The 115,343-nt window shown below is 60.0% G+C and carries 104 protein-coding genes (1 of these 104 running past the window's edge); 54 read left to right on the top strand and 50 right to left on the bottom strand.

Going from position 1 to position 115,343, the window contains the following annotated elements; translation table 11 throughout:
• Positions 1-183 precede the first annotated feature (183 nt).
• The 3 genes from R8871_RS23120 to R8871_RS23130 all read right to left on the bottom strand — a co-directional run bounded on the left by R8871_RS23120 (position 184) and on the right by R8871_RS23130 (position 3,387).
• On the bottom strand, positions 184-1,074 hold the full coding sequence (locus R8871_RS23120) for a plasmid partitioning protein RepB C-terminal domain-containing protein (protein WP_175052563.1): 891 nt from the start codon (positions 1,072-1,074) through the stop codon (positions 184-186).
• A complete protein-coding gene (locus R8871_RS23125) occupies positions 992-2,632 on the bottom strand; it encodes a recombinase family protein (RefSeq protein WP_175052564.1) in 1,641 nt (546 codons plus the stop codon). The genes R8871_RS23120 and R8871_RS23125 overlap by 83 nt, the downstream gene beginning before the upstream one ends.
• A gap of 401 nt (positions 2,633-3,033) precedes the next feature.
• Positions 3,034-3,387, bottom strand: a complete 354-nt coding sequence (locus tag R8871_RS23130) for a hypothetical protein (protein ID WP_175052565.1) — start codon at positions 3,385-3,387, stop codon at positions 3,034-3,036.
• 745 nt (positions 3,388-4,132) lie between these two features.
• On the opposite strand from R8871_RS23130, the gene R8871_RS23135 reads away from it, so the two are divergent.
• Both R8871_RS23135 and R8871_RS38865 read left to right on the top strand, forming a co-directional pair.
• A complete protein-coding gene (locus R8871_RS23135; protein WP_281370249.1) occupies positions 4,133-5,719 on the top strand; it encodes a recombinase family protein in 1,587 nt (528 codons plus the stop codon).
• A gap of 322 nt (positions 5,720-6,041) precedes the next feature.
• Positions 6,042-6,626 carry a plasmid partitioning protein RepB C-terminal domain-containing protein gene (locus R8871_RS38865; protein WP_175052567.1) on the top strand — a complete coding sequence of 195 codons (585 nt, stop codon included), beginning with the start codon at positions 6,042-6,044 and terminating at the stop codon, positions 6,624-6,626.
• A gap of 208 nt (positions 6,627-6,834) precedes the next feature.
• Here R8871_RS38865 and R8871_RS23145 read toward each other — a convergent pair whose 3' ends face one another.
• Both R8871_RS23145 and R8871_RS23150 read right to left on the bottom strand, forming a co-directional pair.
• Positions 6,835-7,152, bottom strand: coding sequence for a hypothetical protein (locus R8871_RS23145; RefSeq protein ID WP_175052568.1), 318 nt, complete (start codon positions 7,150-7,152; stop codon positions 6,835-6,837).
• A gap of 215 nt (positions 7,153-7,367) precedes the next feature.
• Positions 7,368-8,228: a helix-turn-helix transcriptional regulator gene (locus tag R8871_RS23150; RefSeq protein WP_175052569.1), complete on the bottom strand. Its 861-nt coding sequence runs from the start codon at positions 8,226-8,228 to the stop codon at positions 7,368-7,370.
• 146 nt (positions 8,229-8,374) lie between these two features.
• Between R8871_RS23150 and R8871_RS23155 the strand changes: the two genes are divergently transcribed.
• Both R8871_RS23155 and R8871_RS38940 read left to right on the top strand, forming a co-directional pair.
• On the top strand, positions 8,375-8,968 hold the full coding sequence (locus R8871_RS23155) for a hypothetical protein (protein ID WP_175052570.1): 594 nt from the start codon (positions 8,375-8,377) through the stop codon (positions 8,966-8,968).
• Positions 8,969-9,021: 53 nt separating this feature from the next.
• Positions 9,022-9,441: a DUF7665 family protein gene (locus R8871_RS38940; RefSeq protein WP_456095317.1), complete on the top strand. Its 420-nt coding sequence runs from the start codon at positions 9,022-9,024 to the stop codon at positions 9,439-9,441.
• Here the strand turns inward: R8871_RS38940 and R8871_RS23160 are convergent.
• Positions 9,398-9,826 (bottom strand): hypothetical protein, encoded by a 429-nt coding sequence (locus tag R8871_RS23160; protein WP_175052571.1) that lies wholly within the window; start codon positions 9,824-9,826, stop codon positions 9,398-9,400. The genes R8871_RS38940 and R8871_RS23160 overlap by 44 nt on opposite strands.
• A 77-nt stretch (positions 9,827-9,903) precedes the next feature.
• Here R8871_RS23160 and R8871_RS23165 point away from each other — a divergent pair, with 77 nt between their 5' ends.
• Both R8871_RS23165 and R8871_RS23170 read left to right on the top strand, forming a co-directional pair.
• The gene (locus R8871_RS23165) at positions 9,904-11,241 is read left to right on the top strand and encodes a hypothetical protein (RefSeq protein WP_175052572.1); all 1,338 of its coding nucleotides are present in this window, start codon (positions 9,904-9,906) and stop codon (positions 11,239-11,241) included.
• A gap of 207 nt (positions 11,242-11,448) precedes the next feature.
• On the top strand, positions 11,449-12,282 hold the full coding sequence (locus R8871_RS23170; RefSeq protein ID WP_175052573.1) for a hypothetical protein: 834 nt from the start codon (positions 11,449-11,451) through the stop codon (positions 12,280-12,282).
• Positions 12,283-12,571: 289 nt separating this feature from the next.
• On the opposite strand, the gene R8871_RS23175 is transcribed toward R8871_RS23170, so the two are convergent.
• Positions 12,572-14,374: a DEAD/DEAH box helicase gene (locus R8871_RS23175; RefSeq protein ID WP_175052574.1), complete on the bottom strand. Its 1,803-nt coding sequence runs from the start codon at positions 14,372-14,374 to the stop codon at positions 12,572-12,574.
• A 918-nt stretch (positions 14,375-15,292) separates the two neighbouring features.
• Here R8871_RS23175 and groES point away from each other — a divergent pair.
• Positions 15,293-15,583 carry a co-chaperone GroES gene (groES, locus tag R8871_RS23180; protein WP_007178996.1) on the top strand — a complete coding sequence of 97 codons (291 nt, stop codon included), beginning with the start codon at positions 15,293-15,295 and terminating at the stop codon, positions 15,581-15,583.
• 54 nt (positions 15,584-15,637) lie between these two features.
• On the top strand, positions 15,638-17,278 hold the full coding sequence (gene groL / locus R8871_RS23185) for a chaperonin GroEL (protein WP_054041672.1): 1,641 nt from the start codon (positions 15,638-15,640) through the stop codon (positions 17,276-17,278).
• Between the two features lie 148 nt (positions 17,279-17,426).
• Here groL and cysC read toward each other — a convergent pair whose 3' ends face one another.
• From cysC to R8871_RS23200, 3 genes are all read right to left on the bottom strand, one after another.
• Positions 17,427-18,050, bottom strand: coding sequence for an adenylyl-sulfate kinase (gene cysC / locus R8871_RS23190; protein WP_175052575.1), 624 nt, complete (start codon positions 18,048-18,050; stop codon positions 17,427-17,429).
• Positions 18,051-18,064: 14 nt separating this feature from the next.
• Positions 18,065-19,279 carry a sulfotransferase family 2 domain-containing protein gene (locus R8871_RS23195; RefSeq protein ID WP_175052576.1) on the bottom strand — a complete coding sequence of 405 codons (1,215 nt, stop codon included), beginning with the start codon at positions 19,277-19,279 and terminating at the stop codon, positions 18,065-18,067.
• A gap of 397 nt (positions 19,280-19,676) precedes the next feature.
• Positions 19,677-20,537, bottom strand: coding sequence for a hydroxymethylpyrimidine/phosphomethylpyrimidine kinase (locus tag R8871_RS23200; protein WP_054041676.1), 861 nt, complete (start codon positions 20,535-20,537; stop codon positions 19,677-19,679).
• A 300-nt stretch (positions 20,538-20,837) separates the two neighbouring features.
• Here R8871_RS23200 and R8871_RS23205 point away from each other — a divergent pair, with 300 nt between their 5' ends.
• From R8871_RS23205 to R8871_RS23240, 8 genes are all read left to right on the top strand, one after another.
• Positions 20,838-21,008, top strand: a complete 171-nt coding sequence (locus tag R8871_RS23205) for a rubredoxin (RefSeq protein WP_175052577.1) — start codon at positions 20,838-20,840, stop codon at positions 21,006-21,008.
• Between the two features lie 258 nt (positions 21,009-21,266).
• Entirely contained in the window at positions 21,267-22,676 is a 1,410-nt protein-coding gene (locus R8871_RS23210) for a hypothetical protein (protein WP_175052578.1), read from the top strand.
• A 266-nt stretch (positions 22,677-22,942) separates the two neighbouring features.
• Entirely contained in the window at positions 22,943-23,521 is a 579-nt protein-coding gene (locus R8871_RS23215) for a YqgE/AlgH family protein (RefSeq protein WP_054041678.1), read from the top strand.
• Positions 23,518-23,958 (top strand): Holliday junction resolvase RuvX, encoded by a 441-nt coding sequence (ruvX, locus tag R8871_RS23220; RefSeq protein WP_175052579.1) that lies wholly within the window; start codon positions 23,518-23,520, stop codon positions 23,956-23,958. Before R8871_RS23215 ends, ruvX begins: the two co-directional genes overlap by 4 nt.
• Positions 23,945-24,475 carry a bifunctional pyr operon transcriptional regulator/uracil phosphoribosyltransferase PyrR gene (pyrR, locus tag R8871_RS23225; protein WP_175052580.1) on the top strand — a complete coding sequence of 177 codons (531 nt, stop codon included), beginning with the start codon at positions 23,945-23,947 and terminating at the stop codon, positions 24,473-24,475. The genes ruvX and pyrR overlap by 14 nt, the downstream gene beginning before the upstream one ends.
• A gap of 71 nt (positions 24,476-24,546) precedes the next feature.
• On the top strand, positions 24,547-25,572 hold the full coding sequence (locus R8871_RS23230; protein ID WP_175052581.1) for an aspartate carbamoyltransferase catalytic subunit: 1,026 nt from the start codon (positions 24,547-24,549) through the stop codon (positions 25,570-25,572).
• 104 nt (positions 25,573-25,676) lie between these two features.
• Positions 25,677-26,957: a dihydroorotase gene (locus tag R8871_RS23235; protein WP_175052582.1), complete on the top strand. Its 1,281-nt coding sequence runs from the start codon at positions 25,677-25,679 to the stop codon at positions 26,955-26,957.
• A gap of 37 nt (positions 26,958-26,994) precedes the next feature.
• Positions 26,995-27,864: a lysophospholipid acyltransferase family protein gene (locus R8871_RS23240; RefSeq protein ID WP_175052583.1), complete on the top strand. Its 870-nt coding sequence runs from the start codon at positions 26,995-26,997 to the stop codon at positions 27,862-27,864.
• Between the two features lie 22 nt (positions 27,865-27,886).
• Here the strand turns inward: R8871_RS23240 and R8871_RS23245 are convergent, their stop codons facing one another.
• Positions 27,887-28,798 (bottom strand): symmetrical bis(5'-nucleosyl)-tetraphosphatase, encoded by a 912-nt coding sequence (locus R8871_RS23245; protein ID WP_246287664.1) that lies wholly within the window; start codon positions 28,796-28,798, stop codon positions 27,887-27,889.
• A gap of 226 nt (positions 28,799-29,024) precedes the next feature.
• Here R8871_RS23245 and R8871_RS23250 point away from each other — a divergent pair, with 226 nt between their 5' ends.
• The 20 genes from R8871_RS23250 (at position 29,025) to R8871_RS23345 (ending at position 51,591) form a co-directional block, all read left to right on the top strand.
• Positions 29,025-29,936 carry a GDP-mannose 4,6-dehydratase gene (locus tag R8871_RS23250; protein WP_175052584.1) on the top strand — a complete coding sequence of 304 codons (912 nt, stop codon included), beginning with the start codon at positions 29,025-29,027 and terminating at the stop codon, positions 29,934-29,936.
• A gap of 299 nt (positions 29,937-30,235) precedes the next feature.
• Entirely contained in the window at positions 30,236-31,297 is a 1,062-nt protein-coding gene (gene rfbB / locus R8871_RS23255; RefSeq protein WP_175052585.1) for a dTDP-glucose 4,6-dehydratase, read from the top strand.
• A 10-nt stretch (positions 31,298-31,307) separates the two neighbouring features.
• Positions 31,308-32,201, top strand: coding sequence for a glucose-1-phosphate thymidylyltransferase RfbA (gene rfbA, locus R8871_RS23260; protein ID WP_175052890.1), 894 nt, complete (start codon positions 31,308-31,310; stop codon positions 32,199-32,201).
• On the top strand, positions 32,186-32,737 hold the full coding sequence (gene rfbC / locus R8871_RS23265) for a dTDP-4-dehydrorhamnose 3,5-epimerase (protein WP_093636422.1): 552 nt from the start codon (positions 32,186-32,188) through the stop codon (positions 32,735-32,737). Before rfbA ends, rfbC begins: the two co-directional genes overlap by 16 nt.
• Positions 32,738-32,748: 11 nt before the next feature.
• On the top strand, positions 32,749-33,675 hold the full coding sequence (gene rfbD, locus R8871_RS23270) for a dTDP-4-dehydrorhamnose reductase (RefSeq protein ID WP_175052586.1): 927 nt from the start codon (positions 32,749-32,751) through the stop codon (positions 33,673-33,675).
• Between the two features lie 246 nt (positions 33,676-33,921).
• Positions 33,922-35,337: a mannose-1-phosphate guanylyltransferase/mannose-6-phosphate isomerase gene (locus tag R8871_RS23275; protein WP_175052587.1), complete on the top strand. Its 1,416-nt coding sequence runs from the start codon at positions 33,922-33,924 to the stop codon at positions 35,335-35,337.
• 1 nt (position 35,338) lies between these two features.
• Positions 35,339-36,157 (top strand): ABC transporter permease, encoded by an 819-nt coding sequence (locus R8871_RS23280; RefSeq protein WP_175052588.1) that lies wholly within the window; start codon positions 35,339-35,341, stop codon positions 36,155-36,157.
• A gap of 4 nt (positions 36,158-36,161) precedes the next feature.
• Positions 36,162-36,938, top strand: coding sequence for an ABC transporter ATP-binding protein (locus R8871_RS23285; RefSeq protein WP_175052589.1), 777 nt, complete (start codon positions 36,162-36,164; stop codon positions 36,936-36,938).
• 210 nt (positions 36,939-37,148) lie between these two features.
• Positions 37,149-38,531 carry a phenylacetate--CoA ligase family protein gene (locus R8871_RS23290; protein ID WP_175052590.1) on the top strand — a complete coding sequence of 461 codons (1,383 nt, stop codon included), beginning with the start codon at positions 37,149-37,151 and terminating at the stop codon, positions 38,529-38,531.
• Positions 38,528-40,105, top strand: a complete 1,578-nt coding sequence (locus R8871_RS23295; RefSeq protein ID WP_175052591.1) for a polysaccharide deacetylase family protein — start codon at positions 38,528-38,530, stop codon at positions 40,103-40,105. Before R8871_RS23290 ends, R8871_RS23295 begins: the two co-directional genes overlap by 4 nt.
• A complete protein-coding gene (wecB, locus tag R8871_RS23300; protein WP_175052592.1) occupies positions 40,102-41,223 on the top strand; it encodes a non-hydrolyzing UDP-N-acetylglucosamine 2-epimerase in 1,122 nt (373 codons plus the stop codon). The genes R8871_RS23295 and wecB overlap by 4 nt, the downstream gene beginning before the upstream one ends.
• Positions 41,216-42,472, top strand: coding sequence for a glycosyltransferase (locus tag R8871_RS23305; protein ID WP_175052593.1), 1,257 nt, complete (start codon positions 41,216-41,218; stop codon positions 42,470-42,472). Before wecB ends, R8871_RS23305 begins: the two co-directional genes overlap by 8 nt.
• Entirely contained in the window at positions 42,469-43,596 is a 1,128-nt protein-coding gene (locus tag R8871_RS23310; protein WP_175052594.1) for a glycosyltransferase, read from the top strand. Before R8871_RS23305 ends, R8871_RS23310 begins: the two co-directional genes overlap by 4 nt.
• A gap of 25 nt (positions 43,597-43,621) precedes the next feature.
• Positions 43,622-45,046 carry a UbiA family prenyltransferase gene (locus R8871_RS23315; protein WP_175052595.1) on the top strand — a complete coding sequence of 475 codons (1,425 nt, stop codon included), beginning with the start codon at positions 43,622-43,624 and terminating at the stop codon, positions 45,044-45,046.
• Positions 45,043-46,362: an FAD-binding oxidoreductase gene (locus tag R8871_RS23320; RefSeq protein ID WP_175052596.1), complete on the top strand. Its 1,320-nt coding sequence runs from the start codon at positions 45,043-45,045 to the stop codon at positions 46,360-46,362. The genes R8871_RS23315 and R8871_RS23320 overlap by 4 nt, the downstream gene beginning before the upstream one ends.
• Complete coding sequence (locus R8871_RS23325) at positions 46,359-47,099, top strand: SDR family oxidoreductase (RefSeq protein ID WP_175052597.1); 741 nt, start codon at positions 46,359-46,361, stop codon at positions 47,097-47,099. The genes R8871_RS23320 and R8871_RS23325 overlap by 4 nt, the downstream gene beginning before the upstream one ends.
• Before the next feature lie 47 nt (positions 47,100-47,146).
• Entirely contained in the window at positions 47,147-48,763 is a 1,617-nt protein-coding gene (locus R8871_RS23330; RefSeq protein WP_175052598.1) for a hypothetical protein, read from the top strand.
• A gap of 166 nt (positions 48,764-48,929) precedes the next feature.
• Entirely contained in the window at positions 48,930-49,868 is a 939-nt protein-coding gene (locus R8871_RS23335; RefSeq protein ID WP_175052599.1) for an NAD-dependent epimerase/dehydratase family protein, read from the top strand.
• A 14-nt stretch (positions 49,869-49,882) separates the two neighbouring features.
• Entirely contained in the window at positions 49,883-51,166 is a 1,284-nt protein-coding gene (locus R8871_RS23340; RefSeq protein ID WP_175052600.1) for an NAD(P)/FAD-dependent oxidoreductase, read from the top strand.
• A gap of 2 nt (positions 51,167-51,168) precedes the next feature.
• Positions 51,169-51,591: a GtrA family protein gene (locus R8871_RS23345; RefSeq protein ID WP_175052601.1), complete on the top strand. Its 423-nt coding sequence runs from the start codon at positions 51,169-51,171 to the stop codon at positions 51,589-51,591.
• 11 nt (positions 51,592-51,602) lie between these two features.
• Here R8871_RS23345 and R8871_RS23350 read toward each other — a convergent pair whose 3' ends face one another.
• The 12 genes from R8871_RS23350 to R8871_RS23405 form a co-directional block, all read right to left on the bottom strand.
• Positions 51,603-52,616, bottom strand: coding sequence for a methyltransferase domain-containing protein (locus R8871_RS23350; RefSeq protein ID WP_175052602.1), 1,014 nt, complete (start codon positions 52,614-52,616; stop codon positions 51,603-51,605).
• A 570-nt stretch (positions 52,617-53,186) separates the two neighbouring features.
• Positions 53,187-55,127: a hypothetical protein gene (locus R8871_RS23355; protein WP_175052603.1), complete on the bottom strand. Its 1,941-nt coding sequence runs from the start codon at positions 55,125-55,127 to the stop codon at positions 53,187-53,189.
• Positions 55,124-55,432 carry a hypothetical protein gene (locus R8871_RS23360; protein ID WP_175052604.1) on the bottom strand — a complete coding sequence of 103 codons (309 nt, stop codon included), beginning with the start codon at positions 55,430-55,432 and terminating at the stop codon, positions 55,124-55,126. Before R8871_RS23360 ends, R8871_RS23355 begins: the two co-directional genes overlap by 4 nt.
• Positions 55,433-55,493: 61 nt before the next feature.
• Positions 55,494-57,014 (bottom strand): glycoside hydrolase family 32 protein, encoded by a 1,521-nt coding sequence (locus tag R8871_RS23365; RefSeq protein ID WP_175052605.1) that lies wholly within the window; start codon positions 57,012-57,014, stop codon positions 55,494-55,496.
• A 231-nt stretch (positions 57,015-57,245) separates the two neighbouring features.
• Entirely contained in the window at positions 57,246-58,124 is an 879-nt protein-coding gene (locus tag R8871_RS23370) for a hypothetical protein (protein ID WP_175052606.1), read from the bottom strand.
• Entirely contained in the window at positions 58,121-58,714 is a 594-nt protein-coding gene (locus R8871_RS23375; RefSeq protein ID WP_175052607.1) for a histidine phosphatase family protein, read from the bottom strand. Before R8871_RS23375 ends, R8871_RS23370 begins: the two co-directional genes overlap by 4 nt.
• 17 nt (positions 58,715-58,731) lie before the next feature.
• The gene (locus tag R8871_RS23380; RefSeq protein WP_175052608.1) at positions 58,732-59,787 is read right to left on the bottom strand and encodes a glycosyltransferase; all 1,056 of its coding nucleotides are present in this window, start codon (positions 59,785-59,787) and stop codon (positions 58,732-58,734) included.
• Between the two features lies 1 nt (position 59,788).
• Positions 59,789-60,772: a glycosyltransferase family 4 protein gene (locus R8871_RS23385; protein ID WP_175052609.1), complete on the bottom strand. Its 984-nt coding sequence runs from the start codon at positions 60,770-60,772 to the stop codon at positions 59,789-59,791.
• Positions 60,769-61,596 carry a glycosyltransferase family 4 protein gene (locus R8871_RS23390; RefSeq protein ID WP_246287667.1) on the bottom strand — a complete coding sequence of 276 codons (828 nt, stop codon included), beginning with the start codon at positions 61,594-61,596 and terminating at the stop codon, positions 60,769-60,771. The genes R8871_RS23385 and R8871_RS23390 overlap by 4 nt, the downstream gene beginning before the upstream one ends.
• Positions 61,597-61,832: 236 nt before the next feature.
• Positions 61,833-64,175 carry a glycosyltransferase family 4 protein gene (locus tag R8871_RS23395; protein ID WP_175052611.1) on the bottom strand — a complete coding sequence of 781 codons (2,343 nt, stop codon included), beginning with the start codon at positions 64,173-64,175 and terminating at the stop codon, positions 61,833-61,835.
• 4 nt (positions 64,176-64,179) lie between these two features.
• Complete coding sequence (locus R8871_RS23400; protein WP_175052612.1) at positions 64,180-66,354, bottom strand: glycosyltransferase family 2 protein; 2,175 nt, start codon at positions 66,352-66,354, stop codon at positions 64,180-64,182.
• Between the two features lie 4 nt (positions 66,355-66,358).
• Positions 66,359-67,336: a glycosyltransferase family 4 protein gene (locus R8871_RS23405; protein ID WP_175052613.1), complete on the bottom strand. Its 978-nt coding sequence runs from the start codon at positions 67,334-67,336 to the stop codon at positions 66,359-66,361.
• Between the two features lie 607 nt (positions 67,337-67,943).
• Between R8871_RS23405 and R8871_RS23410 the strand changes: the two genes are divergently transcribed.
• Genes R8871_RS23410 through R8871_RS23420 form a run of 3 tightly spaced genes read left to right on the top strand, consistent with a single transcriptional unit; the run spans position 67,944 to position 71,824 of the window.
• Positions 67,944-68,903 carry a UDP-glucose 4-epimerase family protein gene (locus tag R8871_RS23410; RefSeq protein WP_175052614.1) on the top strand — a complete coding sequence of 320 codons (960 nt, stop codon included), beginning with the start codon at positions 67,944-67,946 and terminating at the stop codon, positions 68,901-68,903.
• A 9-nt stretch (positions 68,904-68,912) separates the two neighbouring features.
• Complete coding sequence (locus R8871_RS23415) at positions 68,913-69,935, top strand: MraY family glycosyltransferase (protein WP_175052615.1); 1,023 nt, start codon at positions 68,913-68,915, stop codon at positions 69,933-69,935.
• Between the two features lie 11 nt (positions 69,936-69,946).
• On the top strand, positions 69,947-71,824 hold the full coding sequence (locus tag R8871_RS23420; protein ID WP_175052616.1) for a polysaccharide biosynthesis protein: 1,878 nt from the start codon (positions 69,947-69,949) through the stop codon (positions 71,822-71,824).
• Positions 71,825-71,896: 72 nt separating this feature from the next.
• Here R8871_RS23420 and R8871_RS23425 read toward each other — a convergent pair whose 3' ends face one another.
• On the bottom strand, positions 71,897-72,997 hold the full coding sequence (locus R8871_RS23425) for an MraY family glycosyltransferase (protein ID WP_175052617.1): 1,101 nt from the start codon (positions 72,995-72,997) through the stop codon (positions 71,897-71,899).
• A gap of 269 nt (positions 72,998-73,266) precedes the next feature.
• Between R8871_RS23425 and R8871_RS23430 the strand changes: the two genes are divergently transcribed.
• Complete coding sequence (locus tag R8871_RS23430) at positions 73,267-74,820, top strand: methyl-accepting chemotaxis protein (RefSeq protein ID WP_175052618.1); 1,554 nt, start codon at positions 73,267-73,269, stop codon at positions 74,818-74,820.
• A gap of 183 nt (positions 74,821-75,003) precedes the next feature.
• Complete coding sequence (locus R8871_RS23435; RefSeq protein WP_246287669.1) at positions 75,004-76,500, top strand: hypothetical protein; 1,497 nt, start codon at positions 75,004-75,006, stop codon at positions 76,498-76,500.
• Between the two features lie 106 nt (positions 76,501-76,606).
• On the opposite strand, the gene galE is transcribed toward R8871_RS23435, so the two are convergent.
• The 4 genes from galE to R8871_RS23455 form a co-directional block, all read right to left on the bottom strand.
• Positions 76,607-77,635, bottom strand: a complete 1,029-nt coding sequence (gene galE / locus R8871_RS23440) for a UDP-glucose 4-epimerase GalE (RefSeq protein WP_175052620.1) — start codon at positions 77,633-77,635, stop codon at positions 76,607-76,609.
• 12 nt (positions 77,636-77,647) lie between these two features.
• Positions 77,648-78,796, bottom strand: a complete 1,149-nt coding sequence (locus R8871_RS23445; protein WP_175052621.1) for a glycosyltransferase family 4 protein — start codon at positions 78,794-78,796, stop codon at positions 77,648-77,650.
• Between the two features lie 61 nt (positions 78,797-78,857).
• A complete protein-coding gene (locus R8871_RS23450) occupies positions 78,858-79,685 on the bottom strand; it encodes a glycosyltransferase (RefSeq protein ID WP_175052622.1) in 828 nt (275 codons plus the stop codon).
• Entirely contained in the window at positions 79,682-80,944 is a 1,263-nt protein-coding gene (locus R8871_RS23455; protein WP_175052623.1) for an oligosaccharide flippase family protein, read from the bottom strand. The genes R8871_RS23450 and R8871_RS23455 overlap by 4 nt, the downstream gene beginning before the upstream one ends.
• Before the next feature lie 295 nt (positions 80,945-81,239).
• Between R8871_RS23455 and R8871_RS23460 the strand changes: the two genes are divergently transcribed.
• The 4 genes from R8871_RS23460 (at position 81,240) to waaA (ending at position 86,181) form a co-directional block, all read left to right on the top strand.
• Positions 81,240-82,634 carry a phosphomannomutase/phosphoglucomutase gene (locus R8871_RS23460; RefSeq protein ID WP_175052624.1) on the top strand — a complete coding sequence of 465 codons (1,395 nt, stop codon included), beginning with the start codon at positions 81,240-81,242 and terminating at the stop codon, positions 82,632-82,634.
• A 206-nt stretch (positions 82,635-82,840) separates the two neighbouring features.
• Positions 82,841-83,842 (top strand): lipopolysaccharide heptosyltransferase I, encoded by a 1,002-nt coding sequence (gene waaC / locus R8871_RS23465; RefSeq protein WP_175052625.1) that lies wholly within the window; start codon positions 82,841-82,843, stop codon positions 83,840-83,842.
• A 61-nt stretch (positions 83,843-83,903) separates the two neighbouring features.
• Positions 83,904-84,788 carry a Kdo hydroxylase family protein gene (locus R8871_RS23470; RefSeq protein ID WP_175052626.1) on the top strand — a complete coding sequence of 295 codons (885 nt, stop codon included), beginning with the start codon at positions 83,904-83,906 and terminating at the stop codon, positions 84,786-84,788.
• Between the two features lie 76 nt (positions 84,789-84,864).
• Entirely contained in the window at positions 84,865-86,181 is a 1,317-nt protein-coding gene (gene waaA, locus R8871_RS23475) for a lipid IV(A) 3-deoxy-D-manno-octulosonic acid transferase (protein ID WP_175052627.1), read from the top strand.
• 64 nt (positions 86,182-86,245) lie between these two features.
• Here waaA and ureG read toward each other — a convergent pair whose 3' ends face one another.
• From ureG to urtA, 13 genes are all read right to left on the bottom strand, one after another.
• The gene (gene ureG, locus R8871_RS23480) at positions 86,246-86,899 is read right to left on the bottom strand and encodes an urease accessory protein UreG (RefSeq protein ID WP_054041789.1); all 654 of its coding nucleotides are present in this window, start codon (positions 86,897-86,899) and stop codon (positions 86,246-86,248) included.
• A gap of 11 nt (positions 86,900-86,910) precedes the next feature.
• Entirely contained in the window at positions 86,911-87,591 is a 681-nt protein-coding gene (locus R8871_RS23485) for an urease accessory protein UreF (protein WP_175052891.1), read from the bottom strand.
• Complete coding sequence (gene ureE, locus R8871_RS23490) at positions 87,578-88,267, bottom strand: urease accessory protein UreE (protein WP_175052628.1); 690 nt, start codon at positions 88,265-88,267, stop codon at positions 87,578-87,580. The genes R8871_RS23485 and ureE overlap by 14 nt, the downstream gene beginning before the upstream one ends.
• A 3-nt stretch (positions 88,268-88,270) precedes the next feature.
• The gene (ureC, locus tag R8871_RS23495; protein WP_175052629.1) at positions 88,271-89,977 is read right to left on the bottom strand and encodes an urease subunit alpha; all 1,707 of its coding nucleotides are present in this window, start codon (positions 89,975-89,977) and stop codon (positions 88,271-88,273) included.
• A gap of 55 nt (positions 89,978-90,032) precedes the next feature.
• Complete coding sequence (locus R8871_RS23500; protein ID WP_054041797.1) at positions 90,033-90,338, bottom strand: urease subunit beta; 306 nt, start codon at positions 90,336-90,338, stop codon at positions 90,033-90,035.
• Between the two features lie 17 nt (positions 90,339-90,355).
• On the bottom strand, positions 90,356-90,658 hold the full coding sequence (gene ureA, locus R8871_RS23505) for an urease subunit gamma (protein ID WP_054041799.1): 303 nt from the start codon (positions 90,656-90,658) through the stop codon (positions 90,356-90,358).
• Positions 90,659-90,830: 172 nt separating this feature from the next.
• Complete coding sequence (locus tag R8871_RS23510; protein ID WP_175052630.1) at positions 90,831-91,634, bottom strand: transporter substrate-binding domain-containing protein; 804 nt, start codon at positions 91,632-91,634, stop codon at positions 90,831-90,833.
• A gap of 227 nt (positions 91,635-91,861) precedes the next feature.
• Positions 91,862-92,743 carry an urease accessory protein UreD gene (locus R8871_RS23515; protein ID WP_175052631.1) on the bottom strand — a complete coding sequence of 294 codons (882 nt, stop codon included), beginning with the start codon at positions 92,741-92,743 and terminating at the stop codon, positions 91,862-91,864.
• A 174-nt stretch (positions 92,744-92,917) separates the two neighbouring features.
• Positions 92,918-93,610, bottom strand: a complete 693-nt coding sequence (gene urtE, locus R8871_RS23520) for an urea ABC transporter ATP-binding subunit UrtE (protein WP_028199808.1) — start codon at positions 93,608-93,610, stop codon at positions 92,918-92,920.
• Between the two features lie 56 nt (positions 93,611-93,666).
• On the bottom strand, positions 93,667-94,530 hold the full coding sequence (gene urtD, locus R8871_RS23525; protein ID WP_175052632.1) for an urea ABC transporter ATP-binding protein UrtD: 864 nt from the start codon (positions 94,528-94,530) through the stop codon (positions 93,667-93,669).
• Positions 94,527-95,711, bottom strand: coding sequence for an urea ABC transporter permease subunit UrtC (gene urtC / locus R8871_RS23530; RefSeq protein ID WP_175052633.1), 1,185 nt, complete (start codon positions 95,709-95,711; stop codon positions 94,527-94,529). The genes urtD and urtC overlap by 4 nt, the downstream gene beginning before the upstream one ends.
• Before the next feature lies 1 nt (position 95,712).
• Positions 95,713-97,338 (bottom strand): urea ABC transporter permease subunit UrtB, encoded by a 1,626-nt coding sequence (gene urtB, locus R8871_RS23535; RefSeq protein WP_175052634.1) that lies wholly within the window; start codon positions 97,336-97,338, stop codon positions 95,713-95,715.
• A gap of 141 nt (positions 97,339-97,479) precedes the next feature.
• Complete coding sequence (gene urtA / locus R8871_RS23540; RefSeq protein ID WP_175052635.1) at positions 97,480-98,778, bottom strand: urea ABC transporter substrate-binding protein; 1,299 nt, start codon at positions 98,776-98,778, stop codon at positions 97,480-97,482.
• Positions 98,779-98,940: 162 nt separating this feature from the next.
• Between urtA and R8871_RS38870 the strand changes: the two genes are divergently transcribed.
• Entirely contained in the window at positions 98,941-99,315 is a 375-nt protein-coding gene (locus R8871_RS38870) for a hypothetical protein (RefSeq protein ID WP_407673190.1), read from the top strand.
• A 16-nt stretch (positions 99,316-99,331) separates the two neighbouring features.
• On the opposite strand, the gene R8871_RS23550 is transcribed toward R8871_RS38870, so the two are convergent.
• Positions 99,332-100,435 (bottom strand): DUF3443 domain-containing protein, encoded by a 1,104-nt coding sequence (locus tag R8871_RS23550; protein WP_281370251.1) that lies wholly within the window; start codon positions 100,433-100,435, stop codon positions 99,332-99,334.
• Positions 100,436-100,509: 74 nt separating this feature from the next.
• Here R8871_RS23550 and R8871_RS38505 point away from each other — a divergent pair, with 74 nt between their 5' ends.
• On the top strand, positions 100,510-100,686 hold the full coding sequence (locus R8871_RS38505; protein WP_246287673.1) for a hypothetical protein: 177 nt from the start codon (positions 100,510-100,512) through the stop codon (positions 100,684-100,686).
• A 171-nt stretch (positions 100,687-100,857) separates the two neighbouring features.
• On the opposite strand, the gene R8871_RS23555 is transcribed toward R8871_RS38505, so the two are convergent.
• The 5 genes from R8871_RS23555 to R8871_RS23575 all read right to left on the bottom strand — a co-directional run bounded on the left by R8871_RS23555 (position 100,858) and on the right by R8871_RS23575 (position 104,739).
• On the bottom strand, positions 100,858-101,310 hold the full coding sequence (locus R8871_RS23555) for a DUF2844 domain-containing protein (protein WP_175052637.1): 453 nt from the start codon (positions 101,308-101,310) through the stop codon (positions 100,858-100,860).
• A 128-nt stretch (positions 101,311-101,438) separates the two neighbouring features.
• On the bottom strand, positions 101,439-102,776 hold the full coding sequence (locus tag R8871_RS23560; protein ID WP_175052638.1) for a DUF3443 domain-containing protein: 1,338 nt from the start codon (positions 102,774-102,776) through the stop codon (positions 101,439-101,441).
• A 31-nt stretch (positions 102,777-102,807) separates the two neighbouring features.
• Positions 102,808-103,284, bottom strand: a complete 477-nt coding sequence (locus tag R8871_RS23565; protein WP_175052639.1) for a DUF2844 domain-containing protein — start codon at positions 103,282-103,284, stop codon at positions 102,808-102,810.
• 400 nt (positions 103,285-103,684) lie between these two features.
• Positions 103,685-104,008 (bottom strand): rhodanese-like domain-containing protein, encoded by a 324-nt coding sequence (locus tag R8871_RS23570; protein ID WP_115782076.1) that lies wholly within the window; start codon positions 104,006-104,008, stop codon positions 103,685-103,687.
• 77 nt (positions 104,009-104,085) lie between these two features.
• Positions 104,086-104,739: a protein-L-isoaspartate O-methyltransferase family protein gene (locus tag R8871_RS23575; protein WP_175052640.1), complete on the bottom strand. Its 654-nt coding sequence runs from the start codon at positions 104,737-104,739 to the stop codon at positions 104,086-104,088.
• Between the two features lie 360 nt (positions 104,740-105,099).
• Here R8871_RS23575 and R8871_RS23580 point away from each other — a divergent pair, with 360 nt between their 5' ends.
• The 6 genes from R8871_RS23580 to R8871_RS23605 all read left to right on the top strand — a co-directional run bounded on the left by R8871_RS23580 (position 105,100) and on the right by R8871_RS23605 (position 112,032).
• Positions 105,100-106,158, top strand: a complete 1,059-nt coding sequence (locus R8871_RS23580; RefSeq protein ID WP_407673198.1) for a LacI family DNA-binding transcriptional regulator — start codon at positions 105,100-105,102, stop codon at positions 106,156-106,158.
• Positions 106,159-106,161: 3 nt separating this feature from the next.
• Positions 106,162-107,649, top strand: a complete 1,488-nt coding sequence (locus R8871_RS23585; RefSeq protein ID WP_175052642.1) for a sugar ABC transporter ATP-binding protein — start codon at positions 106,162-106,164, stop codon at positions 107,647-107,649.
• On the top strand, positions 107,630-108,643 hold the full coding sequence (locus tag R8871_RS23590) for an ABC transporter permease (protein WP_175052643.1): 1,014 nt from the start codon (positions 107,630-107,632) through the stop codon (positions 108,641-108,643). Before R8871_RS23585 ends, R8871_RS23590 begins: the two co-directional genes overlap by 20 nt.
• Before the next feature lie 83 nt (positions 108,644-108,726).
• Positions 108,727-109,689, top strand: coding sequence for a substrate-binding domain-containing protein (locus tag R8871_RS23595; RefSeq protein ID WP_175052644.1), 963 nt, complete (start codon positions 108,727-108,729; stop codon positions 109,687-109,689).
• 79 nt (positions 109,690-109,768) lie between these two features.
• Entirely contained in the window at positions 109,769-110,818 is a 1,050-nt protein-coding gene (locus R8871_RS23600) for a sugar phosphate isomerase/epimerase family protein (RefSeq protein ID WP_175052645.1), read from the top strand.
• 62 nt (positions 110,819-110,880) lie between these two features.
• On the top strand, positions 110,881-112,032 hold the full coding sequence (locus tag R8871_RS23605) for a Gfo/Idh/MocA family protein (RefSeq protein ID WP_175052646.1): 1,152 nt from the start codon (positions 110,881-110,883) through the stop codon (positions 112,030-112,032).
• A 78-nt stretch (positions 112,033-112,110) separates the two neighbouring features.
• Here the strand turns inward: R8871_RS23605 and R8871_RS23610 are convergent, their stop codons facing one another.
• The 3 genes from R8871_RS23610 to R8871_RS23620 form a co-directional block, all read right to left on the bottom strand.
• Entirely contained in the window at positions 112,111-112,371 is a 261-nt protein-coding gene (locus tag R8871_RS23610; protein WP_012432018.1) for a hypothetical protein, read from the bottom strand.
• 86 nt (positions 112,372-112,457) lie between these two features.
• Complete coding sequence (locus R8871_RS23615) at positions 112,458-113,618, bottom strand: ABC transporter substrate-binding protein (protein WP_175052647.1); 1,161 nt, start codon at positions 113,616-113,618, stop codon at positions 112,458-112,460.
• Between the two features lie 33 nt (positions 113,619-113,651).
• Positions 113,652-114,593, bottom strand: a complete 942-nt coding sequence (locus R8871_RS23620) for a CysB family HTH-type transcriptional regulator (RefSeq protein ID WP_007175965.1) — start codon at positions 114,591-114,593, stop codon at positions 113,652-113,654.
• Positions 114,594-114,812: 219 nt separating this feature from the next.
• On the opposite strand from R8871_RS23620, the gene R8871_RS23625 reads away from it, so the two are divergent.
• Positions 114,813-115,343, top strand: partial view of a nitrite/sulfite reductase gene (locus R8871_RS23625; RefSeq protein ID WP_175052648.1) — the start only. The gene runs 1,149 nt beyond the window's last position; only the first 531 of its 1,680 coding nucleotides appear in the window; its start codon is at positions 114,813-114,815; its stop codon lies off the right edge, out of view.

Below are 115,343 nucleotides of genomic sequence, written 5' to 3' on the forward strand. Positions count from 1 at the left end.
GGAACACCAGCGTCTTTGTTCGACTTCAACCGAAACGCGTGTTCATCTTCCAGCGAAAACCCTGTTCGACATCAACCGAAATCTCTGTTCGGCTTCGGCGAAATGCGCACTTGAGCTTCAGCATTCGTGTTTCGGACGCGAAAGCTTGCCGCAGGATGGGCTGTGCGGTCGCATGAGGTTGATTCACGTTGCCTCCCTGAAAATTCGTTGTTGTAACGCGTGCGGCAGGGTAGCGAATCCCTCGCTCCTGAGCGTCTCCACAAAGTCGGGATTACCCAGCAGGTCGCGAAGCGCCTCGACCAGAAAATTCAGACGGATGTCGACGAGTTCGGCCTTTTTCACCAGCAGGCGCTGTTTCTCGCCTGCCTTGATGTACATCTTTCGCAATCGCTCGGGCGTGAGCGCCTGCGACTCCGTCGAAGATGTCCCGTGCCTGGGAATCGCGTTTCCTGTGAGCGCGCGGCGTTGGATCAGGCGACGGACGATGGCGATCTGTCGACCTTTTAGTGCGCCTGCGGCATATGCGTCCGCGAGTGCGCGCTGGACTTCAGTATCAGTAGCTCTCGAAATCTGGATTGCGAGAGCGATAGGGACCGTTCCGCTGTCAACGGCGGCGAGCAGTCGTTCTTCTCCATGCTCCATGAGCATCAGAACGTCCTGAAGGTAGGCGACCGACAATCCCACTTTCGTGGCGATTTCGGGGTCGCTGTAACCGGCGCCCCGGAGCGCGTCGATCTCACGCAACAGTTCCGGTGCCGAGTGGTTTCTTCGGGCGACGTTTTCAACCAGGCTCATCACCATGCAATCCTGCTCGCTACTCTCGACGACGTATGCCGGAATCTCGGCGTAGCCGAGCATCCTGACCGCCTCGAGTCGCCCTTGCCCGCATACGAGATCGAATGTCTCAACGCCATCGACATCTCCACGCCTGCTCACGGTAATGGGTCGTTTAAGGCCCACCGCACCGATGCTCTCTACGATCTCCTGATGCTTACGCCTGTTGCGTGCCCTCGGATTCAGGATCCTGATACGGTCCAGAGGGATGCTCGTTGTCCGGGATTGTTCCGCATGCATTGAATGCCTCCAGTGGACTACGTTCGGCGAGGGTCAGCAGGACTTTCAGGTTCAGATGTCGGAACATGTTCAGCCGTGAGCGGTTTTCTTCAGTAAGGATGGTGAGTTTTTCTGGCCCAAGACTACCCTTGGGAAAGACGAAGAAATCGAGGAATCCCTTTGCCATCCGGTCAGCCCGTGCAATCACCAGTAGATCGATCGGGTAAAGGGTTGGCCATGAAATTTTCCAGTGGAGAGGTCTGTAAATCGTGGCGGACGCAGCTCGCGCGGTGACCCGGAGACGGAGTTCCCCATTCACGCATATAACGGACCTGTCGGCTGAACTGACCACGTGATGGCCGGCCTCGGTCAGACGGGTGACGATAACTTCACACAGCCTTGTCTGCAGATGGCGAGCGTCGCGAACGACGTTCAGGTACTCATAGTTCCGATTCGTTTCGAAGCCGATCGCCTTGTAGGCTCGCGTTAGGCTTCCGAATCTGCGTCTGTAGTAGTTCTGCCCTGGCAGAAAAGGGTCTTTGCCTATCTCGACGGCAGAGAGGCGGCCAAGGCGATCTCGTAGAGCGGAAAGTCCCTCGAGCAGATCCTCATTCGAAAGTCTATGCGCCCGCCGGTCTCGTATCCGTTGGACGGCGTTGAATTCCTCAGCGCTCACGACTGGCCTGAACGCTCCGATCGCCCGGACCCATTCGGACGGCGGATTACAGATCCTGGGTGTGTTAAGGCGTACGGATGTACGGTTGTACACGTTATTGCCGACGTACTTCTCGGCGGTGAGCAGTTGAGCAATTGAGTCTCTGCGCCATGGGAGCCCCTGGGCGTTGCGCAAACCAAAGTCATTGAGACGCGTGGCAATGCGTCCAGTGGAGATTCCTCCTTCAATAAACCATTCGTAGACGCGGCGAATGAGAGCGACTTCGTTTGCGGGACCATGGATAATCGTGACGTGGTCCGACTGGATGTTTTTTCGCTCGTGGTTCCTGAGCGGGATTTTTTCGGTTCCCATGTCGTCGACGAGTAACCGGCGCAGGCCGTAGCCCGGCGCGGCTCCCTGCCGGAATCCACGTCCAGCTGCTCTGCACTGCCCCTGAAAGACCTTTGCAGAGAGCTCGCGACTGTACTCACCAGCCATCGCACGTTTCAGTGTTTTTATGATGTTCGACGCAGGGCTGCAGTCATTCTCGAAGGGTTCCTTGCAGTAGATGACCTGGACACCAGCGCAGCGGCACAGATACTCGTAATGCGCGCTCTCGTCGACTTCCTGAAACCGTCCCCATCTGCTTATGTCGTATACGAGCAGTACGTTGAAATCGCGCTCCTGTTTTTGTACGTCCAGAAGCAATTGACACAAGGCTGGTCGGTCGCGCAAGGTGAGGCCACTCCTGCCGGCATCCTCGTATGTCCGGATAATTTCTATCCGGTGCGCCTGGGCATACCCGGCGATTTCGAGCTTCTGGTTCTCCGGGGAGTACTTCTGGTATTCCGTGGACATGCGCACATACTGCGCGGCTAATAGTGCAGTATCGCTTCGTCCACGAACCCGAAAACGGGGAGCCATGGAAAATGTCCGCCGATTCAAAGCTCCGTGATAGCGGTTCAGACAGGGAAGTCAAGAAGCTTTCGCGCAGGACCCTGCCGGCTTTGGATTTGACCAGGCGCAATCGTGTAATGGTCGGCGCCCGGTCGAAGTCTGGCTCCGGTCATCATTTCTCGCCCGCACGAATGTGCTTCTCTGCAGGTTGCGAGGGTCAGCGTCGGCATCATGATCCCGTCACGACGCACTTCCATGACGCTCCATGAAAGCCAGTTATCGAATTCCTTGAATGACCGTTTTCTGCAGCCCTGAATGGCTTAAACGGGTCGATTTCGCCCGATGCGACGTCCGCCATTCTCATTCGACGAGCGCGACACCCTAGTCAACGTCGATAGCTACACGGTCGAAGGCAGTGTGATTCGAGGTCATGCTTCCCCGCTCAGCTCGGCCACGCAAGCTGAGTAGATTTCACACACAACAGGCGATCGATAGTCCAGTCTCCAGCCGTCCGTGAACAGTCTTGCCAGGTATTCCGTGTCGCCGAAGCCCGGCAGACCTGTCAAGTCGAGCGCGATCTTTTCTGAGAGAGCACCAAGTTGCACTCGCTCTGACCAGTTGGCCGTCGCGCCGTTTCCTGCAAGCCAGATGCGGGTCGACTCGACGAGGTGATCTGTGCGTAGCCAATCACCGCTGCGCGCCCTGGCGACAAGCTGCGCTATTGCAAGATAACAGAGCAGTTCGGCGCGTGCTTCCTCGTCCAATCCGGTAGATTTGATCATCAGTTGTACCGCATCCGGTCAGCATTGTGTCGTGCTGCTTTAGTTGCAACGTGAACACCTCGCGAAGTGTCCCGAACCCCGCATGGTTGATCGTGAGCACTGTTCGTCTGGGTGACGTCCAGCATGTTGGCACAGACGATAATCGTACGTCGACGGCCGTCCTCGATAACAGTCGTCGCATGAAGGCGAACCCCGGTGCATTTGTTCGCCTGTGTTCCGTTCAATGGAACCTCCGTGCAGCGTCAGAAGCAGCAGCTTTCGGGAAGGCAGCGTCAACCTGGGCAGAAGAATGGTCCTGCCAACGTGGGCCACGCATCGACTTTCTCGCAGGACCTGCTCCTGCCAACGTTAAGACCCCGTAGTTAGTGTATGGCGGCTTCAGCGGAGTCGGAGCAATTTCGCCGATTTAGCAACCTGTCGCATATTGCCGATTTCAGCCGTCCGACGCCCGTGCACGGATCGTCAGCGACCGGAGCAGAGTGACGCTGAACTGAGTGAATAAGCCTTCACAACCGTGATCGCATGAATCTCACGGGAGCTGCGTCCGGGCTTTAAGCGTTCGTAGCCCTGCGAATTACCGGCCCCAGGTAATTCCACGCGCAACGTCGCCGCGAATGTTTCTGATGCAGGGCTGGAGCGGGCGCAGGGCAATAATGTCGGCCGCCTCTCGCGGCAAGCGTCATCGCCGATCTTGACTTCGTGGCGAAAAACACTAGCACTGAAGCTTACCGTCAGTCGAGCCTCCATGTCCCCCGCACGGACGCCTTCTACTCACCCGGCTGCGCCGCCTCGGGCCGCGCAGTACATTCGCATGTCCACCGATCACCAGGAGTACTCTCCGCTCTTTCAGCGCGAAGCGATTGCCCGGTATGCAGCCACGCACAATATACGGATCGTGCGGGACTACGAAGACGCGGGCATCAGCGGTCTCACATTGCGCGATCGGCCGGCGTTGATCCAACTGCTGCTCGATGTGGAAAATCCCGCTCGCAGGTTTTCCAGCGTTCTCGTGTACGACGTCAGTCGCTGGGGACGTTTCCAGGATGTCGATGAGAGCGCCTTCTATGAGTACACATGCCGCCGCGCTGGCGTGAACATTATTTATGTCGCTGAGCCCTTTGAGAACGACGGTAGTCCACTTTCGTCGGTGTTGAAAGCGATGAAGCGGGCGATGGCCGGTGAATTCAGTCGGGAGATGTCGCGCAAGATATTTCTAGGCCACTGTCTGAACGTCCAGCGCGGATTTCACACTGCGGGGCCTGTGGGTTACGGTCTGCGCCGCGTGCTCGTCAATGCCCGCAGGGAGATCCGACAACCACTTGGCCGCCATGAATACAAGAACGTGCAGACCGATCGTGTCATCGTTGTCCCGGATTCCACGGGCGAAGCGGCCATCGTTCGTAAAATGTTCGAGTGGTATGCGACGCAACCGGTCACGGCGACTGGCATAGCGCGACGCCTGAACGACTTTGGGATCGTCAACGCGGGCGGGCACCCCTGGCAGGGGCAGAACGTCATGCAGATCCTACGCAATGAGAAATACATCGGCACCAACGTGTACAGTCGCACGACGTCCAAACTCGATAGTCCTTGGCGACAGGTTCCCCATGACGAGTGGATAAGGGTACCGGGCGCGTTCGCCGCTGTGGTTGACAGGCGGCTCTTTGCGGCGGTTCAGGCCAGGCTCGCGCATAGCCGGCGCGGACCGACGCGTGAAGAGATCATTGAAGGCATGCGCAAGGTCATAAGCCGGACAGGCAAAATCAACCAGAAGTTACTGAGACACTACCGAAGCGCGCCATCGGCGGAGCAGGTGGCGCACGAGTTTGGCAGTCTCAACGAAGCGTACAAAGTCATCGGCTACGCGCCGAACCTCGATCCGGAGCGCTCCGAAAACCGATGCGTCGAACGCCGTATGGAACGACACGTCGCGGACAGTGTTACTGCGATGCTGTGCGAACTCGGACACGAGGTTCGCTATGAAAAGCACACCGCCACGCTGTGCGTAGATGGCGCGCTACGGATGCAACTGGTCGTGCGCCGTCCGTGGATGATCCAGGGACACCTGCCGTACTGGACCGCACGTTGGCCGGACTGCTTCGCGATCGACTTTCTGATTTATGTTCGTATCGAACGCGCGGGCACAGAACTGCTTGATTTCCATATCCTGCCGCGCGGCAGTCTCCGTGCAGGCGAATACACCGTGGTGTTCCGTCATGGCCAGTCCCATTTTGAACCGTACCGACGTCTCGATCTGAAAGCACTGCTTGCGCTAGCAGACACTGTTTCGCTCGAAGTGCTGCCGACGGTCCCCAGTTCGGCCGTGAGGTAGATGCTATGGCACGGGCGATTCCAGTCAGTCCGGATCTGGCTGTCCCGGCGGACGGCCAGGGTCAGGCCTCGTTGCGCGACGACCGGTGTCCCGCGAACCGGAAATCAACGCCCGAAGCCAGGGCGCGAAAGGTTTTCATGCTCGAACGCGCGCGGCAGCAGACTCTTTTTAGACGGATGGAATCCGTCCGAACGGAGATGGCCGTTCTGGAAAACGTACTGCGAGAGCTATTGTCCGATCCCGCGTTTGTGGCGCTGCTAAGACGTCAGGGGTTCGTTACGATGCCACGACTGCTTCGAGATCGCCTGAGCGGAAGGAATTCATGACCACCGCCCGTCCTGCCAGATTCGTCGCCCGGGCCGTGGAGAGCTCCACAGGACCGGCAGGTCCGGCAGGCATCTGTCCGGAGGCACTCGCACTGCTGGCTGGATACCGACTGCCGGACCGCACTGTGGCTGCGCTCAGACGGATGGTCACATTGCGTCAGTTGGCCGCAGCGCTGGTGATGGTTGGGGAGGACAACTGTTCGGGCGATCTTGCGCGCGCGTTACTCGCAGCCACTCGTGCATCACAACGCGCCGACGACCCGCGCGGCCGGCAGTCTGACCGCCATCGCGCAAGGCTGCTTTCCAGGATGGAAAAGGGTCTTACGCACATGCAGGAGACGGTACGGTTCTTGACGCCGAGCTATCACGATGACCTTTGCTGTCTCGCCTTGGCCGCAAGCTTCGTCAGGGGCTGGATGCGTGATGACGTCGTCACAGCATGGCTACAGTCACACACTCCGGGCGCCGCCACGACACTCGGGCGGCTTGTATCAGCTTCGGAGACGGCGACTGCACCGAAGCGGCGGATGAAATTGCCGTATGCACCCGCCACTCAGACAGCGTATCGCAAGCGGCGTTGAACGGAACCCGACGTGCAGGCTTTGGAGAAATAGCTCGCTGTGGTGTGAACTACAGGCGTCGACACCTTTGAAAGAGGCCGAGCCTATCACTTGTATTGCGACGTCGAGATTGTGGCGTTCCGAGCGGGAGAGCAGGACGCGCGCAAGCTATCATCCCGCACCGGCCGCCGTTGTTACGCGGATCCGCTTGCGTTCGATCATGGTCTGGTTAAACGGGATCAGTCGGCTCGTCATAACGATGGACCGAGCCACGCATCCGATCGAGTGGCGCTGTCTTGTCGCTGTCGCACGCTGACTTCCACCGCTCGGACGAGACGTTAGTGTGCAAACCGAGCTGCTTGGCCGTTTCGATTGGCAGGCGCACAACCACGTCAGCACCACCTCGCTCCCGTGTTTGCAGTTCCACGCTGACACCGCGCAGTTCCAGATAGACAACGCCCACTTCGAACACTTCTTCGTAGAAATGCCAGGAAGGTTCGCCAACCTGTTCCGAATGATGATGCGCCAAGGTCGCTTTGGTGCTCATAGTTTGCTCCTGTGTAGCCAAGTGCTCATAGGCTCAATCAAATGTCCAAAAGTGATCTGCCGCGCATGTCCGCTGCCTCGTTGCCGGGCAAGCCACAAAGCACTACAGCCAATTTTGATAAAGCGCTCAAATAGGTTTCCGCAGCAGCGATTTGTTGCGCCGTCGTGATCCCGACATCCGTTCGCTTCGTGGTTAGTGGCGATATGTTGCTGTCGTTAGGCGGCTGAGGCGTATCCAGGCGCGATCTCTAATGTTTCTACGCCATACAGTGTCTCTCTATTTCTTAGCCACAGTTGATACTCGTTCCCCTCGAGCCGATGGTCGGGAGAGCAGTCAACGTTCCACCGGCGCAAAAAATAGCCCGCCGCGGCCGCTCTAACACGCGACCGTAGCACTCCATCTTCCATACCGTATTCAAAAGCTGTTGTCTCGGCGTGGGGGCGCTTGGGATGCGGCACAAGTTCAAGTTCAACGATGCGGTTCCATTGAATGTCGTACTCCCAATGCTCCTGGGAAAGAGGAATGGAGTTCTCCAATTCTGGGTTGCTGATTCGTGCGATTACGAAATCGGAAAATCGGTTCCGACGGCGATCGAAGGCGCGTATGTGCCATCGAAGCCCGTTGTCCACTAACGCGAACGGAGCGATTTGTCGGCGTGTCTCCCCGCTGCTGTGAGACCTGTAGTCGATCGAGATGATGTGTCGGCGATTTATTGCTTTTGTGATGACGGCGACTACTCGCGGGTCCGGACGGTCCAACTGAATCGGAAGGTCACATCTGAGCAGCGGCTTTTTTTCTTGGCGTGGAAGGGCTAAATGGCCGTGCGCGATTGTCGCCAACGCATCTGCGCTTTCATGTGCGTACAAAGGCGAGAAGCTTTCACTCGGGAGATAGCTGCGTTCCGCGTGGCTGTATTCGAGATTCTCTGGGCGCTGCTCGCGATATTGGGTGAGATCCCGGGTCGCGGCAGGTTCAGAGATGCCAAAGCGATCGGTTAGGTCTTGTCTGCTGACGTCACCAAGAAACATCAGTCGAAAATCGATGAATCTTAGTCGCTCGTCTTGGGCGGTGGTCATTCAAATCTCCTCGGGTACTGGGCAAAGGATCGCGCATTTTACGATGATGCGCAACACGCATCATCATGATCTGTTTACATCATCAAAACGATCTGGTACATTAATCTTGTCGATCAGGTCTCGCGTTCGACAGGTGATCGGCGGCCTTGGCCGATCTTGCGATTGAAATAAAATTGAAAGGTTTGGCTATGGGTACCCATGAAATGGAACACGCCGACGACCATCGCGCCGTTAAGGGTGCGGTGGCGGCTCACAACTTCTCTGTGCCCGTGAAGACTGGCCTCTCAGAGGAACGGATTGTTACGCTCTGCGAGGGCCAGAGCGTAACAACGATTCTTCAGATTATTTCTGTCGAACGCGGTTGCGCCATCGAAGAACTGGTCCTCGTCCGCGAGGGCGAAGACGAACAATTGATAGAGGCAATGCTGGTTGATGCGGACTATCCCCATCAACGCCGTCATCACGTCCATCATGTCGGTCAGGTTGCGGTGACGATCTATTACCAGGCTGGCGAACATCGTGGCGAATTCAAGCGGCGCGAACCTCTCGAAAAGCTTCTTGCCTGGGCTATTGAAGTGTTCAACATTGATCCGAGCATGGCGACTGAATTTGAACTCGCCCGCCACGGTCAGAAAGAAGAGTTGCCCTTGACTGAACATGTGGGCCATCTCGCCGGCCGTCAGCACGAGCTCGCGCTTGATCTTGTCCGCGGTGATATCGCCAACGGGAGCTGCCTGTGATTGTCGACCCGAGCGCGGCTCGCGTCGAGGCCGACTTTCAGGACAGTGACTTTGTGAGCGGCTTAGAGACTGGTCGTTGGCGGGTCATTGCTTACACCTTTCCAACGCTCGACTTTGCGATCTCGGCGACCGAGCCGGACGGATCGCACAGCGAGTATGGGTTCAGGGCGGAGCTATCCAATTACCCCGGTCAGTCACCGACGGTCCGGATTTGGGACCATAAGGTCAACCAGCCGCTGGCAATCGATCGACGTCCGAAAGGCGGTCAGCGTGTCCTTATTACGTTCCAGCATTGGGGATCTGACACAGTCTATCGACCTTGGGAAAGGATGACGGGTCCACACAACAACAACGCTGCTAACTATCCCCACTTGGCATGGCGCCCTGAGCGGCGCCTGACGTTCATCTTCGAGGACCTGTATGGCATCCTTAATAGCAACGCTCGCGCGCGCTGCGTTCGGACCGCGGCCTGAAATCTTCTGTGACGCGGCGGTCTGGGATGCGGGTGTCGCAGAACTTCGTCGGCGCGCGGCGGGCCGTCGCGAGAGCGGCGCGTTCCTTTTGGGCACGAAGACAAAGGCGCGGCGCATTGAAGAATTTGTTTTCTATGACGACATCGATCCGAACGCGTTGCGAACTGGCATCGTCGAGATCGACGGCCGCCGGCTTGGGGACCTTTGGAATCATTGCCGGAAGACGGGCAAGAATGTCGTCGCCGATGTACACGTCCATCCAGGCGGCTTTCAGCAAAGCCAATCTGATCAGGCGAATCCGATCGTGGCGGAAGTCGGCCACGTCGCTTTCATCCTTCCTCACTACGCGGCCAAGGAAACGCGCCCAGGCGCAATTGGTGTCCACGAATATCTGGGAGCACGGCACTGGCGCGATCGTAGCCACGAACGTCCGTCCCCGGTTCATATCGGATGGTGGCCAAAATGGCATTAGATCGTCATGTCTCGCGCCTTGCAAAGATTCTCGTCGACAGTGAACAGATAACGTTCGATGAAGCACAGGGAAGATTGCGAGCGCTAACCCTTGAGATAGTAGTTGGCCCCGATGCAGTGTCTCCTGCCGCCCATGCCGCTGTGCTGACCGCCGTATCGGTAGGCCGCCGAACTTTTGTCGGTGGTGTCCGGGTGATTGGCGCCGTTGACCAACTGCATAATTCTGCGTTTCCTTTGTCCTCGGCCGCGCTTGGCGACGCCGCGACGGAAGTCGGGGCTCATGACTTCGAAGGCGTGCCTTCGCGCAGAATCGTTATCGGAACTGCGCCGATGCCGGAGGACGACTGGTCTGTAGGGGTCTGGTGGAACGGATGGCGGGCCGGTACGGCGCACCCTCAGGCGTGCGTTTGCGAGCATAGTGGCAATCCGCTCGTGGGAATCGCTGCCGCGGCGCTGGCCGTTGGTATGGCCTTTCAGGCCGAACGGGGACAGTGCTTCGATTTGCGGTCGGAAGTCGAACTCTGGACGACGGTCGAGGGAAAAGAGGATGCCCCGGGCTTTTCGGAGGTTTTTCTGCCCGGAGCCCTGTGGCTGATTGGGCTAGGAAACCTTGGTCAAGCATTCCTCTGGGCGCTGGCCGCGCTGCCATATGAAAATCCCAGCGAAGTCTCTCTTGTCCTCCAAGACCGAGACAAGATCAGCGAAGAAAATTGGGCCACGTCGGTCCTTGTTGGAGACGATACCTATGGGGTTCTTAAGACGCGGATTGCGGAGCAATGGGCGTTGCGCAAGGGCTTCGACGTAAGACGTATTGACAGGATGCTTGCCGCCACAGACCGACTCGATGACGCTGACCCGCGCATTGCGCTCTGTGGTGTCGACAAAATCGAGGCACGCAAGCGTTTGGCCAGTATCGGGTTCGACTGTATCGTCGATGCGGGGCTGGGCCGGAGTGCGAGCGATTTCGATCGTTACCGCGTAACCATATTCGACAGTGCGCGGCCAATCGACAAACACTTCGCGAACCAAACGGATGCGAAGACTGACGATGAAATTCCTCAGGTGCACGCTTATCAGCACCTGTTGGGGGAAATCGGTCGCTGTGGAGCGGCGGAGGTGGTCGGGGCGAGCGTCGCCGCGCCATATGTGAGCGCGCTGGCCGCGGTAGTTGCTGTTTCTCGGCTGATCGCAATAACGTCTGGCTGCAAGTGCCCGTCAAGCGAGGTCGGCCGACTTTCTTCATTGAACATGCGTCGCGTTGCTCCGATCGTCGACATCGATGCCAGAGGCGCGCGTCACGCTGGCAATCCAAAGGGATACGAGCGATAAAAGCGGGTCGTGCGGGGCGGTACGCGTACTTCGGTCCTTTGCTTTCACGAGCGAACGTTTAATCCGAGGGACGTCGTTCAAAGAGCATCAACTGAAAGCATCAACCGAAAATCCCACATTCCACATCCCGCAGCGCACATTGCTCCGCGGTCCAATCACGTAATACATTTACTCACGACTATGAGCAAGCGAACAAACAGCCGTACCTTGGCAATTCGACTATCAAGAAAGAAAAGAAGCGAATCCGTAACCAAGCGATTCGGGCTTGTCGACGTCGCGGCGATTGTGGCCGTCTTCGCGTTGGTCATGTGCGAATTCATGTTTCCGCTTGCCGACAAGGACTTTAGTGAGCAGGCTGCGCAACCTTTGGTAACCCTGAAATTGCTAGCAGCTCCTGCTGAAAATGCGATGGAGCGATTCGACAAGGCTCGAAGCGAATTTTTTGAAAACACCATGGGACACACTCGAGATATTGGTGCCGTAGGTATGGACGCGGACCAACTCCTCGGTTTGGAACTTCAATATCTCTCCTACTATCGCGTCGCCAGCGTAGTCCTACTCGATGAGCTAAGTCGTATGCAGATGCTGGAAAACGACATATCGAAAGTTGAGACGTCCATCTTGGCAAAACAGCTACCGTCCAGTTTTAACGTACTTATTGCACTCCAGCCAAAGCTTGACGATTGTTTCAAGAAGGCGTTCACGGCCCAACACGCAATCGACGCCGCCTTGCAAGCCGGGCCGAACGAAACCACCAAGACGTCCTTGATGATATCGACGTTGAGCATCCTTCCAGATTTTATTCGCGTCAAAAAAGCGCATTGGTTGGATTGTCAGAATAGCCTTATCGAGTTCGACAGGCGGTTGAGCGACGTGGCTGCAGCGTACCCAGCCGTTATCGAACAGTTAGATGCTCGCTCCGAATGGCAAAAGAAGATGCGCACTGTAATGCGTTGGCTTGCCACGTTGCTACTCTTTTACTGCGGACAGTTGTATCGGCGTCGATGGATGGAGGCTGCATCCTCGACACTCGGTGGCTAGGCGGCGATGCTAGATCCCGAGCCGGCGGCGTCAGTCTATGCGCCGCCCGTTTGCGACTGCTACCTGCTAAGACGCCCCTTCGTCTTGCGGCTTTAGTTTTTGCAATTCAGTCAGCTTGGCAATGTCTCGCTCGATAATCGTTTGGGCACAAGCGGCGCAGTAGTGCTCCCAGCTACGTCCAGTTCGAACCTTCAGGCGAACATCACCTTTTTGGATGCGATGTTTTGCATTCGCTTGGCAATTGTGTGCGTGCAGTGCTCTATCGACCTGCACCTGATCGATTAGAGATCTAGTTGCCATTAAACACCTCGGCCACAGCAATTGCGACGAGCTCGCCAAACCTAGCTTCGATCAGGTCTAGTTCCTGCCGCGAAAAGTCGTGACGTTGACCAGCACTTCGACCAACGGCAGCATTCACCTGCCGATCAATCGCGGATTTGAGAACAATCAAGTTCTGACGACCGAGCCGTTGACGATCTAGGTCGCTCCCACCCGGATTGATGCCGCGCGCCTGGAGGATGCGTGCAGCCTCGTTCATGCTTCGCGTGGCGAGCGTTGATCGCATTGCTTGGCGTTGTGCAACCTTCGTGGTCGGCACAGGCTTCAGCGTTTGACTTCCTGGATCGAATTCGTTTGGAATGAGTCCGCGCTCTTGTAGTAGTCGGATTGCGGCAGCCTCATCTCCTGCTAGCAGTGGCAATTCTTCGATGTGAACTTCCGACTGAGCGCGAACTTCGACCTCTACCTCCTGCCTCACGTCTGGGACTATCTCACGTTCGCTTTCTGAGCTGCCCGGGTCCATACCCTCCAACGGAAGTAACTGATCGAAATATTCTTGGTCGGCCTGACTGTACTCTTGAAAATCCGACCATTGGCGGGCGATGTTTGCGCCCGCATGGAACACGACGACGCCACGGTTTTCGGGGTGATCTGGTGCGTTTTGCCGAATTACCCGCATAACACGACCCACGAATTGCACAAAGGGCGACAGGTTGCTGAATATGCTGAAAACTGCCGCAACAGAGAGGTATGGATGATCGAAGCCTTCTCCGAGCTTTCGTACTTGCACGATAACGTCCAGTTCGTGCCCCTCGAGTCGCTGCATAACCCGCTGGTTCGCCGCGCCATCTTGCCGAGAATGCACATAATCTGCTCGCTGCCCTCGTGCTCGGTATGCTTCGACAATCTGGGCGCAGTGTTCGAAGTTCAAGGCGGACGCAATGATCTTGAGGCGAGATTCGCCCGTCTCGTCACGCAAGCGCTGTAGCTCCCGGATAGAGGCATCGACGATGGTATTGAGGGTCTCGGCAGATGTAACGATGCTCCGGCGAAAATCCGCTTCTTGCTCGCCCAAGCGGCGGACTTCATCTAGCGTGACTTCGATTTCTTGTCCGTCGGCTCGTCGAACATAACGTAGCGTGCGCGGATTGAGTTGAACTGCCTTGAGATGCTTAACGTAGCCTTCACGTATCGCACGGGAGATAGGATAAGAATAGAGTACCCGCCCCGCCATTATTTGGCCATCGGCGCGCATGGGTGTTGCACTGAAATTGACGATACGCGCTTGTGGGAAACGATTCTTAAGCACCTCCCACGTTGCGGCGACGCTATGATGCCCTTCGTCAAATAGGATCAGATCGAAGAAGTCGTCAGGTAGATTTTGCAGCCAGCGATTTTCGTCGCCTTGCAACTGCTGAATGTTAGTCACGACGACGTCAGCCTCTTCTAAGTCGGCGCGATTTGTAGTCGTTCCGCGTATCTCTACCGGTTCCGGGTAGGGGCCAACGTCCAAGACGTGACATTTCTGATAAAACATTCGCGGATTGGTCGGATTGAAATCCGATTCAAGTTGGCTCGCAATCGAGACCCCGGGCGCAACCACGAGCGCTCGACTTGATCGAAATGCGAAAGGTGCGAGTGTTATCGTGCCGGACTTTCCACATCCAACGGGCAGGACTATTCCGACTTCTCTCTCGGTTTCGGAAGGGGCATTCGCATATTCAACGAGCGCCTGGAATGCTTCGCGTTGCGGAGTTCGGATATGTTGATTTCCAGCAATATCGGGTCGCCGGTCTTGAAACGGTTTGGTCATTGTTTTTCCTTGTATGTTTCCGATTGCTCCGTGCACCGTGTGGATCGCGGCGGCCGGTGCGACGTGCGTACTCTCATTGCACAAAGCGCCCTCGGTTGACGACAAGTTACTGTTGCAGAGTCAGTTCTAGGCTCCGGGGGAAACCTGAGACAACCAACGCCGCCGGTAATTTTGGCCGGATCTAGCCTGCCGCTTTTCATCTAAGGAAAACAATACACCATACCTAGTGCGATTTTTGGCCTTGTCTTCAATCTGAGGCTGCGCGGCTTGGGTTTGGCCGCGTTGTAGTGCGTTGGCCGCAGCACGGCGTGGAAGGATTTTTGAGCGCGAGCGTTGCAGAATGGGGGCGTTTGACCACAGGATGTGAGGTTTCTCGCTAGCGAGTGCCTTCAGTTACGTCGTTATCGCATTGCCTGCCCGGTGATGAATTAGTCGGGCAACTGAATCCAGAGCGGTTACACGAGAAGAGCGATAGGGGCGCGGCCGCGAGTCGCAACGTGTTTTTTGAACTCCCCGAGCGCGCCTGATGAGTGTGATCAATTCCGGGGTTTACCCTCGGCCGAATGCCGCTCGCTAAGTTTTGCAAGGCGACATCATCAGAAATGGCTAGGTGTCGTGCCGGCGCGCGCGACCCTGCAGCACGGCGACGCCGATTCTAAGTCATTGTTTTTTTATGGAAAGTTCGCGCCATTGCGGTGTCCGGACGTCGGTTGCGAGTTCAAACTTAAGTGAACAAAGTTCAAAGTTAAGTGAATCTCGACAACCGACAACTGTCAAGGCGACATCCCTTCTTGAATTTGTCACCACCCGTCCATATAATTAGCACTCGCTGCACGAGAGTGCTAACAACATCGCCGGTTGGCTCAGCCAGCCGGGTTTTCTCAGCGTTCTTCAGTCTCAATCAAGAGAGGAGTATGTATGAACCTTCGTCCTTTGCATGATCGCGTGATCGTCAAACGTCTGGATCAAGAAACCAAGACCGCGTCGGGCATCGTGATCCCCGAAGCCGCAGCAGAAAAGCCGGATCAAGGCGAAATTCTGGCAGTCGGCCCGGGCAAGCGTGACGACAAAGGCGCACAAATCGCCCTCGACGTGAAAGTTGGTGACCGCGTCCTGTTCGGCAAGTATGCAGGCCAGACCGTCAAGGTCGACGGCAACGAACTGCTCGTGATGCGCGAAGAAGACATCATGGCCGTGGTGCAGAAGTAAGCGCCAGTCGCTACTTTTCCCGGTCATATCCCAAAGAATTCAAGGAGTTAGAAGATGGCAGCTAAAGACGTCGTATTCGGTGATTCCGCCCGTGCCAAGATGGTTGAAGGCGTGAACATCCTCGCGAACGCTGTGAAGGTCACGCTGGGCCCGAAGGGTCGCAACGTTGTCCTGGAACGCAGCTTCGGCGGCCCGACGGTCACGAAGGATGGTGTTTCGGTCGCGAAAGAGATCGAACTGAAAGACAAGCTCCAGAACATGGGCGCACAAATGGTCAAGGAAGTTGCTTCCAAGACCAGCGACAACGCAGGTGACGGCACCACGACCGCAACGGTTCTGGCTCAGTCGATCGTCCGCGAAGGCATGAAGTACGTTGCATCGGGCATGAACCCGATGGACCTGAAGCGCGGTATCGACAAGGCTGTGTTCGCTGCGATCGAAGAACTGCGCAAGATCAGCAAGCCTTGCACGACCAACAAGGAAATCGCTCAAGTCGGTTCGATCTCGGCAAACAGCGACTCGTCGATCGGCGATCGTATCGCTGAAGCGATGGACAAGGTTGGCAAGGAAGGCGTCATCACCGTTGAAGACGGCAAGTCGTTGCAAGACGAGCTGGACGTTGTCGAAGGTATGCAATTCGACCGCGGCTACCTGTCGCCGTACTTCATCAACAACCCGGACAAGCAAGTTGCTGTGCTCGAAAACCCGTTCGTGCTCCTGCACGACAAGAAGGTCTCGAACATCCGTGATCTGCTGCCGGTACTGGAACAAGTCGCTAAGGCTGGCCGTCCGCTGCTGATCATCGCAGAAGACGTCGAAGGCGAAGCGCTGGCTACGCTGGTTGTGAACAACATCCGCGGCATCCTGAAGACGGTTGCTGTCAAGGCTCCGGGCTTCGGCGATCGTCGTAAGGCCATGCTGGAAGACATCGCGATCCTGACCGGCGGTCAAGTTATCGCTGAAGAAACCGGCCTGACGCTCGAAAAGGCAACGCTGGCTGAACTGGGCCAGGCGAAGCGTATCGAAGTGGGCAAGGAAAACACGACGATCATCGACGGCGCTGGCGAAGCTGCAACGATCGAAGCACGTGTGAAGCAAGTTCGCACGCAAATCGAAGAAGCTACGTCGGACTACGACCGTGAAAAGCTGCAAGAACGCGTGGCCAAGCTGGCCGGCGGTGTTGCGGTGATCAAGGTCGGTGCTGCGACCGAAGTCGAAATGAAGGAAAAGAAGGCACGTGTCGAAGACGCACTGCACGCAACGCGCGCAGCTGTGGAAGAAGGCATCGTTGCTGGCGGCGGCGTCGCACTGATCCGTGCACGTACGGCAATCGCTGGCCTGAAGGGCGCTAACGCCGATCAGGACGCAGGTATCAAGATCGTGCTGCGCGCGATGGAAGAGCCGCTGCGTCAGATCGTCACGAACGGTGGCGAAGAAGCCAGCGTCGTGGTGGCAGCTGTTGCTGCTGGCACGGGCAACTACGGCTACAACGCTGCAACCGGCGAGTACGTCGACCTGGTTGACGCAGGTGTCGTGGACCCGACGAAGGTGACGCGCACGGCGCTGCAAAACGCAGCTTCGGTCGCTGGCCTGCTGTTGACCACCGACGCAGCTGTTTGCGAACTGCCGAAGGAAGATGCTCCGATGGGCGGCGGTATGCCCGGCGGCATGGGCGGCATGGGCATGGACATGTAATTTTCGATTGAGCCTCACTTGGGTTTCGTTTGAGGCTCAGTTGGAAACACATGGGGAAGTGCGTCGCGAGGCGTACTTTCCAAAACAAAAAACCCGCAGAAATGCGGGTTTTTTGTTTTGGGGCAAGCGATAAACCAGTCCGATATGGCTAGGGTACCGTGCAATCGGTGTCCATCAGGCACTTGTCGCGCAAGTAGCTGAATATATGCGCTACGCTCTCGGCCGGCGTCGACATTGCCGTGTCTATCTTCAACTCTGGATCAGACGGGATTTCATAGGGTGCCGATACGCCGGTAAACGACGCAATCTCGCCGGCACGGGCTTTGGCATAGAGACCTTTCGGGTCGCGACGGGCGCAAGCGTCGACCGAGGCGGCAAGGTAGGTTTCGATGAAATTGCCAGGCCCAACGATTTCGCGCGCCATCGCTCTGTCTTCACGCATGGGTGAGATAAGCGCCGCGATAACGATGAGGCCCGCGTCGTTCATCAACTGGGCCACGTGCGCCACCCGGCGAATATTTTCACGCCGGTCTTTCTTGTCGAAGCCGAGGTCGGACGCCAAACCGTGGCGGATATTGTCTCCGTCGAGGACATAGGACGCGTGACCTAGCGATGCGAGCTGCCGTTCGAGTTCGAAAGCGATTGTTGATTTACCCGCCCCGGATAGCCCCGTCAGCCAGATCGTAACCGGCTTGTGGTGGAACATTTGCATCCGGTCGCAGGCGGTCACTTCGCCATGGAAGCGTTGCAGAAAAGGCAGCGGCTGTCCCATTGTTTCCTCTCGACTCAGGCGGCGCAGTGCCAACCTTGCCGCCAGACGCCCGCGTTGTGCAGGCGCTCCGGCGAGTTTTCGATCGTGACGTGAAAACCGTCTGATACACCCGCAGGCAGAGCAATAGAAAATCCAGCGTGGGAGCTTGGGTATCCCGCGCCAGCAACGTCGGGCCGATACTCGCCACTCCAGCCTCTCGCGACGACCTCCGCACCAACGCGGACTTCGAGCGGAACTCTTTCTTCCGGCCGGCTGAGATTGACGGCCCAGCCCGAAATCACACCGTTGTGGACGGTGTCGACAAAGCCGTCGTACATATCGGCGGTGGTGTGTGGCTGGCTCTGCGCGAACTCGATGTATTCCTTGATGGGGGTGAGGTCAAACTGGTTGATCACACTCACCACCTTCGAGAGGAATTTTTCGTCAAAACCGAAAACGATCGAACTGTGCGCGTACGGATTTTCGAGCTGATTGATCGCGGCCTGAATGGTGCGCACCGACTCCAGGGCTTTTGCAAACACCTCGCCCGCTTGCAGGGCGTGTTGTTCGATCGCCTGGTTGACGTCCCGAAAGATCTCGTAATCGAAGCGATTCTCTGAGACAAACGTTTGCGTCGCCGTTTCACTCAAATGCGTTCTGTTTTTGGGCGAGCCGCTCGTTTTGTTGGTTTCGAAAAAAAAGGGCAATTCGAGCCCAGTCCTGCCGCAGAGACGAAGCAAAAATTCGCTCATGTCCTCGCAGACGCCGGTTGCCGCGAAATGCTGGCGAACGTGCGTGCGCGCGACTTCCAGGCTGCTTTCGTCGACCACGGAATGGCCGCTCAACATCTGGGTGAACAGGTTTTTTCCTGCGAGTGATTCGCTGACCCACTCGTCGAGCGAGATGGCGCCGCGGCGAACCAGCGCCTCGGTTGCCGACACACTGGCTCCTCGCGCAACGGCGCCGTTCTTGCCGTTGGCTGCGAACCGGTAGTGCGATATCTGACGTGCAAGCGGATCGCGCAGAATCGTGCAATATGTCAGCGCGCTCTTCAGGTTCCGGTGCATGCCATAGGGTTGATGGCCTCCGCCAATCCTCGTGGTCATCAATTTGGCGTGACTGTTTTCCCAGTCGCCTCGATCCCACTCGAAATTCACGAACTGATCTTTGCCCTTGTTCAGGTCAAAAAACGAGATGACGGTTGATCCGCCGCTCTTTGGCGGATGGATAAAAAAAATCGGCGAGGCCATGGGGCTATGTGTCTGTTTTACGAAATGTAAAGTTTAGCTCGACGATAAGGCCGGTGCTGTAACGTTTAATTACAAGTTCAAACGCATGTTGGCGTTGTGAAAGGAGCGGTCGTTCCGTTCGGTTTCGCGAGGAAGTCGAGCTCGGCCGTGTGCTGAGGCAAGGCTAGAGAGGAGGAATCACGCACGGGGCGTGTCCGCTGGCGCGGAGCTTTTCCCGCCGGCCATCGGCTAAGACGGAGAAAGGCGAGTTGGGTGGCAAGCGGCCAGGAAGCATGCTTCCCAAAACAAAAAACCCGCAGAAATGCGGGTTTCTTATCGAAGCTGTCGGGCCGCGGCTGAAGTGAAAACGCTTGCCGGGCGCCTGCCGCTCGCGCCGCAGACGCCCCGAGCCGTCAAATTAATGCCGTGCTTCTCCCGGTGCCGCGTCCTTGCCGGTTGCGGGCGGCGTGTCGTCGTCACTGCTGCGGGCCCAGAAGAAGCGGTCCGGCAGATAGGCGCCCATGCCTGGCCGGAATGCGTTGCGCATTGCCTGATACAGATATTCCTGTGCCTCGCGCACGGCTTCGGCGGGCTCCTGGCCGTTGGCCAGCAAGGCGGCAATCGCGGCGCCGAGCGTGTCGGTAATACCCATGATCCGATGGGCGCCGCGGTCCCACATATCCTGGCGCAGCTGGCCGTCTTCGCTGAACAGCGTATTGACGAGCCGGTGCGTGCCGGTTTCCGTCGACAGAATGTATTCGCAGCCTTGCGACAGCAAATGCGAGATCGCCGCGTCGAGGCTTGGTGCCTCGGCGTCGCCGTCCGGCTGGGCAAGGGCGAGCAGCGTGGCCGAATCGGCAACCAGCAAGGTGGTTTGCGGCGCCAGCAGGTCGGCGATCGCCTCGCGCAGTTCGTCGGCGGCGAGCACGTGTTCGTCGTCGAGCGTGAAATCGGGCGCGAGGATCAGCGGGATGTCGTCGTAATCGGCGACCACCTCGGCAATCGCGCTCACCACTTCCGCGCGCGTGCATGCGCCGACCTTGAACGCGGCGATCGGCATGTCTTCGAGCAGCATGCGGGCCTGGGTCGCAACCACTTCAGGATCGAGCCCGGTGACTTCATCGCAGCTTGCCGAGTCGCGCACGGTATAGCCCGTGAGCACGGAAACGCCGTGGCAGCCCATGCTGGCGAGGGTCATCAGGTCTGCTTGCAGGCCGGAGCCGCCGGTGGGATCGGAAAGGCCGAAGGTGAGGACGATCGGAGGCGTATCGCTGGGCATGAAGATTTACAAAAAGGAGCTGTATTTAGGCGCAGACGGTGCGCAATCGGCTCAATTATGCGGCCTAAACTGTCATGAGGGCGTTTTTTCGCATTCTTCGGCAGGTTGCTGCAAGCCGGCAGCACGTAAGCGGCAGTCAGGTGAGACCTCACGCGCGAGCGTGCCGGCCAAACCGACGCAACCCTCTAGCCAAAGGCCGCGGCACACTACGATTGCGCGTTTCTGATTGCTAGGCATTGGGGCGGCAACACGGTACCATCATGGCTCCCGTTTCCACGGACTCTACGACGCGACACAAGAATGGAATATCAAAGCTGGATGTGCCTGATTTGCGGCTGGATTTACGACGAAGAAGCCGGTTTGCCGGAGGAAGGCATTGCGCCGGGCACGCGCTGGGATGACGTTCCCATCAACTGGACCTGCCCGGAATGCGGCGCGCGCAAGGAAGACTTCGAGATGGTCCAGATCTGAGGTCCGAGGGGCAAACGGCGGTCTCCAGCTGAACGTCATGCCGTGCGGTTGCGGCGCGGCGTTTGCAGGCGGCGCCGGCCGGATCGAACGTGGTCCGTACGCTCGGATCGCAGCCTCAATGCGGTGGCGCGGAACATCCCCGGTTGCACCGTGTCGCAGCGGTAATCTGTCATTGTCCTGTCGCCAGTTCGCGCGTTAGCCGATCAGTCTCTCGTGCAGCGCCGAAGCGGCGGCCCGTCAGCTTCCTGTCGCCTGCCCATGACTCTTCGATCCGCTGCACCCGATTCCTTCGATGCATTGCCCAATCCGCGCGGCGGTGCTGTCCGTCCTGCGGAGCTGGCGCTGGCAGAGGCGTTGCTGGCGTTCGAACAACACAGAGAGAGCACCTCGGCGCTGCTGCGCGCGTCGCATGCGTTGCGCGAGGCCGGCTGGCTGAGCGCGCAGCGCTTCGCGGACGCCCTGGTGCGGCTTTCGCCGCTGGCCGAGGGCGATCCGGCTGACGCGGACAGCGCGCGGCCCGTATTCGGCGCCGCATTGCACGATTTCCGCGCGGCGCTCGAGCGCCACAATCTGCGCGAGCTGTCCTGCTCGTCCACGCTGTTCAATCACTATCACGCGCTGTGTGCACATCTGTCGGAGCACACACCCGGTTCGACCGTCGCTTTCGAAGATCTCGCGCTGAGCGCACGCCCGGTGCCACCGGTGTCGCTGCATAACCGGTCCGCGGATCAACTGGCCCATTTGCGGGCGCGCTACGAGCGCGCGTTGCTGCCGGTGCTGCGCTCGCAGCCGGATAGCAGTGGTGCTGCGCTGGCGTTCACGAATGCGGCGCTCGACGAACTGGACGCCGTCTTTGCCGAACTCGCAGGCCCGGACCCCTATGATTTCTGGCGCCTCGCCAAAGCTTGCGCGAAGGCGTTGCGCGTCAGCGGCCGCGCCACCGGAGAAGCCGACGCGCGGCGTTTCTATGCGCGCTGCAACCTGACCCTGGCCGACCACGCGCACGGTATCGAGCGCGCACCGCGTTCGCTGGTGCGCGCAACGCTGGCGCTGCTATGGCGCGATTACGCGCTGTTCGGCGCCGCAGCGGAAGACGCCGATCAGGTCGAAGTGCTGCACGACTATGGCTTGACGGTCGATTGGCACGTCGCGGGCACCCAGGCATCCGAAATGCTTTGGGAGGCTGGCGCCGTGCAGGCGCAGGCGGTCAGCGCAAGCCGCAGCACGTTGACGCGCGAGCTGGGCGTGTTGGCCGTCAACGCGCATGCGTATGAAGATTTCCTGCAAACGGCCGATGCCTCGATTTCGGCGCTGACCGAGCACGCCCGCGCGGCCGATCAGCCCGAGAAAGCCGATCCGAGCGAAGCGTTGCAGGCGGGCGACGCCGCCTACCGGCTTGGTGCCGCCGCGTGCGCGCTGGGCCTCGGCCATGTGGCGCTGGTTGCCGATGCGCTCGGACTCGCGTGGCGCCGCCGCGCGCACGCCGGCGTGTCGACGCCGGCGGTGCGCTCCCATGTTGTCGTCGGTGCACCGGCGGCGAGCACGCTCGAGCAGGCCGCTGAAGCGTTGCGTGCGATGCTTCACAAAGTCGCGGCGGGTGTCGCGCCGACAGGGAGCAACGCCGCGTTGGCCGCATTGACCCGTTCGATCGAGCAGGGCGGCGTCTGAACTGGCTGGCTGCTGTATCAATCAGCAGCATGCCCCGCGCGCCGGCACACATCCATTGCCGACAACAGCGAGGCGCAATACTCGAACCCGGAGGCACGCGATATGCGTGTCGTAAACACCGCTGAGCGCACCATGGACAAGGTCTGCGTGCGTGATAGAGTGCAACTTGATTCGCCGTCGATGGCTCGCGGCGCACTTCATCGCGCACATCGCGGTCCCGCGCTCAAAGCCCGCCATCCTGCATCGTCTTTGCTAAAATCCGAACTATGTCCAAGAGTACCGATCGCATCAATCTGACCAACCAGTTCCTGATCGCCATGCCGAGCATGGCCGATCCCACGTTTTCAGGAACGGTGGTCTACCTTTGCGATCACAGTGAGCGCGGCGCGCTCGGCCTCGTGATCAACCGGCCGACCGATATCGACCTTGAAGCGCTCTTCAGTCGCATCGATCTCAAGCTCGAGATCGAACCCCTTCTCCATGTGCCCGTGTATTTCGGCGGCCCGGTGCAAACCGAGCGCGGCTTCGTGTTGCACGATCCGAAAGACGGCAATGCGTATACGTCGTCCATGTCGGTGCCGGGCGGGCTCGAGATGACCACGTCCAAAGACGTGCTCGAAGCCGTCGCGAGCGGCACCGGTCCGGAGCGCTTTCTGCTCACGCTCGGCCATGCCGGCTGGGGCGCCGGTCAACTCGAAGAAGAGATTTCGAAGAACGGCTGGCTCACGGTTGAAGCCGACCCGAAAATCGTTTTCGACGTGCCCGCCGAAGAGCGTCTGGAAGCCGCGCTCGCGTTGCTCGGCATTTCACTGTCGATGCTGTCGGGCGAAGCAGGTCACGCATGAACCTGTCGGCCGGACGTGAGGCGACGCTGCTTGCGTTCGACTATGGTGAAAAGCGGATCGGCGTGGCGGTGGGCAATTCGCTCACCCGCAGTGCGCGAGCGCTCGTGATCGTGCAGAACCGCAGCCGCGAATACCGTTTCGAGGCGATCGGCAAGCTGATCAGCGAGTGGAAGCCGGACGCGCTGGTGGTCGGTTTGCCCATGCACCCGGACGGCACGCCGCACGAAATGACCCAACTCGCGAAGCGCTTCGGCAATCAGCTGAATGGCCGCTTCAATCTGCCGGTGACATGGATCGACGAGCGCTATTCGTCGGTCGAGGCGAAGGCGGAAATCCGCGCCGGCAACGGCCGCGCCGACATGCTCGACGCCGAAGCCGCCAGCATCATCCTCCAGCAATATCTAGACGGACTTTCCGACGATCATGAGTTCCATTGACGCCGAAGCGCTTTATCGCGCGGTGCTCGAACAGGTCCGCGCGGCGTATGGCGACGCCTTCAGCGCTGCCGATGGCCCCGTGCTGGCCGGTATCTACAGCGGCGGCGCGTGGCTCGCCGAGCGCCTCGCGCGCGATCTGAAGGCGCCGAGCTTCGGCGTGGTGAATGTCGCGCTGCATCGCGACGACTACGCGAAAAAGGGTCTGCATTCGCAGGCAAGCCCGACCTCGCTGCCGTTTTCCGTGGACAAGCGCCGCATCGTCCTGGTGGACGACGTGCTGTACACCGGCCGTACGATTCGCGCGGCGTTAAATGAGCTGTACGACTACGGCCGTCCGGCATCGGTCGAACTGGCGGTGCTGGCCGATCGCGGTGGACGCGAGTTGCCGGTGGCGGCGCGGTTTGTCGGCGGCGCGGTGGACGTGCCGGCCGATGCGACGCTCGTGCTCGCCCGCGAAGCAGGCGGCGCCGATGGCGCGCAGCGTTTCACCTTTCACACCGAAGCACGCGTCGATTGAACGCAGCTTTGCGCATTGAGCAAGGCGTCGACACCGAACACGTTGAAGCCCGTATTTGAAGCAGGTACCCCATGAACACCGCCACCCAGGCCTCCCAGGATTCCGCCGACAGCGCCACCGAGCGCTTCCGTTATGGCTTCCTGAAGGGCAATCCGCAGCTCACGAAGAACGGCGAGCTCAAACATCTGTTGTCGATCGAAGGTTTGCCGAAGGCGATCGTCAATCACATTCTCGATACCGCCGACCAGTTCGTCAGCGTGACCGATCGCGAAGTGAAGAAGGTGCCGCTGCTGCGCGGCAAGTCGGTGTTTAACCTGTTCTTCGAGAACTCGACGCGCACCCGCACCACCTTCGAAATCGCCGCGACGCGCTTGTCGGCCGACGTGCTGAATCTGAACATCAATGCTTCCTCGACGAGCAAGGGTGAGTCGCTGCTCGACACGATCAACAACCTCTCGGCGATGCATGCCGATATGTTCGTCGTGCGTCATGCATCGAGCGGCGCACCGTACCTGATCGCCCAGCACTGCGCGCCGCACGTGCACGTGATCAATGCCGGCGATGGCCGTCACGCACACCCGACCCAGGGTCTGCTCGACATGTACACGATCCGCCACTACAAGAAGGATTTCACGAATCTGCGCGTGGCGATCGTCGGCGACATTCTGCATTCGCGGGTCGCGCGTTCGGACATTCATGCGCTGACCACGCTTGGCGTGCCGGAAGTGCGCGCGATCGGTCCGCGCACGCTGCTGCCGGGCGGTCTCGAGCAAATGGGCGTGCGCGTGTTCCACAACCTCGACGAAGGCCTGAAAGACGTCGACGTGATCATCATGTTGCGTCTGCAGAACGAGCGGATGAGCGGCGCGTTGCTGCCGTCGGCGCAGGAGTATTTCAAGAGCTGGGGTTTGACGCCGGAGCGCCTCGCGCTCGCCGCGCCCGATGCGATTGTGATGCACCCGGGTCCGATGAATCGTGGCGTCGAAATCGATTCGCAGGTGGCTGACGGTCCGCAATCGGTGATTCTGAACCAGGTCACGTTCGGCATTGCAGTGCGCATGGCGGTGATGGGAATCGTCGCAGGCAATCACGATTGATCTCACCACGGCGCTCACCGGCGCACGCACCAACGCACGCACCAGCACACGCGACAAGACACGCAGAACTTAGCTGAACGCTTGGCTAAACATTAAGGCAGCGCATGAAGATTCATATTCAAGGCGGCACGCTGATCGATCCGGCAGCGGGTACCGAACAGCAGCAGGACATTTTTATCGAAGCAGGCAAGATCGTCGCCATCGGCAACGCGCCTGCTGATTTCAACGCGACGAAGACGATCGACGCCAAAGGCCTGCATATCGCGCCGGGCCTCGTCGACCTGTCCGCGCGCTTGCGCGAACCGGGTTACGAACACAAGGCGACGCTCGAATCCGAAATGGCTGCGGCGCTCGCTGGCGGCGTGACGAGCCTCGTGTGTCCGCCGGACACTGATCCGACGCTCGATGAACCGGGCCTCGTCGAGATGCTCAAGTTCCGCGCGCGCAATCTCGATCAGGCGCATGTGTATCCGCTCGGCGCGTTGACCGTCGGGCTGAAAGGCCAGGTCATTACCGAGATGGTCGAGCTGACCGAGGCGGGCTGTATCGGTTTTTCGCAGGCCGATGTGCCGGTGGTCGACACGCAGGTCTTGATGCGTGCATTGCAGTACGCGAAGACTTACGGCTACACGGTGTGGTTGCGTCCGGTCGATGCCTATCTCGGCAAGGGCGGCGTGGCCGCGAGCGGTGCGCTGGCGTCGCGGCTCGGTTTGTCGGGCGTGCCGGTGTCGGCAGAGACGATCGCGCTGCACACGATCTTCGAACTGGTCCGCGTGACGGGTGCGCGAGTGCATCTGTCGCATGTGTCGTCGGCGGCAGGCATCGAGTTGATGCGCGCGGCCAAGGCTGAAGGCTTGCCGGTGTCGTGCGACGTCACCGTGAACCATGTGCATCTGATCGACCTCGATATCGGCTACTTCGACGCGCAATTCCGCCTCGATCCGCCGTTGCGCCAGCAGCGCGATCGCGAAGCGATCCGCGCGGGCCTCGTCGACGGTACGATCGACGCGATCTGCTCCGACCACACGCCGGTCGATGACGACGAAAAGCTGCTGCCGTTCGCCGAAGCCACGCCGGGCGCAACGGGCCTGGAGCTGTTCCTGTCGCTAACAGTCAAATGGGCCGACGAGGCGGGCGTGCCGTTGGCCAAGGCGCTGAACCGCATCACCACGGCGCCGGCCGACGTACTGAAGCTGGAGGCAGCTGGCCGCATCGCGGTGGGCGCGGTCGCCGATCTCTGCGTGTTCGACCGCAACGCGTACTGGCGCGTCGAGCCGCGTGCATTGAAGAGCCAGGGGCACAACACGCCGTTCCTCGGCTATGAACTGCCGGCGCGCGTGCAGGCGACGATCGTGTCCGGTCACGTTGCGTTCGAACAGCGCTAATATTCGCGGCATTGCCCAGTTACGGAAAGCTCCAACAATGAAGCTCGCGTTACGCAAAGCCCGTCTCGTCGCCCATCTGCTGCACGGCATGTGGATCGTTGCGACGCGCTTTTCCAAGGTCGGTGCGGAGGGGCGGCAGACGCTCAACCGCGAATGGTCGCTGAAAATGCTGCGTCTATGCGGCATGCGGCTTGTCGTGCATAACGACAGCGCGCGGCTCGACCGCGGCGCGCTGGTGGTCGCCAATCACATCTCGTGGATCGACATTTACGTGATCAATGCGTGGCGGCCCACGCCGTTTGTCTCGAAGGCTGAGATCCGGCAGTGGCCGGTGGTCGGCTGGCTGGCGCAGCAACTCGACACCGTGTTTATCCAGCGCGAGAAGCGCAGCGACGCGAAGCGGATCATGCACGAACTGTCCGACCGTCTGAGCGCGGGCGAACTGATGTGCGTGTTTCCGGAAGGGACGACAACGAACGGTCTGGCGCTGCTGCCGTTTCACGCGAATATGTTCCAGGCCGCCGTGTCGGCCTCGGTGCCGGTGCAGCCGTTGTGCATCATGTATGAAGATGCGCAGGGCCGGCAATCCACCGCACCCGCGTATATCGACGACCTGACGCTGGCTGATTCGCTGAACATGCTGTTGAGCGGCGGCCCGTTGACCGCGCACGTGTATGTCGGCGCGCCGCTTGCGCCGGGTGCGGATCGGCGCACGCTGGCGGCGGAGGCGGAAGGGGTGATCGCCGCGGCGCTGCGGGAGATGCAGAGTGGCATGACGAGGTCGGGGGCCACGATTGCGGCGTCGATTTCATCAGCAGACGCTCACAACACGCACAACGCCTCTGACGCTTCCAACGTTTCGCCGGCGCTGATCGATCCTGTCGATCAGTCCGGCCGGTCGGCTTAGCGGGTTGGCTTAACGGGGCGGCTTAGTTGCCGCCCGGCGTGCGGCACGCTTCGCAGTCGACCTGCGTCAGCGTGCGTTCCGCGGGATTTTGCGCGAGGCGCACGGCCGATAGTTTCTCACCCCACACGCAGCCGGAATCCAGTCCGATCAGGTTGTCGCGCAAGGTCAGACCGAGCGCGGCCCAATGGCCGAACACCACGGTGATGTCCGCAGTTTTGCGCGACGGCACATCGAACCACGGCATGCTACCCGGCGGCGCCGAATTCAGCCCGGCGCTGCTGCTGAAATCCATCACACCATCGGCGTTGCAGAAGCGGATGCGTGTCAATGCGCTGCACGTCAGGCGCAACCGTTCGATCCCCTTGATGCCGGGCGTCCAGCGATTCGGCTCGTTGCCATAGAGCCCCGCGAGCGTTTCCTTCCAGTTCGGTGCGCGCAGCGCCCGCTGCAATTCGTCGGCGAGTTCCATCGTCAGGGTCGCGTCCCATTGCGGCAACACGCCCGCATGCACCATCAGCATGCCGTTATCGAAATGCGCGATCGGACGATGGCGGACCCAGTCGAGCAGATCGGCGGCATCCGGTGCGGCGAGAATGTCGTCGATCGTGTCGCCTTTCTTCGATTTGCGAATCCCTGCCGACACCGACAGCAGATGCAGGTCATGGTTACCCAGCACCGGCACCGCACGGTCGCCCAACGCGATGATGTCGCGCAGCGTGGCGAGCGATTCGGACCCGCGGTTGATCAGATCGCCCGCGAACCACAGCGGTGTGCCTTCGGGCGGCGCGGCTTTGGCCAGCAGTTGCTGGAACGGCGTGCGGCAGCCCTGCAGGTCGCCGAAAGCGAGCGGTAGCAGGTGCGGCTCTGAAACGGCAGCAGATCCGGCACTAAACGCGACAGGAGAAGCGACGATGGAAGCGGTGGAGGATGTCATCGGGAAGTCGGTGCAGTTCGATACACGCGGTTACGAACAAGGCGGGCCGCGTTGGGCGGTGCAGCAAATTAGCGTGACATAATAGCCCGTTTGAAGCACGTTTATCGTGGCAAACGTCGCCGGGGGCCACCAGCAAGTGGCATTCCCAGGGGCGTTGTCAGGCGCACCGCAAGGGCCGCGCACGATATTGCACTACAACAGGATGACCCTCGTGAACGGAGAAAGCATGTCGTCTTTTCATGCGAATCAACCTATCCGCACGCTCGTCACCGGGGCGAGTGGCTTCACGGGCCGCTATCTGGTCGACAATCTGCTCGGCCGCGGCCATACCGTGATCGAAACAGTGGCCGGGCGCAACGAGCTTGAAACGCCGACACGCCTCAGGCTCGACATTACGTCGCCCGACGCCTGCCGGCGCGTGATCGAAACCGCGCGGCCCGACTACATCGTGCATCTGGCGGCGATCAGCTTCGTCGGCCATAACGATCCGCTCGACTTTTACCGTGTCAACGTGATTGGCACGCTGAATCTGCTGGAGGCCTGTGCGGCCGTCGGCCATACGCCGCGCAAGCTGTTGATCGCGAGCAGCGCGAATGTGTACGGCAACGTCACCAGCGACGCCATCGACGAAACCTTCCCCGTCACGCCGGTGAACCACTACGCCGCCAGCAAGGCGGCCATGGAAACGATGGTGCGGACCTGGTTCGACCGGCTGCCCATCGTGATCGTGCGGCCGTTTAACTACACCGGCCGCGGCCAGGCGTCGAACTTCCTCGTGCCGAAGATCGTCGAGCATTTCGCGCGGCGCGAACCTGCTATCGAACTCGGCAATATCGACGTGGCGCGCGATTTCTCGGATGTGCGCTACGTGGCGAACGCCTATGAGGCTTTGCTCGACTCAGGTGTTGCTTCTGAAACGGTCAACGTCTGTACCGGCACGCCTTACACGTTGCGGGAGATTCTCTCGGCGGCGAGCGATCTGACCGGGCATGAACTCGAGATTCAGGTCAATCCTGCTTTCGTGCGACAAACCGACGTGAAGATGCTGGCCGGGTCGCCCGCCAAGCTGCGCTCGCTGGTGCCGAAGGTCGATGCGATTCCTTTCATGGACACGCTTCGCTGGATGTTGGCGGCTTAATAGGGTTAACCGGCGGTATCTGCGGGTATTTGTCGTTATCTTGTGCCACCGCGCCGTGCCAAACCATTCCCCTGGTAGGGAACGGAAACGAAACTTGTCAAGCTGTTTCAAGTTGTTAGGGTTCTAGTTTTTGCCCCGGGCGGCTTTATAATCAGGGATTTATAAGATTAGCGTTTGAGCGCCTGCCCGCTGTACGAGGGGCGGTGCCGGGCGCTGACAAAAACTCGGACTCCACCACGCGGGGTGCGTAGATCGGCGAAACAATGCCGGTTTGCCGCCAACATCAAGAAGGGAAATTCATGATCCTGGTAACGGGCGGTGCCGGCTTTATCGGCGCCAATTTCGTGCTCGACTGGCTCGATGCGTCGGACGAAGCGGTGCTGAACGTAGACAAACTGACCTACGCCGGCAATCTGGGTACGCTCAAATCGCAACAGGGCAATCCCCGCCATGTGTTCGCGCGGGCAGATATCTGCGATCGTGCCGCGATGGATGCGCTCTTTGCCGAGCACAAGCCGCGCGCCGTCCTGCACTTTGCGGCTGAAAGCCATGTGGACCGCTCGATTCACGGCCCGGCCGATTTCGTGCAGACCAACGTGGTCGGCACCTTTACGCTGCTCGAAGCCACCCGTCAGTACTGGAATACGCTCGGCGAGGCCGACAAGGCCGCGTTCCGTTTCCTGCATGTCTCGACCGACGAAGTGTTCGGCTCGCTGTCCGCAACCGATCCGCAATTTTCCGAAACCACGCCGTACGCGCCGAATAGCCCCTATTCGGCCACCAAGGCGGGTTCCGACCATCTGGTGCGCGCCTACCATCACACGTATGGCCTGCCGGTGCTCACCACGAACTGTTCGAACAACTACGGTCCGTACCAGTTCCCCGAAAAGCTGATTCCGCTGATGATCGCCAACGCGCTCAGCGGCAAGGCGCTGCCGGTGTACGGCGACGGTCAGAACGTGCGCGACTGGTTGTATGTCGGCGACCATTGCAGCGCGATCCGCGAAGTGCTCGCGCGCGGCACGCCGGGCGAGACGTACAACATTGGCGGCTGGAACGAAAAGAAGAACCTCGACGTCGTGCATACGCTGTGCGACCTGCTCGACCAGTTGCGTCCGAAGGCAGGCGCCTCGTACCGCGACCAGATCACCTACGTGAAGGATCGCCCCGGCCACGACCGCCGTTATGCGATCGACGCCCGCAAGCTCGAGCGCGAACTCGGCTGGAAGCCGGCGGAGACGTTTGAAACCGGCCTCGCCAAGACGGTCCAGTGGTATCTGGACAATCAGGTGTGGTCTGACGAAGTCGCTTCGGGTGAGTATCGGAAGTGGGTTGAGACCAACTACGCGCAACGCGCGTAAGGGCACGGCAATGGCGCGCAAAGGCATTATTCTCGCGGGCGGATCGGGCACGCGCCTGTATCCGATCACGCATGTCGTCTCCAAGCAGTTGCTGCCGGTCTACGACAAACCGATGATCTACTACCCGCTGTCCACGCTGATGGTGGCGGGGATTCGCGACGTGCTGATCATCTCCACGCCGCAAGATACGCCGCGTTTCGAAGCTATGCTCGGCGACGGCAGCCAGTGGGGCATGAACATTCAGTACGCGGTTCAGCCTTCGCCGGATGGTCTCGCGCAGGCGTTCATCATCGGCCGTGACTTTGTGGGCAACGATCCGTCGGCGCTGATTCTCGGCGACAACATCTTCTACGGCCACGATCTCGCGAAACAGCTGGAACGTGCGAATGAGAAAGACGAAGGCGCTACCGTCTTCGCTTATCACGTGCACGATCCGGAACGGTATGGCGTCGTCGAATTCGACAAGCAGTTCCGCGCGCTCTCGATCGAAGAGAAGCCGGCCAAGCCGCGCTCGCACTACGCCGTTACCGGCTTGTACTTCTACGACAAGCAGGTCTGCGATATCGCGGCGGACATCAAGCCGTCGCCGCGCGGCGAGCTCGAAATCACGGACGTCAATTCGCGTTATCTGACCAACGGCGCGCTCAATGTCGAGATCATGGGCCGTGGCTATGCGTGGCTCGACACGGGCACGCACGATTCGCTGATCGAAGCGGCGACGTTCATCGCGACGCTGCAAAAGCGCCAGGGTCTGGTGGTCGCGTGTCCGGAAGAGATTGCTTACCGGCAGGCATGGATCGACGGTGAGCAACTGCTCGCGCTGGCCAAGCCGCTCGCGAAGAACGCATACGGCAAGTATCTGCAAAACCTTCTTACGGACCACGTTGCATGGCCATCCAAGTAACCGCTACGGCGCTGCCGGAAGTCAAGATCATCGAGCCGAAAGTGTTCGGCGACGCCCGGGGCTATTTCTACGAAAGCTTCAATGCGGTGGAGTTCGCGGAGCACGTGGAGAAAGACGTCACGTTCGTGCAGGACAACCATTCGCGTTCGGCGAAAGGCGTGCTGCGCGGCCTTCACTATCAGATTCAGCATGCGCAGGGCAAGCTCGTGCGCGTGGTTGAAGGCGAGGTATTCGACGTTGCGGTCGACATCCGCAAGAGCTCGCCGAATTTCGGCAAGTGGGTGGGTGTGACGCTGTCGGTGGAGAACCATCGGCAGTTGTGGGTGCCGCCTGGTTTTGCGCATGGCTTTGTCGTGTTGTCCGAATCGGCGCAGTTCCTCTACAAGACCACCGACTACTGGTTTCCTGAGCACGAGCGCAGCATCGTCTGGAACGATCCGGCGGTCGGCATTGAATGGCCGATCGACTTCGAGCCGTTGCTGGCTGCGAAGGATGCAGCAGGCAAGCGTCTTGCCGACGCTGACGTCTTCGCCTAAGGGGTTGCCGCATGAGCGCACATGATGCCAGGCGGACGATTCTCGTCACCGGTGTAAATGGCCAGGTTGGCTTCGAACTCGCACGTACGCTGCAAGGGCTCGGCAACGTAGTCGCGGTTGATCGCGCCACGCTGGATCTGTCCAATCTGGACCAGGTCCGTGCGGTTGTTCGCGACGTGCGGCCTGCGCTGATCGTCAACCCGGCGGCCTACACCGCGGTCGACAAGGCAGAGGAGGAATTCGATCTCGCCATGCGCATCAACGGCGAAGCACCGGGCGTGCTGGCCGAAGAAGCGAAAAAGCTCGGCGCAGCATTGATTCACTACTCGACCGATTACGTGTTCAACGGCGAGAAAGACGGTGCCTACGTCGAAGACGATCCCACCGATCCTCAGAACGCGTATGGCCGCACCAAGCTCGCTGGCGAGCAGGCAATCGCCGCGACTGGCGTGAATCACCTGGTGCTACGCACGAGCTGGGTGTACGGCACCCGCGGCAAGAATTTTCTGCTCACCATGCTGCGTCTCGGCGCCGATCGGCCCGAGTTGAAGGTGGTTGCCGACCAGTTCGGCGCGCCGACCTGGAGCAACACGATCGCGACGCTGACGGCGCATCTGAGCGCGCAGGCTTTTGCGGCAGAAGACAGCGCGGCGTGGTGGAGCGAGCGCTCAGGCGTCTATCACCTGTGCGCTGGCGATGCGACTTCGTGGCACGGCTTCGCGTCGGCCATTTTCGAGCTCGCGGACCTGCCGAACCGGCCGAAGGCGCTGCCGATTCCCGCTTCCGACTATCCGACGCCGGCAAAGCGTCCGTCCAATTCACGCATGTCGAACGAGAAGCTGGCACAGGTGTTCGGGCTTGCCGCGCCGCATTGGCGCGACGCCTTGAAGCTGTGTCTGACCGACGCTTTTCCTCGGTCGCCTGCGGCCCGTTCCTAACGCAAAGCACGCGCCCTCGCGCGAAGCTCGCCAGGCGGCGTAGCGCCTTTGCTGCCTGACGATAGTGAAAGGGGGCGGGGGTAGAATATCGGTCAGTCTGGAAGGCTCGCGCCGGCCCTGTATCCGGGCCTGGCGCGTCAATGTTCAGGGCGCGCGGATCGTCGCACAGCCCATTGATTTTCTGGGTTGTGCTGACTATTCGTGGTCGTGGCACTTCCGTAATAAATACGGTACTGAGAGGACTCTGTGAGTTTGTTACCGATCATTCTTTGTGGCGGGGCGGGTTCGAGACTATGGCCGGTCTCGCGCGAGTCGCACCCGAAACCGTTCATCCGCCTTGCGGATGGCGAAAGCTTGCTGCAAAAGGCGTTCTTGCGCGCGGTGGCACTGCCGGGCGTGAAGGAAGTGCTCACGGTAACGAACCGCGATCTGTTCTTCAAGACCGAAGACGATTTCCGCGAAGTGAACGCGAAAGGCTGTGCAACCTCGTTCATTCTCGAACCGTTCGGCCGCAACACGGCTGCGGCGGTTGCTACGGCGGCGTTGCATACGGCGAAAGTGCACGGCGACCAGACGGTCATGCTGGTGCTGGCCGCCGATCACCTGATTACCGACCAGCAGGCTTTCGGCGCGGCTGTTGTTGCTGCGCAAAAACTGGCGCTGGCAGGCAAGGTGGTGACCTTCGGCGTGCATCCGGAGACGCCTGAAACCGGGTACGGCTACATCGAGGCGGATGGCGACAAGGTGGTGCGCTTTGTCGAGAAGCCGTCGCTCGAAAAGGCCCGCGAGTATCTCGCCTCGGGCAAGTTCGTGTGGAACTCGGGCATGTTCTGCTTCACCGCAGGCACGATCCTGAAGGAAATGAAGCAGCACTGCCCTGAGATTCTCAGCGCGGCTGCCGAGTGCATGGAGAAGTCGCCTTCCGCCGCGGGTAAGGATGGCGCGCAGATTCGTCTCGAGCCGGGCTCTTTTGGCGCGGTGCCGGACGTGTCGTTCGACTATGCGGTGATGGAGAAGTGCGAGCAGGCCGCAGTGGTTCGCTGCGACATCGGCTGGACGGATGTGGGTTCGTGGACGGCGCTCAGCGATCTCTCGCCGGCGGACAACAGCGGCAATCGCGTGGAAGGCGAAGCGCTGCTGCTCGACGTCAAGAACTGCTATCTGCGTGGCGGCGACCGGTTGATCGGCGCAGTGGGCGTCGAGAACCTGATCGTGATCGATACGCCGGACGCGCTGCTTATCGCGGACAAAGACCGGGCGCAGGACGTGAAGCAGATTTTTGCCGAGCTCAAGTCGCGTGGTCACGAAACGTACAAGGTGCATCGCACGGTGCATCGCCCGTGGGGAACGTATTCGGTGCTTGAAGAGGGCCCTCGCTTCAAGATCAAACGCATCGAGGTCAAGCCGGGCGGAAGCCTCAGCTTGCAGATGCATCATCACCGCAACGAGCATTGGGTCGTGGTCAGCGGCATGGCCAAGGTCGTGAACGGAGAGAAGGAGTTGTTCGTTTCGACCAATGAGTCGACCTACATCCCGGCGGGTCACAAACATCGCCTCGAGAACCCGGGTGTGGTCGAGCTCGTGATGATCGAAGTGCAGAGCGGCGAATATCTTGGCGAAGACGACATCGTCCGCTTTGAAGACATTTACGGACGTACTTGAGATGGATATTAGTTTTAGCAACGATTCGGAAGATCTGACTCGTCACAATGAAAGCGACGATCTGATCGTTGGCATGAAAGCAGTGCGGGTGTGGGGTACGCTGGGCTGGCACGATATCCGTCAACGGTATCGCCGTTCGGTGCTCGGGCCGTTCTGGTTCACGTTGAGCACGATCATCATGGTGGTGGTGCTGGGTGCGCTGTATTCCACCTTGCTGCATCAGGAAATCTCCAACTATCTTCCGTACCTCGCGGTCGGCCTGGTTGTGTGGGCGTATCTGTCCGCGGTGGCCAATGAGGGCTGCATTGCCTTTATTGGCGCGGCCTACCTGATCAAGCAGATCCGCTTGCCACTTACCGTCCACGTATGTCGCATCGCGTGGCGCAATTTTGTGATTCTGCTGCACAGCTTGCCGGTGGTCGTGGTGCTGCTGCTTATCTTTGGGCGCTGGCCCGGCTGGGAATTTTTGCTGGTGCCGTTCGCGCTTGCCATTCTGCTGCTGCATGGCGTCTGGCTCGGCGTGACGCTCGGTGTGCTGTGCGCGCGCTTTCGCGACATTCCGCCGATCGTTACCAACCTGATCCAGGTCGTGTTTTTCTTCACGCCTGTGATGTGGTCCCCGGAAATTCTGAAAAACCGTGCGTGGGTCGCCGAATACAACCCGCTTTATCACCTGATCGAAACGGTGCGTGCGCCGCTGACCGGTCGTCCGACGCATTGGCAGTCGTGGGCGTGGTCGATCGGCCTGTTGATTGTCGGTTTTGCCTTTGCGCAATTCCTGATGAAACGTTTCCGTAATCGCGTTCCTTACTGGCTTTGATATTGTGAGTTCTTCATCGATTGTTGCTCGTAACATCTCCGTCGAATTTCCGATCTACGAGAACTCCCATCGCTCGTTGAAAAAGGCGGTGCTCAATCTCACGACGGGTGGCCGGATCGGTCAGGATGCCGGTCGTCATGCGATCGTCAAGGCGATCGACGACCTCAGCTTCAGCTTTACCGAAGGCGAGCGCGTGGGTTTGATCGGCCACAACGGCTCGGGCAAGACAACCCTGCTGCGCACGCTCTCGGGCGTGTATGCGCCGGTGCGCGGCGAGCTCAAGGTGAACGGCAAGATTGCTTCGCTGCTGGACGTCTCGATGGGCCTCGACCCGGATGCAACCGGCTTCGAAAACATCTATCTGCGCGGCATTCTCGACGGCCTGAAGCCGGTGCGTATCCGCAGCAAGATCGACGAAATTGCCGACTTCAGCCAATTGGGCGACTACCTGAATCTGCCGGTACGCACCTATTCGAGCGGGATGATGTTGCGCCTTGCGTTCGCGATTTCGACCAGCGTCGAAGCCGACATCCTGATCATGGACGAGTGGCTGAGCGTGGGCGACGCGGAGTTCAGCATCCGGGCGGCCGAACGTCTCGAGAGCCTGGTGGGCAAGGCGTCGCTGCTGGTCGTGGCTTCCCACGATCCGAATCTGGTGGCACGGGTGTGCAACCGGAAGATTTCCATGGAGCACGGCAAGATGGTCTCCGACGAACCGGTGATCGCACCGGAAGTCAGCGAGGGGCCGGTGATTAGCGAAACTGCGCGGTTGCCGCACTAACGCCGCAAGCGGGCGTGCCTGAACGGGTCGCGTGACCACGGCACTGCCCGGTGTGACCATTCAGAAGAGTGTGATGCGGGTGCCGAGCTTCGGTCCGTAGACAGGCTTCGCGCCCAATACAACAGTGACAACAGTGCCACTGAACGCGCCCGCGAACCTCCCGCAGCGCGTTTGGCGGGAGCCACACAGGCGCAACAAGGTTCGAATTTCATGCGAGCTAACCATCCATTTCTGCGGTATTCCGAGTCCCTGCTGGTGCGCCAGCCGTTTCGCACGTTAAAGGGTTTCGCGGGCGGCTACATTGCGTATCCGATCGCGGAAAGTCGCGAAAAACGTAGCGTACGTCCGAAGATCGAAGAGTTGCGCCAGCACTACACGTTGCCGATGCCGCACCGTCGCCGCATCGCGCTTGAGCGGCTGGCCAGCATTCTTGAATTCGCCGGTGCGCAGGTGCCGTACTACCGCGACCTGTTCCAGGCGAAGCAGTTCGATCCGGCCAAGGTCAAGCAGGACCCGCGGTATCTGGAAGAACTCCCGTATCTGACCAAAGACATCATCCGCGAGCAGGGTCCGCGCATGCTGTCGATCCCGCTTGAAGCGGGCCGCCATCACGTGTGCAAGACCGGTGGTTCGACGGGGTTGTCGACCACGATCTACTACGACCAGGAAGGCGCGGACTACTCGTCGGCCGTCACGTTCTACGCACGTGAGCGGATCGGCAAGTTGCGCCATCGTTCGGAACTGCACTTTGCCTGCCGTTTCCCGGATCAGGTGATGCCGGAATGGCCCTCGCGCGAAGACTTCAAATGCTTCGCGATGAATCGCAGCAACATTTTCTTCGACCGGATCGACGATCAGGGTCTCGAAGAAATGTGGCAGACGCTCAAGCGTCGCAAGCCTTATCTCGCGCACTCGCATCCGTCCACCATGTATGCGCTCGCTTGCTACGTGCAGCGCAAGTACGGCGGCGGCAAGGCGTTCGCCGTGTTTGAATCGAGCGGCGAATTGCTCGAGCCGCACGCCCGCGAAATGATCGCGAAGGCGTTGCGCTGCCGGGTGATCGATCGCTACGGTCTCGCCGAACTCGGTGTGATGGCCTACGAACTCGACGGCCATGACGGCGGCTTCCAGATTCTCGAATCCGAAGGCTGGCCGGAAAGCCGCGTGTCGGAAGGCAATCCCGATGGCGCGCATGAGCTCGTGTTCACGGGTTTCCGCAACCGCTTGATGCCGTTGATCCGCTACGCAACGGGCGATCTGGCGCGCGTGCAGGAAACCGAAAAGGGCTTCTTCCTGACGGATGTGGTCGGACGGATTCACGACGTCGTGCCGATCAACGGCGTGGCACACCCGACACACCACATCCAGGACATGCTCGACCATCGCGTCGGCGGAATTCAGGAGTTCCAGATCGATCTGCGAACCGAGCCGCCCACCTTGCGAATCGTGCTTGAACCGACAGCGAACGCAGAAGAAACGACCAACAAGCTGCGTCACTTCTGGCAGGACGCGTTCACGATCGCCTATGTTGGGCACGACGATCTGGTGCGTGTCGGCAGCCGGGCCAAATTTCGTCACGTGGTCACTGCATGATCGGCATTCTCTTCTCCGACGCGGCAACGCAAGCCGGCCGGTATGTGCTGGCGGCCGTGCAGCGCTCCGTCAGCGCGACCCAGGCGCAATCGATCTCGCGCAGCACATTGCGTTCGGTTGCGCCGGACGTGGTCGTCGCGGTCGACGCACCGGACGGCTGGAGTGCGGACCTGATCGCATGGTTGATCGCGCGGCCTCGCAAGCTCGTCGTGTTCGGCCGGATGCCGGTGGCGCTCGCAGACTATCTGCGCTATCACTCGACGGACGTGCCGGCCGAGTTGGCGAGTGCGAGCCGCAGTGCATCGGCGCCCGCGGGCGAGGCGCGTGAGAGCGCCGCGGTGGTGCGCTATAGCGAATTGGCGCAGACGCTGGGTGGCCAGCCATGGCATCGCCCGTTCGAGCGTTTCGACTTTACCGACGAGTGGAACAACCTCGGCTATGGCGCGATTCGTAGCGACGGCTCGATCTGGGCGGTCGCACAAGCAGCCCAGGTGCCTGCCGAGGCGGAACTCGCGGCTGTCGTCGTAGACGGCGAGCGGCAGTTTTCGTATGCCGCGCTGTGGGATACCGGCGCATCGAGTGTGCTGTGGTTCAACCGCCCAGTCGGTCCGTGCGATTCGTTCGAGTGGCGCATGGTCGAGAATTTTCTGTCGGGCTACCGTTCAGACACGCTGCCGTGCCAGCCGGTGCTGAGCGAGCTGCCGTGGGGTTACGACGCGGCGATTACGTCGCGGCTCGATTGCGACGAAGACGTCGAGTCGGCGCGTCCGTTGTGGGAAACCTATCAGCGCCTGGGCGTGCCTTTCTCGCTGGCGGTTCACACGCAGAATCTGAATCGTGCGGAGAATCACGGCATTCTTCGCGAGCTCCTGGCCGACAGGCAGCAGGGCGCGGTGCTGTCGCACACGGCGACTCATGCGCCGAACTGGGGTGGCAGCTATGAAAGCGCCCAAGCGGAAGGCGCGCATTCGGCGAGCTTGCTCGAAGCGGTGACGGGCGTCCCGGTGCGTTACGCCGTATCGCCGTTTCACCAGTCGCCACCGTATGCGATGCGCGGCCTCGCCGACGCCGGTTACGAAGGTTGCATCGGCGGGATCATCCGCAATGATCCGGAGTTTCTGACGGCGCGTGGCGGCGCGTTGGCCGGCTTGCCGGCAGGCTTCATTGGCCACAGTCAGCAGTGCATGCTGCACGGCGAATGCATGCTCAACGAGGGCGACAAGCTCGCCGTTTTCAAGCAGGCTTTCGATTACGCCTACGCCACCAACACGCTGTTCGGCTATCTCGACCATCCGTTCTCCGAGCGCTACGCATATGGCTGGCCGGATGAGGCATTACGCATCGACGCCCACGAAAAATTCATCGCGTACATCCGAAACAAGGCGCAAAAACCGCTCTTTATGCATGAGGACGCGGCGCTCGATTTTCTGAAGTTCAGGTCGCTGACTCAGGTCATTGAAGAGGGCGGTACGTTCCGCGTCCTGACGCCGTCGAATGGCGCCTCGCCTTTGACGCTCGGCGTCGAGTTTCGTGGTGCTCACGTGCAGGTCGAGGCAGGGAAGCCATTGCAATGAAAGTCATGGTGGTAATGGGCACGCGGCCCGAGGTCATCAAGCTGGCGCCAGTGGTGCGGGCCTTGCGTGCCGAAGTCGACACCATCGTCTGCGCGAGCGGTCAGCACAAGGACATGGCTGCGCAGGCGCTCGAATTCTTCGGCATCGAACCGGACATCACGCTCGATACGATGAGTCCCGGGCAATCGCTGAACGCATTGTCCGCGCGGCTTTTGTCCGCGCTCGATCGGGCGCTGGAGCAGGTGCGCCCCGACTGGGTGATCGTCCAAGGCGATACGACGACGGCGTTTTGCGCCGGCCTCGCGGCTTTTCATCGCGGCATTCCCGTGGGCCACGTCGAAGCCGGATTGCGCACGGGCGATCTCAAGAGCCCGTTCCCCGAAGAAGCGAATCGCAGCCTGCTGAGCCGCATCACCACGCTGCATTTCGCGCCAACTGAGCTTGCCCGCGAGAACCTGTTGAGCGAAGGCGTGGCCGCGGAAAAAATCGTCGTTACCGGCAATACGGTGGTGGACGCGATTGCCGCAGTGCGCCGTAGCTGGGACGCGACGCCGCCGCAAAGTCCGCTGCCGCCATGGACGGGCGCCGAGCAGCAGCACATCCTCGTCACCTGCCATCGGCGCGAAAACTTTGGTGACGTGTTGCAGGACATTTGCCGCGTGCTGCGCGACCTGTGCCAACGCTATAGCGATTACCGCTGGATCTTCCCGGTGCATCTGAATCCGGCCGTGCGCGAGCCTGTGCTGCGCGAACTGAACGGCATCCCCAACCTCGCCTTGATCGAGCCGGTCGATTATCCGACCAGCCTCTATCTGATCAGCGGCAGCGCGGTTGTTGTCAGCGATTCCGGCGGCATTCAGGAAGAAGCACCGACCTTCGGTGTACCGGTGGTCGTGATGCGCAATCACACCGAGCGGCGCGAAGGCGTGGATGCAGGTTTTGCGACGTTGGCCGGTCAGGCGTCGGACAGCATCGAAAGCGCGGTAATTGGCTGGCTCGACGATCCGGCGCGCCGCGAGGCGCTGCGCAATCGCGCGAACCCTTACGGCGACGGGCTGGCCTCGCAGCGTATTCTCGACAGTCTGCTGGGTCGGCCGGTCGAGGTGTTCAGTGGTTGAAGGCAAGAACACGGCGTTCGCCGCGCGGGACTGCGTGCTGTTTTCGACCGCCGATTGGGACGAACCGTATTGGACGAACAAGCAGCATACGGCGAGCATTCTGGCCGCACGCGGCTGGCGGGTGCTTTATGTAGAGAGCGTCGGTTTCCGTTCGCCCAAGGTCGGCAGCGGCCGTGACTGGGCCCGCTTGTGGCGTCGTCTGTGGCGTGGCGTGCAGTCGCTCGTACTCGGGCCGCCGCGGCGTGCGGAGAACATCTGGGTGTTGTCGCCGTTGATGGTGCCGGCCGGGCATCACCTGCCGTTCGTGCGCTCGCTGAACCAGGCGTTGCTGCGCTTTTCCGTGACCCGTTTCGCGAAGTCGCAGCGCTTCAGGGATCCTGTTGTCTGGACCTATCACCCGTACATGCTCGATGCGATTGTGACGCTGCCTCGCGGGCCGCTGGTGTATCACTGCGTCGACGATATCGCGGCGATTCCCGGCGTCGACGTGGAGGCTTTCCGCAACGCGCAGCAAGCGCTGGTGGGGCGCTGCGAGGCAGTCTTCACGACGGCGATGTCGTTGAAGGAAACGTGCCAGCCGTTTAACCCCAACACGCATTTTTTCGGCAACGTGGTGGACGAAGCGCACTTCGGCGAGGCACGTGCAGAAGGGGCGCTACCGCCCGAGCTTGCTGCGATTCCTGAGCCGCGGCTGGTGTATCACGGCGTGCTGTCCGACTTCAAGGTCGACTTTCCGTTGCTCCTGCAGACCGCGCAGGCCCGGCCGCAGTGGCATTGGGTGATCATCGGCGAGGAGCGGGAAGGGCAGCGCAGCGAATTGCTCGCGCAACTGGCGCGCTTGCCGAACGTGCATCTGCTCGGCTATCGCAGCTATCAGACTTTGCCGCGCTATATGCGCGGCATGCAGGTCGGCGTGCTGCCGACCTTGCTGAACGAATACACCCGTTCGATGTTCCCCATGAAGTTCTATGAATTCCTCGCGGCGGGCTTGCCGGTGGTCTCGACCCCGCTGGACTTTGCAAAAGAGCCGCGTGCGGGTCTCGAAGTAGGGGGCGATCTTGAAGCCTTTATCGCCGCAATCGAGAAACAGCTTGCACGCGGAAAGTTGAGCGCGGATGAGTCGCGGGCAGCGGTGGGCGATAACACGTGGGAGCGCCGGCTGGACAAGATGCTACAGATCACTTTTCATGGCCGTGAATCGGGCAACGGCAGTGTGCAACAGCACCACGGCGCGGAGGTGCGCACGTGAAAGTGGTTCATGTCTACCGTACCTATTTCCCCGATCCGCCAGGTGGCTTACAGGAAGCGATTCGCCAGATCGCGTTGTCGACGCGTGAGTGCGGTGTCGAGCCCCGCATTCTGACTTTGTCGCCGACACCCGAGCCAGGCGAGATCGACTATCCCGAAGGGCGCGTCGTACGCGCGAAATCCTGGGCGGCGCCGGCCTCGTGCGATCTGGGCGGCCCAGGTGCGTTGATGAAGTACCGGCAGATGGCCGACTGGGCCGATGTCGTGCATTTCCACTTTCCGTGGCCGTTCGCCGACGTACTGCATCTGCTGGGTCGAACGAAAAAGCCCACCGTGATGACATATCACTCGGATATCGTGCGGCAGAAGGCGCTAGGCGCCGTCTACGGGCCGCTGATGCGGCGCACGCTGCGCAGCATGTCCGCGGTGGTTGCAACCTCGCCTGCCTATGCGCAGACCAGCGAGGCGCTGACAGAGTGCGTGATGAAGGAACGGTTGAAGACCATTCCGCTCGGCATCATCGATTACCGCGACGAGCCGCATTCCGTGGATGCGCAACGCGACATCGCAAACCGTCTCGGTCTTGCAGCCGGCGAACCGTATTTTCTCGCTCTCGGCGTGTTGCGCTATTACAAGGGCCTGCACACGCTGATCGAGGCGGCAAGCCACGTGAATGCGAAAATCGTGATTGCGGGCTCCGGTCCGGAACGCGAGCGCCTCACGGCCCTGGCGCAGCAATTGGGCGTGACCAATGTCGTTTTTGCCGGACAGGTGACGCACGAAGAAAAGGTCGCCCTGCTCAAGGGATGCCGCGCGATGGTATTGCCGTCGCATTTGCGCTCCGAAGCGTTCGGCATGGTGCTGGCTGAGGCCGCCATGTTCGGTAAGCCGATGGTGTGCTGCGAAGTGGGATCTGGAACGTCCTACGTCAATCAACATGGTGTGACGGGTTTTGTCGTCGCACCGGAACAATCAAAAGAACTGGCTGGCGCAATGAATGTGCTGCTGAGCGACGATGCGGTAGCGGCGGCTATGGGAAGCGCTGCTCGTGAGCGATACGAAACGCTGTTTTCGGGCGCGGCGCTTGGCAAAGCATATAGTGCGCTATACCGGGAAGTCGCGTGACGCGGCGAGGGGAAGGATTAGCGAAATGCAATGGAAAACACTGGCGGTAGATCTGGACGGCACGCTGATACGATCGGATATGCTGATCGAGACGGGTTTTGCCTATCTGAAGGCGAACCCGTTGCGCTTTTATCGTCCGTTGGTCTGGATTGCTCAAGGTGGCAAGGCGCACCTCAAGGCAAAGCTTGCCGCAGCTACGCACGTCGACGTCTCGACCTTGCCCTATGACCCGAAAGTGATCGAGTGGCTCAAGCGCGAGCGTGCGGCCGGCCGCTCGCTGGTGCTTGCGACCGCCAGCGACGCCCGCTACGCCGAAGCGATCTCCGGGCATCTCGGCTTGTTCGACAAGACGCTTGCCACCGACGGCAAGGTCAATCTGTCGTCAGGCCGCAAGCGTGATGCGCTGGTGCGCGAGTTCGGCAACAAGGGTTTCGATTACGCCGGCAACTCACACGACGATATCGCGGTCTGGGAAGCGGCTGAGCGCGCCTATGTGGTGAATCCCTCGCCCGGCGTAGCGCGGCGCGCGCAGAAAATCGGCAACGTCGAGAGCGTGCTGCAGACCCGCAAGAACCCGCTGCGCGTGTGGCTCAAAGCGCTGCGTGTGCACCAGTGGCTCAAGAACCTGCTGATCTTCATTCCGCTGCTGGCGTCGCATCAAGTGTCGTCGCTGGAACTCGATCTGCGTGGCGTGCTCGCGTTCGTGCTGTTTGGTTTCTGCGCGTCGAGTGTCTATCTGCTCAATGACCTGCTCGATCTCGACGACGACCGGCATCATCCGACCAAGCGGCGACGTCCGTTCGCCTCGGGTTCGTTGTCGATCGTCTGGGGCATGGTGGCTTTTCCGGTCCTCGCGATCGGTGCGTTCGCTGGCGCGCTGATCTTGCTGCCGTGGCGGTTTGCCGCCGTGCTTGCAGGCTATTACGTCCTGACGATGTTGTATTCGTTTGTGCTCAAGCGCCGCGTGATTCTCGATGTCGTGGTGCTGGCAATGCTTTACACCGCGCGCATCATCGCCGGGACAGCGGCATTCCGGATGACGCTGACGTTCTGGTTGCTGGGCTTCTCGATGTTTCTGTTTTTGAGCCTGGCGCTGGTGAAGCGCTACGCCGAATTGCATGCCACCCGCGCAGCAGGCGGCGCGAAAGCGCGCGGCCGCGGCTACGTAGCCGACGATCTGTCGATGATCTCGTCACTCGGCGCCGCCTCCGGTTATCTCTCGGTGCTGGTGCTCGCGCTCTACATTCAGGACTCGAAGACGACGCATCTCTACAGTCATCCGCAGGTGATCTGGCTGGCGTGTCCGCTGTTGCTCTACTGGATCAGCCGCACATGGCTCATCACGCACCGCGGGCTGATGCATGACGACCCGGTCGTGTTTGCCGCCAAAGACCGCACGAGTTTGTTGACCGTCGCGCTGATGGGGCTGGTGTTCTGGTTCGCCATATGACGAAGCCGCTCAAGTCCTGGGCGCGTTACCCAGATCATCCACAGGCCGGCCATGCCGTGCAGTGGCGCGACCGCCTGCAACCGGTCCTGGCGCAGGTTGCCGGCGCCAACGGCACGACGCTGGCCTATGGCAATGGCCGTAGCTACGGCGACAGTTGCCTCGCTGCGAGCGATCAGGTTGTGCATACGCGGCCGCTCGATCGATTTATCGCGGCTGACTGGCAAACTGGTGTGCTGCGCGCGGAGGCGGGTGCGACCCTCGACGACATTTTGCAAATCGCAGTTCCGCGCGGCTGGATGCTGCCGGTCACGCCTGGTACAAAATACGCGACGCTGGGCGGCGCAGTAGCCAACGACGTGCACGGCAAGAACCATCACGTGCGGGGCACGTTCGGCCGTCACGTACGCCGCTTTGCGCTGTTGCGCTCGGACGGTGGGGCGTTTGAATGCTCGCCGGACGAAAATGCCGAGTTCTTCGCCGCAACGATTGGTGGCCTCGGACTCACCGGCGTGATCGCCTGGGTGGAAATTCAGTTGATGCCGATTCGCTCGAGCCGCGTGTCGGTAACGAGCATTCGCTTTGGCAACCTCAACGAATTTTTTGCGTTGTCGGAAGAGCTCGACAGCAAGCACGAGTACAGCGTGGCATGGATCGATTGCCTGAGCCGTGGGTCGTCGCTCGGGCGTGGCATTTTCATGGTTGGCGATCATGCGGAGCGGGGCGGTCTGCAACTGCCGGTCAAGAAGAAGCGCGCTGTGCCGATCACACCGCCGATCTCGCTGATCAATCCGCTGACGCTGCGCGCATTCAATGCGCTGTACTACAACCGTCAGCAGCAGAAAACGGTGCAAAGCGAAGTCGATTACGACAGCTACTTCTATCCGCTCGACAGCCTGCTCGAATGGCACCGGATTTACGGCAAGCGTGGGTTTCAACAGTATCAGTGCGTGCTGCCTCAGGTGAATTCCCGCGACGCCATGCACGCAATTCTGGAGGCAATCGGGCAAAGCGGTACGGGCTCGTTTCTCGCCGTGCTCAAGCGCTGCGGCGATGCGGTCTCGCCGGGCCTGTTGTCTTTTCCGATGGAAGGGGCATCGCTCGCACTGGATTTTCCGCAGCACGATGAAAGCAATCGTCGGCTGTTCGAGCGCCTCGACGCGATTGTCCGGGAAGCCGGCGGACGCTTGTACCCGGCGAAGGACGCGCATATGTCGGCGAGCGATTTCCAGCTCGCGTATCCGGCGTGGCATCAGTTGGAGGCATTGCGCGATCCCGCGCTGATGTCCCGTTTTTGGCAACGAACAACACAAACATGAAAAAAGTCCTGATAGTCGGTGCGACTTCCGCAATTGCCATCGCCTGCGCGCGCCGTTGGGCGTCCGAAGGCGCGACGCTGTTTCTCGTCGGGCGGCAGGCGGAACGCCTGGAACAGATTGCCGCGGATCTCGTGGCGCGCGGCGCCAAAGCGGCGACGAGCCACGTGCTGGACATGAACGACTTCGATGCCCATCAGGCGATGCTCGATGCGTGCGTGGGTACGCTTGGCGGTATTGATGTCGCGTTGATCGCGCATGGCACGTTGTCCGATCAGAAAGCCTGCGAACAGGATGTGAAGGTCGCGTTGCGTGAACTGTCTACCAATGGGTTGTCGGTCATCGCGTTGCTGACGCCGTTGGCTAATGTCATGGAAAGCGCGAAGACCGGTGTGATTGCGGTGATTTCGTCGGTGGCAGGAGATCGGGGCAGGCCCTCGAACTATGTCTACGGCACCGCGAAGGCAGCAGTGTCTACGTTCTGTGAAGGCCTGCGTGCGCGGCTGTTCAAGTCGGGCGTGCACGTGCTGACCATCAAGCCGGGGTTCGTGGATACGCCGATGACGGCCGGTATGCCGTTGCCGGGACCGCTTGTCGCCACGCCTGAGCGTGTTGCGAACGATATCGTTCGCGCGGTCGAGAAGAAGAAGGATTCGATTTATACGCCGTGGTTCTGGTCGGGGATCATGTTGATCATTCGTTCGGTGCCGGGGTTCCTGTTTAAGAGGGCGTCGTTGTGAGGGAGCGTTTGACGGCGACTGCTGCGTGGGTGCTTGGGCTGTGCGGCTTGTTCGTCGTTGTCAGTTGTGTAATGGGTGTCGTTGGAAACTATTCTCCCGTTCCGTACTGGGATCAATGGGATGGCTCCCTGGCGGGGTATATGCGCTTCGCAGACCACCAATGGTTCGTACTGTGGGAGCAACACAACGAACATAGGTTGCTGTTGCCACGGCTGATTTTCTGGACGGACATTCGATGGTTCGGCGGGCGTAATGTCTTTGACCTCGTGGCGAATCTTGTCCTGCTTGGGGCTCTGGCAATAACCGTCGGGCGCATCGCGTCGCGTGGTATGCGTCTGACATGGACCGAAACAATTGCACTTGCTGGCGTCATAGCAACGATGGCCTTCTCCTGGATGCAGGATGAGAACCTGACCTGGGGGTTTCAGAATCAGTGGTTTGGCGCTTATCTGTTCGCGATGCTGGCGTTTGATGCTTTGGCACGTAGCCGTGACACGTCCGGACTAAGCCGTCAGTTTTTGCTGGCCCTACTATATGGCTCGTTCGCTGCGTACTGGATGGCTAGCGGACTGCTGGTGCTGCCGGTGCTGGTTGCATTCTCACTCTACCTCGGTCTCTCAAAGCAACGCGTCGCGCTGCTGGGGTTCGCAACCGCCTTGGTTTGGGCTGCATACTTCAGACACTATGTGTCGCCGCCGGCGCACGGAAGTGTGCTGAGTTCTGTACACCATCACCCGATAGAAATGGCCGAGTACGTGCTGCTCTATCTTGGTGGTCCAGTTTGGGCGGCGACGGCACAGCTTCCGCTGACGTATCTGGCTGGCGCTATTGTTGTGGTCGCGACACTGGTTGGTTTGTGGTTCGGGCGTAGCCGTGAAGTTCGCGCGCCCGCATTGCTCGCTTTCGCCGTCTTCGTATGCGGCAGCGCGTTCATTACCGCCGGGGGGCGCCTGCTCTTTGGTCTCGAATCCGCGTTCGCGCATCGTTACACCACGTCGTCGTTATTTGCATGGTTGTCGCTTCTGCTTTACTTCTGGGTGAACGTACGGCGCCCGCAGGCTCGCGCCGTGAATGCCGGGCTGTTTGCCTTGGCGTTCGCTGCGGTCTTGTCGTGCCAGAGCGCCGCTTTCAGCCCGGACCAAGATCAGTTGTTCGCCCTGAAATCAGCCGGACTCGCCGTCCGCGAGGACGTATACGATAGCGAATGGACTTATGCTGTGTATCCCAAAGCCAAGCCGCTTCAGGTGATCGCGCAAGCTGCGCAGGCTCGGGGCCTGTCGATCTTTAAGCAGTGCACGCCGGACTATCCGTGTGCGCCGGAACAACCTACGGCGAGTCGCTCGTGCGAAGGTGCGATCGATCGGATCAAGCCGACCGGTACACCGGGGCGGTATACGGCCACCGGCTGGATTTTCGATCGGGATGCGAAAGTGCAGCCGACTGACGTTGTTATCGTCAATGGGCAAAACGACGTGCGCGGTTATGGGGTAGTCGGCAGTCGACGGCCGGATGTCGAGACGGCGCTAAAGCTCAACGGTGACCGTGTTGGCTGGACAAGTTTTTTCCGTGCCGATGACACGGCCATTCGCGTCCTCGCGAAACACGGGGACACCTACTGTGCGTTGGCAGTGACAGGCAAAGTACCGGAGCAAGTTGCCCAGTAGTGTGGGCGCTACTGTTCGAACCGGACGGCGGTGATGAATTTGAATTGCAGCCCCAATTAAGAAGGGGCGTTTCACACAGTTTAAAATGTCGCGTTATCTGACGCGAGCATGTGCTAGCCCGTGTGCGGCGCATTACCTAAACTCGAGTAATCTGAACGATAGATCAATGAACGATACGCGCATCATTCTCCCAGGCGGCGCCGGCCTTGTCGGCCAGAACCTTGTCGCTCGCCTCAAGCAACGCGGGTATACGAACCTGGTCGTACTCGACAAACACCGCGCCAATATCGAAGTCCTGCGCAGCGTGCACCCTGATATCACGGTCGAGTGCGCGGATCTGGCAGAGCCCGGCGACTGGACGCGCTATTTTGAAGGCGCGGCCGTTGTCGTGATGCTGCAGGCCCAGATCGGTGGTCCGACGATCGAGCCATTTATCCGCAACAATTTGACGTCTACGACGCACGTGCTGGCGGCGATCAAGAAATTCAATATCCCGTACACGGTGCACATCAGTTCATCGGTCGTGGAATCCGTGGGCGACGATTTTTATACCGACACCAAGAAGCAGCAGGAAGAGATGGTGCTGGCGTCAGGTATTGAATGCGTCGTGCTGCGCCCCACACTCATGTTCGGCTGGTTCGACCGCAAGCACCTTGGCTGGCTTTCGCGCTTTATGCAGCGCGTGCCCGTTTTTCCGATTCCCGGAAGTGGGCGTTACATGCGTCAGCCGCTCTACGCAGGGGATTTCTGCAACGTGATTATCAGTTGCATCGAATCGCGCATCAGCGGCAAGGTGTTCAACATCACGGGGCTGGAGCAAGTCGACTACATCGACATTATTCGTCAAATCAAGGCGGCTACGAATGCCCGTTGCGCGATTGTGCGCATTCCGTACGGTCTGTTCTACGTGCTGCTGAAGGTGTACGCACTGTTCGACAAAAATCCGCCTTTCACGGCGGATCAGTTGAAAGCGTTGACTGCCGGCGACGAGTTCGAGGTGATCGACTGGGAGGGCATATTCCAGATCAAGGCCACGCCATTTGCCAAGGCGATGCACGAAACCTTCAACGATCCTGTGTACAGCCAGATCGCGCTTGAGTTTTGAAGTAGGAAATAGTGATGACAGACGAAAAGATCGCGGTTTTGGGCGCGGGCCCTATGGGCCTTGGGGTCGCTTACCAGTTGGTTAAAGACGGGCGTAAGCCCGTCATATTCGAAGCAGACGATCGCGTAGGCGGCATGGCCGCGTGCTTCGATTTCGGTGGGTTGTCGATCGAGCGCTATTACCACTTCCACGCGATCTCCGATCACGCATTCTTTGAAGTGCTGCGTGAGCTTGGTATCGAAGACCAACTGAAGTGGGTCGAGACCAAGATGGGCTACTACTATCAGGGACATGTGCAGGCTTGGGGAAACCCGATCGCGCTGCTCAAGTTCAAAGGGCTGAGTCTGACGGCGAAGATTCGCTACGGTCTTCACGCATTCCTGTCTACCAAGCGCAATGATTGGCATCCGCTCGATCACGTTGAAGCGTCCGGCTGGATTCGCCGCTGGATTGGTGAAGAGGCGTGGGAAGTGTTGTGGCGCCGGCTGTTCGACTACAAGTTTTACGACTATGCGTACAACTTGTCGGCTGCGTGGATCTGGAGTCGCATTCGCCGTATCGGCCGTTCGCGCTACGACTTGTTCCGCGAGAAGCTTGGTTATCTCGAGGGCGGCTCCGATACGTTGCTTGAGGGCATGCGCCGCTATATCGAGGCTAACGGCGGTGAATTCCGTTTGGGTTCGCCGGCACAGAAAGTTGTGATCGAAGACGGCGCAGTGAAGGGCGTGCAGGTCAACGGTGAAGTACTGCCTTTCGACAAGGTTATCAGCACGATTCCGCTGCCGTATGTTCCCCGCGTCATTCCGGATTTGCCCGCTGACATTTCGGCCGCGTTCCAGAGCGTGAAGAACGTGGCGGTGGTTTGTGTGATCGCCAAGCTGAAGAAGGCGGTGACGAATAACTTCTGGCTGAACGTCAACGATCCGGATATGGATATTCCTGGTCTCGTTGAGTACACCAATCTTCGCCCGCTCGGCGAGCACATTGTGTACGTGCCGTTTTACGTGCCGGGCGAGCATCCGAAATACCAGGAAGCGGACAGCGTTTTCATCGACAAGGTGAAACGCTATCTGATGAAAATCAATCCGGCTTTGACCAGCGATGATTTCATTGACGTTCGCGCGAGTCGTTACCGCTACGCACAGCCGATTTGCGAGCCGGGATTCCTTGACCGGATTCCTCCAATTCAACTTCCGGTGAAGGGGCTTCTGGTGGCCGATACGTCTTACTACTATCCGGAAGATCGGGGCATTTCCGAAAGTATCGGTCTGGCGCGCAAGATGGCGAGGATGCTGTGACGATGCCCGCAGAGACTGCGAAGGGGCGACTGGTGTCGCCCCGTTTCCTCAAATTCCTTCTGGCTGGCGGGGTTGCGGCCGGAGTGAATTTCGGCAGCCGGATCATCTTCAATAACTGGATGCCGTTTACGGCGGCGATCGTACTTGCGTATATCGCAGGCATGATCACCGCCTTCATTCTGACGAAGCTATTCGTTTTTACCGAGAGTGTTCACTCCACGTCGCGATCTGCGATGTTTTTTACGTTGGTGAATCTCGTCGCCGTGTTGCAGACGTGGGTGGTGAGCGTGGTGCTGGCGTTTCATCTCCTGCCCTGGCTCGGAATCGTGTGGCACAAGAAGGAGATCGCTCACCTTGTGGGTGTGATCGTGCCCGTATTCACCAGCTATATTGGGCACAAAAAGCTGTCGTTCCGATCGCACTAGGACGGTATCGGCTACGCTCTTTGCCTCTTTCGGCGCAACGTCGAACCCAGCGACCGCAGCGGTCCAGTTACTCTCCACGAAGTGGAATCCTGGAGTTCCTGGATCGTCCGGTGTGCCGCCTCCAATTTTCTCAAGAGCGCGAGATTGCGTGACCGCTCAAGGTCGAGCAGATCTGGGAGCGGCTCGCTACTCGAAGCGGCATCGTGCGGCACGGAAGTCTTCGTCGCGTTCTTCATGGCCGCCCAGCTGTTGACGATCTGCTGTTGATCGTCCGAAGTTTTTAGCGTGACGAAGAATTCGATTTCATAGCGCTCTGTGTCGAAAAAATTATCACAGGCGAAGTGAACGAGTCCGGCGCGTGCCAGACTTTCAAACAGGCTCGCGAATGAGCGGGGTGTGAACGTCCAACAGTGCACATCGTGGTACGTGCCGTTTTGGAACGAGTCGGTTGCAGGCGGAATTGCGTCGGCGAATGAATGGCACCGTTCGACCGATTCTGCGTTCAATTCGGTATCCCAGGCGCGTTTGGGATCGACGTGGGAGACGTTCAGCAGATGGTCAAGAATGCATATGGGTTGCGGTACACGGGCATGCGCAATGTAGGCGCTTAGAACGTCACATAGCTCCGTTTCGCGGCGGATGAGATCAAAGGTAAAACGCTTATCTGGGACGACGAGTCTCAGTTCTCCCTGCCGATTCAGAACGGAGTGTAGTTCCTCCAGCCATGTGATCAGATCGGGGACATGTTCGATTACGTGAGACGCTATGACGTAATCTACGGTCCTGTTCTTGAGACATTCACGCAGTGTTTGGGCGCCCCATACGGCATCGATCTCAACAATGGCGTTGACGTCGACCGCGGAATTGGTCCGATATTTGTTCCTTAAAGATTCCGTATCGGCATGATCGATGTAGATAACATCGCCCTCTGATTTCGTCACTACGGGCCGAAATAGAGGTCCGATTTCAATGCCAGTCAGTTGTTTCAGATTCAGGCCGTCGAGCAATTTCTGCTTGCGATTCATCAACTATTTCCTCGCGAAGTGAGCACTGAAATGACGCCGTTCACCTTCCTTGGCTAAAGCTGATACTTGAGCGTGAAATCACCGCATGATTCGTATGCAAACTGGAAGCATTCGGGATCGCCCCGTGAACGGATGTGAAAACGATCGAGACCTACATGTGAGGTTGATTGGGTAAACACCTAGGTGCAGAGATGTTGTGGCGCGTTGCTTCGCCCGCTGATTTGCCCATCATAGTGCCAGGATCGACGAGAAGCGATTTGTGTTACTTTGTCTTACCGCGATGGACTGTTCAGCCAACCGTCAGGAAGGGCGACTGGAGGGTGGTATCCGGCAATGCGGACACCACCGGACTGCGTTCATTTTGGGGAATCTGGCAGAAGTGGCCGATCTGACCGATGCCAGCTGAAATAGGCCGCTCTTTTGTGGCGCTGGCGATCTGATTCAGTTCGCGCCTAGCGAAGTGCCATTGATCGTTGCGGGAACATCCGACACGCGCTGGAAGCCCCTCTTTGACTCTCAAGGTGAGAGCGTCCGAGCGCGTCTTCCAGCGGTATCAGCCTGAATCAGCTGTTACTTCGTGGAGGAAATGAATTTTTGTGCGTCTGCTTGTGGCTGCACGTGAAGGGTCTCAAGCGTCACATGAATATTCTTTTTCCAAAGGAGATTGCTCGGTGAAACGAGACGAATCTCTTTGACGCTCGCCGTAGCATGTCCGGCCGCCATCGCAACGAAATCATCGTTGGATGCCACTAGGGGAGACAGCACGAAACCCGTTTCTCCCATCTCTGGGATATATCGGTAACGATGGGTTTTGCCAGTGGTCAAGGTAACTTCGATATATACCAGAGGCAGCTTATAAGCCATTAGGGTCGCTTGACCTAACAATGTGGGGCGCATGTGTATGCGCGCGATCACTATGCCGTCGTGAGCGGGAACGACGATCGGTTCGTCAGTCTTCGCATCCGTATCGACGAGAGGTGTCGTACTGGTTGCCCTTGGAGGCAACGTCTTTTTCATCTGAATGAAATTATCCTGCCGCCCGACGATCGAGTAATTCGTCAGCAGGACTCCCCAACTCAGCGCATCTTCCAGTGCACTTAGTCTGTCGTCGATCGCGCGGACGGAGAAGAGGACATTCTGCGGAGCAGACTTGCCGGTCAGATGGTCTGCATTCGCCTGGTCAAGTTGCGGGCGATATACCGAATAGCTTTGCAGGATGGGACGCCCCGCCCACGGAATATCATTCGCGAAAAGCACGGACAGATCCGTTGGGTACACGTCCGTCGTACCATTGATGCCGCTTACCGGTTCCGTTTGCTTGACTTTCGCGAGACCGTTCGTGAACGCATTGTTGAAATAGGCTGGATCAGTAAGACGGCGTGCTAATCCATCCGATGTCATTGCATATGACCAAAGAGGGCGATCGGCTACGTTTTTGAGCGACCCGTGCGTCATCGACAACTCAAGCGATATCCAAATTACGATGGATGCACACCCCAAGACAACTGCATCGCGCTTGCGCAGCATGGTAGCGAGCGATAGAGCTACAAACAGGAGTGAGGCTGAGGACATGCGCTGGTGGCCGTCCTGGCGAACAAAACCGGCTTTGAATACAACAAAGAGATAGAAAGTAAGGCCAAGCATCGGCAACAGCCGTCGGTATCCCCGCCCCGAATTTGCGAAAAACATCCATAGCGCTAGCAGGGCAGGCAGGAACCACAAGCCTACTTCGAAGAAGGGCCCATGAACCGACATTGCCTCGGAATATCCAGAGATGATGGGTCGTTGGGCCGCGAAGAAATTAGGCAGATTGACGAGGGACTGCCCACTCGCGCTCCAACCGATGCACAAGGATGCGATCGCGACAATGATTGACCCTGCGGCTAGCGTTATTTGGCGCGCCAGGATAAGCATCAGAATCGCACATCCAAGTTCGCCAAATGCCAGCCCAGCAAAGCTTCCTTTGATAAGCGGCAGTGTGGAAACCCCACAAACCGACACCAGAAAAAGGATGGCGCGTGCCGGCGTAAGCTTCAGGAAATTGGGGTGATTCTCCGCGCAAGTTAGCCGTGCCGTAGCGAGCAGAACGACCAACGGCACCGCAAAGAAAATTGTGTCACGAAGAATCGATTCGGAAATCGCAAGTGGCAGGAGAAGAAGTAGCGCGGGACGTCGATCAAAAGCGAGGAGCGCGAATCCGGCGCATAACCCCACTGCGGTGATCGCGCTACCAACGAGCATGATTGTGTCAGTCGCTGGATGAAAAAGCGTTGTGTAGACGGAAGCCCACGGACCAAAGGTGAAGATCACATCCTTGCCAAACACCAGGTGTTCGGCAACAGCAACGTTCATCGCGAACGCCCAGGACATGTCCAGGCCGGGAGCTTCGGCAATCCACGGCTGGAACGGCACGATGATGACACTGGAGATCAGAAGGGCAACCACAGCCAACGATCGGATCAGCCAATCTTGCCGTGTGTAGCGGGTACCACTGATTTGCGTTGCGCTCATGTTTTTCTGGCGAATTCAATGTTGTTTTCAGCCGCCGTCATTCGAAGCAGGCCGGCGCTGAGCAGCGCGATAGGCATAAGAAGTGAGAGGATGATCAGGTCAAACATGGCGCTCCAGTCAATGTTCATGACTGACTCCGCAAGCGGTTTGGTAAAGATGGCCGAATGGTAGCAGAATCGGTAAACGCCGTTATTAACGCGTAACGGCAGCGGCGTCGCGAAAGAAGTGAGCGGATGCAGCATCAAATCTGGCACAAAACGATGCCCATTTGCGCGTACGGCGGCGTGGACCGACGCGTCGACCAAGACGCTGACCGGAATCTTTCGCTGGCAATCAAATGCACTGGCCGGCGGGGTAACCTGTGACTCAAGACGGCCCGACGGTAACGCTGGCAAACGTTGGTTTTGCGGGGAATACCAGTGCCGAAAAAGTTTGACGACCACCGTTCACGAAGATTTCGAATGAGTCACGGTCAAGCAAGATCTGCAACCGGATGTGCCCACGGACAGGCGTGACGGGAATGCGGTAAGGCCCTTTGTCTGTAGAAAACTGGTATCCATCATAGCCGCGTCGATCGACCAGTATCTCCGAAGTCGATGCGTCGAACTTTAGCGTGACGTGTTTTGATCCTGTGTCGAATAGATTCACTGTGACCGCAGGCGCGGTCTGCTTCGCTAAAAAACCAACGTCAATTTCTTGAGCCGTGCTTGTTTTGAATATGTGTGTGCCCGTGATCCCGGCGCTCTTCACCGTAATGCGATGATGTTCAATAGCCGCCAGCACGGATCGCGCTGGCCGTTGCTCCAGATAATAGCCAGTTTGATCGAACTGCAGAGTTAGTTCGCGCGGCACCGTCATTTCGCCTCGATAGGCGGAAGCCGGCATGGTCTTGGCATATTCCCAATTGGCCATCCACCCGAGTAATAGTCGGTGTTGGACTGATCTGCCTTGAGGGGTCCATGTTTTCGCCGCGTAAAAGTCACTTCCATAGTCCAACCACTTCACGTCAGTCGGTCGGGCTAAGTTTGTAAAGGTCTTCCCGTCAAAGTCGCCGACGAAGTAGCGAGTGCCAAATGAACCAGAAGGCGCACCGTGTCGAACGCTGACGATTAGTATCCACTTTGTCTCAGTTTTACCATTGCGGACGACTTTGAGAGGGAACAGATCAGGGCACTCCCATGGGGTACCAATCCCCACTTCGGCTTGACCAAAGTCTCCTACATGCGTCCAATGGCGAAGATTCGGAGAATTGTAGAAGCAAACGTGGTCACCGCAAGCAATGGTCATGACCCATCCGATGTTCCGTCCGAACCAGAAAACTTGAGGATCGCGGAAGGTCTCGGTGTTGTTATAGGGCAGCACTGGATTTTTTGCATACTTGGTCCAGGTGGTCCCGCCATCAAGGCTATAGGCAATTGCCTGCCGCTGGCCGCTCCCAGGTCCGAACGTATCAGCAAGCGTATAGATGGCCACTAACGGAGGGTTTTCCTTTGTTCCCAATCCGCTTGAATTGTTACGGTCGAAAACGACGCTGCCCGAAAAGATCATCCCCTGGACTTCACTGTGGTCGATCATTTTGTCGGGAGACAGTGCAACAGGCAAACCGTGCCAATGCACAAGGTCCTTACTGACTGCGTGCCCCCAATGCATCGGTCCCCAGACCAATGGATCTTTGAATCGACCATCCTTCAACGTCCAACCACCGTCGTAGAACTGATAGAAGAGGTGATATTGGCCATTGTATTGAATCAGGCCGTTGGGGTCGTTGGCCCAGCCGTGTATGGGCGCAAAGTGATAGATAGGGCGTTCCGTTTGCGCCTGTACATGTCCTGACAGAAGCCATATAGCAACGACGACGATTCTGAAAATTTGTCTTGCGCTAGTCATTGATGGCTCTTCTTGCGGCGATAAAGTCGTCGGGATCATAGCAGGGCGACCTTAGACATTCGCTCGGGATCACTGTGCTGTATATGGCTGGTCAAAATGTGCAGGTCGCTGTCAGGCGAGTTTGTCGCCGACCTGCTCCGCCTGAATTCAACACGTTGTCAAAAACCGTTGTGATCGGGCAGTTATCCCTCGACTGGTACGGCGATCGCTTGGCGTCGTGAGCCCGCGACGCTAACCCCGAGTAACGACATTCATCGTATGTGGATGCGCTCGCAAAGCATAGTAGTCGAAGAAATGCTGCTGCCACAGCGCGCAGACCGTGTCCATTTGTTCGATGAGATCTGATCCGAAAGCATGGCCAGAATCTGCGGCGTCAATTCTGGCTCGCATGCGGTCCAGCAACAATCGCTCGAAATCGTTGTTGCAATAGCCCTTTATTTGCTCGTGTGTGAGCGGATAGGCCACGGTATTCGTGTCCGCATGCGTCGAAACGAAAGTGCTGAATAGACGCTCGATGATAAACGGCAGAAAGGGCGCGGGATCCGTATGGCTGGTCTCCTCCATGACGTTTCGCGCAGCGACGTGAGTCGGCTCAGACTCCAGAAATTCGGCGATCGGAACCAGAACGCCGCCTACGTAACGTTCCCAGAACTGCTGGGACCCCACCCAGAAATTGCTATAGGCGAGGTACCGGGAATCGTGCCTCGGTGTCTCGCCGAGCTTCCACCCCAACTTGCAAGCGTCGATCAGTTCTTGCGCCGCATGGGTAAGTCCAGGATGGGCGTGTTCGCCCTGCATCCAGACGTTATATGACCAATAGGCAATCTGCGGAAATGGATTGATGAAGCAAACGCCCGCGTTAGCCTGTGTACGCACGAATTCGAGGAAACGGGCGCCTGATATCTTTGCCTTCAGGTTGAACTTCGGCGAGAACAGGCCCGTGAAGTCGTGGCGTAGATGAACCTTGTTGCGATACATGTCGACAAGGATCCCGAATTCACGCCACTCCGGACGCGCGTTTTCCGCACGCACGAGTGGAATAAATTCAGGGTCGGCGAGTGCCTGATCCTTCGCGTACAGCGGCTCGTAGATCGCAACGCTCTTGTTCATACCTGGCCTACGCGCTCCACGCAATAGCGTTTCAGGTCGCTGCGCCACTTCAGGTAGGTGAATGACGCATTGGGCACGGTGAAACTCGGGTAGCGCGTTTCAATAGGAATGCCCAGCAGGTGCTGTAGAACCACGCTAATGGGTCCGCCGTGTGCAACTGCTGCAGTAAGTCCCGGCTCCGACACATGGGGCAGTACTTCGAGATCTACCCAGTTGCGCACGCGATCGGCCATATCCAGATGCGACTCACCACCTTCATAGCGATTGGTGATGTCGTCGTTGAACGTCGGATACGCAGCATTAAAGTCAGCTTCACGCCACGTGGCATAGATGCCGGGATTGGTTTCGGCAAGCCGGGCGTCAAGCTTCATCGGCGCTGATTCACCAAAGACGATTTGCGCTGTCTGGTGGGCACGTTTCCACGGACTGGAAAAGAGGGGGGAAGGTTGATAAGCAAACCGCTCCAGTGTCTTCGCGAGCTGTGTGGATTGTGTTTTACCCAGGTCCGTGAGCGGATCCTGGTTGGTCGAAATGAGCAGCCCTTGCGCATTTGCGGTCGACTGGCCGTGCCTGATCAGTAGAAGGTCCATAGTTCGGATTGAGTCGACTAGATTGAGTTTTCGCTGGTTAAAAGTGCCATTAGCGTCTGCGCGGGTGCCGCAAGTCCAAACCGCTGGTGCACGTCGTCGAACGCATTGCGTTTCATCTTCTGTCGCAACTGGCTATCCTGATACATCTGTTCCATGGCTTCAGCCCACTCGTCAGCCGTATTGTTCACGAGATAGCCCGTCACCCCATGCGTCACGGCATCTTCGTATACGGGGCTTTTCGAATAGATGCCCGGAATGCCGAGGCTGCCATAGTCGATGTATTTGATACATGACTTGCAACTATTGAAGAACAGCGCTTCAGGATCTTCCCGGCCGCCAAGCGGAACAACCGAGAACAGATAACCCGCGTCGCGTATGGCGGACTTATAAGCCGCGTTGTCCAGAAAGCCTTTGGCTGCCAGGCGCGGAATCCGGGACATTTCTGGAAAGCCGTCGCCCCAAAATTCCAGCGACACTTCCGTATGCCGGTTCATGAAGTCCACAAGGACCTTGAAAAAGTCTTTTCTGAAGTGGACAAGCTTGATGCCGTCAGTGTTCGAAAACATGATCTTCGGCGGTTGGACTTCTTGCCAATCGCTCGGATCTGACGGAATAGCGCTGTGATCAAACCCGTTGGAAATGATCGACACAGACGAACGAATACGCTGCAATTTATTGCGCAACGCTTCGTTGGACACCGTTGCCACGGAAGCATGTCGCAGCAGCCAGGTTATGTTCGCCAATAGGTCGTCGTTCAGATCAGTGACGCTGTACATCGGCAAGTCGATGATCCAGTCATCCATATCGTAGATCGTTCGCAGGCCTAGATCGTTGGCCATGCGCATCAGGTCTACCGCCCGGTTGGAGGTGTGCTTGTTGAACAACACCGCGTCGAAACGCCTGAGCTGGCCGATGGTAATGTCGCCTTCGACAATCTCCTCCCATTCGATCATGCCGTGATTGGCCATATAACCGAGCAGGGGACCAAAGCGGGCGGCAATCGACCTCGACATCAATTTGTCGTGTGATAGCGAAACTCGCTGCACCACCAGTAATCGTGGGATTCTTGGCATGTCAAATACTTTCTCTTGCTAGCATCTCGGCGAGTTGTGGTCCAATGGTTGAAGCTGAATGCCGGTCCAGCACACGCTCGTACGTCTGCAAGATTTTCGATTCACGATCCGCGTCTGTCATTGCGCCTTCGATCGCTTTTGCTAATCCTTGTACCGAATCGGTGGGCGCATACCAGACACCGTCTGCGAAATGCTCGCTTTGCCAAGGGCCGTCTCCAATAACTAATGGTTTGCGCATGATCGCGCCCTCCAGGCTCGAACGCCCTGGCGGATCGATGCTGGCTTCAACTATGACTGCACAGTTGGAAATGATCGAACGCAGGAGCGCGCTGCATGGCTGCACGAAGGGTAGGAAGGTGATGCCAGGGTGTGCTTCATTGACGCATTGCCGGTAATACTCTTCGTCTCTCGCACCGCCGACAAACACGCCTTCGAGCTTAAGTTCGTTCAACGCCCGGATCAATTGCAACTGGTTTTTGATCGGTTCAATCAGGCCGAGACATAGCGCGAAGTTAGTCGCATTGCAGATCGTCGACAACAGATCGTTGTCTGCCGGCGCGAGAAAGCGATCAGAAACGCATGTCGGAATCACCAGGAGTTTGTCCTCCGGTACGGAGACATACTGCGTAAAGTTGGCGAGTTCCGCTTGTGATTTGAATAGCAGCTTGTGCACGCCACGAGTGATCTCGACAATTCTCGCAACCTCGTTAGCGGTTGGTGCGTCGGTCCACCAGACATTCGGCCAAAGAAAGACAGGCTTGTGCTTAAGTTTGGCCTCTCGGAGAATGGCTTCTCCGTCGGCATGTACCGAGAAATGGATGATTCCGTCGTAGAAACTGAGTGGCCGGCTGCCGATTCCGTAAATGTCCGTATGAACACCGGAAGCCTTCATGATTTCGGCGACCTGTACGAGCTCGGACTCACCTCCGCCGCTTACAGTGAATGCTGTGCTGTACGTGGTGAGCAGGAATTTCAAACCCGTCATGTCGTTCTCCCGGTCGCAAGCTGTGTGAACAGATTGCGCCACACTTCATCGCTGGTCTTCAGAAGGATATCTTTCGCGCGATCCGAGTAGATTTCGCGCGACTGCCCGGCCTTGGCACCGGTGACATCGACCAATTGCGCGAGCAGCGTTGCCCATGAGTCGGCAGGCGCGTCGTCCGGCAATATGCTTTCGGCGAGGCACAATTCTTCGGCTGCCGTACCCGCACGCACGAGTACGGGCTTCCCGTAATGCATGGCTTCCAGTACGGGCACGCAAAACCCCTCGTGACGACTGGTCACCAACAGTACGGCTGATCGTTCGAAGCAATCAAGCAGATCGCAGTCATCCAGCGTGCCTTTGAAATCGACATAGTCGAGCACGCCGAGTCCGCGAGCGTAGTTAATCAGGTATTTCGAGTAGTCATAGTTCGGCATGCTGCCTACGACCGACAGCGTTGAAGGCACACCGAGGTTGCGCAACTTCTGCAGAATCTCGATGCCATCTTCAATCCGCTTGTGTGGAACGACGCGGCCAACCATCAGCAGTTCGGTGTTCGCGTGCGGTGCGCTGCGCGAGTCCGGATTGCGGCTGAATGCGGGCATGTCGGCAAAGACAGGCGGGACAACTTCAATCGTTGTATGCCCAGCTACGCCTTCAAGCGCTTGCGCGGAAAAATGCGAGTTTGCAACGAGTAAATCGAAGGCTTCGAGGGCGGGTAACTGCGCGAGCGCGTCCTGGCACAATTGAGCAGTGCGTGGTTCGAAAGCGCGCAGTAGTTCCGGATCTGTCACGCCATGGAAATAGCCAATCTTCTTGCACTTCAACTTTGTTATCTGATCCAGACGCGGATCAAAAATTGAATAGCTAAGGAAGAGGACATCGTCGGGCTGAACCGCGGAATATAGTTCGCTGAGAGGATGCACTCTCTCGTTGGCGGCATCGTGGTTCTGTGCGTACAACTCCGCAGCGAAGCCAAGCCGCCGCGCAGCTCGAGCCACGCCGAGGCAATGGTTTCCGACAGCGTCGCCGCTGAAGATGTCTGGCGCGCAGATCAGCACTCTCATGGAGACACGACTCCCGCTTTGATTTCCGCCAGTCTATCGGCGTATGCACGAGCGACTGCCTCAATAGAATAGTCGCGGACAATACGCGCCTGGCCGGCCTTGGCAACGCGTTTCCGGCGGTCTTTGTCTTCGAAGACTGTACGGATCTGTTCCGCCGCGGTCGACACGTCGGGATCGCACCAGTACTGACCTTCGTAAAACAGATAGTCGCCTGCGCGCAAGGGGACAAGATCTCCATCTACAAGAAAGGATGTCTGCTCGTCGCAGAAATCCACATTTCCCGAGAAGTTCGTCACCACGACAGGTTGTCCCAATAGCATGGCTTCGGCAATTACGCGCCCGAACCCTTCGCTACGGTGGAGCGAGATATAAGCGTCGCATGCGGCCATAAAATCGACCGTATCCTGACGGCTCAGTCGCTCTGAGACGATACGGATTCGAGAATCCTGCGCAGCGAGTTCGCACACTGCGCGCCACGTCGGATCGCTGTCTCGTACATTCATCGCTTTAACGATCAGGCTGACGCCCGAGGTCTGCGTGCCAAATGCTTTCTGAAACGCATGGATACCGGCGATTGGATTCTTTCGCGTCAGCCACGAGTTGCCGTCGAACATCAGGTAGAACAGGAACTCGTTGGACGGTAAGCCAAACCGGCTGCGGTCGGGATTCACCGGCGCAGGAATGTTCACTGCCATCGGAACGTGATGGACTGCCGTGTCCCCTTGTCTCGCGAATGCCGATTGTACGAACCTGCTTTGCGCCCAAATTTCGTCGACGAGCCGATGAAGCTGGCCGAAGGCGCTCGGCCACTGCGGCAATTCCCACGGCCATGCGCCGATCTTGTACGTGTCAGCCTCGATGAGATTGCGTCCGCCCTCGAGCGAAAGTCGCAGCATTTCGGGCGGCGGCAGGCAAAAGACGCTCAACCCGTACTTGAGGTTGACGCTCAGCAAGTGGTCGACGGACGTATCGAGTTTCGCCGGGCCTGCCATGGGCGCATTGATCAGCGCGCATGGGATCTCTGAGAGCCCAAGGGCTTTCGACGCCATTCTTGCGTCTTCGCCGAGCCCGAGCACTCCCTGCGGAAATCCGACAATGTTGACCCCGAACGGGCGCGCGCGCCAGGCACGCTCGATCGACATAACGTATTGATTGCCGCTGCCTTCGGAATTGGCGCCAACGATGGCAATGGAGATCGAACCCAACGTTGGATATTCGTTTCTGCCGTGGTCCTTCCACCAACTTACCAGCGCTGTTGCTCCGGCCTCGGTGCTGGAGTCAAATGCCGCCGTCAGGTCAGCGCGGTCCTGCCGGATCGATTCAAGGAATTGCGGGACCACAGAAGTGGGTGTTCCGGGAGCCGACTCTGATGCCAGCAAGGTCGGCAAGAGAGTGTTTGTCGACCATTGGATAACCGGGTAGGCGAACTGCCCGTCGCTATCCCACCAGGTCAGTGCGGCCAGGCGTCCAGTCAATGTTGTCAGATCGAATGCCTGCCGCAAATCAGCCCGGTCGCGACACATCAGAATCAGAAAACGTGGAAGAGGGATCTCCGTGGTGTTATCGGAGTCCTCGAGCTCAAAGAGACTCTCAGGCACGCCTGAAAGTATCCACCTGATGCTCGGGTGTTGGTCCTTTCTGTGCTCGCGCCACCAGCCCAGAAACGCGATTCGACCGCCGAACGTTTCGAGATCGTACGCTTGCCGCAAATCGGCGCGTTCATTTCTGATGAGGTGCAGCAGACGCGGGCACGGCACTTCGTCGGTATTACTGCTTTCGTGTGTTTCGAGAAGCGAGTGAAAGATCTCTGCCGGGGACCAGGCGATCCTCGGGTATTCGACCTGGCCGCGCTCTTGCCACCAGCTCACGCACCCCAGTCGACCGGCAACGGTAGTCAGATCAAAAACCTGTTTCAAATCGGTTCGGTCTTCGACGATTACCGAAAGAAACGCAGGCAAGTCGAAGCCACTTGGCCCGTCGATATCGGCCGGCTCGAGCAACGTTGCGGTCAGATGTTTTCCGTCCAGAATGCTCGGCGCCGTGCTCTTTAGCCAATATGCAATGCTTCGGGGGTGGTCCGAGATCAGCGTTGCGTTGTCGAGTTGCTCGACATACGCAAGATCTTGCGATCGGGGTTTCCAATCGAAGTCTGGGTAATCTGTACGCGCGACGGATTCCCACCACAGATACAGTGCGATTCGGTCGGTAAGCGTTTTGCAGGAAAACTCAGCGAGGTCCGCACGAAACTTGAGCAAGAAGTAAACGGCGCTGGGCAACGCGAATCGTTCGCTTTCGGACGGGTGTCGTGCTTGATCCAGCCACTCGGTTGTTTTTGTCATTTGTTTACTGAATCAGATCGGCAACTCGGGAAGGCCACGCAAAAGAGAAGTCTTCGTGTTCCAACGTCAGGTTCGGCGAATAGCATGGGTCATTCAGCAAGAAATCACCCCAGCGTTTCTGCACGTACGCGACTTCACGATTGAATCGGGCGATCTTTTCCGGATTGTCTTCGTATCCGCGAGTCGCAGACTCGTGGTGATACAACTCGGCATAAGGGGTCCACACATTGCGATACCCCTCTTTGCGAACGCGCAAGCAGAAGTCGACGTCGTTGAACGCCACCTGTAGCTGTTCGTCGAGTCCGCCGACCTGCTTGAAAATCGATTGCCGTACCACGAGGCACGCGGCGGTCACCGCGCACATCGAACTGCGCAGGAGTGTTCTCGAAAAGTAACCCGGTTGAGGCTTGGCACTATGTTTGTGCGAGTGACCGGCAACGCCCCCGACACCGATAATGACGCCGGCATGCTGCAGCGTGTCGTTCGGATAGAGCAGTTTCGCGCCCACACAGCCCACGCCCGGTTGCAGCGCGAGCGACACCATTTCGCTCAGCCATTCCGGCGTGATGACTTCGATATCGTTGTTCATCAGACAGACGAAATCGGCTGTACTCGCAAGACCTACGCGATTGTTCAGTGCCGAGTAGTTGAACGGGGCATCGTCCCGCTTCACTGTCACGACGCCGTCTGCCTGCAAGCGGGCAAAGAGTTCGTGCGTCGCTGGTTCGACCGAACCATTGTCGATGATCGTGATGCGAAAGTTCTTGTAGGTGGTCTTCTCGCGAATCGACGCCACACATTGCTCAACCAGACGAGCAGCATCGCGCGTCGGAATGATGATTTCGACCGACGGTTCGGCGTCCGGCAGTTCGTAGCACACCTTGTTGTAACCGCTCGCTCCGGGCGCCGGTTCGACATGGCCCTTTACGCCTTTTCTCTGCAAGTGCTCATCGATTGCACGCATCGCTGCGATGTGTGCATACGGCTTGGCTTCATGCGTCAATGCAGTGCTTTGCGGGTGTACGCGCCAGTGATAGAGCACGCGCGGAATGTGATGAATCGCACCTTCGCCGCAGTAGTCGAGGAATCGCAGCGCCAGATCGTAGTCTTGCGAACCGTTGAACTCGTCGCGGAATCCGCCGATTTCCCGCATTGCCGAAGCACGGTACACACCGAAGTGCGTGATCATGTTCTGACTAAGGAACAGGTCGTAGTTGAACGCCGGCTTGAAGTACGGTTCGGAACGTACGCCGTCCACCGAAATCTTGTCTTCGTCCGAGTAGATCAACGAGGCTTCCGGATGCTCCTGTAGGGCTTCTGCGACACAAAACAGTGCGAGCGGGTGAAGTTCGTCATCGTGATCCAGCAAGCCTACGAATTCACCCGTGACCAGTTCGAGCGCGCTGTTGCTCGCAGCGCTGATGCGGCCGTTCGTGGTGCGGTAGGTGACCTTGATGCGAGGATCTTTGCGCGCGTACTCCGTGAGCGTTTTTCGAACGCTGGGGTCAGAGGAGTTGTCGTCCGCGATGCAAAGCTCCCAGTTGTCGTACACCTGGTTGATGACCGAATCGATTGCCTTGCGAAGCCAGCGCTCCGGCGTGTTGTAGGTCGGCATCAGCACGCTGAATAGCGGCTTGTCCTTCCAGCCCGACACGCGCTTGCGCAGCGCGGTGTAGGCGGAACGCTGCGGCTCGTGCGACTTGATCCACTTCGGATAGTCGCGACGGCCGTCGGCCACAGGTGCCGGTGTGTTGGTGACAAGGCTTGGTGGCGCAGCCAGCATGCGGCGTGGCCGATGCAGAACGAATGGCACCTCGCGCGCCAGAAGCTCGATGTTGAAATTGCTGATGGAGAAGAGCCCGGGCTGTGCGATCGGATCCAGGCGCAACGCGTTCGTGGCGAAGGGCAGAAGCAGATCCTGCTTGACCGTGCCATCCGAACCGACTGTCATGTAGACGGCCGTTGTTTCGGACATGCCTTGGCCTGCGTCGTAGTAAAGGACGCAAGGCGATGCCGGCAGCTTGTCAGTCTGCAACTGGAAGGAGACCCGGACATGTCTGCCCACCATCTTCTTCCAGCCTTTGATCCAGAACTGCGGATCGTTATTGATCGCTAGCCACGGAAAAGCCGCACTCGACGTTTTTTCAACGTTCTTTAAAGGACGCAACTGAAATTTCATATTCTCACACCAGGGAGCGGTAAGTCGTTTCTAATTGAGTGAGCACCGTTTGCCAGTTCAGGTGTCGACGGTGCGCCTCAGCGGCGTGCATCGTGCGCGAACCTCGCGGTTTTGCTGCTCGGCGTATCGCGTCGACAATGCTGTCGACATTTGAGGGATCCAGATACTCCACCTCATCGCCGAAGTATTCGCGTGTCGACCCCACCTCGGTCACTGCCGCGGGGCATCCCGCTGCATGAGCCTCGAGTGCAGCGAGCCCCGGTGTTTCCAACGTGCTCGGCAAAACGAACACTTCGCATGCCGCGTACGCGGAGCGAAGTGCCGGCGAATCATGGGCTAATGTGCCGGCGTATATGACCTGGTCACCACCCTCTGCGAAGCACGCCTTCGCATATTCCGGATCGCGCTGATGGCCGATCAGAACAAGCTTCAGCTCGGGGAACGATTTCATCGCCTTGACCAGCGCCAACTGGTTTTTGCGCGGCTCGATGTTGCCCACGTTCAGCACGAAGCGGTCGTGAATCTTGAACTCGTTGCGAAACAGCTCGGGCGCGACCGGCTCGTAAAAGCTTTCCTCGACGCCGTTCAGAACCGTGACGAATTTTTCTCGTGGAAGGTCAAAGATCCGCGCGAGCGTTTCGCACTCGATGTCTGAATTCGCAACGACGCGGTCCGCCAACGAAAACTGGTGATGGATCTCACCGATCGGATAGAGATGCTTGGTCTCTTCCGTCACCCACAGACTGGACGAGACCACCAGGGGCAGACCCAACTGCTTAACGAAGTTGCAGAAATGGACTGAGCCACCGACACACGAAAAGAAGTGGACCACGTCATGTTCGAGGAACCGTGGGTTCCATTGATCGAACAACGTGACGTCCACTCCGTGCGCGGGTAGATGCTTGCGATACGCAAGCAGCTGTATTTCTCCGCCTCCGGGGGTGTGGAAGGCCATTGGGTAAGTGGCGAACAGCACTTTCATGAATGGGACTCTATCTGCTCAAACTTTTATTCAGATCGGCAATGCCTGCCAGCGCACAGGCGCGCATGATGCGCTCCCGATCACGCGGCGCGAAATGGCGACCCGTAAGATGCCCGATGGCGATCCGCCCGGCCCGTGGCGCGACGTACGCGCGGCGGCGCGATGCAAAGCCCAGTGGTAACAGTGGTAACCAAGTGTCGACTCACCGGAGCGCGGGTCGCCGCGCCTCCACGTCGCTCTGGGGCGAAGTTGATTGTGCTGTCGTCGAGCACGTCGGACCGAAACTGCGAATTCCACATGCGCGAATATGTTTGAGATGTTAAGAAGTGTTCGAACTGGTCTCTGAGTGGCCCGTCCGTTTTATCATCACGACCCGAAACCTCCGCCGTGCTTTCAGCCTGTTAGCTACCCGCGCATTTTAGCGCCTAACGCTTACGAGAACCGGTTTGAAGCGAAAGCTGCCCGCATACAATACGGTTCCCAAACAGACTTCTACAGAAGCATCGCCGATGCCAGATTGTATCGTGTCTCATCAGCCTGTCCCGCCGTTTGTAGGCGGGGTAATCCATGCCGGAGCGTGGTCACGTCGCCAGTGGGACGCCGCCCGATGACTCAACGCGTGCTGATTACCGGCGCCAACGGCTTTGTCGGCCAAGCGGTATCCCAAGCGCTGCTGCAGCGCGGCGACAGCGTCGTCGGCGTAGTGCGCCGCCCGCAAACCACCGTCGAAGGCGTCCGCGAATGGCTCTTCGACGCGAACGACTTCGAAGGCATCGACCAACGCTGGCCCGTGGCAACGCGCTGCGACGCGGTTATCCACCTCGCCGCGCGCGTGCACATGAAGCACGAAACGACGGCTGATCCCCTTGCCGCCTATCGCGCCACCAACGTCACAGGCGCTTTGCGCGTCGCCGCTGCCGCCCGCCGCGCGGGTGCGCGCCGCTTCGTTTTCGTCAGCAGCATCAAAGCAGTGGGGGAAAGCAGCGCCGGCCGGCCCATTACCGAAGCAGACGAACCCACACCTACCGATCCTTACGGCATCTCCAAGCTCGAAGCCGAGCGCGCGTTGATCGACTACGGCCGTGAATCGGGCCTCGAAATCGTGATCGTGCGCCCGCCGCTGGTCTACGGCCCCGGCGTGCGCGCCAACTTCCTGCAACTGATGAGTGCCATTGCTAACGGCGTGCCGTTGCCGCTCGGCGCAATTGCAGCCCGTCGCAGCCTCCTGTTCGTCGACAACCTGGCCGACGCGCTCGTGCACTGCACAACTGACCCGCGCGCCGCGGGCGAGACCTTCCACGTGACTGATGGTCGCGATCTCAGCGTCTCGGAGTTAGCCCGGTCACTCGCCACACAACTGCACGCGCCGGCGCGCCTGATACCCGTTCCCGTCGGTTTGCTGAGCCTCGCCGGCCGCCTGAGCGGCCGCTCGGCCCAGGTCGACCGGCTTATCGGTGAACTACGCCTCGACAGTTCTCACATCCGCGAGCGCCTCGGCTGGTACCCGCCTTATACCGTCGAACATGGCTTGCTGGAGACGGCTGCCTGGTATCGTTCCACGCACTAAACCTACTCAATGCCGATCGCTTCGCTCCTTACCGCTCCTTTCCTGCATCTGCTCCTTTGGGGCGTCCTCGCGCTATGCGCATGCGCGGGCATCCTATGGTTTCTGCTCCGAACCGGCCTGGCCTGGCGCCTCGCCACGGACATCCCCAATGACCGTTCGCTGCACACGCGTCCAACGCCGCGCGTCGGCGGCTGGGGCATCGTGCCGGTGGTCGTGATCCTGATCTGGCTCGCGGCACCCGCCCTATGGTTGCCCGCACTGCTGGCGGGGCTGCTGGCCGCGTTGTCGCAAATCGACGACCGCCGCGGCTTGCCCGCCCGAGTCCGGTTCGGCGGCCACGCGGCGGCGGTGGTTGCGCTGATCGTCGTCTACCCGGCCGCAGCGCCCTGGTGGGCTTTGGCAGCGTTGGCGTTCTTACTCATCTGGCTGGTCAATTTGTACAATTTCATGGACGGTTCGGACGGTCTTGCCGGTGGCATGGCTCTGTTCGGCTTTGGCGGCTACGCAATCGCCGCGTCCATTTCAACCCATCCGGATCCCGCGCTGGCATTGGCTTGCCTTGTCGTGGCGGGCGCGGCAGCGGGGTTTCTGCTGTTCAATTTTCATCCTGCCCGCATTTTTCTCGGTGATGCGGGTTCGATCCCCCTGGGATTTCTGGCCGGCGCCCTTGGTTACTGGGGTTGGCGCGAAGGTGTGTGGCCAATCTGGTTCCCTGCGGTAAGTTTTTCCCCTTTTATCGGCGATGCGTCGGTTACTCTGCTGAAACGGCTGCTCCGCGGTGAAAAGTTTTGGCAGGCGCACCGCGAACACTACTATCAAAGATTGGTGCAGGGCGGTTTCGGGCACGCATCAACGGCCCGAATTTGGTATTTGTTCATGGTCGCGGGCATAATGCTTGCTTTGTGGGCACTGGGTATTGCTGTGGTTTATCAATGGCTTGTCGTCGTCGCATGGGCTGCTGTGCTCGTGCTCGCCGGGCTTTGCATTGATCGCTACTGGCGGCGTCATGTGTCCCGTTCCGGGCAATCTTGAGGTTCTGCGCAATGAAAAGATTCAAAGCCCGATGGCTTTCGTTCAGTGCGTTTGCGTTCGACTTGTTTGCGGTGGCTCTGGCCTGGATGCTGGCCTATGTGATCCGTTTCAACGGGCCTGTGCCCGCTCCGTTCTGGTCGAGCGGACTCCATGCACTGGTATGGGTGTTGGTGATCTACGCCGTGATGTTCCGCAGCTACGGGCTGTATCGGGGCATGTGGGTCTTTGCCAGCCTGCCCGACCTCGTGAGAATCGCCAAGGCGATTGGGGTCGGTGCGGTGGTGGTCGTCATTGGCTCGGCACTGTTGCAGCCGGCCCCGGTCGTGCCGCGCTCTGTCCTGATCGTTTCGCCCATGCTGCTGTTCCTCTCGATGGGCGGCTCGCGCGCGTTGTATCGCGCTGCGAAGGAGTTCTATCGCTACGGCGGCCTCGTGGGGCAGGGCAAGCCTGTGTTGGTGCTCGGTGCGGGTAACGCCGGCGCAAATCTGGTGCGGGAGCTGAAACGTTCCGGCGAATGGCGCCTCGCCGGTCTGCTGGACGACGACCCGATCAAACAGGGCCGCGAAATCTACGGCTACCGTGTGCTTGGCGCTATCAGCGATCTGCACAAGATCACGGCCGAAATGAAGGTCGAGCACGTCATCATTGCGGTGCCTTCGGCTTCGGTAGAGGCACATCGCCGAATTGCCACGCTGTGCGTGCGCGCGGGCGTACGCGCGATGACGCTGCCGGCGCTCACGCCGCTTACCCAAGGCCAGGCTTTCCTGTCGCGCGTGCGGCAGATCGATCTCGAAGACTTGCTTGGCCGCGATCCGGTCACGATCGACACGCAGCACGTGGAAGCGTTGCTTAAAAACCGTGTCGTGATGGTGACCGGCGCGGGCGGCTCGATCGGCTCTGAACTGTGCCGGCAAATCCTGCGCTTCGGGCCAGTCCAACTGGTGGCGTTCGACGTCTCCGAGTTCTCGATCTACCGCCTCAACGAGGAACTGCGCGATAAATATCCCGAAGTGTCGGTAGTGCCGATCATCGGCGACGCGAAGGATTCGTTGCTTCTCGATCAGGTGATGGGGCGTTATTGCCCGCATATCGTCTTTCACGCTGCGGCCTACAAGCATGTGCCGCTAATGGAAGAGGTGAACACCTGGCAGGCGGTGCGCAACAACGTGCTCGGCACGTATCGCGTGGGGCGCGCGGCGATTCGCCACGACGTGGCCCATTTCGTTTTGATTTCCACCGACAAGGCCGTCAACCCGACCAACGTCATGGGCGCGAGCAAGCGTCTTGCGGAAATGGCGTGTTCAGCGTTGCAGCAGGGCGCAAAACGCACGCAGTTTGAAACCGTTCGATTCGGTAATGTGCTCGGCAGTGCCGGCAGTGTGATCCCGAAGTTTCAGGAGCAGATTGCGCGCGGCGGCCCGGTGACGGTTACGCACCCGGAAATCACGCGCTTTTTCATGACGATTCCGGAGGCGTCGCAACTGGTGCTGCAGGCGTCGAGCATGGGGCATGGCGGTGAAATCTTCATTCTCGACATGGGCAAGCCGGTGCGGATCGCCGACCTCGCGCATGATCTGATTCGTCTTTATGGCTTTACGGAAGAGCAGATTCGTGTGGTCTTCACCGGTCTGCGCCCTGGCGAAAAGCTGTACGAAGAACTGTTGGCGGATGACGAAACCACTACCCGTACGCCGCATCCGAAGTTGCGTATCGCGCGGGCGCGTGAGGTGCCGGACAGCTTCATCGACAACCTTCTGCCGTGGCTGATGCAGCATCGCGTGCCGAGCGACGACGAGGTTCGCCGCGACCTGCGCCGCTGGGTGCCGGAGTATCAACCGGGCACTTCGCCGGCGTTGCGTAGTGTCGGATCGGCTACGCGGGCGTCCTAGAAGTCTCGCAGCCAGGTCCCGCTGCAGTCGTGCATAGAAAAAGGCGCCTTGGCGCCTTTTTCTGTTTTTCTATTACCGCTTGCCCTTCCTCACCACCATCCACCTTGGCGATTTGAATCGCACGATGCTCATATAGAGCCAAACGTACGTCGCCGCAAACACCACCACGAAGCAGAAAAGATGCAGCGTATGCCGCCAGAACAACGTTGCCGGTACGACTGCGATCAGACATAGCAACCACAGGTACGGCGACGTCAGCGAGTTCCGCCGCGTCAGTTCGCGAGCGGTACGCGTGCCCACCGCCCAGCGCATCAACCGCTTATAAACCAGCATATGCAGATGCACGCCGTCGGGAATCCCCGGGGACATCCCACGAATAAACTTCTTCCGGTAGATCGAGAAGCACGTTTCGAAGATCGGGTACATGAAAAGCAGCACCGGATACCACGCCGACACATCGCGATTGCGCATCACCAGCATGATCGACAGCTCGGCGAGCATGAAGCCGATGAAATACGCGCCGCCGTCGCCGAGGAAGATCAACCCCGCCGGGAAATTCCAGATGAAGAAGCCGAGCACCGCGCCCATCATCATGAACGACGCCGACAGCACGATCGGATCGGACACCTGGAACGCCACATAAGCGAGCGAAGCGAACATCATGAACGCGACCATCGAAGCGAGGCCGTTGAAGCCGTCGATGATATTGATCGCGTTGGCGAGCGCTGCGACGGCCAGCACGGTGACCGCGCAGGAGATCACCGCATACGAGAGCAGAAAGTCGAGCGGCGGCACGCTGATGCGCGTCACGGCGATATTCAGCAGGAAGTAGGCGAGGGCGGCGGCTGCCATCGTGCACACGAGCCGCGCGAGCGGCGAGACTCGCTTGGTCAGGTCCTCGACCAATCCTGAACCGAACGCCGGCATGCCGCACGCGATCAGCCCCAGGATGCCGCCCGACACAGCGGGATACGCATGATGCAACTGCACGGCGGACACGATCAGTCCGACCAGAATCCCGGCCCCGCCGATGCGCGGCACCGGGCGCACATGAAATTTCTGCACGCCGGCCAGATCGGTGTCGGTCGAGAATTTTTCATGCAAATGCGCATAGCGCACGATCAACAGCGTGATCAGCAGTGAAACGAGAAAGCCGAGCGCAAAACTAAGCATGAAAGTGGGCCTGAGCGAAGACGCCGAATTATACAAACGAAACGCACGGCGCCCAGAAAAGCAGCGCTTGCGCCAAGTGCGTGAGAAATCCCAGATAGTGAAGCTTTGACTGCCCGCAAAGCCACGCCTGTCATGGATTCCACCTATGCAGGGAGGTCTCGCGAGGGCCGTTAACTTGGATGCGGTGAAGTGTAGGTTGCCGGCGAAAAAGACGATCGCCGACGCAACACGGGGTTCGCCGCCGATCAATGAGACGTTCCGGAGAACCAATGCTTAACAACATCACCATTCGTGGCGGCCTGACGCTAGTGATCAGCGTGTTCGTCGTTTTCCTGCTGACCGTGATCGGCGTCGGCTACGGCGCGCTCAAACTCGCGAATAGCAGCCTCGACGAAACCCAGCACAGCGCGGCGGCACTGTCGCATCTGAAGGCGAGCTCCGAGAAGCTGCTGCAAGTGCAGCTCGCGCTCGGCTCCTATCAGACGCTATTCAGCGTCGGCAAGCAGACGGACGACCTGTTGCCGGCCGCGCATAAGGTGCTGGTCGAGTCGAACAAGGACTTCGCCAATTACATGGAGGGCCCGTTCGCTAGCGAAGACGAAAAGAAGCTCGCGCAGAACGTCGAGCAGGCGCGCAGCGCGCTCGTCGATAAGGCGATCGAGCCGGAGTTCAAGGCGCTCAACGACTTCGACTTCAATACCTTCCGCAACATCCAGGGTGAAACGGCGAACGCCTTCTACGCGACCTATTCGAAGGCTATCGACACGCTGCAGCGCCTGCAGACGGACAGCCAGCGCAAGCAGGCCGAGACGGGAGCCCAGCGGTTCCAGCTTGCGACGCTGCTGTTCGCGGGGATTGGCGCGATTTCTATTGTGATCGGTGTGATGGCGCGGGTTGGTTTGTCGGCGGCGGTGATCAAACCGGTCAATGCGACCATTAAACACTTTGAGCGCATTGCCGCGGGCGATCTGACGATCGCCATCAAAAGCAAGTCGCGCAACGAGATGGGTCAACTACTCGGCGCATTGACGAAGATGCGCGACGGTCTCGTCGAGACGGTGGCAAAGGTGCGCGGCAGTACGACGGCGATTACGCAAGGCGCCAACGAGATCGCGTCGGGCAACGCCGACCTGTCGTCGCGGACCGAGCAGCAGGCAGCGGCACTTCAACAAACCGCGGCGAGCATGGAGCAGTTGTCGGCGACGGTGAAGCAGAACGCGGATAACGCCAAGCAGGCAAACCGGTTGGCGCAGGGCGCGTTAGACACGGTAACGCGTGGTGGCGCCGTGGTGTCGCGTGTCACTGAGACGATGGATGGGATCAGCGCATCGTCGCGGAAGGTGGCTGAGATCATCGGCATGATCGAGGGGATCGCGTTTCAGACCAACATCCTCGCCTTGAACGCGGCCGTCGAGGCAGCACGTGCGGGCGAGCAGGGGCGCGGTTTCGCGGTGGTGGCCTCGGAAGTGCGTAGCCTCGCGCAGCGCTCCGGCTCGGCGGCGAAGGAAATCAAGGAGTTGATTGGCGAATCGGCCGCCAAGGTTGAACAGGGGGCATCGCTCGTGTCCGACGCACAGAAGACGATTCACGAAGCCATGGACGCGGTTCAGCGCGTGACCGGCGTCATGAACGAGATCGAGGCTTCCGCGCATGAACAGAGCGACGGTATCGAACAGGTCAACAAGGCCATCACACAGATCGACGAGGTGACGCAACATAATGCGGCGCTTGTGGAGGAGGCCGCTGCCGCAGCAAAGTCGCTCGAAGAGCAGGTCATCATCCTGAAGGATGCCGTTGCGGTGTTCCATCTTGATGAGGCTTGATAAGGCGGTCTAATTTACAATCCTGTCTTTCCATAACCGTTTTCGCTTGCCGCTGATTTCGCGAGGCTATTCGAAGAGTTGCGTAGCCCGAACGACGTCGAAGACAGCACCGCATTCGAATAACATGAAAACAGGTGCGCCGTGCTCAAGGGGTGGGTGGCTTTTGTCGTCTCAGCGATTTGCGTGGCGCTGTTTATCATCGTGTTCGGGCAAACTTTTTCGTCCGTCCAGCTTCACGAAACCGGGGATTTTGCGGCGAATTCCCTGCTGGTGCTTCAGGCCAAGCAATTCAGCCTGTTAGTCGGCAATTATTCTCGGATCGGATTCAACCATCCGGGCCCCGCGTTCCTTTACGTACTCGCAGCCGGCGAGGCCGCATTTTTTGATCTGACGCGCTGGGTTACTTCGCCGTTCTCCGGGCAGATTTATGCGGTCGCGTTGCTTTCCGGATTCTGGATCGCATCGATCGGTGTGCTTTTGCGCAGAATGCAAGGGTCGATGCCGGCTGCCGTGACCACCACGGCTCTATTTGTCGGTGTCACCGCGTATATCAACTATCAGGCGTTCGCGGGCACCTGGTTCCCGCATCTTTACTACTTCGCCTTTGCCGCCTTTACGGTAGCCCTTGCTGCTTTGATCATGGGGCGCAGAGACGGGCTCCTGCTGCTTGCAGTCAGCCTGGGGTTCCTTTTGAATGGCCATGCGTCGTTCTTCGGCATAGCTGCAATCATGCTCGCGTGTGCGGTCGTGGCGAATACATGGCTTTATGCCCGGTCCCGGAACACGCGGAGCAATTGGCTATTGAGTCGTGACTATCTCGTGGGGAATTTTCGGGCGATTGCGATCGCGGTGGGGATTGCGGCACTGTTTCTTGTCCCGCTCGCGATCCAGACGATTCTTCATTTTCCTGGACCGGTCGCTGAATATGCCGCTTTTGGCCGTGCCCATCACGCAAACCATCTCGGCGACGCGATACGTTTCGTTGGTCTGTTCTGGAGTAACGGCCTCTTTGGGATTCTGTTCGGCGCCGCCGCCTGTGCCGTCCTCGCGACCAATGATTCGAGGCGGGAGAATGAAGACCGCATTGGATCGGAGCGAGCAATCGTACTGTCATTGGCGAGCGCGACGGTTGGCTTTCTTTTTTATTCCGTTTTCGGCGTCGACAATTTTTCGTTCATCTACGTCGGGATTTTCTACTACGCGGTGCCGGCGCTTGCACTGACATTGCTATTGAAGCGCGTTTTCGACAACGTGACGGCCGCGCCTCTCCGTGTGACGGTGGCCGTCTGTGTCGCCGTGGCTGTTTTCGCCGGTGTTCGTATTCATCAGCCGCCTGAATACGTTTCTCAATACAACGACCCGCAGATTCCGGCCGTCTACGCGGCGATCAAGCAACTTGGAGCCGATGGCCTTGTGTTCGATCTCGACGGTTCTGCGAACTGGGAGCATCTCTGGGCTACCGTGGTGGGCACGCAGGTTTATGCGCTGCGTCAGGGAAGCAGGCCGTTTTGCATCGCGCAGAACTGGCAGCTTGTCTTCTCTCAATCGGCGCGTTGCACGGAGGCGCAAATCAGCGCCGCTCATGGACGCTATCTTGTTTCAGCGGTGCCGAAAGGGGGGCTGGTCAGTGCGGCCAATGTCGCGGGTTTGTATTTTTATCCGCAAGGGGCCGTGAAGTAAGCGAATCGCTGCTTGGGTGAGGGTGCTGCTGTCGAATTTCAACGACTTCTGCGTGCGCAAAAACACAAGCGCACGCACACGCAGAAGCACAGACAGATATCCGGGGTTACGCCTGCGCAAACCCCTGCGGATTCGCCGACTGCCACCGCCAGTGATCCGCACACATCCTCTCGATCCCGAACTCAGCGCGCCACCCGAGTACATTCAACGCCGCCGCCGGATCCGCAAAACACGAGGCCACATCACCTGGCCGCCGCGCCACGATTTCATAAGGCACGGGGCGCCCCGAAGCCTTCTCGAACGCTTTGACGACGTCGATCACGCTATACCCCTGGCCCGTCCCAAGATTCACCACCAGACTGGCATCGCGCTTAACCAGTGCATCCAGTGCCGCCAGATGCCCGCGTGCCAGGTCCACAACGTGGATGTAGTCCCGCACGCCGGTGCCATCCGGTGTCTCATAGTCGCCACCGAACACTCGCAGCTTTTCCAGCTTGCCGACCGCTACCTGCGCCACATAAGGCATCAGGTTATTCGGAATACCGGCGGGATCTTCGCCAATCAACCCGCTCTCATGCGCGCCAACCGGATTGAAATAGCGCAGCGTCGCAATCCGCCAGGACGCATCCGCCACTTCCAGATCACGCAATACCTGTTCGGCAATCAGCTTCGACTGCCCATAAGGATTGGTTGCCGACAGCGGAAACGATTCATCGATCGGTGAGCTCTTCGGCACGCCATACACCGTTGCCGATGAGCTGAACACGAACTGCTTCACGTTGCGATCGCGCATCACGCCGAGCAGCGTCAGCAAACTGCCGACGTTATTGCTGTAGTACTCAATCGGCTTGGCGACCGACTCGCCCACCGCCTTCAGCGCGGCAAAGTGAATCGCGCCGGTGATCGGGTGTGCGTCGAAAATACGGTTGAGCGCCGCTTCATCTCGCGCGTCGGCCTCGTAGAAGCTCACGGCCTTGCCGGTGATTTTCTCCACGCGCCGCAGCGATTCGCGGTTGCTGTTCACGAGATTGTCGATTACCACGACGTCGTAACCGCCGTTGAGCAGTTCGACACATGTGTGCGAGCCGATAAATCCTGCACCGCCCGTTACCAGAATCGTACCCTTCGTGGTCATGCTGTTGCTCCGTTAAAGTAAAACGCCCGTCATTTTCTGCACCAGGTCTTTATACGTTTCGACGACCACGCGCTCGTCGAATTCTTCCGCGACTTTCTGTCGGCCGCGTTCAGCCATTGCACGGCGCTCGGCGCCGCTCATGTCGAGCATCTGCGCGAGCTTCTGCGCGAGACTCGCGGCATTGCGCACTTCGCACAGCAATCCATTGACGCCGTCCGCCACCACTTCACGGCAGCCGGGCACATCCGTCGTAACAATCGGCCGGCCCATTGCCGATGCTTCCATCAGCGTGCGCGGCACGCCTTCGCGATAGGAGGGCAGGACGACGCAGTCCGCATCGGCGATAAACGGCCGCACGTCGTGTGCCTCACCAAGATACTCGATGATGCCTTCCTGCTCCCACGCGGCCACTTCTTCGCGCGTGATCGCGCTCGGGTTGTCGACGCCAACCGGACCGAGCAATTGGAACCGCGCCTGAGGATAACGTTCACGCAAGCGCCGCGCGGCTTCGACATATTCGGCCACGCCCTTGTCCCACAAGAGCCGCCCGATCAGCACAAACTTGAATTCCGCCCGCTCCGGCAGCGGCGTGAAGGTGAATTGTTCGAGATCGACGCCTTCGCCATGCAGCAGACGCGCACGTTCAGGATGCACCAACAAATTCTGCTCGACAAACGCGGCCTGGTCGTCGCGATTCAGAAACCAGATTTCGCGCGGGAAGCGGAAGGCGAAACGGTACAGTTTTTTGGCGACTTGCGCAGCGCGGCTCTGCTGGATGAACACGTAACCGAGCCCGGTCGTCACCGCCACCGACTGCACGCCCGCCAGTTTTGCGGCGACCGAGCCGTAAATGTTCGGCTTGATCGTGTAGTGGAACACAACGTGCGGGCGGATGCTTCGATACAAACGATACAACGACAAAAGTGTGCGCAGGTCCTCGCGCGGACTGGTGCCTTTGGACGCCACCGGCAATTCGATGCAGCGACAACCCATCGCGGTGAGCAGTTCGAACGTGCGGTCGCGCGGCGCGAGCACCGTCACGTCCACGCCGCGCCCAACCAGCATGCGGATCAGTCCTTGCCGATAGGTATAGATTGCCCAGGCGGTGTTACAGACGAGTGTAATGCGCAGCGCGGGCGTCGATTTAAAGGCAGGCTTCATGCGGGAACGGGCTCGACGGTGGATAACGGGGTGAATGACGGCATGAATGACGGCGTAGGAATCAATGGCCCGCACGCGGCGCGAGCAGCGTGCGTTTGACCCGCTGCAAGGCGCGGTAAGGCGTCACGAAGTGCAGCAGGTTTTTGGCGAGACCCAGCCAGTCGTACAGATTGGTGACGTTGAAGTAACGCAGTTGCAGCCGCAGCGTCGAGCTGACCTGGCGGCGCCGTTTGGTCGCGCTGATGCCGCCTTCGTTCAGTTCGTAGTAGAGCCCGAGTTCCGGCAGATTCGCGCAGTCGTAGCGCGCCATCAGACGCACGAACAGATCGAGGTCTTCAGCGGAAGGATAGGCTGCGCGATAGTTACCGACCGCGCGAACCGCGTCAACGCGCAGCATCATTGAAGGATGCGCGAGGCATGAGCGGAAGAAGCGCAGACGGCGGATCTCGTTCGGCTCCGCAGGCGGCGTCAGCATGAAAAGCGGCTTGCCTTCACGCGTGACGACCTGCGTCCACATGCCGAGGCCGGCCACTTGTGGATGCAACTCCATGAACTCGCGCTGTTTGGCGAGGCGCTGCGGCACGCTGCGGTCGCCCGCGTCAATGCGTGCTGCGTAGCGAAAGCCGCGCTGCGCAAGGGCGTCGATGCCGGTTTGCAGCGCGCGCTCGATGCCGCCGTTTTGCGGCATGCGCAGCACTTCGATCTGCATGTTGGGAATTGCCGGCGCGACGATCGGCGGCGTGCTGCCGTCGTCGACAATCAATACGTGGATCAGCGCGTTCTCGCTGAATGAGGCGAGCGTGAGATCGACGTCAGCCTGACCGTTGTACGCGGGCATCAGCACGGCGACGTCGTCGAGAGAATGCGCTGTGGCGGATGAATTCGTCATGGGCGCAATTTGAAACGAATGTAATAAAGATTAACTGACGCGGCGGCGAGATAACCGGCCGCGAGGCCGACCAGCGCACCGTAAGCGCCAAGCCGGGGAATCGCCAGCAGATTGACCACGAACGCAACGGCCAGCGCCAGCAGCCACTTCGAGAGCAACACGAATTTGGCCTGATATTTCAGCACGATCAGATTGCCGATCGCTTCGATGCCGGCCGGCACGGAAAGCCACACGGCCCAGCGGAAAATCTCGATGGCGCCTTCAAAATCCGGTCCGAACACGCGGCGGATGATGAAACCCGCCAGCAAATCCAGTACGATCGCGCCGCTCACCATCAGCGCGGCGGTCATGGCGGTCAGTCGCCACACGTTGCGGCGCAATTGCGCGGCGTCCTGCACGCGGTAGACAAAGGCGGGTGCAATCGTCTGCGCCAGCATCAGCGCGAGCGTGATCCAGTTTTCGTTCAGTTGCTGCGCGGCGGAATAGCGCCCGAGATCGGCGAAGGAAATGGCCCGCTCAAGCATCAACCGGTCCAGTTTCAGGAAAAGATACATACAGATCAGCCCGATCCAGAACACCGTGCCCGCGGTCGCAAAGTGCTTGAAGAGCGAACGATCGAGATGCCAGCCGAGCTTGCCGCCATGTCGGCGGGTGTAATAGATCAGCAGAACCGCGCCAATGAGCGCCGATTCCGCGGCCCACAGCCAGCCAAAGCGCGCGGGCGCGGCCAGCGCGCGCACCATCAGATAGACGACGCCGGCTTTCAGCACCGCGGTGCTCATGCTGGTGAGCAACTGCGGCTTGCTGTAGGTCATGCTTTGCAGCCACGCATTGATCACGCCGACGAACGGCTCGCGAAACAGCATAGTCACTGCGAGGCCGGCGAGCATGGCGCCCACCAGCGGGTCGAAGAAGTGCAGCGCAATGCCGAGCCACGTGAGCAGCAGCGCCGCGACGGACACCGAAAAGCGCAGCGCGAAGGCGCTGCCGAGCACCGTGCCCAGCTGGGTGGGCGGCCGGCCGACGATGGTGGGAACCAGAATTTCCGCTCCGCACACCCAGGTGATCGGCGAGAGCACCAGCAGCAGCGTGTTCGCGTACTGCCATTTACCGAAGGTGTCAGGCCCGAAGTAGCGCGCCAGCATGCCGCTGATCGCGATCGCCACGCCGATTTGCGTGAGCCGCTCCAGCCCGAGCCAGACGATGTTGGTGAAGGCTCGCGTGACGTCGGGATTGGCGAAGCGTTTGAGCGTCAGCATCCGGTGGACACTCGCCCATGCGCTTGCACGTGTTGCCGGTGTTGTGAGCGGCGCGCAACGTGCGTCAGGGCGCAATGTGTAACAGCCCACCTGGCCGACTGTCGCGGCAACATTGCAAAAGCAGGGCGTCTAAGCATTAGAATGGGTGTCTATTAGGGCATGTCCGAAAGGCGCAATTATAAGTTGGAACCGGATCGCTTCCGGCAAGGGCGCATCGCTCGGTTTAACAGGTAGTTTTACCGATCCCTCGGCTATACGCCGGTCAAATTTTTCCATTGCACGCAAGTGAGCCAACATGATCTCCAAATCTATTTTCAAGGCGTATGACATTCGCGGTGTGATCGGCAAGACGCTCGACACTGACGCAGCGCGTTCGATCGGTCTCGCTTTTGGCAGCGAAGTGCGGGCGCAAGGCGGCGACGCCGTAGTGGTGGCGCGTGACGGCCGCCTCTCGGGTCCCGATCTGATCCAGGCGCTATCGGACGGTCTGCGTGCAGCCGGCGTCGACGTGGTCAACGTCGGCATGGTGCCGACGCCGGTCGGCTACTTCGCGGCCAATGTGCCGTTGCAACTCGACGGTGGCGAGCGCCGCGTCGATTCGTGCATCGTCGTGACGGGTAGCCATAATCCGCCTGACTACAACGGCTTCAAGATGGTCCTGCGCGGCGCGGCCATTTACGGCGAGCAGATCCTCGCGCTGCATCAGCGCATCGTCGACGAAAACTTCTCTGAAGGCAGCGGCACGTACACCGAGTACGACATCGCCGACGCCTATCTGGATCGCATCACCAGCGACGTCAAGCTCGCACGTCCGATCAAGATCGTGGTCGACACCGGCAACGGTGTGGCAGGCGGCCTCGCGCCGAAGCTCTTCAAGAAGCTCGGCTGCGAACTGGTCGAACTGTTCACCGAAATCGACGGCAACTTCCCGAACCATCACCCGGACCCGGCTCACCCGGAAAACCTCCAGGACGTGATCCGCGCGCTGAAGGAAACGGATGCTGAAATCGGTTTCGCCTTCGACGGCGACGGTGACCGCCTCGGCGTTGTCACCAAAGATGGCCAGATCATCTATCCGGACCGCCAGCTGATGCTGTTCGCCGAAGAAGTGCTGTCGCGCAACAAGGGCGCGCAGATCATTTACGACGTGAAGTGCACGCGCAATCTGGGCAAGTGGATCAAGGAGAAGGGCGGCGAACCGCTGATGTGGAAGACCGGCCACTCGCTGGTCAAGGCGAAGCTGCGCGAAACCGGTGCGCCGCTGGCAGGCGAAATGAGCGGCCACGTGTTCTTCAAGGACCGCTGGTACGGTTTCGACGACGGCCTGTACACCGGCGCGCGTCTCCTGGAAATCCTTACGCGTGTGGCGGATCCGAGCAAGCTGCTCAACTCGCTGCCGAACTCGAATTCCACGCCGGAACTGCAATTGAAGCTCGAAGAAGGCGAAAACTTCGAACTGATCGCGCGTTTGCAGCAAAACGCGAAGTTCACGGGCGCGGACGACGTTGTGAAGATCGACGGCCTGCGCGTGGAGTATCCGGACGGCTTCGGCCTCGCGCGTTCGTCGAACACCACCCCGGTCGTGGTCATGCGCTTTGAAGCCGATAGCGACGCAGCGCTCAAGCGCATCCAGGAAGACTTCCGCCGCGTAATCATGGCCGAGAAGCCGGACGCGAAGCTGCCGTTCTAAAAGCTCCAGCGGCGGCGCGGTTCTTCGTGAACCGCGGTTGCCGTCGAACGCGGCGCGGGTTTCAGTTACCGCGCCGCGTTTTTTCATGCCATTTACCCGTGTCGCGATAGAATTGCCGTCCTCACCCCCTCGGGGGACCTGGCGCGAAGCGACAGGTTGGGGGCTCTCTCAACGCACTTCGGGCCGGATAGCCGGTTTTCCCACACTTGAGCGTGCAAAAGATACTAATCGTGAGGGTGTCGTCATTGGGCGACGTCGTTCACAACATGCCGGTAATCGCCGACATCCGGCGCCGCCATCCCGAGGCCCAGATCGACTGGCTCGTCGAGGAAAGCTTCGTGGGGCTCGTGGAGCTCGTCAGCGGCGTGCGGCGGGCGATTCCCGTGTCGCTGCGGCGCTGGCGCAAGCGCATCCTCTCGGTCGACAACTGGCGCGAGATCGGCGCGTTTCGCCGCGCGCTCGCCGCCGAAAACTACGACCTCGTGATCGACTGCCAGGGGCTCATCAAGACCGCGTGGGTCGCGAGCCTGGCGCGCGGGCCGCTGGTAGGCCTCGCGAACCGTACCGACGGCGCGGGCTTCGAATGGCCGGTGCGCTTCTTCTACGACAAGCGCGTGCCGATCGAGCCGCGCACCCATGTGGTCGAGCGTACGCGCCAATTGGTGGCCGCCGCGCTGGACGACCCGCAGCCACAACCCACCGACGAAATCGACTTCGGCATCGACACCGGGCGCGCGGCGCTGGCCTTGTCGGAGGCGAATCTGAATCTGCCGGTGCCTTACGTGGTGTTCGTGCACGCCACCTCGCGCGCCGACAAGCAGTGGCCCGACACCGCGTGGATCGAGCTTGGACAGTCTTTGGTGCGGCGCGGCGCCTCGATCGTGCTGCCGTGGGGCAGCGAGGAAGAGCGCGTCACCAGCGAGCGCCTGGCGAAGGAATTCGGCGGGGCTGCGATCGTGCCGCCCAGGCTCTCGTTGCCGGCGGTGGTCGGCCTGATCGACGGCGCCGCCGCGACAGTCGGCGTTGACACAGGTCTAGTTCACATTGCGGCGGCGCTGAAGCGGCCGACGGTCGAGTTGTACAATTTCGCCACCGCGTGGCGCACTGGCGGCTACTGGTCGCCGAACGTTGTCAATCTCGGCACGGCTGGCAAGCCGCCCACGCTGCAAGAGGTCAAGTCGGCGTTGGCCGGATTTGGCCTGCTCTAATGTCGTAACGCTGTAATGCGGTGTGCTTCGCCTTACGCTCCATCCGTTTTCAAGGGCGACCATGAACGAAACCCAGATCATTGAAGTAGCGAACGCCGATTGGCACGGACGCAATCTGTCCGTGCCGCGCGAGACGCTGCTGGCCGGCGTCGAACGCGGCAAGGTGCTGTATTTCCCGAATCTGCGCTTTGCCATCGAAGGCGGCGAACAGGCCTTGCTCGATCCCGCATTTGCCGATCCGAGCCGCAAGAACATCAGTCTCGAGCCGAATGGCGGCGCGCTGCATGGCGTGGCTGGCGACGCGGTTACGCAATCGGCGGTGCGCGCGTTGATCGCGCGTTATCAGGCCAATGCGCGCACCCTGGTCGATGGACTCTTTCCCGAATACAACAGCAAGTTGCGCGTCGCGCCGACGAGCCTGCGGCTGCATCAGGTGGAAGGGCGCGAGACGTCCTGGCGTAAGGACGACAGCCGTCTGCATGTCGATGCCTTTCCGTCGCGGCCGAATTACGGCGAGCGCATTCTGCGCGTGTTCACCAACGTGAATCCGCATGGCGCGCCGCGCGTGTGGCGCGTTGGCGAACCGTTCGAGGATATGGCCAAACGCTTCCTGCCGCGTATCAAACCGCAGATGCCTGGCGCGGCGTGGCTGCTGAATCTGCTGCATGTGACCAAATCGCCGCGCAGCGAATACGACCATTTGATGCTGAATCTGCACGACGGCATGAAGGCCGATCTCGAGTATCAGAAGTCGAGCCCGCAGGAGACCATGCCGTTTCCGCCGGGCAGCGTCTGGGTGTGTTTCTCCGACCAGACTTCGCATGCAGTGATGTCCGGCCAGTTCATGCTGGAGCAGACCTTCTTCCTGCCGGTCAAGGCGATGGCGCAGCCGGACTGCGCGCCGCTCGGCATTCTCGAGCGCCTGAAGGGCAGGGCTCTCGTTTGAGCGCCGCTGTCTGGTTCGATCACGCGGTGAAACGCGCGCTTGCATTCGGATTCGCGCTCGGGCGTGCGGAGTCCCGATGCTGAGGGCGATTTATAACGCGCTCTGGTGGATCGTCGCGCCGCTTGCCGTGCTGCGTTTGCTGATCCGTTCGCGCAAGGAGCGTGGCTATCGTGAGCATATCGCCGAACGGTTCGGTTACTCGCGTGGCCGGTTGCCGGAAGACAATGCACCGCTGATCTGGGTGCATGCGGTGTCGGTGGGCGAGACGCGCGCTGCGCAACCGCTGATCGATGCGCTGATCAAGGCGCGTCCCGACGCGCGGATTCTTCTCACCCATATGACGCCGAGTGGCCGCGCCACCGGCGAGCAGATTTTCGGCGACCGCGTATTGCGGAGCTATCTGCCGTACGACATGCCGCATGCGGTACGGCGGTTTTTGCGGGCTTGGCGGCCGTCGCTCGGTCTGGTGATGGAAACCGAAGTGTGGCCCACGCTGATCGACGAATGTCGTCGCGCGGATGTGCCGTTGGTGCTGACCAACGCGCGGATGTCGGCGCGTTCGTACAAGCGCGCGGCCAAGTTCGGTCATGCGACCAAAGACGTGTTCGGCGGCTTTGCGCGAGTGCTGGCGCAGAGTCCGGCGGATGCCGAGCGGCTCACTGCACTCGGTGCGCGTAATGTCGCGGTGCTCGGCAATTTGAAGTTCGATATGAGCACGCCGCCTGAGCTGGCGGCGCGTGGCCATGCATGGCGTGCGGCGATCGGCACGCGGCCGGTGTGGGTCGCGGCGAGTACGCGTGAAGGCGAAGAGGAGTTGGTGCTGCAGGCATTCGCGGCGCTGGGTATCGAGGATGCGTTGCTGATTCTGGTGCCGCGTCATCCGCAACGGTTTAATGAAGTGGCGGGGCTGGTCGAGAAGGCTGGTTTGCGTCTTGAGCGGCGCTCGACCTGGGCGCCTGCTGCGACGGTGGCATCGGCTGCTGCTTCAGCTGTAGGCGGCGGGGTGCCTGCTTTGCCTTCTGACGTCAACGTGCTGCTCGGTGATTCGATGGGCGAGTTGGGCGCTTACTATGCCGCCTCGGATCTGGCGTTTATCGGCGGGAGTTTGCTGCCGCTGGGTGGGCAGAATCTGATCGAGGCCTGTGCGGTTGGGGTGCCGGTGCTGATCGGGCCGCATGTGTTCAACTTCACGCAAGCCACAGCGGATGCGGTCGCGGCGGGCGCGGCGGTTCAGGTGCAGGATCCGGCTGATCTGGCGCGGGCGCTGCGCGAGCTATTCGGAGACAAAGCGAGGCGGCTCGCGATGGGCGGCGCGGCTTCGGCGTTTGCCGCGCGCCATCGTGGCGCGACGGCGCGGACGGTGGATGTGTTGATGGCGGTGTTGCCGGAGTGAGGGGATGGGCGCGGAAGCGCCCTGACTTCAAAGCTTCAAAGCGTTGAAGCGCGCCGCTCTGGCATCAAGCCTTCAACAACCCCTTCTTCTCGATAAACTTCACCACCACATCCAGTCCGTCGAGCGCCTTCAGATTGCACATCACGAAGGGACGCTCGCCGCGCATCTTCTTCGCGTCAGAAGCCATCACCTCCAGATTCGCGCCGACCATCGGTGCGAGATCGGTCTTGTTGATCACAAGCAGATCCGACTTCGTAATGCCTGGGCCGCCTTTGCGCGGAATCTTCTCGCCGCCGGCTACGTCGATCACGTAGATCGTCAGGTCTGACAGTTCTGGGCTGAAGGTTGCCGCGAGGTTATCGCCGCCCGATTCAATGAACACGATGTCCGCATCAGGAAAGCGCGTCAGCATGCGGTCGACGGCTTCGAGATTGATCGACGCGTCTTCGCGGATCGCCGTGTGCGGGCAGCCGCCTGTTTCCACGCCCATGATCCGCTCGGCCGGCAGCGCGCCCGCTACGGTCAACAGACGCTGATCTTCCTTCGTATAGATGTCGTTGGTGATCGCGACGAGGTCGTACTGTTCGCGCATCGCCTTGCAGAGCATTTCGAGCAACGTGGTCTTGCCCGAGCCGACGGGGCCGCCAACGCCTACGCGTAGCGGCGGCAGTTTCTTGGTGCGGACAGACGAGTGAGCGGGGTGATGAGGTGCGTTCATGATCGATCTTCTTATGAGCGAAAGAGCCGCGAATACTGCGACTCGTGACGCGCCGAGAGAATGCCCAATTGCGGCGCGAAGGTGTTGATGTTGTCGGGTGAGGTGGCCAAGGCTCGCGTGACGGCGGCGTCGATCGGCTCGCGTAACGCGACGATGATGCGTTGACCCGCGAGTTGGCCAAGCGGCACGGCCTTCAATGCGGCAGCGGCCTGGTTTTCTACCCAGCTGAATGCGTAGGCCGCAAGAACTGCGTCAGGCGCTGCATCGTGCGCGAAAGCGGCGAAGGCGAAAGCCGTAGGTTGGGCCAGGGGCTTGAGCGATGCCAAGGTCGTACGCCGTTCTGCGTCGCCCCATTCGAGCGACACGCACAACTGACGCAGCGACCAACCCATCTGTTCGGTTTCGCGTCTGAGTTCGGCGGACTCACGGCTTGCCAGGAATTCGCTGTTTGCTTCCTTCAAGCCATCTGCGTCGTGCGCGCGCCAGCGTTCCATCTGATGCGCGAGAAACGGCAACTCGCAACGCGCGAGCACGTCGGTTAGACCGCTCGCGATCCAGTCGCGTGCGGAATCGGCGTCGGCGATGAGTTGCGCTTCGATCGCCGCTTCGAGACCCTGCGAGTAGCTGAACGCGCCGATCGGCAATGCCGGCGACGCGAGATGCAGCAGCGCTGTGAGTTCAGCGATGCGCATGGTGATGATGCCCGTGGCCGCACGATTCGTCGTGGACGTGATCGTCGTCTTTGGGGTCGTGCGAATGGTCGTGACCGTGGTCATGGTCATGCGAGTGACCGTGCGCGTGGCTATGGCCGTGCTCATGACCATGCTCATGATCGTGCGAATGCTCATGCCCATGATGTTCGCCGAACACCTGCTGGGCTAAGGCATAGTCTTCAGCGAAGGTTTCGTCGTGACCATGCTTGTGACCACCGCCATACGCGCCCGATTCCGGCTGGAACGGCATCGACACCTGATCCACGCTTGCACCGATGCGCTTCAGCATATCGGCTAACACCGGATCATATTCGAGCTTCAGATAATCCGCGCCGACTTCGACCGGCGTATGACGATTGCCGAGGTGATAAGCGGCGCGCGTCAAAGTCAGCGCATCTTTCGCGCGGACAACCAGCACGGCTTCAGGGGCAGCGACCACGCGCACCAAACCACCATCATCAGCGACCAGAACATCGCCGTCGCGCAGCACAGTGCCGCGCGGCAACAGCAATGCGATTTCCTCGCCGTTATCCAGCGTTGCCGCGAGGCGGCTCTTACGGCGGTCATCGAAAGCGAGCGTCAAAGTCGGCGCGCGCTTCACCAGAACAGGTGCGAGCTTCAGATGCGGCGCAATCAGTTTGTCGATAGTGCGCATGGTTTAGAACAGGAAGTAACGTTGTGCCATCGGCAGTACAGTGGCTGGTTCGCAGGTCAGCAACTGACCATCGGCGATAACCTGATACGTCTCAGGATCGACGCTGATCGCCGGACGCCACGCGTTGTGAATCATGTCCGCCTTCGTGATCTTGCGGCAGTTCTTCACAGCCACGATACGCTTGTTCAGACCATAACGTTCGCCGACACCTGCATCCGCAGCCATCTGCGAAACGAAGGTCAATGAAGTGCGTCCCAACGCACCGCCACGCGTCGCGAACATCTCGCGATAGTGGACCGGTTGCGGCGTCGGAATCGACGCGTTCGGGTCACCCATCTGCGCCATCGCGATCATGCCGCCCTTCAGAATCAGCGACGGTTTGATGCCGAAAAACGCTGGCTCCCAGAACACCAGATCGGCCCATTTGCCCGGCTCGATCGAGCCGACTTCATGCGAAATACCGTGCGTGATGGCCGGGTTGATCGTGTACTTGGCGACATAACGTTTTGCGCGGAAATTGTCGTGTCGCGCATCGTCTTCAGGCAGCGCGCCGCGTTGCACCTTCATCTTGTGCGCGGTCTGCCACGTGCGGATAATCACTTCGCCTACACGCCCCATCGCCTGCGAATCCGACGACAGCATCGACAACGCGCCGAGGTCGTGCAGGATGTCTTCGGCAGCAATGGTTTCGCGACGAATGCGCGACTCGGCAAACGCGATGTCTTCCGCAATCGACGGGTCCAGGTGATGGCACACCATCAGCATGTCGAGATGCTCTTCGAGCGTGTTGACGGTGTACGGACGCGTCGGATTGGTGGAGGAAGGCAGCACGTTCGCTTCGCCGCACACCTTGATGATGTCCGGTGCGTGGCCACCGCCTGCGCCTTCCGTGTGATACGTGTGGATCGTGCGGCCCTTGAACGCGGCCACGGTCGCTTCCACAAAACCGGCTTCGTTCAGCGTATCCGTGTGGATTGCGACCTGCGTGTCGGTATCGTCGGCAACAGAGAGGCAATTGTCGATTGCAGCCGGCGTCGTACCCCAGTCTTCGTGCAGCTTCAAACCGATTGCACCCGCGGCGATCTGTTCAAGCGCGGGTTGCGGCTGGCTCACATTGCCCTTACCGAGAAAGCCGAGATTCATCGGATAACCATCGGCCGCTTGCAGCATGCGTTCGAGATGCCACGGACCCGGCGTGCAAGTCGTCGCGTTCGTGCCCGTTGCCGGACCCGTGCCGCCGCCGAGCATCGTCGTCACGCCGCTCGCCAGTGCTTCTTCGATTTGCTGCGGGCTGATGAAGTGAATGTGCGTATCGATGCCGCCCGCCGTCACGATCAGGCCTTCGCCGGCGATCACTTCAGTGGACGCGCCGATCGCGATCGTCACGTTCGGTTGAATGTCGGGATTGCCCGCTTTGCCGATCGCGGCGATGCGGCCGTTCTTGATGCCGATGTCGGCCTTGACGATGCCCCAGTGATCGAGAATCAGCGCGTTCGTCACGACGGTATCGACCACGTCGGCATGCACGCGTTGCGACTGGCCCATGCCGTCGCGAATCACTTTGCCGCCGCCGAATTTCACTTCTTCGCCGTAAGTCGTGAAGTCGCGTTCGACTTCGATCAGCAACTCGGTATCGGCGAGGCGCACGCGGTCGCCGGTGGTGGGGCCGAACATTTCCGCGTATGCGCGGCGGCCGATGCGTAATGTCATGGTGTGGGTCCGGAAATGAGCAGGGTGGTCAAAGCAAGCGTGCGCGATTGGCGCATCAGAGCTTGCCCATCACCTTGCCGTTGAAGCCGTAGACGACGCGGTCGCCCGCCAGTTCGACCAGTTCGACAGTGCGTTCCTGGCCGGGCTCGAAGCGCACGGCGGTGCCCGCTGCGATGTTGAGCCGGAAGCCGCGTGCCGCTTCACGATCGAAGGAGAGCGCCTCATTCACTTCATAGAAGTGATAGTGCGAGCCGATCTGCACCGGACGGTCGCCGGTATTCGACACGACCACCGTGACGGTGGCGCGGCCCGCGTTGAGTTCGTGTTCGCCGTCGTCGATGAGGAGTTCGCCGGGAATCATGGGGCTGCCTTGCGTGATTAGGGGATCGGGTGATGAACGGTGACGAGCTTGGTGCCGTCGGGGAACGTGGCTTCGACCTGGATGTCGGGGATCATTTCCGGCACGCCTTCCATCACGTCGGCGCGCGTCAGCAGCGTGGTGCCGTAGTGCATGACCTCGGCGACGGTCTTGCCGTCACGGGCCGCTTCCATCAGCGCGGCGGTGATGAACGCGATCGCTTCCGGGTAATTCAGTTTGAGGCCGCGAGCGCGGCGCCGTTCGGCGAGCAGCGCGGCGGTGAAGATCAGCAGCTTGTCCTTCTCGCGAGGTGTCAGCTTCATCGGATGTCAGGTTGGGTTACGCCTGTCCCGGTGAGGACAGGCGTTGGATGCGATCGAGGTGGCGCTTCGTTGTGCGCCGTCGCGGCCGCATCGAAATGCGACGCGAAACAAACCGCGACAAGCTTACTGCCAGATCAGCTTACAAAGATATCAAGCTGGATTAACGACCCGCTTACAGATTGGCGGGCAAGGGCGCGCCGAACCACTTCTTCGACATTGTGTTGAGCGTGCCGTCCGCCTTCGCTTGGGCGATGGCGGCGTTGACCTTCGCCTGGAGCCGGCTTTCATTCTTGTTCATGCCGACGAAACATGGCGAATCCTTTATAACGAACTTAGGTTCCGGACGGCGCGGCGGATTCTTCGCATTGATCGCGGCGGCAACGATATTACCGGCAGCAATCAACTGCACCTGGCCCGAGAGAAACGCGGCGATGGTCGCGTTGTTGTCTTCGAAGCGTTTGATGGTGGCGTTCGGCGCCATTTGCGTGAGACCGATTTCTTCGAGCGCGCCGCGCGTGGCGCCCACCGTCTTGCCGGTGAGATCGGCGGGGCCGGTGACCTTGATGTCGGCGGGACCGAACACGCCCTGGTAATACGGCGCATAGGCCGTCGAAAAGTCGATGACCTTGTCGCGCTCAGGCGTTTTGCCGAGCGACGAGATCACCAGATCGACCTTACCCGTTTGCAGATACGGAATGCGGTTCGCGCTATTCACCGGCACGAGTTCGAGCTTCACGTTCATCGACTTCGCGAGCATCGCGGCCGTATCGATGTCATAACCCTGCGGCTTCATATCCGCGCCGACCGAACCGAAGGGCGGATAGTCTTCCGGAACTGCGACTTTCAGCACGCCGGCTTTGGCGATGTTGTCGAGCGTATCTGCGTGGGCGGCGGGCGCAGTGATGGCGAGGACAGGCGAGAGCAGCAGTGCGGCGAGCCAGGCGCGACGCGCAGGGCGAAGGGTCGATCGGGTCATGTTAGGCGAGCGGTGGCGGCGGGTGGTCGGCTGCAGTCAGGACGCGGCAGCATCGTGGGGGACTCTACGCAAGGTATGTGCCATGGCGGTGCAGCATGGCTTGGCGAGGTGACAGATGCAGTGGCGCACCGATTTGGAGCGGTCGGCTGCGCCAGATTGGTGCTTGCGATGTCTTACGAAGGTGAAAGGCGCGCTCGCGCTGCGAGGCGCCTTTGCTGATAAGCGGATCAGGTCGACCAGATTCGAAGCGGCACAGCCTCAACCCGATGCACAACGGGCCGCAACTGAAGCCAGCACTTCGTCAAAGCACGCTGCAGCGTCTCCATAGACCGCGAAACCGCCCGCACGAGCAAAACCCCTTCAGTCACACAGGAAGCCGCCGCCCGCAACGAATCGTCAAACGGTAGCTGGGCAGTGAGCGTTTCAGCGAGCGCGTCGTCGCAGGCTGCGCCGACCGCCCAGAGCGTCCCATACGCAGGAAACGCGGCAAGGCCTTGCGCCGCATCGCGCAATGAATCTTCCGCGCTGAGGCTTGCGCGTTCGAGCCACAGCGCCTCGCCATTCGCCCCAACGATCCGCGATACGGCTCGCAACTGCCCATTTGACCATCGCTCACCAGCCGCTTGCCGCCCGAGCTGGGTCGCATCCCACCCAATCGCGGTAGCGCCTTCGCCAAGCGTCAGCGAAAAATCCAGCATCGCATTGGCGTGATCGAAAACGATATTGTTCTGCGGCAGCCAGTCGAGCTTCGCCTGCGGGCCGACACGCACCGCAATATTCTGTCGTGCCGCACGGCCATTGGACTTGTACCACTTGGTTGCGCCGGGCGTCGTGATCACGGCGTGCGCGTTGTCGCCGACATCCACGTCGATATCGAGTTGGTCGCCGCCCGCGATCCCGCCCGGCGGATGCACGATCACTGCGTGGCAGATCGCATGGCCTTCCGGATAGAGCGGCCGCTGCACGCGCAACGGCCCGTCATGCAGCCGATGCTTGAGCGTGGTCCGTTCGCCGTCTTTGACGAAGCCGAGTTCGAGGCGCGCGCGCCATTGCGAGTGTGCCGTGGGTTGCGCGGTGGCGAGTGCAGCGTGGTTTTCGTGAAGCGACATGCGAATGAATGAGCGGCTGGGAGCTGCATTGGGCACAGTAGCGAACGCAGCAATGGACGCAGCAACAGACGCGTCAATTCGCAGCGTGCCCGCACGTGTTAGGCAACGACGAGCCGCGTTGCCACAGGATGCGGCGAGAATAGCACGCTGCGCTGTTTGTACTGTTTGAGTCGCTCAGACAGCGATCAATGCACGTACGCCATCCGTATCCATGTTGGCGCCTTCACCGCCCGCGACGATTTCGCCACGGCTCATCACCCAATACCGATCGGCGATTTCCTTGGCGAAGTCGTAATACTGTTCGACGAGCAGCACAGTCATGCCCATTTCTTCGACCAACTGACGCAGCGTGCGGCCAATGTCCTGAATGATCGAGGGCTGGATGCCTTCGGTGGGTTCATCGAGGATCAGCAATTGTGGATCGCTCATTAGCGCGCGGCCGATCGCAAGTTGCTGTTGCTGGCCGCCGGAGAGGTCGCCGCCGCGGCGGCTGCGCATGTCCTTCAGGACGGGGAAGAGTTCGTAAATGCGATCCGGGATTTTCTTCGGGGCTTTTTTGCTTGCAGCACCGACCAACAGATTTTCTTCGACGGTTAGGCGGGGAAAGATGTCACGGCCTTGCGGAACGTAGGCGAGGCCTTTCTCTACGCGCGAGTAAGTCGGCAGCTTGGTGATCGGTGCGCCGCGCCAGGCAATCGAACCGCTCCTTGTTTGGACGACGCCCATCAGGCATCGAAGCAAGGTTGTTTTGCCCACACCATTGCGACCCAGGAGCACGGTGAGCTTGCCGTCGGGCACGGTGAGTTTCACATCACGAAGAATGTGGCTGCCGCCGTAGTACTGGTTGAGGTTTTCTACTTCTAGCATGTCGGTCGATCCTTGAATTCTGGTGGCTTGCTGCGGCCGTGGTTTGATTGCGGCCATTACCGCCCGAGATAAGACTCGATCACCGTCTCGTCTCTCTTCACCTCATCAAGCGTGCCGTGGGCGAGCACTCGCCCTTCGGCCATCACCGTGACCTTGCCCTTCTCGCCCGATAGCGCCGCGACAAACTCCATATCGTGTTCGACAACCAACATCGAGCAACTCCCACGCAAGTGATTGAGCAGTTCAGCCAGTTGCATGGTCTCGTCATCGGTCATGCCCGCGGCGGGCTCGTCGAGCAGAAGCAATGCCGGTTGCTGCATCAGCAACATGCCGATCTCGAGCCGTTGTTTCTGGCCGTGCGACAACTCGCCTGCAAGCCGCCGTGCTTCACTCTCCAGGCCAATCAAAGCCAACGTCTCTTCAATCCGCGCTTGCGCCTCACGATCCAATCGCGCACGCAAAGAAGCCCACCATCCCTTGTCGGCCTTCATGGCCAGCTCAAGGTTCTCCCACACAGGATGCTGTTCAAAAACAGTCGGCTTCTGAAACTTGCGCCCAATCCCCGCACGCGCAATAGAAGGCTCATTCATCCGCGTCAGATCAATCGACTGCCCCAGAAAAACCTTCCCGGAATCCGGCTCGGTCTTCCCGGTGATGACATCCATCATCGTCGTCTTGCCGGCGCCATTCGGCCCGATGATGCAGCGCAATTCACCCGCGTCGATCGATAGCGTCAGCGCATTCAACGCGCGAAATCCATCGAAACTCACGGTCACGTCTTCGAGGTACAGAATCGTCCCGTGCGAAATATCGATCTCGCCTGGCACCACCGCGTGCCCCATGCTGGCGACACCGCTCAGCGACCGTTCAGCAGGCTCTTCAGGTAATGCAAGATCAGGAACCATCGGGTTTTCGTTCATGAACGGTTCCTCTTGCGCGTGACCATTTCGATCAGCCCCATGATGCCGTTCGGCAACAACAGCGGGACCAGCACGAAAATCAGACCAAGAAAGAACAGCCAGTATTCAGGGAAGTTCGCCGTAAAAAAGCTCTTCGCGCCATTCACCGCGAACGCGCCGATAATCGGTCCGATCAATGTGCCGCGTCCACCCACCGCAACCCAGATCGCCATCTCGATCGAGTTGCCCGGCGACATCTCACCCGGGTTGATAATGCCGACCTGCGGCACATACAACGCGCCCGCGATCCCGCACAAAATGGCGGAGACGGTCCACACGAACAGTTTGTACGCGAGCGGGCTGTAGCCGAGGAACATCAAACGCGTTTCGCCGTCACGTACCGCAGTGACTACGCGGCCGAGCTTCGACGTGACGATTGCCCGCGCGCCGATGAAGGCCAGGATCAGCACCGCGAACGTGATCAGCAGAAGGGCAGTGCGGGTGCCGGGATGCGTAATCGGAAAACCGCCGATACGCTTGAAGTCGGTGAAGCCATTGTTGCCGCCGAAACCCGTTTCGTTGCGGTAGAACAGCAGCATGGCGGCAAACGTCATTGCCTGCGTGATGATCGACAGGTACACGCCCTTCACCCGCGAGCGGAACGTGAAAAAGCCGAACACCCACGCGACCACCGCCGGCACCAACACTACTAGCAGCAACGCGTAACCGAGATGCTGCGTGCCTTCCCAGTACCACGGTAGTTGGTGCCAGTCGAGAAACACCATGAAGTCGGGCAGATCGCTGCCGTATTTGCCTTCGTGGCCGATCGAGCGCATCAGGTACATGCCGATCGCGTAGCCGCCCAATGCAAAGAACAGTGCGTGTCCGAGGCTCAGAATGCCGCAGTAGCCCCACACGAGATCGAGTGCCAGCGCGGCGATCGCATAGCACATGAATTTGCCGGTGATCGTCATCGCGTACGCGGACAGATGGAACGCGCTCGTTTCCGGGACCACCAGCGTGGCGAAGGGCACGCCGAGGCCGAACACGATGATCAGTGCGATCAGCGCAAGCCACGCGCGGCGCGACAGCAACGCAGGGCGTGGCGGCAGGCCGAGCGCGAAGCCGGATTGCGCTTCGCGTGCGGCAACAGCGCCACTGCTCGTTGGGCCGACGTGAGCCGAAGAGGTAGCCGATGTCATCTCATGCCTCCGCGCTACGGCCCTTGAGGGCGAACATGCCCTGCGGACGCTTCTGGATGAACAGCACGATTAGCACGAGCACGGCAATCTTGGCGAGCACCGCGCCCCAGAACGGTTCGATCGCCTTGCTGATCAAGCCGAGACCGAAACCGCCGATTACCGTGCCGGCGAGTTGGCCGACACCGCCGAGCACCACCGCCATGAACGAATCGATGATGTAGCTCTGGCCGAGATCCGGGCCGACATTGCCGATCTGCGACAGCGCGCAGCCACCCAGGCCGGCAATGCCTGCGCCAAACGCGAACGCGTACGAATCGACACGTGCAGTTTTTACGCCGACGCATGCTGCCATCCGCCGGTTTTGCGTGACAGCGCGCACGAACAGGCCCAGGCGGGTTTTAGTCAGGACAGCCCACGCAATCCCGACAACGATCAGCGAAAACGCCAGAATCGCCAGCCGGTTGTACGGGAGGATCAGATTGGGCAGCACGGTCACGCCGCCGCTCATCCAAGCAGGGTTGATCACCTGCACGTTCTGCGCGCCGAACACCATGCGTGTCGCCTGAATCAGAATCAGGCTGACGCCGAAGGTGGTCAGCAGGGTCTCAAGCGGCCGGCCGTACAAATGCTTCAACACCAACCGTTCGAGCACGATGCCGACCAGACCGGCGGCGGCGAATGAGGCCGGCACGGCAAGCAGCGGATACCAGTCGAACGCACCGGGCGCAAAGCGCTGGAACAGATTCTGCACGACATAGGTGGCATACGCGCCGATCATCAGGAACTCGCCGTGCGCCATGTTGATGACGCCAATCAAGCCATACGTGATTGCGAGCCCCAATGCAGCGAGCAGCAGCACGCTGCCGAGCGATAGGCCCGCGAACAGCGTGCCCGCGATCTGGCTGCGGCGCTGGATCGAATCGAGTTCGTCTATGCCGCTTTGCGCAGCGGAACGCACGCGATCGTCCGCTTCGTTGAAGGTGCCGTCAGGCTTCTTCGCGACGAGCGGGCGCAGCAGTTCGTTCATGTCGAGATCGTGCCGCGCGGCGACCAGTTGCACGGCTTCGAGGCGCTTGGCCGGGTCGGCGTCGTGCAATGCGGTCATTGCCCACAACGTGTCGAGGCGCTTCTTCAGCGCCGGGTCGGTTTCCTTCGCACGCGCTGCGTCAACGAGCGGTTTGATCGACGGATCGGGGTTTTGCAGCAGTGCGGTGATGGCGGCGTCGCGCGTGGCGGCGTCGGGTGAATCGAGTTGCAGGCCCGAGAGTGCGCCCGACACTTTCGAGCGCAGCAGGTTGTTCAGGGTGACCGGTTGCGCGTCGCCCGCGGCGACCGTTTTGCCGGTGACGGCGTCGTGTGCCGTGTCGCCGTCTTGCAGCAGCACTGCACCGGAATCGGTGGCGAGCGCGCTGTCTTCGGACAGGGCTTTGAGCACCGCGAGCGATTCTTTGTCGTGGTTGGCAATCAGTTTGTCGATTGCCGCGGATTTCGCATCGAAGTCGTCACCGGCGAGCGGGGCGACATCGGCCGGAGTGAGCGCGAAGGCGGTAAGCGGTGCGCTAACGATAAGCGCGAGCGCGAGACCGCCGATGCTCCGTCGTGCGAATTTCGGAAATGAAAACGCCATGATGGCCTTTGAAGAAAAACCGGCGAGGCGGCACGGCATCGCGGTGATGCCCCGGTGCCACGCCGTTGTCTTGCGTCTTGCAGCGTCGTGTCGGGCAGAGCAGCGGTTCAGCTCCGGCTCTGCCCCAGCTCAGGTTCCGGCTCAGGCAACCCGCGAGCGCTTCAGGAATGCGGGAATCGAACTGACCACGTCCGGCTTGCTCGAATTGCCGGCGATGAACGGGCTCCACGGCTGCGCGCGAACCGCGGTCTTGGTGCGCCACACCACGTTGAACTGGCCGTCGGCACGCACTTCGCCGATCATCACCGGCTTGTGCAGATGGTGATTGCCGTCCATTTCGAGCGTGAAGCCTGACGGCGCTGCGAACGTCTGGCCGACCATCGCCACACGCACCTTGTCCACGTCCGTGCTCTTTGCTTTTTCGACGGCCTGCTTCCACATATGGATGCCGACGAAAGTCGCTTCCATCGGGTCGTTGGTCACGCGCTTGGTGCCGCCCGGCAGGTTGTTGTCCTTCACCCAGGCAGCCCATTGCTTCTTGAACTTGTCGTTGGCCGGATTGCGCAGCGACATGAAGTAGTTCCATGCCGCGAGATTGCCGACCAGCGGTTTCGTATCGATGCCGCGCAGTTCTTCTTCGCCGACCGAGAATGCGACCACCGGTACGTCGGACGCCTTCAGCCCCTGGTTGCCGAGTTCCTTATAGAACGGCACGTTCGAGTCGCCGTTGACGGTCGAGATCACCGCGGTCTTGCCGCCCTGCGAGAAGGTCTTGATGTTCGCGACGATGGTCTGATAGTCGCTATGGCCGAACGGCGTGTAGACCTCCTGGATATCGGCTTCCTGCACGCCTTTCGACTTGAGGAACGCGCGCAGGATCTTGTTGGTCGTGCGGGGGTACACATAGTCGGTGCCCAGCAGGAAGAAGCGCTTGGCGCCGCCGCCTTCCGCGCTCATCAGGTATTCGGTTGCGGGAATCGCTTGCTGATTCGGCGCGGCGCCCGTGTAGAACACGTTGCGCGACATTTCTTCGCCTTCGTACTGCACCGGGTAAAACAGCAGGCCGTTCAGTTCCTCGAACACCGGCAGCACCGACTTGCGCGACACCGACGTCCAGCAGCCGAACACAACCGCGCACTTTTCCTGGGTGATCAGCTGACGCGCCTTTTCGGCGAACAGCGGCCAGTTCGACGCCGGGTCCACGACCACCGGCTGCAGTTGACGGCCCATGACGCCGCCGTTCTTGTTGATGTCCGCGATGGTCATCAGCGCGGTGTCTTTGAGCGATGTCTCCGAGATCGCCATCGTGCCGGAGAGGGAATGTAGAACGCCTACTTTGATCGGGCCGCTGCCCGATTGCGCCTGAGCAAACGGAACCTGACCTGCAAGCGCCAATGCGCCCGACATGGAGCCGAACTTCAACAGACTACGACGTTTCATGTATTTCCCCTTGCCATTGATGGTGACTGTTTATGGGCGTCGATTTCAGCCAGCAGGGCTTATCCCGCATGACTTGCCGCTTGTGTACTGCAAGGCACATGCCATGTAGTAATTTCGACTTGAAGTCCGCCAATTGCGTGCTGCGGCGCGGGGATGCGCCACGTGAGTTATGCGAAACGCGGCGCGAAATTGGTGCAGGAGCGGAGCGTGCGCCTCGTTCAGGTGCGCGCCGCGCCGCAACGAAGCGTGTCCGTCGGCCAGCGGGCGTCGGCGGTGCATGGTCGCTGCGCCGTTGTGCATGGGCCGCCTGGTGCGCGGGCTTATGACGTGCTCTTGTGGCGCTTCGAGAAGGGGGTGTTGACGCGCTGTACCGGCGGCATCCTGGTGTTCTCGCCGCCGTCGATTATTGAAGGGGCGCAGATTGACGAAATCTTCAGGACGGTGGCTGAGGTGTTGAGGGAGACGGCAGGACGCAGTCTTTCTAGCGCAAGAAAAAAGGCCGGCGCCTCGCGCGCCGGTCGTTCTCTTACTAGATGAATGCTGCTTCCGATGATCAGAAAGCGATGAACGGCCCCACTTGCTTGCCGATCATCACGTTGTTGAGCACCGTGTAGACGTTGCGGCCGAAGAAGAATGGCAGCCCCCAGACGAACATTCCCGCCGATGGCGAGCCAAGGCTGTCATAGGCAGCGTACTGATTCGCCACCAGGCTCGAGCCGTTGGCCAGTGAGAACGGCACGGTGACGGGCATGGCGGCCTTGTCGATGCCCGTCAGGACGGCGGACAGGCTGAGCGTGGTTGACGGCGTATACCAGTCACCTGAAGAGGGAATCGTGTAATCCGCAAAGATGTTCGCATTGGAGCCGCTGTCGATGGCGCTCGAATACGAACGGCTCTTGTAGGTGGTCTGGAAGAAGCCGTTCTGATCGAGCGCCACGATATTCGGGTTCGACGGCATCGCGTTGTTCGACTGCGTGCCGATGCCGAACACCAGTTCTCCTGTGGCGCGTAACTGACCACCCGCAGGCAGCGCGGGCAGGCGGATGATCGTGCCGTTGTTGTCGGAGGTGAAGTTGGCCACTGGATTCATGACCTGTGTGTCGAGCGGCACGCGTGTGTTCGTGCACGACGTTGCGGACCTGCAGTAATAGTAGGCCGCGGGCAAGACGGTTTGTGCCGCAGCGGGATAGTCGCGTTGCGCCGGGCCGATGCCGAGCACGCCGTTGGCGCCGAGCGCGGATGCGGTGCCGAGGTTGTTGACACCGCGCGAAACGCAATCTGACGGCGTGGAGTACGTGTCGTCGGCGATCACTTGCACGGGCAGATTGCCCGCCGTTTTGCCACCGATCGTCACGTCGGCCCGTTTGATCGGCCCCCATGTGTACCCCGAGCCGAACACCGCACATTCGGCGATCGGCGCGCCGCCGGTCGGATCGTTGGTGGCGCCCGATTGCGCGGGCAAGCGGCCGGCGAGTGCCTGACCCAGCGCGCTCGCCAGTACTCGTACACCGACCGAGCCTGTATCTAGCTGCATGTGGTCGATGGTTGCGCATTGCGTGCTGTCCTGCACGCCGGGGAAGCAAAGCGTGACGCTCACGTACGGCATGTTGGCGTAGTTCCCCGTCCAACGTTCGACGGTGATTGGTACGGTGTTGATGTCGGCGACCGGGGTTGGGGTGGGAGTAGGACTCGGCGTTGGCGTAGGCGTAGGCGTAGGAGTCGGAGTCGGCGTTGGCGTTGGCGTTGGCGTTGGAGTCGGAGTCGGAGTCGGAGTTGGAGTCGGAGTCGGAGTCGGAGTCGGAGTTGGCGTTGGAGTCGGAGTCGGTGTCGGTGTCGGAGTCGGAGTCGGAGTCGGCGTTGGCGTCGGTGCCGGCGTCGGCGTTGGCGTCGGCGTGGGGCTCGGAGTAGGCGTCAGGCCAGGAGCCGGTACCAGGGTTTCGTTGTTCTCCGTCGTTTTCGGGTCGCCGTTGTCACCACCGCCACCGCAGCCCGATAGAGTCATACTGGCCGTCAGAAGCGCGAAGCAAAGTGTCTTGCTGAAAGTTTTCATCTGTGTATTCCGTGAATCGATACGCCGCTTCACTGCAGTTCGTCCATGCGAACGTGGGTGGGGACCATGCGTGGCAAGTACGCTTTGCCGAAGAAGTGTCCAGGCCGGCCCGCTGATTCAACGTGAAAGCCGTCGTTGTGTTCGATCAACGGACCGGTGCCGCGCGCATGTGCCTGGCCCGCCGAGGCGAAGCTGGAGAAGTAGCTACCAAGCAACGCGGCCATATCCGGCCGCACCGGTCCCTGCCACGTGACGGCAAACACGATATTGGCCGGCAGCACGTATTCGCGGATCGTGACACCGTCGGCATCGCGCGACTCACGCACGGTATAAGCCGCAACAGCGGCAGAAGAGGAATTAGAGGTGGCCGAACGGAGCCGCATCTGCGGGGCCGGGTCCGTACCCGGTGCACCGCCCAATGCCGCATACGACGCGAGCGGCAGCAGTGCCGCGGCAGCCAGCGCGATCTTTACAAATCTCATCACATTGCTCCAAAAACAAGTCGGAGCATGTTGCCTTCGGGCTATTAATGAGAGTGGGCGAAAAATCCCAATACAAAGTCAGAAACGACGACGGGAGGCAGCGCCTCCCGTATCACATCTGAATATCGTTAGAACGCGACGAACGGTCCGGTATGCGTGCCGATCTTGTTGGTCCCGATCACCGTGTACACGCTGCGGCCGTAGAAAAACGGCAGGCCCCAGAGGAACATGCGGTTGAACGAGAAGTACGCCCCCACGTTGTTGTACGCGGCGTTGCCGCTTGCGGTCAGGTTAAGGGCATTGTCGATCGGGAAAGTCAACTTGTAAGGCGCACTGGAGCCATCGGTTGCTTCCATGGTTGCAGTCAGGTTGAGCGCGCTCGATGGCGTGTACCAACCCGAGGTCGTGGCTATCGAGCTATCCGGAAAGGCGTAGACATTGGTGCCGCTGTCGATCGCGCTCATGTTGAACACGTTCCCTTGATACTGGGTTGTGATGCTGCCGTACTGGTCCACCGCAAAGATGTTGGCATTGGCCGGCAGTGCGTTGTTCGCCTGCGTGCCGATACCGAATATCAGCTGCCCCGTGACGCTGGCCTGACCGCCGGCGGGCACAGCCGGCAGGCGGATGACCGTGCCGTTGTAATCGGCGTTGAATGCGGCAACAGGATTCATCACCTCCCTGGTGGCAATCATGCGCGTGCTGGTGCACGAATTCTGCGACGAGCAATAGTAGTAGAGCCCAGGTGCCGCTCTTTGCACCGCGTCGAGGGAATCATAGGTGCCGTGCCCAATCCCCAGGATACCGTTGGCGCCGAGGCGTTTGACGGTGCTGAGATCCGCGCCGCCGTGCGCAATGCAATCCGACGGTGTATCGAACGCGCCGTCGCCGATCACCTGAATCGGGATGTTGCTGGCCGTCCTGCTGCCGATCGTGATATCGGCGCGCTTGACCGAGCCCCATGTGAAACCGGAGGCGAACGGCATGCATTCGGCGATCTGGTAAGCGCCGCCACGGTAAGCGCCGTCGGGGGTGTCGTCGAGTGCGCCGATTTGCGTGAGCAACTGAGGGTTCAGCGCCGGCATTGCGCTGGCCGCGATGCGTACGCCGGTTGAGCCGGTGTCCACCAGCATCCGGTCGACGGTCGCGCATTGGTTTGCGCCTTGCGCCGTGCCCGGGACGCACACGGTGATCGAGGCGAACAAACTGTTGATGCCGCCCATTGAGCTGTCGACGCGAATCGGCACCGTATTGTTCTTGTCGGTTTTGATGTTGCTCGCATTGCCGGTGTCACCCGTACTGCCGGTATCGCCCGACCCATTGGGCGGTTTGATCCAGTCGGGCGTGGCGTTCCAGCCGAGGGCGCCGCCTTTGCCATTTCCATCGCTGCCGCCGCCACCGCACGCGGCAAGGGCGACGCTCGCCCCTGCCATGATGATCCATAGCGTCTTCTTAAGAGTCTTCATCTTTTGATTTTTCCGTAACTCGACGCCCATCTCACTGCAGGTCGCCGACGCGCACGTTGGCTGGCATCAGGCGGGGCAAATAGGCTGCGCCGGTGAAGTGCCCCAAACGGCCCGCCGACTCGATGCGGAAGTCGTCACTTCCCTCGACTAGCGGCCCTGTGCCGCGCGCACGGCTTTCTGCGGCGCTGACGTAGGTGGGGAAATAGCTGCCGAGGAGTTCAATCATGTCCGGACGGATCGGTCCTGCCCACGTGACCGCGAATACGACGTTGCTGGGCAACACGTATTCGCGGATCGTGACGCCGTTGGCGTCACGCGACTCGCGCAGGGTGAAGAGCGCCGAGTTTGCTGTTTTAGCCGCGCCTGTAACGGCGGAGGCTTGCGGTGCGGCACGCAGTGTTGTCGGCGAGGAGGAAGACGTGCCGGCGCCCGGAGCGCCGCCCAGCGTTGCGTGCGATGCGAGCGGCAAAAGCGTTGCGGCTAGTGTCGCGACCATCAGAAGTCTCATTACGCGCTCCGAAAAAATAATCGGAGCATGGTGCCTGTGAGGCACTTAGGAAACCGCAAGAAACTTCGGAGGCGATGACGAGAAGCATCTCAATGAAAATGTCGCGCCAATTTCGTCTTAACTTGTCCTATCTTGTCGGGGCGGACAAGCGTTTGCATAAGACAAACAACGGCTGACAACGGCGGACGACTGCGACAGCCCCAACGCTGAACGCCGGGGCGGAAGCACTGAAATGTAGGAAGGATGGAGGAGGTATTACTGCGGCTACGGCTACCGCTGATTCTGAGGCGCTGCCGCATTCGGCATTGCCCGCCGCCCGATCTTCCCGGCAGCGTCTTTAGCCGCGGCACCCGGATGCGGCGCCGTCGGCACCCGCCGACGGATCATCGCGACCGTGCGATCAATAGGTGGGAACGGTCGGATCGACCTGACGCGACCACGCGTCGATTCCGCCTTGCAGATTGAAGACGTTGGTGTGGCCGCGCGATTCGAGGAACATCGCGACCTGGGCGCTGCGCGCGCCGTGATGGCACACGCAGACGATTTGCGCGTCGTCGTCGAGTTCTTCGCTGCGCGCGGGAATCTCACGCATCGGAATCGACACGGCGCCGGCGATCGACGCCGTCTGGATTTCCCACGGTTCACGCACGTCGAGCAACACGGGCGCAGGGCGCGATTGATCGGCGAGCCATTCAGCGAGCGCAGGAGCGGTCAGATTTTGCATCAGCAGGACATCCAGTTCTGAAGACGGCGGCGTGCCGGCCGCCCGGAAAAACGTGCGAAACGTGCGAAGCGTACGAATTAAAACTTGAAGCGCGGCGGCTGCACGGCGTTGATCAGCGGTTCGACATAGGTTTCGAACACGTCGGCAATGCGGTACTGCTTCTCATCGATACGCGTGATGATCTGCGCCTTCATGACCGGCGCGGTGCCGACGAAAGCCGCGAGGCGGCCACCGACCTTCAGATGTTCGAGGATTTCCTGCGGCAGCACCGGCAGGCCGCCCGACACACAGATCACGTCGTACGGTGCGGCGTTGGCCCAGCCGCGCGAGGCGTCGCCCGTCACGACTTCGGCGTTCAGCACGCCGTTGGCGATGAGGTTGTTCTTCGCCAGTTCAGCCAGTTCCGGTTCGATGTCGACCGTCAGCACGTGCTGCGCGCGATGCGCGAGCAGGGCGGCCATGTAGCCCGAGCCGGCGCCGACTTCGAGCACGCTTTCGTGTTTCTTCACCGCCAGTTCCTGCAGCACGCGCGCTTCGACGCGCGGCGCCAGCATGTGCTGGCCGGCCGGCAGCGGCACTTCGAAGTCGACGAAGGCCAGATCGCGGTAGGCGGTGGGGACGAAGTTTTCACGCTTGACGATCGAGAGCAGATTCAGCACGTCCTGGTCGAGCACTTCCCAGGGGCGGATCTGCTGTTCGATCATGTTGAAACGCGCTTGCTCGATGTTCATGGTGGATTCGGCAGTGTGGTTTGGCGAGTTTGCGATTCTTTGCCCTGACCGGCGGCCTCGGTGTGCGACTCCCGGTGTAGCGCCGGGGTGCGGCCCGCGGGGTACACCCCGATAAGAGAGGCCACGGCAGGGTAACTGCGGGATTGTACCAAATGGCGGCGCGAATCCACGCCGTCGCGGGTAATGCGCCGCCGGGCCGAACCCTGGACGGGCTCTCGCCATGCCTGCTCGACTCCGTGTTAATCCCTAGCGATCCGTCCTTGCGATTCCCGCTTCCATCGCGCAAAAATGTAATCGATTACATTTTCGAGGCCAACTCACTTGTCCAAGTCGGTGTCCAAAGCGGCCCGTGCGACTTCGCTGCCGTCGTCGAAATTGCGCCCGCAGCCTGAGGCTCAGCCGCCGCGTCCGGCTGAGGGCCTTTCGATCGCTCAGGTGGCGGAGCAGGCGGGGGTCTCGGTGGCGACGGTGTCGCGCGTGCTGAATGGCCACGAGAACGTGCGGCCCGCCACGCGCGACAAGGTCCTGGCGGCCGTCGACGCCAGTGGCTATCGCGTCAACGAACTCGCGCGCAACCTGCGCACCGCGGAAAGCCGCCTGCTGCTGACGATGGTGCCCGACGTCGGCAACCCCTTCTACGCGGAGATCGTGCGCGGCATCGACAGCGTCGCGCGTCAGCACGGCTATTTCATGCTGCTCTGCGACACGGGCGCCGATCCGGGGCGCGAGCGCAGCTACTTCGATCTGCTGCGCCGCCGCCGCGCGGACGGCGCGATCTGCCTCGATCCCGCCACCATCCAGCAGGCGCTCGGCGAGGCATCCAGCGCGCTGCCGTGGGTCGCGTGCTGCGAGTTCGATCCGGAGATGGGTGTGCCGTATGTGGGCATCGACAACTACAAAGCGGCGGGCGACGCGGTGCGCCATCTGCTCTCGCGCGGCCACCGGCGCATCGGGTTGATCAATTCGGATGTCGACTATCTGTACGCGCGGCAGCGTCAGCAAGGCTACCTGGACGCGTTGACCGAAGCGGGCATTACGCCGGACGAGCGCTGGCGCATGAATCTGAACAGTCTCGACTACGAGGCGGGCGCATCGGCGGCGGCCTTGCTGATGCAGCAGCCGCATGCATCCAACGCGGCGCCGAGCGCGATCTTCGCCGTCTCAGACACATTGGCGATCGGCGTGATCCATGGTTTGCGCAGCGTCGGCAAGCGCGTGCCGGACGATGTCGCGGTGGTCGGCTTCGACGATATCTCGCTTGCCGCGCAAGTCGATCCGCCGCTGACCACCATCGCCCAGCCCATGCGCGAACTCGGCGAAACCGCCGCGCGCCTCCTGCTGCAACGGCTCGCGAATCCGTTAGCGAACGTGCCGGGCGTGCTGCTGCCGCATCGGCTCGTGATTCGCAGGAGCGCATAAGCCATGAGCCTCGCCATTCGCTTCGACGATATTCGCAAAGACTTCGGGCCGGTGCGCGTGCTGCACGGGGTGAGCTTTGATCTGGCGCCGGGGCGTATCTACGGTTTGCTCGGCGAGAACGGCGCGGGCAAGTCGACGCTGATGAAAATCCTCGCCGGCTACGAAACGGCGACTTCGGGCACCTTGCTGGTCGACGGCCACGCGCAGCACTTCATCGGTTCGCGCGACGCGGAAGCGGCCGGCATCGTGCTGATTCACCAGGAGTTCAATCTCGCCGAGCATCTGACAATCGCGCAGAACATGTATCTCGGCCATGAAAAAAAGCGCGGCTGGTTCGTCGACGACGCGGCAATGCGCGCCGAGGCGGCACGTTTTCTGGCGCAGGTCGGTCTCGAGAAAGCGCCGGATACGAAAGTGCGCGAGTTGATCGTCGCGGAAAAGCAGATGGTGGAGATCGCCAAAGCGCTGTCGCGTCGCGCACGTTTGCTCATCATGGACGAACCGACCGCCACGCTCACACCGTCCGAAACAGAGCGTCTCTTCACGCTGATGGCGAAGCTGAAAGCCGACGGCGTGACGATCGTCTACATCTCGCACAAGCTCGACGAAGTGGAGCGCATCACCGACGAAGTGATCGTGATGCGCGACGGCCGCTTCGTCGCGCGCAGTGAAACCGCTGGACTTGCGCGGCAGCAGATGGCGAATCTGATGGTCGGGCGCGACGTGTCCGATATGTTCCCCGACAAGATCACCGTGCCTGCCGACGCGCCGATCGCGTTAAAGGTAGAAGGCCTCGCCGTGCCGGACTGGGTCGAAGACCTGAGCTTCGACGTGCGCGCCGGCGAAGTGCTCGGTTTCGCGGGCCTCGTCGGCGCGGGCCGCACTGAAGCATTCGAAGCGCTCATCGGCCTGCGCAAACGCACGGCGGGCCGCATCGAGATCGCTGGCCGTCGCGCCGATCTGAAGAGCCCGCGCGACGCCATGCGCCACGGCATTACGTATCTAAGCGAGGACCGCAAAGGCAAAGGTCTGCATGTGAATCTGAGCTTGCAGGACAACGTCACGCTGATGACGCTCGAACGCTACGCGCATCCCTTGCTGGATATGAAAGCCGGGCGCGCGGCCTTGACCCAAGCCGTGCACGATTTCGGCATTCGCACCGGCGATCTGTCGAGCCGCGCGCGCATGCTCTCCGGCGGCAATCAGCAGAAGCTCGCGCTCGCCAAGTTCCTGCAGCCTGACCCGAACGTGATCGTGCTCGACGAGCCGACTCGCGGCGTCGACGTCGGCGCGAAACGCGACATCTATTTCCTGATCCATCGTCTTGCCGCGCAGGGCCGCGCGGTGATCGTCATTTCATCCGAACTGATCGAGCTGATTGGTTTGTGCCATCGCGTCGCCGTGATGCGCGCGGGACGCCTGCAAACCACGCTCACGCTCGAACACCTGACCGAAGAGGAGTTGATCGCCCATGCGACCGGCACCCACTGAAGCCGTCCAATCCGGCCGCGCGTTGCGCTTCGCGCATCGTTTGTATGCACTCGGGCCGCTGGTTGGGCTGATCCTGTTGTGCATCGTCGGCACGCTGCTCAACCGCGATTTCGCGACGCTCGACAACATGATGAATGTGCTCACACGCACTTCATTCATCGGCATCATTGCGGTCGGCATGACCTTCGTGATTATTTCGGGCGGCATCGATCTGTCCGTCGGGTCGATGGCGGCGCTGATCGCGGGCAGCATGATCTGGCTGATGAACGGACTTGCTGCGGGTGTCGGCGGTCATACGTTCGCGCCCTTGCTGATTCTGACGCTCGGCATTGTGTTCGCGCTGGTGCTCGGCGGTTTGTTCGGCTGCGCGCACGGCCTGCTGATTACCAAAGGACGCATCGAGCCGTTCATCGTTACGTTGGGGACGTTGGGCATTTTTCGCGCGGTGTTGACGTGGCTCGCGGATGGCGGCGCGCTGACGTTGGATAACTCGTTGTCCGATCTATACGGACCGGTTTACTACGCGAGCCTCTTTGGCGTGCCCGTCCCGATCTGGGTGTTCCTGGTCGTCGCGGCGGGTGGCGCGTTGATTCTCAATCGCACGGCGTTTGGCCGCCATGTGCAGGCGATCGGCTCCAACGAACAGGTCGCGCGCTACGCGGCGATTCGCGTCGATACGGTGAAGATCGTGACGTACGTGTTGCTCGGTATCTGCGTTGGTGTTGCAACGGTTTTGTATGTGCCGCGGCTCGGCTCGGCTACGCCAACTACCGGTTTGCTGTGGGAACTCGAGGCGATTGCATCGGTGGTGGTGGGCGGTACTGCGCTGAAGGGTGGCGAAGGGCGCGTGGTCGGCACGGTGATCGGCGCGATCCTGCTTTCGGTGATCGCCAATATTCTGAATCTGACCAGCATCATCAGCGTGTATCTGAACGCGGCGGTGCAGGGCGTCGTGATTATCTTCGTCGCGTTTGTGCAGCGCGGACGGCGGTAGGTAGTGGGCGTTGAGCTTCAAGGAATACATCGGCAAGTTTGAGAATCGGGGCGCATGAACGCCTCACAATTGGAGACACAACCATGAAGCAGGTCATTCGAGCGGTTGGCGCCGGCATGCTGGCGTTGGGGATACTAGGCACGGCAGGCGTTGCGCGTGCCGATGAAAAAGTCACGCTGGGCGTCGCGATTCCGACTGCCGACCACGGCTTTACGGGCGGCATTGTCTGGTGGGCGAACAAGGCGAAAACCGATCTGGAGAAAGCGCATCCCGATCTGAAGGTGATCGTGAAGACTGCAGCCGGCGCGCCCGAACAGGCGAATCAGTTGCAGGATCTGGTGACGGTGAACAAGATCAACGCACTGGTGATTTTCCCGTTCGAATCGGCATCGCTCACGCAGCCGGTGGCTCAGGTGAAGAAGAAGGGCGTGTACGTAACGGTAGTGGATCGCGGTCTGACGGATACCAGTGCACAGGATGCGTACGTTGCGGGTGACAACACCGCATTCGGCAAGATCCCCGCCGAGTATCTGGCGAAAGCGCTCGACGGCAAGGGCGACATCGTCGCGCTGCGCGGCATTCCGACGACGCTCGACAACGAACGCTGGACCGCGTTTACGGGCGTACTGAAGGCGTATCCGAACATCAAGATCCTCGACGGTAAGTACGCGAACTGGAATCGCGACGACGCCTTCAAGGTGATGCAGGACTATCTCACGCGCTTCAAGCACATCGACGCGGTCTGGGCGGCGGACGACGACATGGCCGTTGGCGTCATCAAGGCGATCGAGCAGGCCAAGCGTACCGACATCAAGATCGTGTTCGGCGGCGCGGGTTCGAAGGGTATGGTGAAGAACGTGATGGATGGCGCACCGATGATCAAGGCCGATGTCTCGTACTCGCCGAAATTCATCTACGACGCGATCAAGCTCACCGCGGAAGCGCGTCTGAAGGGCGACAAACTGCCGCCGACCACGATCATTCCGTCGGTGCTGATCACGAAGGAAAACGCGCAGCAGTTCTATTTTCCTGACTCGCCGTTCTGATCCTGGGCATCCGGCGCGCGCTTGCCATGTCTCTGCCGTAGAGGCGTGACAGGCGCGCCATAGTTCGAGGAACCGTACGATGAAAACCATCAAAGGGCCGGCGATCTTTCTCGCTCAATTCATGGGCGACGAGGTGCCGTTCGACAATTTCGCGCATCTGGCGGGTTGGGCCGCGAGTCTCGGCTTCAAGGGAATTCAGGTGCCGTGTGATGCGCGTCTGATCGATCTCGAGCAGGCGGCCGCGAGCCAGACGTATTGCGACGAGCTGCGCGAGGCTGCGGAAGACGCAGGCGTGTCGATCACCGAACTGTCGACACATCTGCAAGGGCAACTGGTGGCCGTGCATCCGGCCTATGACGTGTTGTTCGACGGCTTTGCCGCGCAGCACGTGCGTGGCAATCCGGCTGCGCGCACGAAGTGGGCAGTCGAGCAGATGAAGCTCGCCGCGAAGGCTTCGCAGCGTTTGGGTCTCGATACGCATGTGTCGTTTTCCGGCGCACTGGCGTGGCCGTATCTGTACCCGTGGCCGCAGCGTCCCGCAGGTTTGATAGAAGCCGCTTTCGAGGAACTTGCGCGCCGCTGGACGCCGATTCTCGATGCGTTCGACGAAGCCGGTGTGAACGTGTGCTACGAATTGCACCCGGGCGAGGACCTGCACGACGGGGTAACCTTCGAGCGCTTTCTTGACGCAGTGAAGCAACACCCGCGCGCGAAAATCCTCTACGACCCGAGCCATTTCGTTTTGCAGCAACTCGACTACCTTGCGTTCATCGACATCTATCACGAGCGCATCAAGGCATTCCATGTGAAGGATGCGGAGTTTCGTCCGAACGGCAAGCAAGGTGTGTATGGCGGCTATAGCGGCTGGGTCGAACGTGCGGGGCGTTTCCGGTCGCTTGGCGACGGGCAGATCGATTTCGGCGCGATCTTTTCGAAGATGGCGCAATACGATTTTCCGGGCTGGGCAGTCCTGGAATGGGAGTGCGCGCTAAAGCATCCTCAGGACGGCGCGCGCGAAGGTGCGGAGTTCATTCGCCGCCACATCATTCGCGTGGCCGATCATGCGTTCGATGATTTCGCAGGCAGTGGCGTGGATGCAGCGCAGCTAAAACGCCTGCTTGGTATTTGACGGTTTTCTGCAGGCGAGCTAACCGTGAGGCGGTTGAAGCGGATCGCAAAGGAGCGAGTGCGATGGCACAAAGAAGACTCAAGCTCGGCATGGTCGGCGGCGGGCAGGGCGCATTTATCGGCGCAGTGCATCGGATCGCGGCGCGGCTCGACGACCGGTTCGAACTGGTAGCGGGCGCGTTGTCGTCCGATCCGCAGCGCGCGCAGGCGAGCGCCGCTGAGGCCGGCATCGCGCGCAGCTATACAGACTGGCGCGAGATGGCGCGCGCCGAAGCCGCTCGCGACGACGGTATCGACGCAGTCGCGATCGTCACACCGAATCATCTGCATGCGCCGGTGGCGACGGCTTTTCTCGAAGCGGGCATTCACGTGGTGTGCGACAAACCGCTGGCGATTTCGTTGGCGGAAGGCGAGGCGCTCGCGAAGCTCGCGCGCAAGAAGAACAAACTATTCGCGTTGACGCACACGTATTCCGGTTATCCGATGGTGCGCCATGCGCGCGAGCTCGTCGAACAGGGCGAGCTCGGCGAAATACGCGTGGTGCAGGTCGAATACGCGCAAGACTGGCTGGCTGAACCGATAGAAACGAGCGGTACGAACAAGCAGGCGGGCTGGCGCACGGATCCTTCTTTGGCGGGACCCGCCGGCTGCCTCGGCGATATCGGCACGCATGCGTATCACCTCGCTGCCTTTATCACGGGGATGACGCCGTCGTCGCTATCGGCCGAATTGCATACCTTTGTGCCGGGACGTCGTATCGACGACCACGTGCAGGCGATGCTGCGCTATCCGAACGGCGCGCGCGGCATGCTGTGGGCGAGTCAGGTGGCGAGCGGCGCGGAGAATGCGCTGCGTCTGCGGGTGTACGGAACGAAAGCGAATCTCGCCTTCGATCAGGAGAATCCGAACGAACTATGGTTCACGCCGCTCGGTGGGTCGGCTGAGCGACTGACGCGCGGACGGGTGAAAAGTGCGATCGCGGCGCATGCGACGCGTGTGCCACAAGGGCATCCTGAGGGTTATCTGGAAGCGTTCGCGCAGTTGTACAAGGACGCGGCGTTACAGATCGAAGCGTTGAATGCAGGTCAACCGTTGCCCGCTGAAAGCCTGTTGCTCACAACAGTGGATGATGGTGTGGCGGGTCTGCGTTTTATCGATGCAGTGTTGGCAAGCAGCGCGGTGGACGGTGAGTGGTACGAGATCGGAAACGGCTGAGCGCAATGACCGGGCTTACCTCCGCCGCGGGTAAAAACCCTGCCTTGGCGCCGCACGCACGCCCCCTCAGTAACGTCTTCAACCGCCCTTGCTCTTCTTGATCTGCTCTTCAAAAGCAATATCGAGCTTGCTCGCCTTGCGCGGCTTCGGCGGTCCGAAACCATCGACGAATTTGACGAAATCGTCGAGCGTCAGCGGATCGGAGACTTTCTTGTCGGTGCCGCTCGATTTGTCGACCAGATAGAACAGGCCGCCGGACAGGCTGATTGCCGCGAACTGCGGATTGCCGCTGCGGGTTTTCAGCCGCTCGACGGCGTGGATGGCTCGGGTGGTGCGCATGATATGGGACGGCTGGTCGGGGAAAGACTTCTACTGTAGCAACTTCGCGCGCAAGCATGCTACACGCAGCTTGCGCGGTGCCGTGCTCACTGACTCAAGTAAACGAACTTCCCATTCTTGATGATGCCCATCACGCTCGCGCGCTGATCCAGCCCAACGTGATCCTTCGGGCTCGTATTGACCACGCCGTTCGGCACGACCAGCTCATGCGCATGCTCAAGTTCGTCACGCAATGCGGTGCGGAAAGCCGGCGTGCCCGGCTGCGCCGTCTTCAACGCGCGCGCAACGGCATCCTGCAAACGCGGGTACACCCCCGCCGCATCGCCCGCAAATTGGGTCACGCTGCCCGGGCCGTACTTCGCTTCGTATTCGTTGGTGAATGCGAGCGCCGCCTTCTTCGCCGGATGATCGGCCGGCAATGTGCGCGCCACCACGACCGGCTGCGTCGGAAACAGCGTGCCTTCCACGTCCTTGCCGCCCAGTTTGATGAACTCAGGCGTGGCGATGCCGTGCGTCTGATAGATCGGGCCTTTGAAGCCGCGTTCGATCAGCGTGCGTTGCGGCAGCACGGTCGGCGTGCCGGCCCCGGCAATCAGGATCGCGTCAGGTTTGGCGGCCATCAGCTTGAGGATCTGGCCGGTGACGCTGGCGTCGGTGCGGTTATAGCGCTCGGTGGCCACCAGTTGGATATGACGCAAGGCCGCGAACTTGCTGAACTCGTTGAGCCAGCTCTCGCCGTAGCCGTCCGCGAAACCGATGAAGCCCACCGTCTTCACGTTGTGGTTCGACATGTAGCGCGTCATCACGTCGGCCATCGCGCTATCGGTTTGCGCCATCTTGTAGGCCCACACCTTCTTGCCTTCCTGCGGTTCGACCACGCTCGCCGAGCCGATCAGCGTGATCATCGGCGTCTGGCTTTCCGCGACCGGATCGAGTGCGGCCATTGCCGCCGGCGTGATATTCGGGCCGACGATCACGTCGACGTGGTCTTCATTGATCAGCTTGCGGATGTTGCGCACCGCCGCGCCCGGGTCCGAAGCGTCGTCGAGGAAGATGTAGTCCGCTTTCTGGCCGGCAATCGTGGCCGGCCACATCAGCATCGCGTTCTTGCTCGTGATGCCGATCACGGCCGCGGGGCCGGTGCTCGACAGGTCGATGCCGACCTTGATGTCGGCTTGTGCTGCGGTAGCGAGCAGGAGCGCGCCGAGAGCGGCGAGGCCGCTGATCTTTTTCTTATACGACTTCATCGAGGGGTCTCCGTAGCGGGAAGCGTGGTGATGTCAAAGTTCGTAGGTTTCGTGTTCGCCTTTGAGCGCCTGTTCGATCAGCTTGCGGTTCATGCTCGGCGACAGCAGTTCGACGAGCGTATACACATAGCTGCGCAGATAGGCGCCCTGTTTCAGCGCGACCCGCGTCACATTGCTGCCGAACAGGTGGCCGACCGGCATCGCGCGCAAATGGCGGTCGCGCTCGGCGTTGAACGCGATATCCGCCATGATGCCGACGCCCAGGCCCAGTTCGACGTAGGTCTTGATCACGTCGGCGTCGATCGCCTCCAGCACGATGTCCGGATGCAGCCCGCGCAGGCGGAACGCCTCGTTGATCTTGGTGCGGCCGGCGAAGGCGTTGTCGTACGTAATCAGCGGATATTGGGTCAGATCATCCAGCGACAAAAGTTTGCGGTCGAGCAGCGGATGATCCGGCTGCATCACGGCGACGTGGTGCCACTGGAAGCAGGGCAGCGAGACCAGCTCCTTATAGTTAGCGATCGCTTCGGTGGCGATGCAGAGGTCGGCCTGGTCGTGGATCACCATTTCGGCCACCTGGGTCGGGCTGCCTTGCAGAATCGAAAGGTGAACTTTCGGGAAGCGCTTCTTGAATTCGGCGATCGCGGCCGGAAGTGAGTAGCGCGCCTGGGTGTGGGTGGCGGCGATCACCAGGTTGCCCTGATCCTGGGCTGCGTAATCTTTACCGACTCGCTTGAGGCTCTCCACCTCCTGCAGAATCTTCTCAACCGACTGAAGAATGATGCGCCCCGGCTCGGTCAGCGAGCGCACGCGCTTGCCATGTCGTGTGAAGATTTCAACGCCCAGCTCGTCTTCCAGCTCGATGATCGCCTTGGAGACGCCCGGCTGGCTTGTAAACAGGGCTTTGGCCGCTTCGGTCAGGTTGAAATTCTGCCGCACAGCCTCGCGGACGAAGCGGAATTGATGCAGGTTCATATATAACCTCTCCGCATATCAAAAGAATTTTTTAGTCGTTTGAAATATAAGGCGAGTTTATTACGATCTGTCCATCTTTTTCAATATGGATATCTGTATTTGTCATAAGCAAATGAGAGATGGGTCTAAACCCTGACTCGGCTGGACTGACAAATAGAGATATCCGGAGCGCGGCAGAACCGGACTGCCACGTGTAACGCAAAAAATTGGGGTCCCCGAATGTACCAATACGATCAGTACGACCAGACCATCGTCGATGAGCGGGTCGCGCAATACGCCGATCAGGTTCGCCGCCGTCTGTCGGGCGAATTGAGCGAAGAGGAGTTCCGTCCGCTGCGCCTGCAGAACGGCCTGTACATGCAGCGTCACGCGTACATGCACCGCATCGCGATTCCGTACGGCAACCTGCGCAGCGACCAGATGCGCGTGCTGGCTGAGATCGCGCGTGTGCACGACCGCGGCTACGGCCACTTTTCGACGCGCTCGAACATCCAGTACAACTGGATCCAGCTCGAAGAAACGCCGGAAATCCTGCGCAAGCTTGCAGCGGTGCAGATGCACGGCATCCAGACCTCGGGCAACTGTATCCGTAACATCACCGCCGACCAGTTCGCCGGCGTAGCGCCGGACGAAGTGGTGGATCCGCGCCCCTGGGCAGAAATCCTGCGCCAGTGGTCGACGTTCCACCCGGAATTCGCGTGGCTGCCGCGTAAGTTCAAGATCGCCGTGTCGGGTTCGAAGGAAGACCGC

This window comes from Paraburkholderia sediminicola (genome assembly GCF_902859805.1).
GTDB lineage: Bacteria > Pseudomonadota > Gammaproteobacteria > Burkholderiales > Burkholderiaceae > Paraburkholderia > Paraburkholderia sediminicola.

What these genes read in the sequence shown, in the direction of transcription:
- R8871_RS23120 (WP_175052563.1), bottom strand. Translation starts at nt 1,074, where the DNA reads ATGCATGCGGAACAATCCCGGACAACGAGCATCCCTCTGGACCGTATC.
- R8871_RS23125 (WP_175052564.1), bottom strand. Translation starts at nt 2,632, where the DNA reads ATGGCTCCCCGTTTTCGGGTTCGTGGACGAAGCGATACTGCACTATTA.
- R8871_RS23130 (WP_175052565.1), bottom strand. Translation starts at nt 3,387, where the DNA reads ATGATCAAATCTACCGGATTGGACGAGGAAGCACGCGCCGAACTGCTC.
- R8871_RS23135 (WP_281370249.1), top strand. Translation starts at nt 4,133, where the DNA reads ATGTCCCCCGCACGGACGCCTTCTACTCACCCGGCTGCGCCGCCTCGG.
- R8871_RS38865 (WP_175052567.1), top strand. Translation starts at nt 6,042, where the DNA reads ATGACCACCGCCCGTCCTGCCAGATTCGTCGCCCGGGCCGTGGAGAGC.
- R8871_RS23145 (WP_175052568.1), bottom strand. Translation starts at nt 7,152, where the DNA reads ATGAGCACCAAAGCGACCTTGGCGCATCATCATTCGGAACAGGTTGGC.
- R8871_RS23150 (WP_175052569.1), bottom strand. Translation starts at nt 8,228, where the DNA reads ATGACCACCGCCCAAGACGAGCGACTAAGATTCATCGATTTTCGACTG.
- R8871_RS23165 (WP_175052572.1), top strand. Translation starts at nt 9,904, where the DNA reads ATGGCATTAGATCGTCATGTCTCGCGCCTTGCAAAGATTCTCGTCGAC.
- R8871_RS23175 (WP_175052574.1), bottom strand. Translation starts at nt 14,374, where the DNA reads ATGACCAAACCGTTTCAAGACCGGCGACCCGATATTGCTGGAAATCAA.
- groES (WP_007178996.1), top strand. Translation starts at nt 15,293, where the DNA reads ATGAACCTTCGTCCTTTGCATGATCGCGTGATCGTCAAACGTCTGGAT.
- groL (WP_054041672.1), top strand. Translation starts at nt 15,638, where the DNA reads ATGGCAGCTAAAGACGTCGTATTCGGTGATTCCGCCCGTGCCAAGATG.
- cysC (WP_175052575.1), bottom strand. Translation starts at nt 18,050, where the DNA reads ATGGGACAGCCGCTGCCTTTTCTGCAACGCTTCCATGGCGAAGTGACC.
- R8871_RS23195 (WP_175052576.1), bottom strand. Translation starts at nt 19,279, where the DNA reads ATGGCCTCGCCGATTTTTTTTATCCATCCGCCAAAGAGCGGCGGATCA.
- R8871_RS23200 (WP_054041676.1), bottom strand. Translation starts at nt 20,537, where the DNA reads ATGCCCAGCGATACGCCTCCGATCGTCCTCACCTTCGGCCTTTCCGAT.
- R8871_RS23205 (WP_175052577.1), top strand. Translation starts at nt 20,838, where the DNA reads ATGGAATATCAAAGCTGGATGTGCCTGATTTGCGGCTGGATTTACGAC.
- R8871_RS23210 (WP_175052578.1), top strand. Translation starts at nt 21,267, where the DNA reads ATGACTCTTCGATCCGCTGCACCCGATTCCTTCGATGCATTGCCCAAT.
- R8871_RS23215 (WP_054041678.1), top strand. Translation starts at nt 22,943, where the DNA reads ATGTCCAAGAGTACCGATCGCATCAATCTGACCAACCAGTTCCTGATC.
- ruvX (WP_175052579.1), top strand. Translation starts at nt 23,518, where the DNA reads ATGAACCTGTCGGCCGGACGTGAGGCGACGCTGCTTGCGTTCGACTAT.
- pyrR (WP_175052580.1), top strand. Translation starts at nt 23,945, where the DNA reads ATGAGTTCCATTGACGCCGAAGCGCTTTATCGCGCGGTGCTCGAACAG.
- R8871_RS23230 (WP_175052581.1), top strand. Translation starts at nt 24,547, where the DNA reads ATGAACACCGCCACCCAGGCCTCCCAGGATTCCGCCGACAGCGCCACC.
- R8871_RS23235 (WP_175052582.1), top strand. Translation starts at nt 25,677, where the DNA reads ATGAAGATTCATATTCAAGGCGGCACGCTGATCGATCCGGCAGCGGGT.
- R8871_RS23240 (WP_175052583.1), top strand. Translation starts at nt 26,995, where the DNA reads ATGAAGCTCGCGTTACGCAAAGCCCGTCTCGTCGCCCATCTGCTGCAC.
- R8871_RS23245 (WP_246287664.1), bottom strand. Translation starts at nt 28,798, where the DNA reads ATGACATCCTCCACCGCTTCCATCGTCGCTTCTCCTGTCGCGTTTAGT.
- R8871_RS23250 (WP_175052584.1), top strand. Translation starts at nt 29,025, where the DNA reads ATGTCGTCTTTTCATGCGAATCAACCTATCCGCACGCTCGTCACCGGG.
- rfbB (WP_175052585.1), top strand. Translation starts at nt 30,236, where the DNA reads ATGATCCTGGTAACGGGCGGTGCCGGCTTTATCGGCGCCAATTTCGTG.
- rfbA (WP_175052890.1), top strand. Translation starts at nt 31,308, where the DNA reads ATGGCGCGCAAAGGCATTATTCTCGCGGGCGGATCGGGCACGCGCCTG.
- rfbC (WP_093636422.1), top strand. Translation starts at nt 32,186, where the DNA reads ATGGCCATCCAAGTAACCGCTACGGCGCTGCCGGAAGTCAAGATCATC.
- rfbD (WP_175052586.1), top strand. Translation starts at nt 32,749, where the DNA reads ATGAGCGCACATGATGCCAGGCGGACGATTCTCGTCACCGGTGTAAAT.
- R8871_RS23280 (WP_175052588.1), top strand. Translation starts at nt 35,339, where the DNA reads ATGGATATTAGTTTTAGCAACGATTCGGAAGATCTGACTCGTCACAAT.
- R8871_RS23290 (WP_175052590.1), top strand. Translation starts at nt 37,149, where the DNA reads ATGCGAGCTAACCATCCATTTCTGCGGTATTCCGAGTCCCTGCTGGTG.
- R8871_RS23295 (WP_175052591.1), top strand. Translation starts at nt 38,528, where the DNA reads ATGATCGGCATTCTCTTCTCCGACGCGGCAACGCAAGCCGGCCGGTAT.
- wecB (WP_175052592.1), top strand. Translation starts at nt 40,102, where the DNA reads ATGAAAGTCATGGTGGTAATGGGCACGCGGCCCGAGGTCATCAAGCTG.
- R8871_RS23315 (WP_175052595.1), top strand. Translation starts at nt 43,622, where the DNA reads ATGCAATGGAAAACACTGGCGGTAGATCTGGACGGCACGCTGATACGA.
- R8871_RS23320 (WP_175052596.1), top strand. Translation starts at nt 45,043, where the DNA reads ATGACGAAGCCGCTCAAGTCCTGGGCGCGTTACCCAGATCATCCACAG.
- R8871_RS23325 (WP_175052597.1), top strand. Translation starts at nt 46,359, where the DNA reads ATGAAAAAAGTCCTGATAGTCGGTGCGACTTCCGCAATTGCCATCGCC.
- R8871_RS23335 (WP_175052599.1), top strand. Translation starts at nt 48,930, where the DNA reads ATGAACGATACGCGCATCATTCTCCCAGGCGGCGCCGGCCTTGTCGGC.
- R8871_RS23340 (WP_175052600.1), top strand. Translation starts at nt 49,883, where the DNA reads ATGACAGACGAAAAGATCGCGGTTTTGGGCGCGGGCCCTATGGGCCTT.
- R8871_RS23345 (WP_175052601.1), top strand. Translation starts at nt 51,169, where the DNA reads ATGCCCGCAGAGACTGCGAAGGGGCGACTGGTGTCGCCCCGTTTCCTC.
- R8871_RS23350 (WP_175052602.1), bottom strand. Translation starts at nt 52,616, where the DNA reads ATGAATCGCAAGCAGAAATTGCTCGACGGCCTGAATCTGAAACAACTG.
- R8871_RS23355 (WP_175052603.1), bottom strand. Translation starts at nt 55,127, where the DNA reads ATGAGCGCAACGCAAATCAGTGGTACCCGCTACACACGGCAAGATTGG.
- R8871_RS23365 (WP_175052605.1), bottom strand. Translation starts at nt 57,014, where the DNA reads ATGACTAGCGCAAGACAAATTTTCAGAATCGTCGTCGTTGCTATATGG.
- R8871_RS23370 (WP_175052606.1), bottom strand. Translation starts at nt 58,124, where the DNA reads ATGAACAAGAGCGTTGCGATCTACGAGCCGCTGTACGCGAAGGATCAG.
- R8871_RS23375 (WP_175052607.1), bottom strand. Translation starts at nt 58,714, where the DNA reads ATGGACCTTCTACTGATCAGGCACGGCCAGTCGACCGCAAATGCGCAA.
- R8871_RS23380 (WP_175052608.1), bottom strand. Translation starts at nt 59,787, where the DNA reads ATGCCAAGAATCCCACGATTACTGGTGGTGCAGCGAGTTTCGCTATCA.
- R8871_RS23385 (WP_175052609.1), bottom strand. Translation starts at nt 60,772, where the DNA reads ATGACGGGTTTGAAATTCCTGCTCACCACGTACAGCACAGCATTCACT.
- R8871_RS23395 (WP_175052611.1), bottom strand. Translation starts at nt 64,175, where the DNA reads ATGACAAAAACAACCGAGTGGCTGGATCAAGCACGACACCCGTCCGAA.
- R8871_RS23400 (WP_175052612.1), bottom strand. Translation starts at nt 66,354, where the DNA reads ATGAAATTTCAGTTGCGTCCTTTAAAGAACGTTGAAAAAACGTCGAGT.
- R8871_RS23405 (WP_175052613.1), bottom strand. Translation starts at nt 67,336, where the DNA reads ATGAAAGTGCTGTTCGCCACTTACCCAATGGCCTTCCACACCCCCGGA.
- R8871_RS23410 (WP_175052614.1), top strand. Translation starts at nt 67,944, where the DNA reads ATGACTCAACGCGTGCTGATTACCGGCGCCAACGGCTTTGTCGGCCAA.
- R8871_RS23415 (WP_175052615.1), top strand. Translation starts at nt 68,913, where the DNA reads ATGCCGATCGCTTCGCTCCTTACCGCTCCTTTCCTGCATCTGCTCCTT.
- R8871_RS23420 (WP_175052616.1), top strand. Translation starts at nt 69,947, where the DNA reads ATGAAAAGATTCAAAGCCCGATGGCTTTCGTTCAGTGCGTTTGCGTTC.
- R8871_RS23425 (WP_175052617.1), bottom strand. Translation starts at nt 72,997, where the DNA reads ATGCTTAGTTTTGCGCTCGGCTTTCTCGTTTCACTGCTGATCACGCTG.
- R8871_RS23430 (WP_175052618.1), top strand. Translation starts at nt 73,267, where the DNA reads ATGCTTAACAACATCACCATTCGTGGCGGCCTGACGCTAGTGATCAGC.
- galE (WP_175052620.1), bottom strand. Translation starts at nt 77,635, where the DNA reads ATGACCACGAAGGGTACGATTCTGGTAACGGGCGGTGCAGGATTTATC.
- R8871_RS23445 (WP_175052621.1), bottom strand. Translation starts at nt 78,796, where the DNA reads ATGAAGCCTGCCTTTAAATCGACGCCCGCGCTGCGCATTACACTCGTC.
- R8871_RS23450 (WP_175052622.1), bottom strand. Translation starts at nt 79,685, where the DNA reads ATGACGAATTCATCCGCCACAGCGCATTCTCTCGACGACGTCGCCGTG.
- R8871_RS23455 (WP_175052623.1), bottom strand. Translation starts at nt 80,944, where the DNA reads ATGCTGACGCTCAAACGCTTCGCCAATCCCGACGTCACGCGAGCCTTC.
- R8871_RS23460 (WP_175052624.1), top strand. Translation starts at nt 81,240, where the DNA reads ATGATCTCCAAATCTATTTTCAAGGCGTATGACATTCGCGGTGTGATC.
- R8871_RS23470 (WP_175052626.1), top strand. Translation starts at nt 83,904, where the DNA reads ATGAACGAAACCCAGATCATTGAAGTAGCGAACGCCGATTGGCACGGA.
- waaA (WP_175052627.1), top strand. Translation starts at nt 84,865, where the DNA reads ATGCTGAGGGCGATTTATAACGCGCTCTGGTGGATCGTCGCGCCGCTT.
- ureG (WP_054041789.1), bottom strand. Translation starts at nt 86,899, where the DNA reads ATGAACGCACCTCATCACCCCGCTCACTCGTCTGTCCGCACCAAGAAA.
- R8871_RS23485 (WP_175052891.1), bottom strand. Translation starts at nt 87,591, where the DNA reads ATGCGCATCGCTGAACTCACAGCGCTGCTGCATCTCGCGTCGCCGGCA.
- ureE (WP_175052628.1), bottom strand. Translation starts at nt 88,267, where the DNA reads ATGCGCACTATCGACAAACTGATTGCGCCGCATCTGAAGCTCGCACCT.
- ureC (WP_175052629.1), bottom strand. Translation starts at nt 89,977, where the DNA reads ATGACATTACGCATCGGCCGCCGCGCATACGCGGAAATGTTCGGCCCC.
- R8871_RS23500 (WP_054041797.1), bottom strand. Translation starts at nt 90,338, where the DNA reads ATGATTCCCGGCGAACTCCTCATCGACGACGGCGAACACGAACTCAAC.
- ureA (WP_054041799.1), bottom strand. Translation starts at nt 90,658, where the DNA reads ATGAAGCTGACACCTCGCGAGAAGGACAAGCTGCTGATCTTCACCGCC.
- R8871_RS23510 (WP_175052630.1), bottom strand. Translation starts at nt 91,634, where the DNA reads ATGACCCGATCGACCCTTCGCCCTGCGCGTCGCGCCTGGCTCGCCGCA.
- R8871_RS23515 (WP_175052631.1), bottom strand. Translation starts at nt 92,743, where the DNA reads ATGTCGCTTCACGAAAACCACGCTGCACTCGCCACCGCGCAACCCACG.
- urtE (WP_028199808.1), bottom strand. Translation starts at nt 93,610, where the DNA reads ATGCTAGAAGTAGAAAACCTCAACCAGTACTACGGCGGCAGCCACATT.
- urtD (WP_175052632.1), bottom strand. Translation starts at nt 94,530, where the DNA reads ATGAACGAAAACCCGATGGTTCCTGATCTTGCATTACCTGAAGAGCCT.
- urtC (WP_175052633.1), bottom strand. Translation starts at nt 95,711, where the DNA reads ATGACATCGGCTACCTCTTCGGCTCACGTCGGCCCAACGAGCAGTGGC.
- urtB (WP_175052634.1), bottom strand. Translation starts at nt 97,338, where the DNA reads ATGGCGTTTTCATTTCCGAAATTCGCACGACGGAGCATCGGCGGTCTC.
- urtA (WP_175052635.1), bottom strand. Translation starts at nt 98,778, where the DNA reads ATGAAACGTCGTAGTCTGTTGAAGTTCGGCTCCATGTCGGGCGCATTG.
- R8871_RS23555 (WP_175052637.1), bottom strand. Translation starts at nt 101,310, where the DNA reads ATGAGATTTGTAAAGATCGCGCTGGCTGCCGCGGCACTGCTGCCGCTC.
- R8871_RS23560 (WP_175052638.1), bottom strand. Translation starts at nt 102,776, where the DNA reads ATGAAGACTCTTAAGAAGACGCTATGGATCATCATGGCAGGGGCGAGC.
- R8871_RS23565 (WP_175052639.1), bottom strand. Translation starts at nt 103,284, where the DNA reads ATGAGACTTCTGATGGTCGCGACACTAGCCGCAACGCTTTTGCCGCTC.
- R8871_RS23570 (WP_115782076.1), bottom strand. Translation starts at nt 104,008, where the DNA reads ATGCAAAATCTGACCGCTCCTGCGCTCGCTGAATGGCTCGCCGATCAA.
- R8871_RS23575 (WP_175052640.1), bottom strand. Translation starts at nt 104,739, where the DNA reads ATGAACATCGAGCAAGCGCGTTTCAACATGATCGAACAGCAGATCCGC.
- R8871_RS23585 (WP_175052642.1), top strand. Translation starts at nt 106,162, where the DNA reads ATGAGCCTCGCCATTCGCTTCGACGATATTCGCAAAGACTTCGGGCCG.
- R8871_RS23590 (WP_175052643.1), top strand. Translation starts at nt 107,630, where the DNA reads ATGCGACCGGCACCCACTGAAGCCGTCCAATCCGGCCGCGCGTTGCGC.
- R8871_RS23595 (WP_175052644.1), top strand. Translation starts at nt 108,727, where the DNA reads ATGAAGCAGGTCATTCGAGCGGTTGGCGCCGGCATGCTGGCGTTGGGG.
- R8871_RS23600 (WP_175052645.1), top strand. Translation starts at nt 109,769, where the DNA reads ATGAAAACCATCAAAGGGCCGGCGATCTTTCTCGCTCAATTCATGGGC.
- R8871_RS23605 (WP_175052646.1), top strand. Translation starts at nt 110,881, where the DNA reads ATGGCACAAAGAAGACTCAAGCTCGGCATGGTCGGCGGCGGGCAGGGC.
- R8871_RS23610 (WP_012432018.1), bottom strand. Translation starts at nt 112,371, where the DNA reads ATGCGCACCACCCGAGCCATCCACGCCGTCGAGCGGCTGAAAACCCGC.
- R8871_RS23615 (WP_175052647.1), bottom strand. Translation starts at nt 113,618, where the DNA reads ATGAAGTCGTATAAGAAAAAGATCAGCGGCCTCGCCGCTCTCGGCGCG.
- R8871_RS23620 (WP_007175965.1), bottom strand. Translation starts at nt 114,593, where the DNA reads ATGAACCTGCATCAATTCCGCTTCGTCCGCGAGGCTGTGCGGCAGAAT.